At 67.0% G+C, this 97,463-nt stretch carries 85 protein-coding genes, 1 tRNA gene and 2 riboswitches; of the genes, 39 read left to right on the top strand and 47 right to left on the bottom strand.

Annotated features, from left to right (window positions below; translation table 11 throughout):
• Positions 1–149 precede the first annotated feature (149 nt).
• The 6 genes from CCA01S_RS09295 to CCA01S_RS09270 are packed head-to-tail and all read left to right on the top strand — an operon-like array spanning position 150 to position 5,857.
• Positions 150–998: an HAD family hydrolase gene (locus tag CCA01S_RS09295; protein WP_084386644.1), complete on the top strand. Its 849-nt coding sequence runs from the start codon at positions 150–152 to the stop codon at positions 996–998.
• Positions 992–1,780, top strand: a complete 789-nt coding sequence (locus CCA01S_RS09290) for a phosphodiesterase (RefSeq protein ID WP_066457343.1) — start codon at positions 992–994, stop codon at positions 1,778–1,780. Before CCA01S_RS09295 ends, CCA01S_RS09290 begins: the two co-directional genes overlap by 7 nt.
• A 17-nt stretch (positions 1,781–1,797) precedes the next feature.
• Positions 1,798–2,850, top strand: a complete 1,053-nt coding sequence (locus CCA01S_RS09285; protein WP_066457341.1) for an ABC transporter ATP-binding protein — start codon at positions 1,798–1,800, stop codon at positions 2,848–2,850.
• Positions 2,851–2,866: 16 nt separating this feature from the next.
• Positions 2,867–4,162: an ABC transporter substrate-binding protein gene (locus CCA01S_RS09280; protein ID WP_066457340.1), complete on the top strand. Its 1,296-nt coding sequence runs from the start codon at positions 2,867–2,869 to the stop codon at positions 4,160–4,162.
• A gap of 10 nt (positions 4,163–4,172) precedes the next feature.
• Positions 4,173–5,057, top strand: a complete 885-nt coding sequence (locus tag CCA01S_RS09275; RefSeq protein WP_066457338.1) for a carbohydrate ABC transporter permease — start codon at positions 4,173–4,175, stop codon at positions 5,055–5,057.
• Positions 5,054–5,857 (top strand): carbohydrate ABC transporter permease, encoded by an 804-nt coding sequence (locus CCA01S_RS09270; RefSeq protein WP_066457332.1) that lies wholly within the window; start codon positions 5,054–5,056, stop codon positions 5,855–5,857. The genes CCA01S_RS09275 and CCA01S_RS09270 overlap by 4 nt, the downstream gene beginning before the upstream one ends.
• On the opposite strand, the gene msrC is transcribed toward CCA01S_RS09270, so the two are convergent.
• The 3 genes from msrC to CCA01S_RS09255 form a co-directional block, all read right to left on the bottom strand.
• Positions 5,835–6,338 carry a free L-methionine (R)-S-oxide reductase MsrC gene (gene msrC / locus CCA01S_RS09265; protein WP_066457329.1) on the bottom strand — a complete coding sequence of 168 codons (504 nt, stop codon included), beginning with the start codon at positions 6,336–6,338 and terminating at the stop codon, positions 5,835–5,837. The genes CCA01S_RS09270 and msrC overlap by 23 nt on opposite strands.
• Before the next feature lie 104 nt (positions 6,339–6,442).
• Positions 6,443–8,083, bottom strand: coding sequence for a copper resistance CopC/CopD family protein (locus CCA01S_RS09260; RefSeq protein WP_084386643.1), 1,641 nt, complete (start codon positions 8,081–8,083; stop codon positions 6,443–6,445).
• A gap of 13 nt (positions 8,084–8,096) precedes the next feature.
• On the bottom strand, positions 8,097–8,582 hold the full coding sequence (locus CCA01S_RS09255; RefSeq protein ID WP_066457327.1) for a YcnI family copper-binding membrane protein: 486 nt from the start codon (positions 8,580–8,582) through the stop codon (positions 8,097–8,099).
• Positions 8,583–8,855: 273 nt separating this feature from the next.
• Here CCA01S_RS09255 and CCA01S_RS09250 point away from each other — a divergent pair, with 273 nt between their 5' ends.
• Complete coding sequence (locus CCA01S_RS09250; RefSeq protein ID WP_066457383.1) at positions 8,856–9,437, top strand: NUDIX domain-containing protein; 582 nt, start codon at positions 8,856–8,858, stop codon at positions 9,435–9,437.
• A 99-nt stretch (positions 9,438–9,536) separates the two neighbouring features.
• Here CCA01S_RS09250 and CCA01S_RS09245 read toward each other — a convergent pair whose 3' ends face one another.
• On the bottom strand, positions 9,537–10,184 hold the full coding sequence (locus CCA01S_RS09245) for a carbonic anhydrase (RefSeq protein ID WP_066457325.1): 648 nt from the start codon (positions 10,182–10,184) through the stop codon (positions 9,537–9,539).
• A 184-nt stretch (positions 10,185–10,368) separates the two neighbouring features.
• Entirely contained in the window at positions 10,369–13,218 is a 2,850-nt protein-coding gene (gene ppc, locus CCA01S_RS09240) for a phosphoenolpyruvate carboxylase (protein ID WP_066457309.1), read from the bottom strand.
• Between the two features lie 121 nt (positions 13,219–13,339).
• Between ppc and CCA01S_RS09235 the strand changes: the two genes are divergently transcribed.
• From CCA01S_RS09235 to nadE, 3 genes are all read left to right on the top strand, one after another.
• Entirely contained in the window at positions 13,340–14,047 is a 708-nt protein-coding gene (locus CCA01S_RS09235; RefSeq protein WP_066457306.1) for a Crp/Fnr family transcriptional regulator, read from the top strand.
• 181 nt (positions 14,048–14,228) lie between these two features.
• Positions 14,229–15,920: a dihydroxy-acid dehydratase gene (gene ilvD, locus CCA01S_RS09230; RefSeq protein ID WP_066457303.1), complete on the top strand. Its 1,692-nt coding sequence runs from the start codon at positions 14,229–14,231 to the stop codon at positions 15,918–15,920.
• 158 nt (positions 15,921–16,078) lie between these two features.
• The gene (gene nadE, locus CCA01S_RS09225) at positions 16,079–16,909 is read left to right on the top strand and encodes an NAD(+) synthase (protein ID WP_066457300.1); all 831 of its coding nucleotides are present in this window, start codon (positions 16,079–16,081) and stop codon (positions 16,907–16,909) included.
• Between the two features lie 51 nt (positions 16,910–16,960).
• On the opposite strand, the gene CCA01S_RS09220 is transcribed toward nadE, so the two are convergent.
• Together CCA01S_RS09220 and CCA01S_RS09215 are read right to left on the bottom strand one after the other, a co-directional pair.
• Entirely contained in the window at positions 16,961–17,953 is a 993-nt protein-coding gene (locus CCA01S_RS09220) for an LLM class flavin-dependent oxidoreductase (RefSeq protein WP_066457293.1), read from the bottom strand.
• Complete coding sequence (locus tag CCA01S_RS09215) at positions 17,950–18,408, bottom strand: PaaI family thioesterase (RefSeq protein ID WP_066457291.1); 459 nt, start codon at positions 18,406–18,408, stop codon at positions 17,950–17,952. Before CCA01S_RS09215 ends, CCA01S_RS09220 begins: the two co-directional genes overlap by 4 nt.
• 98 nt (positions 18,409–18,506) lie before the next feature.
• Here CCA01S_RS09215 and CCA01S_RS09210 point away from each other — a divergent pair, with 98 nt between their 5' ends.
• Complete coding sequence (locus CCA01S_RS09210; protein ID WP_066457289.1) at positions 18,507–19,463, top strand: EamA family transporter; 957 nt, start codon at positions 18,507–18,509, stop codon at positions 19,461–19,463.
• Here CCA01S_RS09210 and CCA01S_RS09205 read toward each other — a convergent pair.
• Entirely contained in the window at positions 19,444–20,856 is a 1,413-nt protein-coding gene (locus tag CCA01S_RS09205; RefSeq protein WP_066457287.1) for an L-serine ammonia-lyase, read from the bottom strand. The genes CCA01S_RS09210 and CCA01S_RS09205 overlap by 20 nt on opposite strands.
• A gap of 241 nt (positions 20,857–21,097) precedes the next feature.
• On the opposite strand from CCA01S_RS09205, the gene CCA01S_RS09200 reads away from it, so the two are divergent.
• Positions 21,098–22,096: a GlxA family transcriptional regulator gene (locus CCA01S_RS09200; protein ID WP_066457284.1), complete on the top strand. Its 999-nt coding sequence runs from the start codon at positions 21,098–21,100 to the stop codon at positions 22,094–22,096.
• 42 nt (positions 22,097–22,138) lie between these two features.
• A tRNA-Leu gene (locus tag CCA01S_RS09195) sits at positions 22,139–22,223 on the top strand.
• Between the two features lie 71 nt (positions 22,224–22,294).
• On the opposite strand, the gene CCA01S_RS15650 is transcribed toward CCA01S_RS09195, so the two are convergent.
• A complete protein-coding gene (locus tag CCA01S_RS15650; protein WP_146030602.1) occupies positions 22,295–22,540 on the bottom strand; it encodes a hypothetical protein in 246 nt (81 codons plus the stop codon).
• A 196-nt stretch (positions 22,541–22,736) separates the two neighbouring features.
• On the opposite strand from CCA01S_RS15650, the gene CCA01S_RS15290 reads away from it, so the two are divergent.
• On the top strand, positions 22,737–22,919 hold the full coding sequence (locus CCA01S_RS15290) for a type II toxin-antitoxin system HicA family toxin (RefSeq protein ID WP_084386642.1): 183 nt from the start codon (positions 22,737–22,739) through the stop codon (positions 22,917–22,919).
• 20 nt (positions 22,920–22,939) lie between these two features.
• On the top strand, positions 22,940–23,329 hold the full coding sequence (locus CCA01S_RS09190; protein ID WP_066457282.1) for a type II toxin-antitoxin system HicB family antitoxin: 390 nt from the start codon (positions 22,940–22,942) through the stop codon (positions 23,327–23,329).
• 189 nt (positions 23,330–23,518) lie between these two features.
• On the opposite strand, the gene CCA01S_RS09185 is transcribed toward CCA01S_RS09190, so the two are convergent.
• From CCA01S_RS09185 to CCA01S_RS09175, 3 genes are all read right to left on the bottom strand, one after another.
• Positions 23,519–24,166 carry a DsbA family oxidoreductase gene (locus CCA01S_RS09185; protein ID WP_066457279.1) on the bottom strand — a complete coding sequence of 216 codons (648 nt, stop codon included), beginning with the start codon at positions 24,164–24,166 and terminating at the stop codon, positions 23,519–23,521.
• A 360-nt stretch (positions 24,167–24,526) separates the two neighbouring features.
• Entirely contained in the window at positions 24,527–25,294 is a 768-nt protein-coding gene (locus CCA01S_RS09180; RefSeq protein ID WP_066457277.1) for an SDR family NAD(P)-dependent oxidoreductase, read from the bottom strand.
• Between the two features lie 47 nt (positions 25,295–25,341).
• Positions 25,342–26,874 (bottom strand): amino acid permease, encoded by a 1,533-nt coding sequence (locus CCA01S_RS09175; RefSeq protein WP_066457275.1) that lies wholly within the window; start codon positions 26,872–26,874, stop codon positions 25,342–25,344.
• A gap of 131 nt (positions 26,875–27,005) precedes the next feature.
• On the opposite strand from CCA01S_RS09175, the gene CCA01S_RS09170 reads away from it, so the two are divergent.
• Positions 27,006–27,827, top strand: coding sequence for a helix-turn-helix transcriptional regulator (locus CCA01S_RS09170; RefSeq protein WP_084386641.1), 822 nt, complete (start codon positions 27,006–27,008; stop codon positions 27,825–27,827).
• A gap of 26 nt (positions 27,828–27,853) precedes the next feature.
• Here the strand turns inward: CCA01S_RS09170 and CCA01S_RS09165 are convergent, their stop codons facing one another.
• The 3 genes from CCA01S_RS09165 to efeU are packed head-to-tail and all read right to left on the bottom strand — an operon-like array spanning position 27,854 to position 31,861.
• Positions 27,854–29,161, bottom strand: coding sequence for a Dyp-type peroxidase (locus tag CCA01S_RS09165; protein WP_066457273.1), 1,308 nt, complete (start codon positions 29,159–29,161; stop codon positions 27,854–27,856).
• Between the two features lie 5 nt (positions 29,162–29,166).
• On the bottom strand, positions 29,167–30,393 hold the full coding sequence (efeO, locus tag CCA01S_RS09160) for an iron uptake system protein EfeO (protein ID WP_084386640.1): 1,227 nt from the start codon (positions 30,391–30,393) through the stop codon (positions 29,167–29,169).
• The gene (efeU, locus tag CCA01S_RS09155; RefSeq protein ID WP_084386639.1) at positions 30,380–31,861 is read right to left on the bottom strand and encodes an iron uptake transporter permease EfeU; all 1,482 of its coding nucleotides are present in this window, start codon (positions 31,859–31,861) and stop codon (positions 30,380–30,382) included. The genes efeO and efeU overlap by 14 nt, the downstream gene beginning before the upstream one ends.
• 136 nt (positions 31,862–31,997) lie before the next feature.
• On the opposite strand from efeU, the gene CCA01S_RS09150 reads away from it, so the two are divergent.
• Positions 31,998–32,501, top strand: a complete 504-nt coding sequence (locus tag CCA01S_RS09150) for an META domain-containing protein (RefSeq protein WP_066457264.1) — start codon at positions 31,998–32,000, stop codon at positions 32,499–32,501.
• A gap of 66 nt (positions 32,502–32,567) precedes the next feature.
• On the opposite strand, the gene CCA01S_RS09145 is transcribed toward CCA01S_RS09150, so the two are convergent.
• Positions 32,568–33,242 (bottom strand): DsbA family protein, encoded by a 675-nt coding sequence (locus tag CCA01S_RS09145; RefSeq protein WP_066457261.1) that lies wholly within the window; start codon positions 33,240–33,242, stop codon positions 32,568–32,570.
• A gap of 138 nt (positions 33,243–33,380) precedes the next feature.
• On the opposite strand from CCA01S_RS09145, the gene CCA01S_RS09140 reads away from it, so the two are divergent.
• Positions 33,381–34,268, top strand: a complete 888-nt coding sequence (locus CCA01S_RS09140; protein ID WP_066457257.1) for a LysR family transcriptional regulator — start codon at positions 33,381–33,383, stop codon at positions 34,266–34,268.
• Positions 34,269–34,328: 60 nt separating this feature from the next.
• Here the strand turns inward: CCA01S_RS09140 and CCA01S_RS09135 are convergent, their stop codons facing one another.
• Complete coding sequence (locus tag CCA01S_RS09135; RefSeq protein ID WP_157076525.1) at positions 34,329–36,794, bottom strand: heavy metal translocating P-type ATPase; 2,466 nt, start codon at positions 36,792–36,794, stop codon at positions 34,329–34,331.
• 147 nt (positions 36,795–36,941) lie between these two features.
• Between CCA01S_RS09135 and cadR the strand changes: the two genes are divergently transcribed.
• Positions 36,942–37,373 carry a Cd(II)/Pb(II)-responsive transcriptional regulator gene (gene cadR / locus CCA01S_RS09130; protein WP_066457251.1) on the top strand — a complete coding sequence of 144 codons (432 nt, stop codon included), beginning with the start codon at positions 36,942–36,944 and terminating at the stop codon, positions 37,371–37,373.
• A 99-nt stretch (positions 37,374–37,472) separates the two neighbouring features.
• On the opposite strand, the gene CCA01S_RS09125 is transcribed toward cadR, so the two are convergent.
• Positions 37,473–38,384 carry a cation diffusion facilitator family transporter gene (locus CCA01S_RS09125; protein WP_232305020.1) on the bottom strand — a complete coding sequence of 304 codons (912 nt, stop codon included), beginning with the start codon at positions 38,382–38,384 and terminating at the stop codon, positions 37,473–37,475.
• Between the two features lie 80 nt (positions 38,385–38,464).
• On the opposite strand from CCA01S_RS09125, the gene kch reads away from it, so the two are divergent.
• Entirely contained in the window at positions 38,465–39,706 is a 1,242-nt protein-coding gene (gene kch / locus CCA01S_RS09120) for a voltage-gated potassium channel protein (RefSeq protein WP_066457248.1), read from the top strand.
• A 23-nt stretch (positions 39,707–39,729) separates the two neighbouring features.
• On the opposite strand, the gene CCA01S_RS09115 is transcribed toward kch, so the two are convergent.
• The 12 genes from CCA01S_RS09115 to CCA01S_RS09060 form a co-directional block, all read right to left on the bottom strand.
• Positions 39,730–40,305, bottom strand: coding sequence for a cysteine hydrolase family protein (locus tag CCA01S_RS09115; RefSeq protein WP_066457246.1), 576 nt, complete (start codon positions 40,303–40,305; stop codon positions 39,730–39,732).
• 27 nt (positions 40,306–40,332) lie between these two features.
• Complete coding sequence (locus tag CCA01S_RS09110) at positions 40,333–41,739, bottom strand: purine-cytosine permease family protein (RefSeq protein WP_066457244.1); 1,407 nt, start codon at positions 41,737–41,739, stop codon at positions 40,333–40,335.
• Between the two features lie 31 nt (positions 41,740–41,770).
• A complete protein-coding gene (locus tag CCA01S_RS09105) occupies positions 41,771–42,844 on the bottom strand; it encodes an ABC transporter ATP-binding protein (RefSeq protein WP_066457237.1) in 1,074 nt (357 codons plus the stop codon).
• Complete coding sequence (locus CCA01S_RS09100) at positions 42,841–43,641, bottom strand: ABC transporter permease (RefSeq protein WP_066457235.1); 801 nt, start codon at positions 43,639–43,641, stop codon at positions 42,841–42,843. The genes CCA01S_RS09105 and CCA01S_RS09100 overlap by 4 nt, the downstream gene beginning before the upstream one ends.
• Positions 43,642–43,644: 3 nt before the next feature.
• Positions 43,645–44,517, bottom strand: a complete 873-nt coding sequence (locus tag CCA01S_RS09095) for an ABC transporter permease (RefSeq protein ID WP_066457233.1) — start codon at positions 44,515–44,517, stop codon at positions 43,645–43,647.
• A 67-nt stretch (positions 44,518–44,584) separates the two neighbouring features.
• Positions 44,585–45,595, bottom strand: a complete 1,011-nt coding sequence (locus tag CCA01S_RS09090) for an ABC transporter substrate-binding protein (protein ID WP_066457231.1) — start codon at positions 45,593–45,595, stop codon at positions 44,585–44,587.
• Between the two features lie 22 nt (positions 45,596–45,617).
• Complete coding sequence (locus tag CCA01S_RS09085) at positions 45,618–45,953, bottom strand: NIPSNAP family protein (RefSeq protein ID WP_066457229.1); 336 nt, start codon at positions 45,951–45,953, stop codon at positions 45,618–45,620.
• Positions 45,954–45,956: 3 nt separating this feature from the next.
• Positions 45,957–47,420, bottom strand: coding sequence for an aldehyde dehydrogenase (locus tag CCA01S_RS09080; protein ID WP_066457222.1), 1,464 nt, complete (start codon positions 47,418–47,420; stop codon positions 45,957–45,959).
• 7 nt (positions 47,421–47,427) lie between these two features.
• Positions 47,428–48,465, bottom strand: a complete 1,038-nt coding sequence (locus CCA01S_RS09075) for an LLM class flavin-dependent oxidoreductase (protein WP_066457219.1) — start codon at positions 48,463–48,465, stop codon at positions 47,428–47,430.
• Complete coding sequence (locus CCA01S_RS16215; RefSeq protein WP_066457216.1) at positions 48,462–49,394, bottom strand: flavin reductase family protein; 933 nt, start codon at positions 49,392–49,394, stop codon at positions 48,462–48,464. The genes CCA01S_RS09075 and CCA01S_RS16215 overlap by 4 nt, the downstream gene beginning before the upstream one ends.
• A gap of 20 nt (positions 49,395–49,414) precedes the next feature.
• The gene (locus tag CCA01S_RS09065) at positions 49,415–50,206 is read right to left on the bottom strand and encodes an alpha/beta fold hydrolase (RefSeq protein WP_066457213.1); all 792 of its coding nucleotides are present in this window, start codon (positions 50,204–50,206) and stop codon (positions 49,415–49,417) included.
• Positions 50,181–50,783: an amino acid synthesis family protein gene (locus CCA01S_RS09060; protein WP_066457210.1), complete on the bottom strand. Its 603-nt coding sequence runs from the start codon at positions 50,781–50,783 to the stop codon at positions 50,181–50,183. The genes CCA01S_RS09065 and CCA01S_RS09060 overlap by 26 nt, the downstream gene beginning before the upstream one ends.
• Before the next feature lie 251 nt (positions 50,784–51,034).
• Between CCA01S_RS09060 and CCA01S_RS09055 the strand changes: the two genes are divergently transcribed.
• Positions 51,035–51,730, top strand: coding sequence for a GntR family transcriptional regulator (locus CCA01S_RS09055; protein ID WP_066457208.1), 696 nt, complete (start codon positions 51,035–51,037; stop codon positions 51,728–51,730).
• A 51-nt stretch (positions 51,731–51,781) separates the two neighbouring features.
• Here the strand turns inward: CCA01S_RS09055 and metG are convergent, their stop codons facing one another.
• Positions 51,782–53,851 carry a methionine--tRNA ligase gene (gene metG, locus CCA01S_RS09050; protein WP_066457205.1) on the bottom strand — a complete coding sequence of 690 codons (2,070 nt, stop codon included), beginning with the start codon at positions 53,849–53,851 and terminating at the stop codon, positions 51,782–51,784.
• Positions 53,852–53,928: 77 nt separating this feature from the next.
• Entirely contained in the window at positions 53,929–54,201 is a 273-nt protein-coding gene (locus CCA01S_RS09045) for a hypothetical protein (RefSeq protein WP_066457202.1), read from the bottom strand.
• Between the two features lie 188 nt (positions 54,202–54,389).
• On the opposite strand from CCA01S_RS09045, the gene apbC reads away from it, so the two are divergent.
• The 10 genes from apbC (at position 54,390) to gcvP (ending at position 71,710) form a co-directional block, all read left to right on the top strand.
• Positions 54,390–55,475: an iron-sulfur cluster carrier protein ApbC gene (apbC, locus tag CCA01S_RS09040; RefSeq protein ID WP_066457200.1), complete on the top strand. Its 1,086-nt coding sequence runs from the start codon at positions 54,390–54,392 to the stop codon at positions 55,473–55,475.
• On the top strand, positions 55,475–57,430 hold the full coding sequence (locus CCA01S_RS09035; protein WP_084386638.1) for an autotransporter assembly complex protein TamA: 1,956 nt from the start codon (positions 55,475–55,477) through the stop codon (positions 57,428–57,430). The genes apbC and CCA01S_RS09035 overlap by 1 nt, the downstream gene beginning before the upstream one ends.
• Positions 57,427–61,050 (top strand): translocation/assembly module TamB domain-containing protein, encoded by a 3,624-nt coding sequence (locus tag CCA01S_RS09030; RefSeq protein ID WP_066457199.1) that lies wholly within the window; start codon positions 57,427–57,429, stop codon positions 61,048–61,050. The genes CCA01S_RS09035 and CCA01S_RS09030 overlap by 4 nt, the downstream gene beginning before the upstream one ends.
• A 46-nt stretch (positions 61,051–61,096) precedes the next feature.
• Positions 61,097–61,660 (top strand): dCTP deaminase, encoded by a 564-nt coding sequence (gene dcd / locus CCA01S_RS09025; protein ID WP_066457197.1) that lies wholly within the window; start codon positions 61,097–61,099, stop codon positions 61,658–61,660.
• Positions 61,661–61,810: 150 nt separating this feature from the next.
• Positions 61,811–64,075, top strand: a complete 2,265-nt coding sequence (locus CCA01S_RS09020; RefSeq protein ID WP_066457367.1) for an arginine/lysine/ornithine decarboxylase — start codon at positions 61,811–61,813, stop codon at positions 64,073–64,075.
• Between the two features lie 94 nt (positions 64,076–64,169).
• Positions 64,170–65,570: a BaiN/RdsA family NAD(P)/FAD-dependent oxidoreductase gene (locus CCA01S_RS09015; RefSeq protein ID WP_066457194.1), complete on the top strand. Its 1,401-nt coding sequence runs from the start codon at positions 64,170–64,172 to the stop codon at positions 65,568–65,570.
• A complete protein-coding gene (locus CCA01S_RS09010) occupies positions 65,567–66,754 on the top strand; it encodes a CaiB/BaiF CoA transferase family protein (protein WP_066457191.1) in 1,188 nt (395 codons plus the stop codon). The genes CCA01S_RS09015 and CCA01S_RS09010 overlap by 4 nt, the downstream gene beginning before the upstream one ends.
• Before the next feature lie 183 nt (positions 66,755–66,937).
• A riboswitch (glycine riboswitch) is annotated at positions 66,938–67,033 on the top strand.
• A gap of 12 nt (positions 67,034–67,045) precedes the next feature.
• A riboswitch (glycine riboswitch) is annotated at positions 67,046–67,144 on the top strand.
• A 44-nt stretch (positions 67,145–67,188) separates the two neighbouring features.
• Positions 67,189–68,271, top strand: coding sequence for a glycine cleavage system aminomethyltransferase GcvT (gene gcvT, locus CCA01S_RS09005; RefSeq protein WP_066457188.1), 1,083 nt, complete (start codon positions 67,189–67,191; stop codon positions 68,269–68,271).
• Between the two features lie 159 nt (positions 68,272–68,430).
• A complete protein-coding gene (gcvH, locus tag CCA01S_RS09000) occupies positions 68,431–68,802 on the top strand; it encodes a glycine cleavage system protein GcvH (RefSeq protein WP_066457177.1) in 372 nt (123 codons plus the stop codon).
• Positions 68,803–68,824: 22 nt separating this feature from the next.
• Positions 68,825–71,710 carry an aminomethyl-transferring glycine dehydrogenase gene (gene gcvP, locus CCA01S_RS08995; RefSeq protein ID WP_066457174.1) on the top strand — a complete coding sequence of 962 codons (2,886 nt, stop codon included), beginning with the start codon at positions 68,825–68,827 and terminating at the stop codon, positions 71,708–71,710.
• A gap of 76 nt (positions 71,711–71,786) precedes the next feature.
• Here gcvP and CCA01S_RS08990 read toward each other — a convergent pair whose 3' ends face one another.
• Both CCA01S_RS08990 and pcaB read right to left on the bottom strand, forming a co-directional pair.
• A complete protein-coding gene (locus tag CCA01S_RS08990) occupies positions 71,787–73,151 on the bottom strand; it encodes a cation:dicarboxylate symporter family transporter (RefSeq protein ID WP_066457359.1) in 1,365 nt (454 codons plus the stop codon).
• A 38-nt stretch (positions 73,152–73,189) separates the two neighbouring features.
• On the bottom strand, positions 73,190–74,545 hold the full coding sequence (pcaB, locus tag CCA01S_RS08985; protein ID WP_066457172.1) for a 3-carboxy-cis,cis-muconate cycloisomerase: 1,356 nt from the start codon (positions 74,543–74,545) through the stop codon (positions 73,190–73,192).
• A gap of 172 nt (positions 74,546–74,717) precedes the next feature.
• On the opposite strand from pcaB, the gene CCA01S_RS08980 reads away from it, so the two are divergent.
• Complete coding sequence (locus tag CCA01S_RS08980; RefSeq protein ID WP_066457169.1) at positions 74,718–75,476, top strand: GntR family transcriptional regulator; 759 nt, start codon at positions 74,718–74,720, stop codon at positions 75,474–75,476.
• 13 nt (positions 75,477–75,489) lie between these two features.
• A complete protein-coding gene (locus CCA01S_RS16045) occupies positions 75,490–75,705 on the top strand; it encodes a tautomerase family protein (protein WP_066457166.1) in 216 nt (71 codons plus the stop codon).
• Positions 75,706–75,764: 59 nt separating this feature from the next.
• Here the strand turns inward: CCA01S_RS16045 and aptA are convergent, their stop codons facing one another.
• The 6 genes from aptA to hda form a co-directional block, all read right to left on the bottom strand.
• Positions 75,765–77,090, bottom strand: a complete 1,326-nt coding sequence (gene aptA / locus CCA01S_RS08970) for an omega-aminotransferase AptA (RefSeq protein ID WP_066457164.1) — start codon at positions 77,088–77,090, stop codon at positions 75,765–75,767.
• A 92-nt stretch (positions 77,091–77,182) separates the two neighbouring features.
• On the bottom strand, positions 77,183–77,677 hold the full coding sequence (locus CCA01S_RS08965) for a dihydrofolate reductase (protein WP_066457161.1): 495 nt from the start codon (positions 77,675–77,677) through the stop codon (positions 77,183–77,185).
• 99 nt (positions 77,678–77,776) lie between these two features.
• Positions 77,777–78,259: a 2-amino-4-hydroxy-6-hydroxymethyldihydropteridine diphosphokinase gene (folK, locus tag CCA01S_RS08960; protein WP_066457159.1), complete on the bottom strand. Its 483-nt coding sequence runs from the start codon at positions 78,257–78,259 to the stop codon at positions 77,777–77,779.
• A 3-nt stretch (positions 78,260–78,262) separates the two neighbouring features.
• Complete coding sequence (gene pcnB / locus CCA01S_RS08955; protein WP_066457155.1) at positions 78,263–79,669, bottom strand: polynucleotide adenylyltransferase PcnB; 1,407 nt, start codon at positions 79,667–79,669, stop codon at positions 78,263–78,265.
• Positions 79,670–79,679: 10 nt separating this feature from the next.
• The gene (locus tag CCA01S_RS08950) at positions 79,680–80,384 is read right to left on the bottom strand and encodes an HAD family hydrolase (protein WP_066457151.1); all 705 of its coding nucleotides are present in this window, start codon (positions 80,382–80,384) and stop codon (positions 79,680–79,682) included.
• Complete coding sequence (gene hda / locus CCA01S_RS08945; RefSeq protein ID WP_066457148.1) at positions 80,381–81,118, bottom strand: DnaA regulatory inactivator Hda; 738 nt, start codon at positions 81,116–81,118, stop codon at positions 80,381–80,383. The genes CCA01S_RS08950 and hda overlap by 4 nt, the downstream gene beginning before the upstream one ends.
• A 155-nt stretch (positions 81,119–81,273) precedes the next feature.
• On the opposite strand from hda, the gene purM reads away from it, so the two are divergent.
• Positions 81,274–82,323 (top strand): phosphoribosylformylglycinamidine cyclo-ligase, encoded by a 1,050-nt coding sequence (gene purM / locus CCA01S_RS08940; protein ID WP_066457145.1) that lies wholly within the window; start codon positions 81,274–81,276, stop codon positions 82,321–82,323.
• A gap of 6 nt (positions 82,324–82,329) precedes the next feature.
• Here purM and miaA read toward each other — a convergent pair whose 3' ends face one another.
• A complete protein-coding gene (gene miaA, locus CCA01S_RS08935) occupies positions 82,330–83,265 on the bottom strand; it encodes a tRNA (adenosine(37)-N6)-dimethylallyltransferase MiaA (RefSeq protein WP_066457143.1) in 936 nt (311 codons plus the stop codon).
• Entirely contained in the window at positions 83,266–85,302 is a 2,037-nt protein-coding gene (gene mutL, locus CCA01S_RS08930; protein WP_066457141.1) for a DNA mismatch repair endonuclease MutL, read from the bottom strand.
• 286 nt (positions 85,303–85,588) lie between these two features.
• Here mutL and CCA01S_RS08925 point away from each other — a divergent pair, with 286 nt between their 5' ends.
• Positions 85,589–86,233: a VTT domain-containing protein gene (locus CCA01S_RS08925; protein WP_066457357.1), complete on the top strand. Its 645-nt coding sequence runs from the start codon at positions 85,589–85,591 to the stop codon at positions 86,231–86,233.
• A gap of 88 nt (positions 86,234–86,321) precedes the next feature.
• Here CCA01S_RS08925 and CCA01S_RS08920 read toward each other — a convergent pair whose 3' ends face one another.
• The 3 genes from CCA01S_RS08920 to CCA01S_RS08910 all read right to left on the bottom strand — a co-directional run bounded on the left by CCA01S_RS08920 (position 86,322) and on the right by CCA01S_RS08910 (position 89,142).
• Positions 86,322–87,683, bottom strand: a complete 1,362-nt coding sequence (locus tag CCA01S_RS08920; protein WP_066457138.1) for an N-acetylmuramoyl-L-alanine amidase — start codon at positions 87,681–87,683, stop codon at positions 86,322–86,324.
• Positions 87,650–88,159 carry a tRNA (adenosine(37)-N6)-threonylcarbamoyltransferase complex ATPase subunit type 1 TsaE gene (gene tsaE / locus CCA01S_RS08915; RefSeq protein WP_066457134.1) on the bottom strand — a complete coding sequence of 170 codons (510 nt, stop codon included), beginning with the start codon at positions 88,157–88,159 and terminating at the stop codon, positions 87,650–87,652. Before tsaE ends, CCA01S_RS08920 begins: the two co-directional genes overlap by 34 nt.
• Positions 88,160–88,239: 80 nt before the next feature.
• Positions 88,240–89,142: a LysR family transcriptional regulator gene (locus CCA01S_RS08910; protein WP_066457122.1), complete on the bottom strand. Its 903-nt coding sequence runs from the start codon at positions 89,140–89,142 to the stop codon at positions 88,240–88,242.
• Between the two features lie 97 nt (positions 89,143–89,239).
• On the opposite strand from CCA01S_RS08910, the gene CCA01S_RS08905 reads away from it, so the two are divergent.
• The 3 genes from CCA01S_RS08905 (at position 89,240) to ypfH (ending at position 94,282) form a co-directional block, all read left to right on the top strand.
• Positions 89,240–90,838 (top strand): NADH-quinone oxidoreductase subunit L, encoded by a 1,599-nt coding sequence (locus tag CCA01S_RS08905; protein ID WP_232305019.1) that lies wholly within the window; start codon positions 89,240–89,242, stop codon positions 90,836–90,838.
• Positions 90,835–93,450 carry a YbcC family protein gene (locus tag CCA01S_RS08900; RefSeq protein WP_084386637.1) on the top strand — a complete coding sequence of 872 codons (2,616 nt, stop codon included), beginning with the start codon at positions 90,835–90,837 and terminating at the stop codon, positions 93,448–93,450. Before CCA01S_RS08905 ends, CCA01S_RS08900 begins: the two co-directional genes overlap by 4 nt.
• Before the next feature lie 79 nt (positions 93,451–93,529).
• Positions 93,530–94,282, top strand: a complete 753-nt coding sequence (gene ypfH / locus CCA01S_RS08895; protein WP_084386645.1) for an esterase — start codon at positions 93,530–93,532, stop codon at positions 94,280–94,282.
• A 17-nt stretch (positions 94,283–94,299) separates the two neighbouring features.
• Here the strand turns inward: ypfH and CCA01S_RS08890 are convergent, their stop codons facing one another.
• Positions 94,300–95,613, bottom strand: coding sequence for an MFS transporter (locus CCA01S_RS08890; protein ID WP_066457120.1), 1,314 nt, complete (start codon positions 95,611–95,613; stop codon positions 94,300–94,302).
• 143 nt (positions 95,614–95,756) lie between these two features.
• The gene (locus CCA01S_RS08885; protein ID WP_066457113.1) at positions 95,757–96,317 is read right to left on the bottom strand and encodes an NADPH-dependent FMN reductase; all 561 of its coding nucleotides are present in this window, start codon (positions 96,315–96,317) and stop codon (positions 95,757–95,759) included.
• 219 nt (positions 96,318–96,536) lie between these two features.
• On the opposite strand from CCA01S_RS08885, the gene CCA01S_RS08880 reads away from it, so the two are divergent.
• Positions 96,537–97,442: a Rossmann-like and DUF2520 domain-containing protein gene (locus CCA01S_RS08880; RefSeq protein ID WP_066457104.1), complete on the top strand. Its 906-nt coding sequence runs from the start codon at positions 96,537–96,539 to the stop codon at positions 97,440–97,442.
• Positions 97,443–97,463 lie beyond the last annotated feature (21 nt).

The raw sequence follows: 97,463 nt of genomic DNA, 5'->3' as shown, positions 1-97,463 counted from the left end.
TCGCTTCAGGGGCTTTGTCTTTTGTGCGCCCGATCGTGGGCGGGCAGGCCGCTGTCATAACGGTGAGCTAAGCCCAAACATCCTAAGAACTAGTCGTAATACCGTCATATTTTCCAGTCATAATGCTAAGTTATTGATTCGGAGTATGCATGACCACGTTTACCGCTGCCGACCTTTCTCGGCTGTCCGGGGTTGACCTCATCTTCACCGACGTAGACGATACGCTGACCCACCGCGGGCGGCTGTCGGCGCGCACCCTCGACGCCCTGGCGCGTCTGGCCGAGGCTGGCGTGCGCGTGGTGCCCGTCACCGGCGGCTGCGCGGGCTGGTGCGATCACCTGGTGCGCGCCTGGCCGGTGGCTGCGGTGATCGGCGAGAGCGGCGCCTTCCGTTTCCGGATGCGGCGTGATGGCGGGCTTGAACGCCGCTTCGTACGCCCGCTGAATGCCTTGCGCGCCGACCAGCAGCGCCTGCTGGCGATTGCCCACCAGGCCATCGAGCGCGTGCCCGCCGCGCGCCTGGCGCTCGATCAGGATTACCGCCTGGTGGACGTGGCGGTGGATCACGCCCAGGACATCCCCCCGCTGCCGCGCGAGCAGGTGCGGGTGCTCATCGACACCTTCCAGGCGGCGGGCGCCCACGCGCGGGCCAGCTCGATCCACGTCAATGCCTGGTTTGGCGAGCACGACAAGGCCACCATGGCTCGACAGGTGCTCGAACAGGATTTCGCCATCACGACCGATCGCGCCGCGCGGGTGCTGTTCATCGGCGATGCCCCCAACGACGAGACCATGTTCGGCGAGACGGCGCTGACGTTTGGCGTGGCCAACATCCGGCCCCACCTGGCATCCATGGCGCACACGCCGCGCTGGGTCTGCGAGGCGGCCTATGGCGACGGTTTCGTCGAAATGGCCGATTACGTTCTGGCCGCCCGTGCGGGGGCTCGGCAGTTGCCCGCGCCGCGCGTGCCGCTTGCCGTGGATATGCCGCCATGCTGATTGCCCAGATCACCGACCTGCACCTGCAGCACCAGCCCGGGCCGGATGGCATCCTGCCCGCCGAACACTTGCGCCAGGCCGTCGATAGCCTCAGGCAGTTGCCGACGCGCCCCGATCTCGTCGTCGTCACGGGCGACCTCACCGAGCACGGTGCGCCGGATGAATACGCGCTGCTGCGCGCCGGTCTGGCGCGCCTGGAGATGCCCTACCGGTTGATCCCGGGCAACCACGACCACACGGGGCAGCTGCGCGCGGCGTTTCCCGAGCTGGCCGAACTGGGGGTGGACGCGCGGTTCATCCAGTACGTGGACGATGCCTGGCCAGTGCGCCTGGTGGCGCTGGACACCACCGTGCCTGGCAAGGGCCACGGGGCCTTGTGCGCGGCGCGCCTGCAGTGGCTGGCAGACCGCCTGGCCGAAGCCCCGGCAGCGCCGACCGTCGTGCTCATGCACCACCCGCCGTTCGAGACGGGCATCCACCCCATGGATGCCATCGGCCTGCTTGAAGGCCGTGACGAGTTTGCGCGAATCGTTGCGGGCCATCACAATATCGAACGTATTCTGTGCGGCCACCTGCATCGCACCATGATGTGCCAGGTGGGTGGAGTGCTTGCCTGCACCTGCCCCAGCACGGTGCAGCAGATTCAACTCAATCTCGTGCCCTCCGCGCCTTTGGCCGCCCGCTTCGAGCCGCCGGGATACCAGCTGCATTGGGTGCGCCCCGGTCGCACCGTTACCCACCACGCCGTGGTGGGCCACTACGACTCCGTCTACTACGCCTGATACCTGATACGCCTGCCATGTCCGCCGTCATTCTGGAAAGCATCACCAAGCAGTACGGGGCCGCTCCCGCTGCCGTCAGCAACGTCAGCTTCGAGGTGCCCAGTGGCACGTTCACCGTGCTGCTCGGGCCGTCAGGCTGCGGCAAGTCCACCACGCTGCGCATGATCGCCGGGCTCGATACCCCCACGTCGGGACGCATCCTCATCGGCGACCGGGACGTCACCCAGCTGCCGCCCGCGCAACGCCGTATTTCGATGGTGTTTCAGTCGTATGCCCTGTTTCCGCACCTGTCGGTGCGGGAGAACATCCTCTTTGGCCTGAAGGTGCGCAAAGAGCCCGCGCGCGACTATGATCGGCGCCTGGGCTACGTGGCCGAGCTGCTGGGCCTGGCGCAGCTGCTCGATCGCAAGCCCGCGCAACTGTCGGGCGGGCAGCAGCAGCGCGTGGCCCTGGGGCGTGCGGTCATTTCCGAAGCACCCGTGTGCCTGATGGACGAGCCGCTGTCCAACCTGGACGCACAGCTGCGCCACGAAATGCGCCGCGAAATTCGCGGCCTGCAGCAAAAGCTGGGCATCACCATGATTTACGTCACGCACGACCAGACCGAGGCCATGAGCATGGCCGACCAGGTGGTGCTGCTGCAAGGCGGCAAGGTCGAACAGCTGGACGTGCCCGACCGGCTGTATGCCCGGCCGCGCACCGAATTTGCCGCGCGCTTCATCGGCACGCCGCCCATGAACCTGATGGCCCTGGCGGCGGACGGCAGCCGCATTGCGGGCTGCGAAATCCCCTTCGAGCAGCCGGTCAGCCCCTTGGCCCGCAAGCTGGGCGTGCGTCCCGAGCATATCCGCCTCACCCACATGGAAGGCGTGCCCGCCCGGGTGCAGGGGCTGGAATACTTTGGCGCCGACACCATCGTGGTGTGCACCGTGGGCGAGAACACCGGCATTACGTTGCGGGTGCCGGGACACTTACAGGCGCGCGTCGGCGAATCCGTGCGCCTGGCCTGGCCCGCCGAGGCCGAACATCTATTCGATCAATCGGGGCTTGCCATCCGGGCAGGCTCGTGAACTGGAGGACTTCCTGATGCAACGTTTCCTAGTGAAAGCCCTGACCCTCGGTGTGGCAGGCATGTTGGCAACCCTGCCGGCCTGGTCGCAGGCCGCGCCAGTCGAACTCGAATTCTATTATCCGGTGGCCGTGGGCGGCCCCATCACCAAGATCGTCGATGCGGCCGTGGACAAGTTCGAGGCAAGCCACCCGAACATCAAGGTCAAGTCGATCTATTCGGGCACCTACCAGGATTCCGTCGCCAAGGCGCTGACGGCCCAGAAGGGCGGCAACCCTCCGCAGTTGGCCGTGCTGCTGTCCACCGACATGTTCACCCTGATCGACCAGGACGCCATCGTGCCGATCGACAATTTCGTCAAGACCGATGAAGACAAGAAGTGGCTGGCCAGCTTCTACGACGCTTTCATGCAGAACAGCCGCACCGAGGGCAAGACCTGGGGGGTTCCCTTCCAGCGCTCGACCATCGTGATGTACTACAACAAGCAGATGTTCAAGAAGGCGGGGCTCGACCCCAACCAGCCGCCCGCCACCTGGGATCAGCTGGTGGCCGACGCCAAGAAGCTGACCGAAACCGACGCGAGCGGCCAGGTCACCCGCTGGGGGCTTGAGGTGCCGTCGGGCGGGGCCTTCGCCTACTGGTTGTTCCAGGCCTTCACCACCCCCAATGACGCCATCCTGATGAATTCGGAAGGCAACGAGGTGTACCTCGACAAGCCGGCGGTGGTCGAATCCCTGCAGTTCTGGCACGACCTGGCTTACAAAGACAAGGTGATGCCCACGGGCACGACCGACTGGGGCACCACGCCGCAAGACTTCCTGATGGGCAAGACGGCCATGATGTGGACGACCACGGGCAACCTCACCAACGTGCTGAAGAATGCCAAGTTCGACTTTGGCGTGGCCCCCATGCCCAAGGCCAAGCGCGGCGGCAGCCCCACGGGCGGTGGCAATTTCTATATCTTCAAGGACGCCACCCCCGAGCAGCAGCAGGCCGCCTTCGAATTCGCCAAGTGGATGACGACGCCCGAGAACGCGGCCCAGTGGAGCATCGACACGGGCTACGTGGCGGTCACCAAGGACGCCTGGGAGACCCCCAACATGAAGGCCTATCTGGGCCGTGTGCCGCAAGCCGCCGTGGCGCGCGACCAGCTGGCGGTCAGCGTGGCCGAATTCTCCACGCACGACAACCAGCGCGTCACCAAGTTGCTGAACGACAATCTGCAGGCCGTGCTGACCAACGCCAAGACGCCCGCCCAGGCCATGGCCGACGCCCAGGCCGGGGCCGATCGTCTGCTGCGTTCCTATCGTTGATCGTCCGCTCATGAAAACACGCGCTTCTTCCATGAACGCCGTCTATGGCTGGCTGCTGCTCTTGCCCGCCATGGTGCTGCTCATCGCCTTCACCCATTATCCAGCCCTGTCCACCCTGTGGCACAGTTTCTTCTCGACGCCGCGGGGCGCGCGACCCGCCCGCTTCGTCGGGCTGGACAATTATGCGGGCATGATCGAAGACCCGGTGTTCTGGGAAGCGCTCTGGAACAATCTGTACTTTGCCTTGGGCACCATCCCGCTGTCGATCCTGATCGCGCTCATCATGGCGCTGTGGGTCAATGGCAAGCTGCACGGGCGCGGGTTCTTGCGCATGGCGTATTTCACGCCCACCGTGCTGCCGATGGTGGCCGTGGCCAACATCTGGCTGTTCTTCTATACGCCGCAGTACGGGCTGCTGGATCAGATCGGCCAGCTGTTCGGCTTTTCGTCGGTCAACTGGCTGGGCAGCCAGGGCACGGTGCTGCCCGCCATCATGGCCGTCACCATCTGGAAAGAAGCCGGCTTTTTCATGATTTTCTACCTGGCGGCGCTGCAGCAGATCTCGCCCTCGGTGCGCGAGGCGGCGCTGCTCGAGGGCGCCTCGCGCTGGCAGTATTTCTGGCGCATTCTCCTGCCCCTGTTGATGCCGACGACGCTGTTCGTCTTCATCAACGCGCTCATCAACGCGTTCCGGGTCGTGGATCAGGTGGTGGTGATGACCAGCGGCGGGCCGGATAACGCCAGCATGCTGCTGCTGTTCTACATCTACCAGGTGGGTTTCCGCTTCTGGGATTCGGCCTATGCCGCCACGCTCACCGTGGTGCTGCTGGTGATTCTGGCGGTGACCGCCCTGGTGAATTTCAACTGGCTCGATCGCAAGACGCACTACCAATGAAGACAAACTGGCTCGATACCGTCGGGGCATGGCTTTTGGGCCTGCTGTGGTTTTTGCCGCTGGCCTACACCGTGTGGGCGGCATTTCACCCGGCGGCCTACGCCACCCGCTTCGATCTGACGGCGCCGCTGACGCTGGCCAATTTTGCGGCAGCCTGGCACGCGGCGCCCTTTGCGCATTACTTTCTCAATACCTTTTTGCTGGTGACCATGGTGCTGGCGGCGCAGTTCGTGCTGTGCACCCTGGCGGCCTACGCCTTTGCGCGCTTCGAGTTTCGCGGCAAAGACTTCATGTTCATGCTGGTGCTGCTGCAGCTCATGATCATGCCCGACGTGCTGATCGTCGAAAACTACCGCGAGATGAGCTGGCTGGGCATCAATGATTCCATCCTGGCCATCGGCCTGCCGTACTTCGCCTCGGCGTTTGGCATCTTTCTCTTGCGCCAGACCTTCAAACAGGTGCCGCGCGAACTCGAAGAGGCGGCGCGGGTCGAAGGCGCCGGGCCCTGGACGATCCTCATGCGCATCTACGTGCCGCTGGCCAAGCCCATCTACGTGGCGTACGGGCTGGTGTCGGTCAGCTATCACTGGAACAACTTTCTCTGGCCTCTGATCGTCACCAAGTCGGTGACGACGCGGCCCATCACGGTGGGCCTGCAGGTCTTTGCCGCAGGCGACCAGGGCATCGACTGGTCGATCATCACCGCAGCCACGCTGCTGAGCGCAGCCCCGTTGTTGGTGGCGTTTCTGCTCTTTCAACGTCAGTTCGTGCAGTCGTTCATGCGCGCGGGCATTCGTTGATCCGTGCCATGAAGACCCGGCACAGCGCTTCCATGCCGTGCCGGTCGTCTTCGTCAAAGCGGCCGGTCACGAAGCTGTCCACGTCCCATACGCCCAGCAGGGTGCCGTCGGTGTAGAACAAGGGCACCACGATTTCCGATTGCGAGGCCGAGTCGCAGGGGATGTGCCCGTCAAACTGGTTCACGTCATGCACCACCTGGGTCTGGCGTGTCTGGGCCGCCGTGCCGCAGACGCCCGCGCCCAGGGCGATGCGGATGCAGGCGGGCTTGCCCTGGAAGGGGCCCACGACCAGCTCGGTGCCGTCGAACAGATAGAAGCCCGACCAGTTCAGTTGCGGCAGGCTGTGGAACACCAGCGCGCTGAAGTTGGCGGCATTGGCGATGAGGCTGGTTTCGCCGGCGATCAGGCTGCGCGCCTGTTCGGCCAGGTCTGCGTAGTGTTCGGCCTTGCTGGCGTAGGTTTGGGAAGACAAGTGAAACATGGGGATCTCCATCGAAGTCCCGGCATGGCGGCGCTTTGCCGCCGTGCCGGGGGATTGTTGGGGTGAATCCCTGGCCCCGGCGATTGCCGGGGCCAGGCGCGGGCTCAGTGCGTCGTGCTGGCCGGTGCGGGCGCGGCGGGTGGCGCCGGGCCGTCCAGCGTGATCTGGTCGAAGTCGTTTACCAGGATGTCCAGCGCCACCTGCCAGTGGCCCGCCGTCGGCAGGGTGGGCAGGCTGACGCGCCAGAGCCCCCCGGACAGCAGCCGGGCGGGCCGCGTCAGCGCTTCGATGCCTTCGGCGGGATTGGTGAGCACGAGCGTGACCGCCTGGGCCGGAAAGGCCGCCTTGTCCGGCGTCTGCAGGCGGATCGACCAGATGTTGCCCGAATTGGGCGACAGCGTGGCGCGCACCTGGCGGTTTTCCAGCGTCTCCGGGAAGCCGAGGTTCTGCGTGGCTGTGCGCACCAGGCCCAGGCCGGCGTCGAGGCTGCGCGGCGGCGGTGTGAAGCGCCACAGCGAAAGTACGGCCAGCAGGACGACGGCGATCAGCGCTTCCAGCGCGATGCTGCGCACCAGGGACTGCCGCGCGCCGGGGGTGCCGCCGAGGCTGGCCTGGGTGAGGCGCCAGCGGTTGCGCGCGGCGATCGACAGCAGCAGGACGACCAGCACCAGCTTGGCCAGCAAAACGCGGCCATAGGCGGTGTGCCAGAGGTCGCCAGGCTGATCCAGCTGCAGGCCGGCGAGCACCAGTCCCGTGCCGATCAGCAGCATCACGACAGATGGGATCCAGCGCGCATAGCAGGCCAGGGGCATGATCGCCGATGGCCTGTCCAGCAGGTGCTGCGCCGCCGTGTGCCGGGCGGATGGCTCCCGCAGAGAACGCATCAGCGGCACCAGCGTACCCAGCCAGGCGATGGCCATGAGCCCGTGCACGGCCACGGCGGGCCGCGCCAGCCATTGTGGGCTGGCGGTGCTGGCGTGGCCGCTGGCGGCCAGCGAGACGGCGGCCAGCAGCGGGCTGGCGGCGGCCATGAGCCGCTGCAGCGGCCCTGCCGGGCGGCCAATGGCCTGGCTGGCCGCCAGCAGGGCCAGCAGCATCAGGCCCAGCGTCCAAGCATAGCGGCTGTCAAGCGCGGTCTGCCAGACGTCGAGCCCGACCAGGCCCGACCAGGGCGCGCCGCGCAGATCCAGCCCCTGCAGGACCAGGCTGACGGGCAGGAGCGCGATGCCCAGCTTGACGAAGGGACGGGCCCAGCCTTGCGTGTCGGCGGGGTTGAGCAGGCGGAAGAGGGCTGCGCCGCTGGCGGCGAACAGGCACAGATAGCCGAGCCAGCGGGCCAGCCAGATGAGGTCGTCGCGCGCCGTGGAGGTGCCTGTGTCCTGGGCGAGGCCTTGGGCGCTGGGCGTGCCGATGGCGTAATCCAGCGCGCCACCGACCGGATGCCCGTCGGCGGACACCACGCGCCAGCTGAGCAGGTAGGTGCCTGTGGCTGGGTCGGCGGGCACCGGAATGCGGATTTCCGTGGGGGCGTCCTGAATGACGTGCGTGGCGAGCCTGGCCCCGCTGGGGTCGATGAGCTGGACTTGCGTGACCGTGATGGCTTCGTTGAAGGCCAGGCTGATTTCAGTCGGGGCCTGGGCAAGCACGGCGCCGGGGGTGAGCGAGGTGGCGACGAGCGCCGCGTGCCCCCACACGATCTGGGGCCAGAGGATCAGGCACCAGAAAAATGGCAAAAGGCGTTTCAAGGCGAACCTGCGCTCAGTGGTGGTGGCCGGTGCTCGTGGGGGCGGTCAGCTTGAGGCCGGGGGCGGGGCCATCGGCGTGCGCCTTGCCCGAGGTGTCGATCCAGCGGGCGACGCCTTTTTTGCATTCTTGTACGACGGGAAAATACAGGGTGTCGCCCACCTTGAGCGTGGAGGCCAGGGTGGCGCGGAAGGTGAATTCGTCGTACCAGGCATCGGGCAGGTCGCCCGTCCAGGCGATTTCGCGCACGCCGCCCGCGGCGTCCGGGGTGACGGCCAGCGTCCAGCCCGCCTTGGGCTGTGGCTTGGCGCTGAGTACGCCTTCGGGGATGCGCACGCGGATGCGGGTCGTGTCCGAGCCCTCGCAGCCGTGGCCCACCTGCAAGACGGCCTTGACCGTGCCGCCGACGGCGGCCTGGTGGTTTTCAAAGGTGATGTGGGCCTGGGCCGCGGAAACCATGCCGACCAGGAAAAGGGGGCTGATCAGGAGTGCGAACTTCATCGAACGAACCTAGTGTGACGGGTAGAAAGGGCGCCGGGGACGGCGGCCAAAAAGGCTGCGCCGGGCCCGCGCCGGATGCCGACGCACCGGCGCGGGCCCGGCGTGGGGAGCGTGCCGCTGCGGGCCAGCGACAAGTATAGGCGCATCCGCCGGGCGCGCGGCTTGTCGCTGGTCGGGGGCGTGTTGCTTTCCGTGTATATTGTCAGAGTCTTGGCCCTTTCTTCTCGCCGACAGGCCGCGCCGACCACCGTGCGCCGCCCGGGCGAGCATTCCATGTCCGATCTGTCCGATCATCATTTGCTGGAAACCCGGCTGTCCAGCGAAGTGCTGTGCGAGGGTGGCTTCCTGAAGGCGCGCCGCGATACCGTGCGCCTGCCCGATGGCGGCACCTCTACGCGCGAATACATCATCCACCCGGGGGCCGTGGTGGTCATCCCGCTGCTTGATGACGACCATGTGCTGCTGGAGCGCCAGTTCCGCTATCCCGTTGGGCGCGTGATGACCGAATTTCCGGCGGGCAAGCTCGAACCCGACGAAGACCCCTGGCTCTGCGCCCAGCGCGAACTTCTGGAAGAAACCGGCTATGCCGCCGGGCAGTGGGCGCACGCGGGCGACCTGCACCTGGCGATCGCCTATTCCACCGAGGTGATCCACGTCTTTTTCGCCCGCGACCTGCGGGCCGGGCCGCGCCACCTTGATGTGGACGAATTTCTCGATACGCATGCCCTGTCGGACGAGGCCTTTTTCGAGGCCTGCCGCCGGGGCGGCGTGACGGACGCCAAGACGCTCAGCTGCGCCCTGTGGCTGCAGAATGTGCGTTCGGGCGCCTGGGCGCTGGACTGGCAGCTGGTGTAGACGGCCGATATGCGGTCATGCCCAGCGGCTGCGCAGCAGCGCGCGGGCTGACGCGCCACACAGGCCCGCAAACCTCGCGCGTTTCTGTTTCCGTTTCTTTCAGTCCCGGGATTCTTCTACATAGGGCTGGAACTGGCCGGTTGCGGGGTCACGGATGAAGAGCACCCCGGTGGCGACGCCGAAATAGGCGCCGTGCAAGGTCAGGGTGCCCGCCGCGACCCGTTCGCGCACGGCGGGGAAGGTCATGAGGTTGTCCAGGCTGTACTCGACGACGCCCCATTCCATCCGGCGGATCCACTCGGCGCGCGCGCCCGTTTGCGGGCCGACTTTGTCCGCCACGGGCTTGATCTGCGACATCCACTTGCCGATGAAGTCCGGCTTGGAGAGCGGCTCGGCCTTGTTGGCGTAGGCCGCCACGCCGCCGCAGCTGGCGTGCCCCATGACGACGATGTGGCCGACTTCCAGGGCGTTGACGCAAAATTCGATGCAGGCGCTGGTGCCGTGAAAGGCGGTCTCGGGGTGCTCGTCGCAGGGCGGCACGATGCCAGCGATGTTGCGTACCACGAACATTTCGCCGGGGCCGGCGTCGAAAATGGTTTCGGGCGCGACGCGCGAGTCGCCGCAGGTGATGAGCATGATGTCGGGATGCTGGCCGTGCTCGGCCAGGTCGAGGTAGCGGGCGCGTTCCGCGGCAAGGCGGCCATGCAGGAAGGAGGTATAGCCATCGGTGAGGCGTTTCGGGAACACGGTGGATGTCCTTTCTCTTGGTCTGGAGGGGGATTTTACGGCCTGCAGGCCACTCGGATGAAACAGGCAAAAAACCGTCCGCAGGGACGGTGTCAGTGCCAGCGCTCTCCCCACGGAGCGGCCTGCAGGCCGCTCCGGTTCGACAGGCTGCCAATAGCCCGCAGGGGCTATTGGCAGTCCTGTCTCACCCCGAGTTTCTCAGGCCGGCGGCGATGCCGTTGATGGTCATGTGGATGGCGCGCTGGTCGCGGGATTCCTGTTCGTTGGCGCGGTGGGCCGAGGCCGTGCCCGAGCGCATGCGGCGCAGGAGTTCGACTTGCAGGTGGTTGAGCGGGTCGATGTAGGCGAAGCGTTCGGCCAGGGCGGCGCGCAGGGGCTCGTCGTGGGCCAGCAGTTCGTGGCCGGTGATGGTTTCGAACGCCTGGCGCGTGCGGTGGTATTCGGCCTCGATGCGCGGGAAGATGGCCTCGCGCACGGCGGCGTCGGGCACGAGTTCGGCGTAGGCCTTGCCGATGATGAGATCGGTCTTGGCCAGCACCTGTTCCATATTGGAGAGCAGCGTGCGAAAGAACGGCCAGTCGTGTGCCATGGATTGCAGGCGTTGCGCGCGCTGCGCGCGGCTGAGGGCCTGATCCGGGCCGCCTTCGTCGAGATAGCGGGCGAGGGCGGTGCCCATGCCGTACCAGCCGGGCAGCGGCAGGCGGCACTGGGCCCAGGAAAATGACCAGGGGATGGCGCGCAGGTCTTCGATGCGCTGCATGGCCTTGCGCGACGAGGGGCGCGAGCCGATGTTGAGCCCGGCGATTTCACGGATGGGCGTGGAGGCGAAGAAATAATCGGTGAAGCCTTCCGTGCCGTAGACCAGGTCGCGGTAGGCCTGGCGGGCGATGTCGGACATCCAGGCCATGGCCTCGCCGTACTGGGCCGCGTGCTGGTCTTCGTGTTGCGTGGTCGGCGTGCCCGCCAGGCTGGCTTCGAGCGTGGCGGCGACGAAAAGTTCGAGGTGCGAGCGACCCACCTCGGCGTCTTTGTAGCGGCTTTGGATGATCTCGCCCTGCTCGGTGAGGCGGATCTGGTTGTTGACGGTGCCCGGGGGCTGCGACAGGATGGAGTTGTAGCTGGGGCCGCCGCCCCGGCCCACCGAGCCGCCGCGCCCGTGAAACAGGCGCAGGCGCGTGTGGTGTTTTTTGAAGACCTCGACCAGCCGCCGCTCGGTCTGGTAGAGCGACCAGTTGGACGTCAGATAGCCGCCGTCTTTGTTGCTGTCGGAGTAGCCCAGCATGACTTCCTGGATGCCGTGCTGCGCCTCGCGCACCCGCCCGCCGACTTCGGGCAGCGAGAGCCAGGCGTCCATGATTTCCGGGCCGCGTTCGAGGTCGGGGATGGTTTCAAAGAGCGGCACCACCATCAGGCCTTCTTGTGCGGTGGCATGCGCGATGGTGGGTGCCAGCAGCCCGGTTTCCTGTTGCAGCACCAGCACTTCGAGCAGGTCGCTGAGTGTTTCGGTATGCGAGATGATGTACTGGCGCAGGGCCGCGGCCCCGAAGCGGCGGCGGCAGTCGGCCGCCATGCGCAGGATGGCCAGCTCTTTGCTGGTTTCGGCGGAATATTCGACCCAGGGCGACACCAGGGGGCGCGGTTCGCCGAGTTCTTGCCGCAGCACGCGGATGCGTTCGTCTTCGGACAGCCTGGCGTAGCACACGGGCTGGCCGTCGAGTGTGACGCCCGCGTGGCGCATCAGCTCGTCGAGCACGCGCTCGTGCACGTCCGATGTTTGCCGCAGATCGACCGTGGCCAGATGGAAGCCAAAGATTTCGACGGCCTGGCACAGGTGGGCCAAGCGCAGGCGCGCGACCAGTGCGCCGTGGTGGCCGTCGAGCGATTCGCACACGGTGCGCAGGTCGGCGGCCAGTTCGGCGGCGCTGGCGTACACCGGCGCGTCGTAGCTGTTGCGCCGCGCCAGGCGGCGGCCCGTGAGCGCCACGGCGCTGGCCGCGAGCCGGGCATAGATGTGGATGCAGGCGCGCCGGTAGGGTTCGTCCTGCCGGTGGCTGGAGGGATCCTGGCTGGCTGCCGCCAGTTTGGCCAGGGCGGGCGTCACCTGCGTGAGCGACTGCGAGACCGAGAGTTCGACCCCCAGTTCGTGGACTTCGGTGAGGTAGTAGCGCAGGACGTGCGCGCACTGGCGCAGCAGCGCCTGTTCGAGCGTGTCGGCGTTGACGTTGGGGTTGCCGTCGCGGTCGCCGCCAATCCAGCTGCCCATGTGCACGAAGGGCGGCAGCGGGGTGTTGTCCACGTCGAACACGGATTTGGCCGGTTTGCGCAGCAGGGCGTTCATGTCGAGGTGCAGCTGCGGCAGGGTGCTGAAGAAGGTGCTGGTGTAGTAAGTGAGCGCGTTGTCGATTTCGTCCAGCACGGTGAGCTTGGTCTGGCGCAGCATGCGCGTTTGCCAGAGCGCGGCGATCAGCCCGGTGAGCCGTTCGTGCGTGTGGGCGGTTTCTTGTGGGCTTTGCAGGCCGTCGAGCAGACGCAGGTGCTGGGCAATGGCCTGGTGCAGGTCGAGGGTGCTCTTGCGCTGCACTTCGGTGGGGTGGGCGGTGAGCACCGGCACGATGCAGGCCTGGGTCAGGTGCTGGCGGATCTGCTTGCCCGACAGGCCGTCGGCGGTGAGCTGCTCGACCGTGTGCCGCAGGCTGCCAGGGGTGGCCGTGCCTTCGGTTTGCCATTGCAGGCGCTGGCGGCGGGTCTGGTCGCGGTCTTCGGCGATGTTCGACAGGTGCAGGAAATAGCTGAACGCGCGCACCACCGAGTTGGCCTCGCCGTCGGCCAGGTGGCGGATTTGCTGCTCGAGCGTGCGCCCGTCGCTGGCCAGCCCCTCGCGGCGAAACTTCACCGCGGCCCGGCGCAGTTTTTCGATGACGTCGAAGACGGCGCGGCCCTCGCACTCGCGGATGACCTCTCCCAACGTTCGTCCCAGGAGTCGGATATCCTGTCGCAAGGGAGAAATGGCGTCGGCTGGTGCGGAAGGCTTCACGGGGTCTCCAGGAGGTTGCTGATTTGAAGGGGGCTGCCCGGACGGGCAGCGTCACTTATCATAAGCGCATTAGGCCGAAGGCCGCAGGGCGTATATGACGCTTATTGATGATGACTGTGTGATGACTGTGAAATTTGAACAAACCGCGCAATCACCGCGACAGGTACTGGGCCATACCCTGTTTCACGGGGTGCCCGAAGACGTCGTGCAGCTGCTGCTGCGCGATGCCGCCATCCTGCACGTGCAGGCCGCCGAGGTGCTGTTTCGCGAGGGCGAGGACGCCGTCGAGTACCTGTACGTGCTCAGCGGCAGCGTCGAGGTGCTGCGCCATACGCAAGACGCCCAGGAACGCGTGTTCCAGATTTTCCAGCCTGGGCAGCTGCTGGCCGAGACCGCCATGTTCATGACGCATGGCCGCTATCCCATGGAGGCGCGCGCCCGCAGCGACGGCGTGGTGCAGTGTCTCAAGCGCGCCGGGCTGCAAGAGGCCGTGCGTCTGTGGCCCGAGCTGGCCAAGCGGCTGCTGACGCGCCTGAGCGACCGGGTCTATGCGCGGGTGAACGAGGTCGAGTGGTACAGCGAGAGCACGGCGGCGCAGCGCCTGGCCGACTACCTGCTGCGCCTGTCGGGCGGCACACGGCAAAGCGTGCATCTGCCCCTCACGCAGCGTCAGCTGGCGGTGCATCTGGGGGTGCGAGCCGAGACGCTCAGCCGCCTGCTGGCCGATTGGGTGTCGCAGGGCAGGATAGCCGGGGCCCGGCGCAACTGGGTTCTGCTCGATCCCGAATTCCTCGAAACGCTCGTCCAGGCGGCCCGGCGACGTTTTTGAGCGGGGTTGCGGTGCTTGCCCGGTGCGCGTTCTGCCGGGTGGCCTGCTGGCCTTCTTGGGAAGCCCGTCCTGCGGCTATTGGCGTCAATAGCCGTATTTTCAAGCGGCCATTCCTGCAATGCGCATCAACAAGCCGTAAACTTGAAGATTGTTTGCCGATATAACCCGTAAGGATTCGATCATGTCCAAGCCTCTGCGCTCATCCCACATCACCCAGGGTGTGGCTCGTGCCCCCAACCGCTCCATGTACTACGCCCTGGGCTATACCGAGGACGACTTCAACAAGCCCATGATCGGCATCGCCAACGGGCAAAGCACCATCACCCCCTGTAACAGCGGCCTGCAGCCCCTGGCCGACGCGGCCAACGAAGCCATCAAGGCGGCGGGCGGCAATCCGCAGATGTTCGGCACCCCCACCATTTCCGACGGCATGGCCATGGGCACCGAAGGCATGAAGTATTCGCTGGTGTCGCGCGAAGTCATCGCCGACTGCGTCGAAACCTGCGTGCAAGGCCAGTGGATGGATGGCGTGCTGGTGATCGGCGGCTGCGACAAGAACATGCCGGGCGGCATGATGGGCATGTTGCGCGCCAACGTGCCTTCCATCTATGTGTATGGCGGCACCATCCTGCCGGGCAGCTACTGCGGGCAAGACCTCAACATCGTCAGCGTCTTCGAAGCCGTGGGCGAGCACGCCGCCGGGCGCATGTCCGAGGTCGATCTGCACAACATCGAAACCCACGCCATTCCGTGCAGCGGTTCGTGCGGCGGCATGTACACGGCCAACACCATGAGCTCTTCCTTCGAAGCCATGGGCATGAGCCTGCCGTATTCGTCCACCATGGCCAACGTGCACCAGGAAAAGATCGACTCCGCCGCCGAATCGGCCCGGGTGCTCATCGAGGCCGTCAAGAAAGACATCAAGCCGCGCGACATCGTCACGCGCAAGTCCATCGAAAACGCCGTGGCCGTGGTCATGGCCACGGGCGGCTCCACCAATGCCGTGCTGCATATCCTGGCCATCGCCCACGCCGCCGAGGTCGAATGGACGATCGACGACTTCGAACGCGTGCGTCGTCGCGTGCCCGTCATCTGCGACCTCAAGCCCAGCGGCAAGTATCTGGTGGTCGATTTCCACCAGGCGGGCGGCATTCCGCAAGTGATGAAGCTGCTGCTCAACGCCGGCCTGCTGCATGGCGACTGCATGACCATCACCGGCAAGACCATTGCCGAGACGCTGGCCGACATCCCCGACGTGCCGCGCGCCGACCAGGACGTCATCCACACGCTCGACAAGGCCCTGTATCCCGAAGGCCACCTGGCGATTCTCAAGGGCAACCTGGCCGAACTGGGCGCCGTGGCCAAGATCACCGGCCTGAAGAACCCGGCCATCACCGGCCCGGCGCGCGTCTTCAACGACGAGCAATCCGCCATGGACGCCATTCTGGCAGGCCAGATTCACGCGGGCGACGTCATGGTGCTGCGCTACCTGGGGCCCAAGGGCGGCCCGGGCATGCCCGAAATGCTGGCCCCCACCAGCGCGCTGGTGGGCGAGGGCCTGGGCGATTCCGTCGGCCTCATCACCGACGGGCGCTTCTCGGGCGGCACCTGGGGCATGGTCGTGGGCCACGTGGCTCCCGAGGCGGCCACGGGCGGCACCATTGCGCTGGTCGAAGAGGGCGATTCCATCACCATCGACGCGCACAAGCAGCTTTTGCAGGTCAATGTGTCCGACGAGGTGCTGGCCAAGCGCCGCGCGGCCTGGACGCCGCCTGCGCCGCGCTACACGCGCGGCGTGCAGGCCAAGTTCGCCTTCAACTGCTCGGATGCCAGCCTGGGCGCCGTGCTCGACCGCTTCGACGACCGCTCCTGAACCGCCGCCCGGGCTGACCGCGTCCGGGCGCGGGGTCGCGCTGGCGCCAAAGCCCGCGTGTTGGCCGGTGTGTTCGGGCGGTCACGCTTGAGCCGATCGTTCAATCAGCTTGCCGGGCGCCCACAGACCGTGGGCGCCCTTGTTTGTAGGAGATGCCCATGCTCACCCACGATCAACGTACCTTGCAATTGCGGATTCGCCTGAGCCTGGGCATGCAGGATCTGTTCAGCGTGTCCGCCGAACTCGAACGCCGTATTGCGTTTCTGACCAAGTTGCTGCAAACCACTGGCGCACGGGCGCTGGTGCTGGGCATCAGCGGCGGGGTCGATTCCCTGACCGCCGGCTGCCTGGCGCAGCGCGCCGTACAGCGCGTGCGCGATCAGGGCGGTGACGCCCGGTTCGTCGCCATGCGCCTGCCCTATGGCACGCAGCTCGACGAGGCCGATGCCCAGGCGGGCCTGGCGGTCATCAAGCCCGACGAGGTGCTCACGGTGGACGTGCGTCCCGCCGCGGACGCCATGCTGGCCGCGGTGCAGGCCTCGGGTCAGGGCTTTCGGGACGCCGCCCAGCAGGATTTCCTGCATGGCAACATCAAGGCGCGCCAGCGCATGATTGCCCAGTATGCCGTGGCGGGTGCGCGCGGCGGCCTGGTGGTGGGCACCGACCACGCCGCCGAGGCCCTGATGGGCTTTTTCACCAAGTTTGGCGACGGCGCCGCCGACGTCACGCCGTTGGCCGGGCTGAACAAGCGGCGCGTGCGGGCCCTGGCATCGGTGATGGGGGCGCCGCAAGCGCTGGTGTTCAAGGTGCCCACCGCCGATCTCGAACTGCTCAAGCCGCTCAAGCCTGACGAAGACGCCTTTGGTGTCAGCTATGAGCAGATCGACGATTTTCTCGAAGGCCGCGAGGTGCCGCTGGATGTGTTCGACACCATCGTCAGCACCTGGCAGCGCAGCGCCCACAAGCGGGCGCTGCCGATCGCGCCTTGAAAGCACGGGGCTGCTCGTCAATCGCGGGCGGCCCTGCGCTTTGGACGGGTGTTAGCGCGCCTGCTGTGTGATTTCACCCACGATTTCATACGAGCGCAGCCGGGCGGCATGGTCGTACATATTGCAGGTGATCATCAGCTCGTCGGCCCCCGTGCGGGCCACGAAGGCGTTCATCTGCGCGGCGACTGATTCCGGGGCGCCGACCGCGGCGCACGACAGGATGTGGTCGAGCAGCTCGCGCGCGGCGGGCGGCAGGCTGTCGTAATAGCCTTTGACGGGAGCCGGCAGGCGCCCAGGGCGCCCGGTGCGCAGGTTCACAAAAGACTGCTGCCACGAGGTGGCCAGCAAGCGCGCCTGCTCGTCGGTGTCCGCGGCAAAGACGTTGTAGCCCAGCATGACGTAGGGCTTGTCCAGGAAGGCCGAGGGCGTGAAGTGCTGCCGGTAGACGCGGATAGCGTCCATCATCTGCGCCGGGGCGAAGTGCGAGGCGAAGGCGTAGGGCAGGCCCAGGGCGGCTGCCAGCTGGGCGCCGAACAGGCTGGAGCCCAGGATCCAGATCGGCACGCGGTGGCCTTCTCCCGGCACTGCGCGCACGGGGTTGCTGCCGTCGAAGTAGTTCATGAGCTCGACCACGTCGCGCGGGAAAGCGTCCGGGTCGGTGTTCAGGCTGCGGCGCAGGGCGCGCGCCGTGGTCTGGTCCGAGCCCGGTGCCCGTCCCAGGCCGAGGTCGATGCGGCCCGGATGCAGGGCTTCGAGCGTGCCGAACTGTTCGGCGATCACCAGGGGCGAGTGGTTGGGCAGCATGATGCCGCCCGCGCCCACGCGGATGTGCGCGGTGGCGGCGGCCACGTGCGCCAGCAGCACCGCCGTGGCTGCGCTGGCGATGCCCGGCATGCCGTGGTGCTCGGCCATCCAGAAGCGCCGGTAGCCCCAGGCTTCGGCGTGCTGCGCCAGGTCAACAGTGTGCGCGAACGACTGGCCGGCGCTGCCGCCCTCGCAGATGGGCGCGAGGTCGAGCACTGAAAAGGGGATGGTCTGGTTCATGACGTGCGATCCGGTACGTTGATGATGGTTTGCTGCATCAGTGCCACAGGGGTCGTCTTGCCCGCGTTCAGGGCGTGGACGTCCACCTGGACGATGGTCAGGGTGCGGCCCGTGCGGATGACCTGGCCGATGGCTTCCAGGGATTCGCCGCGCGCGGGGGCCAGCAGGTTGATCTTGAATTCCACCGACAGCACGGTGTGGCCGTCGGGGGCCTGGGTCATGGCGGCAAAGCCCCCGGCCGCGTCGGCGATGGTGGATGTGGCGCCCGCGTGAAACAGCCCCAGGTGTTGTGTGAGCGTGGGCGCGAAAGGCAGATGCACGTGTACGCGGCCTGGCGCCACCTCGCCCAGTCGGGCGCCCAGGTGCCGCATCAGGCCCGAGCGGTCGAAGAGGGTCTGGATGCGGTCGCGCAGGGCGGCGGCGTCCAGGGTGTCGGCGGTGCGGGAGAGTGTCATCGGGGAGTCCTGTATAGTCGTGATCCCGGCTGGCGGTGTTGCCGGGAAACTTTGTTGCTGCGTTCAAATCCGTGTCCAACGATAAGCCATTTTCGCCTGTGTCCCAAACCGATGCCGCGCCCGCGTCGCAGGCCGCCCGGCGCGCCGCTGCGGACACCGCGCCGCCCTTGGCCGCGGGCACGATTCGCGCTGTGCGCGGGGGCGGGCGCTGGCTGGCGGTGGCGATGGCTGTGGCGTCCATGACGAGCGTCCAGGTGGGGGTTTCGCTGGCGGTTCCCGTCATCCACGACTATGGGCCGCTGAGCACATCCAGCCTGCGGTTGTGCTGGGCCGCCGTCCTGCTGTGCCTGTTCGTGCGCCCGCCTCTGCATCGTTTCAGCGCGGCCCAATGGCGTGCCGCGCTGGTGCTGGGCGCCGCCATGGCCGCGATGTCGCTGGCGTTTTTCGTGGCGATCGCGCGCCTGTCGCAGCACTTGACGGTAGCGCTCGAGTTTTGCGGCCCGCTGCTGGTGGCGGCCCTGGGGGTGCGCGGCTGGCGCGCCCTGGCCTGGCCGTTGATGGCGGCGGTGGGCATCGTGCTGCTGGTATGGGGCGATGCCCAGGCCAGTCATGGGGCCGATCCCGTCGGCATTGCCTATGCCTTGCTGGCCGCGGCGGGCTGGGGCGTCTACATCGTCATGATGAAAAAGGTCGGTCACGGGTTTCCGGGCTTGCAGGGCCTGGCCGTGTCCTTGCTGGCGGCGGCCGTGCTGTCGCTGCCCTTTGCCGTGCTGGAGACCGGCCCGGCGCTGTTTCCATGGTGGCAGCTGCTGCTCACGGCAGGCTTGGCGATTCTGGTGCCGCTGGTGCCCTATGTGCTGGAAATCCTGGCACTGCGCCGCCTGCCGGCAGCCGCCTTTGGCGTGCTGATGAGCCTGGAGCCCGCCATCGGCGCTGTGTCGGGCTGGCTGATCCTGGGGCAGGGTATGGCCCTGGGCCAGATGCTGGGCGTGGCGCTGGTGGTGGCGGCCAGCGTGGGGGTGATCCGCGCGGGGCTTAGCATTCCACCACGTTGACGGCCAGGCCGCCGCGTGAGGTTTCTTTGTATTTCGACTTCATGTCGGCCCCCGTCTGGCGCATGGTCTCGATCACCATGTCCAGCGTGACATGGTGCTTGCCGTCGCCGTGCAGAGCCAGGCGCGATGCGTTGATGGCCTTGTTGCCACCCATGGCATTGCGCTCGATGCAGGGGATCTGCACCAGTCCGCCCACCGGATCGCAGGTGAGGCCCAGGTTGTGTTCCATGCCGATCTCGGCGGCGTTTTCCACCTGGGCCACCGTGCCGCCCTGGACCGCCGTCAGCCCCGCGGCGGCCATCGAACAGGCCACGCCCACCTCACCCTGGCAGCCCACTTCGGCGCCCGAGATCGAGGCGTTTTCTTTGTAGAGAAAGCCGATGGCGGCCGCCGTGAGCAGAAAATCGACCACCCCATCTTCCGACCATCCGGGGATGAAGGTGCGGTAGTAGCGCAGCACGGCGGGCAGCAGGCCGGACGCCCCGTTGGTGGGCGCCGTGACGACGCGGCCGCTGGCGGCGTTTTCCTCGTTGACGGCCATGGCGTACAGATTGACCCAATCCATGGCGAACATCACGTCATCCGCATTGGCGGGGTAGGGTGATTTCGCCCCGGCCGACTTGGCGTGCAGTTCGTGGTACAGCGCCGGAGCCCGGCGGCGCACCTTCAGGCCGCCGGGCAGGATGGCGTCGTCGATGGCACCCGCCAGGCCGCAGCCGCGGTCGATGGCCTCGTCCATCACCTGCGCGATGCGCAGCACGCCCGCGCGCACCTCGGCCGCCGGGCGCAGGGTGGCCTCGTTGGCCATCATCAATTGCGCGATGGTGAGCTGGTGCCGGGCGCATTGCGCCATGAGTTCGGCGGCATTGGCAAAGGGGTAGGGCATGGGCTCGTGCTCGGGCACGGTCTCGTCGGTCTCGATGCTGTCCAGCGCGCGGATGAAGCCACCGCCGATCGACACATAGCGCTCGTCGAGCACGACCGTGCCCTGCGCGTCGCGGGCGATGAAGCGCATGCCGTTGGGGTGTTCGGGCAGGGGCTGGACGCGGCCCGAGAAGGCCGTCTTGGGGTCGAAGGCGATCGTGTGCTTGCGCCAAAGCGTCAGCTGGCGCGTCTGATCGACGGCGTTCACCAGTGTGTTGATGAGGGCGGGATCGACCGTGTCGGGGGCTTCGCCCATGAGGCCCAGCATGATGCCCATATCGGTGCGGTGACCGGCCCCCGTCTCGGCCAGGGAGCCATACAAGTGGACGGCAAGACTGGCCACCTGCGTCAGCAGGCCGCGCACGTCCAGGTTGCGGGCGAAATTGCGCGCGGCCCGCATGGGCCCCACGGTGTGCGAGCTGGACGGGCCAATGCCGATCTTGAAGATATCGAAGACAGAGAGAGCCATGGCGAAGATTCTGATCCTGAGAGATGAACCGGGTGCTTGTGATGCACCCTTGGATTGCCAGTGATTCTAGTCATTTGGCATAATCAATCTTGAATTAAAACGACATTATTCAGGTATCTGACTGGTCTTCCTCGGTGCGTTCGGCTGGCCTTTATCAAATCTATATTTTGTTGAAATGAATAAAAACGACTAATTAGCATTATTTTTATAATGAATACGACATTCAGGTCTTTTGTCCGCCATGAAAGTTGACGTTTCAAGCGCCGTGGCCGTGCGCTTGGGGTTTGTCCTCATGCCCCAGTTCTCGATGGGGGCCTTCGCCGGTTTCGCCGATCTGCTGGGCCTGCTCGACGCCCGATCCGACGCTCCCGGGCCCTGCGCCTGGGAGGTCGTGGCCGACACGCTGCTGCCGGTGCGCTCGGCCAGCGGCATCCAGGTGGTGCCGGGCGACCTGCTGGGCAACCCGGCGCGTTTCGATTATGTGGTGGTCGTGGGCGGCCCACTGACGCCCGCCGTAGCCGCCAGCCCGCGCTTGCTGTCCTGGCTGCGCCAGGCCGCCCGCGGAGGGCGCTATCTGGTGGGCCTGTGCAACGGCGTGTTCGCGCTGGCGCAGGCCGGGGTCGTGCAAAACCACCGCCTGTGCGTGGCCGCGGATATGTACGACGATTTCATCCAGCGCCATCCTGCCATCTCGCCTGATTGGCTGGTGACCGACCGCCCTCTGGTGCAGGATCGCCGCCGCCTGAGCTGCTCGGGTGGGGCTGCCGTCACCGAACTGGCCGTGCGCGTGTTGCGCCGTCATGTGCCCGAGGCCGAGCTGCGGCGCGCCCTGCGCTGCCTGCAGATCGAACCGGGCGAAGTGCGCCACCAGGTGCAGCCGCCGCCTCCAGATGTGCCTGCCGACAGCCCCTTGCCCGTGCGCCGGGCCGTATTGCTGATGCAGCAATATGCGGGCCAGGCCCTGAGCCTGCCCGATCTGGCGGCACGCCTGGGGCTGTCGCCCCGCCAGCTGCAGCGTCTGTTCAAGACGCACCTGGGCACCACGCCGCAGGCGTATGCCCGCACCTTGCGCCTGCGCCTGGCCGACTGGATGCTGCGCTCCACCGACAAAAGCATCGCCGACATCGCCTCTGATTGCGGTTTCTCCGACGCCGCCCACCTGGGCCGCCTGTTTCGGGCCGCGCACGGCGTGGCCCCCGGCACCTGGCGTCGAACAGCGAAGGCCGAAAACACCGTATAATAACGATCCTTTTCCGGGGTGGCGCTCTGTCACCCCGACCCTGCCCGGGTGGTGAAATTGGTAGACGCAGGGGACTCAAAATCCCCCGCCGCAAGGCGTGCCGGTTCGATTCCGGCCCCGGGCACCATCTAAAATCAACAACTTGCGAAGTTGATGATTTACAACGTTCCACATTTATTCTGCACGGTGTTCCGCATTTCAGCGAACGGCCTTCAGTTTTGTGGCCCTGCTGCGATAGTGTTTTCGAGTCAAATTGACGCTGGAGTCGCTGTAGCAGCTTTGATGCGGCTTCGTCGCTGTCGGCCAGGTCAGATGCCTGATGCGAAAGGGGGCAAGATATCGCCGCAGCTCCTGCGGAAGCGTGGCAACATCCGCCGCCACAGCGACAGGCACGACCACCACACTTGCGGCCGCTTTCAGCGTCGATTCCAGAAAGTCGAACACCACGGACCTCCAAAACACCGCGCCCCACAAATCTCTCGACTCAGCGGGGCGCGAAACGATGCCGAAGCACCGGGAGGAGACAATCTATCGCCCGGCGATCAACCCAGGCGGCCTGCGATGCAGGACTTGCGCCGCACCCACGAGGGGTCGGAATAAATATGTTGTGTATCATTGTGTGGTGTGTACAATTACACACATGAACAGCGCAGACCTCATCAAGCAACTGAAAGCCGACGGCTGGTATCTCGCGCATACCGTTGGGTCACATCATCAGTTCAAGCACCCAACCAAGCCCGGCAAGGTCACAGTGCCGCACCCAAAGAAGGATCTGCCTTTAGCCACACAGCGCAGCATCCTCACACAAGCCGGCCTGCGGTAAGCAAGCCAGGAGAAAACCAAATGCTCTATCCCATCCACGTACACAAGGACCGCGACAGCGCCTATGGCGCATCCTTTCCAGACTTCCCCGGCTGCTTTGCCGGTGCTGATGAGCTGCAAGACCTTCCTCGCGCTGCCCAGGAAGCCGTCGAGGCGCATTTTCACGGTGAAACCGAAGCCATCCCCAGCCCCAGCGCACCCGAGGCCTGGGAAGGTAATGAGGACTTCGAGGAGGGGTTTTGGATGATGGTTGATATTGACCTGTCTAAGGTCAGCACCAAAGCCGTGCGTCTAAACATCAGTCTGCCGGAAAACCTCGTGCATCGTATTGATGCAGTGGCCAAGGCTCAGCGTCTGTCGCGCTCCGCGTTCCTGGCAAAAGCCGCAGAACGGGAAATGGCCGAGGCCTAATTCCGCAACCTACCATCATCTGCGCCATCGCGGGCGCCATCCACACGCCGCCCGTGTCGGATGAGGTGGACAATCTGGTGTTCATGAAGCGCACTGCGGATCGCCTGTTTGGCGCGGATTACCGTTGGTCGGTGCTGGGGGCGGGCAGCGTGGCTTTCTGATACCCGGCACCAGAGACTTCAGATCGATTCACCCGGCATCGGCAAGCTGCCGCAACGCCCGCTCGAAGGTCTCGGGGGCCTGGCCGCCCTGGATCAGGTGCCGGTCGTTGAAGATGATGGAAGGGACGGAGCTGATACCCTGCTGGGTGTAAAAGCGTTCGCGCGCCCGGACGTCGATCGCGTACTCGTCGGAGCCCAGAATCTCGCGTGCGCGATCCTGGTTCAGTCCCGACTCGCGGCATAGCCTGACCAGGACGTCGTGCGCACTGGGGTTTTCGCCATCGGTGAAATAAGCTTTCAGCAGGGCGTGTTTCAGGGCCAGCTGATGACCTTCGAGACCGGCCCAGTGCAGCAGTCGGTGTGCGTCGAAGGTGTTGTAGGTGCGCGTGCGCTTGTCCATGTTGAAAGTGAAGCCGACCTCGCGGCCCCGCGCCGTGATCAGTTCGCCATTTTGGCGAACCTGCTCTGGCGTCATGCCGTACTTGTGCGACAGGCGTTCGACGGTGTCCTCTCCTTCGGGGGGCATGTCCGGGTTCAGCTCGAAGGGTTGGAAATGCAGTTCTGCCTCGATTTCGCCATCGACCCTGGACAATGCCTGTTCTAGCGAGCCCAACCCCACTGCGCACCAGGGGCAAGACACGTCGGAGACGAAATCGATCTTGATATGGGTAGTCATGTCTGGTTTCTATTGTTGGGCCCAGCCCGCCGGGCGGGCTGGAGGCGGGGGATCAGACACCCGTGCCAGACGACAAGAGGCTTATTTATCAGAGCCTTGCTCTTTCTTGTCTTGTTTGGTCTCGTCTGACTTGGATTCTTGAGCGGATATCTTTGGGGCTTGCCAGTTGAGTGGTGGCGCGACGATGTCTTTCCAGGCGACACGTTTAGGTGTTGACATGGTTTTCTCCCAAAGCAACGTGGCAGCACACCGTGTGCCGCCACTACAGCTGTACAAAATATCAGTATTCCAACATTATGTCAAATAGGCATGGTGGCTGCGCGGCTTGAGCCTGCTCTGAGATGGCTGCCGGGTTCTTGATCAAGCTGCCGTGAACCCGTTGTCCACGAACAGGTGGGTGCCGGTGACGAAGCTGGAATCGTCGCAGGCCAGAAACAGCGCGGCCTTGGCGACGTCTTCCGGTTCGCCGATGCGGCCCTGGCGCTCTTTGAGCGCGGCGCCGGATTCGTCCACCCCTTGTGCGGCCAGTTCGTGGATTTCTCTCAGGCCGTGGGGCGTGCGGATGAAGCCGGGGCAGATCGCATTGCAGCGGATATTGCGGTCGCGGAATTCGGTGGCGATCGCCCGCGCGAACATGTGGACGGCCCCCTTCGTGGTGTCGTACAGCACTTCGCCGGGTGTGGCTGCCACGGCGGAGATGGAGGACGTGCAGATGATGGAGCCCCCGCCCGCCTCGATCATCGCCGGCAGTGCCGCGCGCGTCATCAGGAACATCGAGCGCACGTTGACGGCGTGCAGCCAGTCCCAATCGTGCAGCGAGATGTCCAGGAAGGGCTTGATGAGGATCGTGCCCGCGTGGTTGAACAGCACGTCCGCCGCGCCGAAGACTGCAGTGATTTCCGCGACCGTGGTGTTGACGGCGTGTTCGTCCGAGACGTCGGCCAGCCAGGCCCGGGCCTCTCCGCCCGCCGCCCGGATCGCGGCTACCGTTTGCGCCGCCAGGGCTTCGTTTCTGTCCACGATGGCCACCCTGGCGCCCTCCTGGGCGAACAGGATGGCCGAGGCCGCGCCCATGCCGCTGGCTCCGCCCGAGATGATTGCCATTTTCCCTTTCAGTCTTTCAGCCATTTTTGCACCCATGAAAAGTTCGAATCAGCCGCTGCGCGGCAGCGCGCTCAGGCGTGGTTGGGTTGCGTCGCCAGGTCGCTTTCCACCGCTTCGATCGATTGCCCATGCTCGCCCCCCGTCACGGCGAATTCTTCCTCGGGCGACAGCACCAGGCGGTGGCGGCGGTAGAAGGCGAAGTAGGCCAGCCCGACCAGATACCACACCATCACGGTGATGGCTGCCCATTGGTAGAGCGGATTGACGAACAGGTAGCCCAACGTGACCAGGCACACCACGATCGTGACGTAGGCGCCGAAGTTGCCCAGCGGGCTGACAAAAGGCCGTTTGATGGATGGATACCGCTGGCGCAGGCGGATGAACGAGATGCTTTGCAGCAGGTATGAAATCATGCCGGCGAAGCCGATCATGCTGACGAGAAAGCCGCCCATGAAGGCGATGTCGTTTTTGCCGCCCAGGAACCAGATGACCAGCAGGGCGATCAGGGCCAAGCCGGAGCCCGTCACCAGCGCGCGGTCGGGTGTCTGTGTTTTTGGGTTGGTGACTGATACCGTCGTGGGGAAATAGCCCGCCCGCGACAGCGAGTAGATGTTGCGCCCGCAGGCGAAGCTGCCGGCGAAAAAGCTCGCCCCCAGGCCCAGGACGGCGGTCAGCGCCAGCACCTTGGCCCAGCCTTCGCCCAGCAGCGCCTTGAAGTTGTCCAGCAGCAGGTCGCTGGCCGAACTCAGGGCGTGTGCGCCCGTCGAGATCGACGCACTGAAGAAGAGCATGCCGACCGCCAGGAAGAAGAGGGCGACCACGGACAGCAACAGCGCCCGCGGCATGTCGCGCGTGGGGTTCTTGGCTTCTTCGGACGCCAGCGGCAGCTGCTCGACGGCGAGGAACATGTAGACGGCGAACGGCAGCGTCGCGAGTATCCCCGTCATGCCGAACGGCAACCATGGGCCGTTGCCCTCGGGCAGCAGCCCGCCGCCTTCGGCGATGTTCAGGGCGTTTTTCGCCACGTCCACCTGGGGAATGGAGATGACGAAAAAGAAGACCAGCACCAGGATCGCGGCGACCGTCACCCAGACCAGCACGCGCATGGTCAGCTCGATGCCGCGCGTCGAGAGCAGCAGCATGACGGCGTAGCCGCCGATCCACCAGACGGGCAGCCAGTCCATCGACGTCCCGGTGATCGATGCGAGGTAGGCGCTCATGAAGAACATATTGCCGCCCGGCGCCAGCACGAATTCGATGTTTTCCGCCAGACCCGTGGTGTACCCGCCCCACGGCCCCAGCGCCGTGCGCGCGAAGGAATAGGCGCCTCCGGTGTGCGGCAGGGCCGCGCTCATCTCGCCGATGGACGCGCACAGACAGACGTACATGAAGCCGACCACCAGCAGGGAGATCAGCAGGCCGCCGAAGCCGCCGTCCGCCAGGCCGATGTTCCAGCCCGAGTAATCCCCCGCAATGACCGCCCCCACGCCCATCATCCACAGCGTGAAAACACCCGCGTGGCGCCTGAGCTGGCGCCGTTCGAAGTACGAGGCGTCAACTGCTTTATAGTTGACGCCGCCTTGTGATATTTTGTCTGCACCCATGGTTGTCTCCTAGGCCACCGATGTCCTCTCGGCAGCCTTAACGATAAGTTTCGACGTGTTGGGGTGTCTATGTCCCCAAGGGGACATAGGGTCAACCCGAAACCCCGTCGTCCTCTCGCTGGAGAAATCCCTTGAATTCACTGCGAACGACGCGTTCGGGCCCATGGGCCGACGCGCTGCCTTCCCTCATTCGGGCCATCGGCACGGATCGGTTCGCGCCCGCGCTGGACGATGCGCTGCGCGGCGTGGCCTCTTTCGACATCAGCTGCACCTTTTCGTACACGCTGCGGGCCCGTCCGCAGCTGCTCCACGACGGCCTGAACCAGGTCTCCACCCCGGCGGTCATGGCAAGCTATCTGAACGGCACATATCTGCTGGACGCCGTCTACGACGCCTGCCGCCGGGACATGCCGACGGGGCTTTACCGCCTGTCGGCGCTGGCACCCGACCAGTTCTTCGAGGGGGACTACTACAACTCGCCCGAGTTTCACCCGTGCATCTCGATGGAAACAGGGGCGCTGGCGGAAGAAATCGTTTTCTTCACCCGGGTGAGCGAGGCCTATATCGCCTATTCGCTGTTGCGCCAGCGGGGCCATCCGCCGTTTTCCCCGCCGGAATTCACGGCGCTGCAGTCAACGGCGACGACCGTCATTGCGCTCATGGAAAGCCAGTGGCGTGGTCGGCTGCCGACCAGCGATGATGCGGGGCGCAAAGACCCCAAGGATGCGCGGCTCAGCCAGGCCATGGATACGTTCGGGGGCGACGTCCTGACGGCGCGCGAGCGGCTGATCGCCAGCATGATCCTGCGCGGCCACTCGACGGTGTCGATCGCGGCCAACCTGGGGCTGTCCGAGGGCACGGTCAAGAACCACCGCAAACACATCTACGCGAAGCTGCAGATATACAACCAGTCGGGCCTGTTCAGCTTGTTCATCAAGCATATTTTTGATTGAGGATCCGCGCCCCTTCGGGGCCGCCCTCACGTAAACAACGGCTCGCCGATGTAATGCCCTGGCTGCGGCGCGGGGGGGACGAAGAACACGGCGGAGCCGATATGGGCGATGTATTCGTTGAGCGCATCGGAGGCCCCGAGCCGGGCTTGCAGGGTTTCGAAGTGGGCCGGGTCGTTCTGGTAGCAGATGAACAGCAGGCCCGCGTCCAGCAGGCCGACACGGTTGATGCCGTCGGTGTAGTTGTACGAGCGCCGCAGTATCTTCAGGCCGCCGTTGTTTTCGTGCGCGGCCAGGCGGATGTGGGCCGTCGCTGGGATCACCAGCGTGCCGTCGGGGGCTTCCCGGCCGAAGTCGGGCGTGTCGAACTCGTGCTGCCCGCTCAGCGGCGCGCCAGACACCTTGTGGCGGCCAAAGATGTCATTCTGGTCGCTGACGCGGTCGGTGTCCCAGTTTTCGATATGCATCTGGATTTTGCGCACGACCTGGTAGCTGCCGTGGCGCTGCCAGGCGGGGCCGTCCTGCACCCAGACGAAGCGCTTGAAATCCTCGGCGGACTGGATGTTGCGCGTGCCGTCGCGAAAGCCAAAGAGGTTGCGCGGCGTGGTCTGGCCTTTGCCGGATGATGCGCGCCCAAAGCCCAGCACGGCCCAGCGCGTGGACGCGGCCCCCAGGTCTTTGGCGATGCGGGCCAGGTCGCGCACCGCGTGGTAGGTCACCTGCGGGTCGTCGGCACAGGCCTGCAGCGACAGGTCGCCGCCAGTGAACTCGGGCAGCAGGGCGTCGCTGGGCAGCTGCTTGAGCGGGCGCAGCAGTGCGGGCCGCTTGTCCGCGAGCCCGTAGGTGTCGCTGAACACGCGTGATCCCAGGCCCACCGTGACTGTGAGTGAGGCTGGGTGCAAGTCCAGCGCCTCGCCCGTGTCCTCGCCCACCGCGCTGGGCCGGTCGGGCTCCACCCGTCCGATGGTCTGCCCGCGCATCATCTGGGCGATGGCGCCCGACCAGCGCGCCAGCAGAACCTGCAGCACGTCGCGCTGCGTCGTGGTGAGGTCGAAGGTCATGTAAAACGCGTAGCGCTGGGGCGGCGTCATGATGCCCGCCTGGCCGCCGTTGCCGTAGAAGGCATAGGCGCTGGACAGCGTGATCGTGTCGGCGTCGGCGGCGGGCTGCACTGGTGGGGCGTCGCTGTTTGTTGTGTTTGCCGTAGGGGCCGCCTGGGCGGCGCGTGCCGCTATCAGACCGTGGACGGCGCCCAGCGCCGTCGTCCCCAGCAGCAGGCTGCGGCGTGAGATGCGCCCGTCTGCGCCTCGTGCCGGGTGATCCGCGTCGTGCGTCATGGTGTTCAGCTCCTGCCTGCCGTGGCGACTTTTTCCGCGATCTTCGACAGGGGTTCCTGCAAGGCTTGGATGGCGCGGCTCAGCTTGGCTGCGTCGGCTGCCTTGACCTCGGCCGTGTAGCGCCGGAAGCCGCCTGCTTCATGCGGGTCGCGGTAGCCGTCCAGCAGGGCGTTGACCTGGGTGAACTGGTCGTTGACCCGCTGCGTGAGCGCCGGATCGATCTGCTTGAGCCCAGGCTCCAGAAAGGCGAAGGCTTGCTGGGCGCCTTCCACGTTGCCCGCGAAGTCCACCAGATCGATGTGGCTGTAGGCTTCTTCCTCGCCCGTGATCTTGGTGGTCTGCACTTCTTCGAGCAGGTCGGCCGCGCCGTTGGCCAGGTCTTCGGGCTGGTAGTCGAGCGTCTTGACGAGCGCGTCCAGCCGTCCCACGTTTGTTTGCAGTTCCGCGGCCAGCTGCTGGGTTTCAGCAGTGATCTTGCCGCGCTGGAACAGGTCGCGCTCGATCGCGTGAAAGCCGTGCCAGCCGACTTTGGGGTCGAGGTTCAAGGCGCGCATGTCGATCAGGTAATCCAGGTTACCCGCGTTGTCGGTGGCCTTGAAGCCCGGCAGCACGAAGCCGTCCACGTCGGATTCGATGCGCTCGTAGAAGGGGCGCGCGAGCGCGTAATCGGCGCGGGCCTGCGTGAGCTTGCCCGCGTCGATGTTGGCCTTCAACCGCCCCACGGCGGCGGTCATGGCATCGACCACGCCGTCCACGTAATGGGCGTACCCGCGCGTGCCTTCAGCCAGCAGGGCGGCGGTGCCGCCGCTGGCTTGCGCCGCCGCCTTGCCCGTCACCGTGAAGGCCAGGGTTTCGGGTTGGGCGCCGGGGCAATAGATCTGGTAGGCGCCGCCGCCCAGCGTGAGCGTGAAGGACGCGGGCGGCAGGCCTGGCGCCAGGTTTTCTTTTTCGCCCAGGATGCGGTTTTCGCTCAGCAACTCCACTTCGGTGATGCCGGTGGCCGTCTTGTTGGTGACGGTGAAGGTGATGGGGCCGGCCGGTGCGCTGTCGTGATCCAGCGCGCAGGTCTGTCCCTGGTTGCCGCCCGTCAGGGTGATGGCAATGTGCGAAACGCCGCCAGGCGCGGGCGTGGCGAGCGTGGCGGCCCCTGCCGCAGCCCCGGCGCTCGCAAGGGCGAGGGCCGTCAGGCTGGACAGGAGAAGGTGGCGTGGCGAGGCGTCAGAGGGGTGCATGGAAGGTTCCTTGAGAAAGGGCGGGGCCATCTTGTGGCGGGCGGCTGTTTTGGGTCGTGCGATTTTGGGTCGTGCTGTCTTGGAGCGTGTCGCTTTGCGTGGCGCTGCCGTGCGCCGTGCTGCCCTGGGCGGGCAGACGGCGTCGGGAACGGCGGTGGCGGCGTGTGGCCTGCCCGACCAGCAGCAACGCGCCCAGCAGCAGGGCGATGGGCAGCTGGCGCGCCCAGAACGCCCATTCCGCGTGGGCGGCCGCGCGGCGCCGCAGCGCTGGCCCGATCTGTTCCGTGTAGGTCTGCGGCGTGCGCCAGGCAAGCGGGCCCAGGGCTTGCAGGCCGGGGCTGGCCGTTTGTCGGACGGTGAGCGTGCGTGGCGTCAGCAGTCCGCTGCCCGAGAGTGTGACCAGGATCGTGCCGTGTGCCGCAAGCGCCGTCAGGTGGTCGGCCGCGCTGTGCACGTCGAGCGTGCGGCGGATGCGCCAGTCGGCGTGGAAGGGGCCGGGGTGCTCTGCGGGGCTCAAGCCGATCGGGATGCGCCCGCGGTTCAGCGCCGCTACCGCATCCAGCGTCAGCATGTCCTGGGCGCCTGTCAGCCGTTCGTCGGTGTGCAGGTGCCAGCTGCGGGTCGTCAGGCCTGCGTGGGTTGCCTCGGTTTGCGCGGCGGCGGGCCCCGGACGGCGTGCGGCGGGCCAGAAGATCAGCAGCGAGATGGGGATCAGGTAGGCCAGCCAGCCGATGACTTCGATCAGTCGAGGGTCGGCGGGGATGCCCAGCACGCCGGTGAGCAGCGCCGAGCGCAGGGTGCCGGGGGCGACCAACCAGGACAGATCCAGCAAAGCGGGCTGGCCGACGTTCAGCCAGCCCGCTTCGTGCGCGGTGCGCAGGGCGGTGACGACCAGACCCGCTGCCACCAGCACTAGAAACCCCCCGGTGGCCCGAAAGAACCGGGACAGATTGATACGTACCCCGCCCGCGTAAATGCCCCAGCCGATGAGGACGGCCAGCAGCAGCCCGAGCACGGCGCCCGCGGCAGCCCAGGCGGCCGATTGCGCCGCCGAGAAGGTGGCCAACAGGAAGACGCTGGTCTCGAAGCCTTCTTTCAACACGGCCAGAAAGGCCATGCCGGCCAGCGCATAGCGGCCCGTGGCGCCCAGCGCGGCCGTGGCTTCGGTTTCCAGCTGGCGCTTCATGTCGCGCGCGTGGGTGTTCATCCACAGGATCATGCCAGTCACGAAGCACACTGCGATGGCGCCGATCAGCGATTCCATGCCTTCTTGCTGCGCCTGCGGCAGGTCGCGCTCGATCCAGCTCAGCCCCAGGCCGACGGCGACGGACAGCGCCACGGCCAGGGCCACGCCGATCCACATGGCCGTCAGGCGCGTGCCGTTTTTGCGCAGGAAGGCGGCAATGATGCCGACGATGAGCGCGGCTTCCAGCCCTTCTCTCAGACCGATGATCAGCGTAGCCAGCATGATGTTGAAACGTACTTCATACAGAAGAACGAATGAAAACGATTAGCGTTCTGTATGCTACTGGCGAATCTCTTACGCAGCGCTGAAACAAGCGCTGCCGGTATCATGTCGGCTGATTTCACCTCAGGGACGTTTCATGACCAAAATCCTGGCTCTCTCATCCATTGCCCTGCTGCTGGGCGCTTGTGCCCAGGTGCCGTCCGCGGGCGTGTCGCCGCAGGCGCCCGCCGCGCTGCCGTCCGCGGCTTCGCCCGCCTTGAACACCGATACGCTGGTCGCCTACGAGTGGCAGCTGGCCGCGGCCCAGACTGCGGACGGGCAGGCCATCGCCGACCTGGCGCCCGGCCTCGAACGCCGTCTGCGGGTGCGCTTCGATGCCCAGAGCCTGCATGTGCGGGGCGGCTGCAATGCCCTGTTCGGCGCGTATGCGGTGGCGCCTGGCAGCCTGCAGTTGCGGGGCTTGGCCTCGACCATGAAGGCCTGCCCGGCGCCGCTGATGCGGCTGGATCAGGCCGTGTCCGCCCGCCTGAAAGACAAGGTGTCCGCCCGGGTGCAGGGTAGTGCGCCCAATCCGGTGCTGGTGCTGACGACGGTGGATGGCGACGTGCTGCAGTGGATCGGCGAACCCATCCCCCGATAGGCGGTTGCACGTCGGCGCGGTGCCCGGTGATGCCGGGCGCCCGCCCGGGCCGGGTACAACGCTGGCTCAGGCCTTGGTCATTTCCAGCACTTCGCGCCAGAGCGCGGGCCGCCCCAGGTAGCGTTGAATGGGCAGCGTGCCCCAAGTGCCGCCCCGATGCATGAGCACGGCGGGAAAGCCCGAAATGCCGAACTGGTTCATCAGTTGCCGGGTGGCGGCCACGTGCACCTCGCTGCGCTTGCCCGCCCACGATTCGAAGTGGGCCTCGAACGTGGGGCCGTCCAGGTCGAGATCGCGGGCAAAGCCGAGCAGGACATCGGGCTCGGCCACCGCTTGCCCCTCGATGTAGTGGCCGCGCTGGATGCGGTGCAGCATCTGCAGGCCTTGTCCCGCCAGCGCCTCGGCGGCCAGGATGGCCGCGGTGGGCGGGGCGGAGTCCAGCCAGATCGTGTCGTTGCGCAGCAGGCCGTCGAAATAGGCCTCGCCGAAGTGCTGGCCCGAGAGCGACGCGATGCGGCGATCCATGGGAATGACGTGCTCGCGCCAGTCGGCCGTGATGCGCCGACGCATGGGGCCGCTGAGCATGCCGCCCGGATGCAGTTCGATGTGGATGTCGCGTATCTTGCGCGCCGCCTCGATGAGCGGCGCCACGGCGTAGCACCAGCCACACAGCGGGTCGAAAATATAGTGCAGGACAGTGCCATCGTCTCTGTCGGGCGGGGGGCTGTCGTCGTTCGTCATTCTGGTCAAAAAATCGATCAATAGGGGGCTATCTGAGGATTAACCCTTGTCATGTGGGGCCGACGCCATTTTGTAACTATTTTCCCGATTGATAAACGGCATAATGTGAGCATCTTCGTTGCATGAATCGGTCATCGTATGGATCGTCTGACAGCAGCCCGTGTCTTTGTCACGATCGCCCAGCGAGGCAGCCTGACGGCGGCAGCGCAGTCGCTGGACATGTCCCGCGCCATGGTGACCCGGTATCTGGCCGAAATGGAAAGCTGGGTGGGGGCGCGCCTGCTGCACCGCAATACGCGGCATCTGGGGCTCACCAGCACGGGGCAGCAGGTGCTGGCCCGCAGCCTCGAACTGCTCGATCTGGCCGAACAGCTGCCCTGGCAGTCCGCCGACGAAGACTGTGGCATGCAGGGGGTGCTGCGCGTGGCCTGTCCCCAATCGCTGGCCCATGCCGTGCTGGCGGGGATGGTCAGCCGGTTTCTGGCGCGGCATCCGCAGTCGGCGGTCGAGCTGCACGTGGCCGAAAAGACCGTCGATCTGGTGGCCGAAGGCATCGACCTGGCGGTGCGGGTCACCAATACACTGGATCCCGCCCTGATCGCGCGGCCCCTGGGCGCCTGCCGCTCGGTGCTGTGTGCCGCGCCCGCCTATCTGGCGCGGCATGGCCGACCCCAGCAGCTCAGCGACCTGACCGAACACAATTGCCTGACGTATACCTATTTGGGCCGCAGCCTGTGGCGCTTCATGCAGGCCGACCGGGTGGTGGATGTGCCCGTGGGGGGCAATCTCACCGCCAACGACAGCCTGACCCTGCTGAGCGCCACGCTGGCGGGCGCGGGCATCTGTCTGCAGCCCTGGCATTCGGCGGCGGGCCACGTCGCACGCGGCGAACTCGAACTGCTGCTGCCCGACGTCACGCCCCAGCCCCTGGGCATTCATGCGGTGTATACCAGCCGCGAATACCAGTCGGCGCTGATGCGCCGTTTCCTCGACTTTCTGGTCGAGGCGTTCAAGCGCTCGCAGTAGGCCCTGCACCGGCGTGATCCGGCGCCGCGGGCGGCCCGTTGCGCTGGCCGGTCCGGCCCATCAGGCGGCCCGGTGCCGCAGCAGGCGCAGGCCGTTGCCCACCACCAGCAGGCTGGCCCCCACGTCGGCGAAGACCGCCATCCACATCGTCCCCAGGCCGACGACGGTGAGCACCAGGAAGACGGCCTTGATGAGCAGCGCCAGCGCGACGTTCTGCACCAGGATGCGGTGCGTGGCGCGCGACAGGCCGATGAACCACGGGATCTTGCGCAGGTCGTCGTCCATCAGGGCGACGTCGGCGGTTTCGATGGCGGCGTCCGTGCCCATGGCGCCCATGGCAAAGCCGATGTCGGCGCGCGCCAGCGCCGGCGCGTCGTTGATGCCGTCGCCCACCATGCCCACGCCGCCCTGGCCCGCGTCGGCCAGCTGGCCGACGATCTGCAGCTTGTCTTCGGGCAGCAGGTTGCCCTCGGCCCGGTCGATGCCCACCTGCGCGGCGATGGCGCTGGCGGTGTGCGGGTTGTCGCCCGACAGCATGGCGGTCTGCACCCCCTGGGCGTGCAGCGCGTGGATGGCCGCCCGGCTTTCGGGTTTGACGGTGTCGGCCACGGCGTACAGGGCGAGCACCTGGTGGTCGTTGGCCAGCAGCACGACGGTCTTGCCGGATTTTTCCAGTCGTTCGAGCCGGGTTTCGAGCGCGGCGGAACACAGGCCGCTTTCGTGGATGAGCCGATGGTTGCCCAGGCGGTAGGCCGCGTCGTCGATGCGTCCTTGTGTGCCGCGCCCGGGCAGCGCCTGAAAATCGCGCACGGGTGGCCGCACCGTCCCGGAGGGGCCGTCGCCCTCGGCTGTCGTTTGTGTGGCCTGAGCCCCGGATGCGTCGTCGTGGCCGTCAGCGTGGCCCGCAGCGCCCAGCCCGCGGGCGATGGCCTGCGACACCGGGTGGTCTGAATGGCTGGCGAGGCTGGCCGCCAGCGCATTGCAGTACGCGGCTTCGTGCGCGCCCAGTACCTGCTGGTCGGTGAGTGCGGGGCGTCCGTGGGTGACGGTGCCTGTCTTGTCCAGGGCGATCCAGCGCAGCAGGCGCCCTTGTTCGAGGTGCGCCCCGCCTTTGACGAGCACGCCGTTGCGCGCCGCCGCCGCCAGCCCGCTGACGATGGAGACCGGGGTGGAGATCACCAAGGCGCAGGGGCAGGCGATCACCAGCAGCACCAGCGCCTTGTAGACCCATTCGTGCCAGCCGCCCAGCCCCGCCAGCGGCGGGATCACGGCGACGGCAAGGGCCAGCAGCACGACGATGGGGGTGTAGACGCGGGCGAAGCGATCGACGAAGCGCTGGGTGGGCGCGCGCGCGGATTGTGCCGATTCGATGGCGCGAATGATGCGCGCCAGGGTGGAGTCACCCGCCGTGCTGGTGACTTCGTATTCCAGCGTGCCGGTGCCGTTGATGGTGCCCGCGTAGACCGGGTCGCCCGGGGTCTTGTCGACCGGCAGGCTTTCGCCGGTGATGGGCGACTGGTCGATGCTGGAGCGGCCCGATTCCACCCGTCCGTCCAGGGCAATGCGTTCGCCGGGGCGCACGCGCACCCGCGCGCCCAGCGCGATGGCGTTGGCCGCGACGTCCACCCAGCGGCCGTCGGCCTGGCGCACGGTGGCCTGTTCGGGGGTGAGTTTCAACAGGCCTTGCACGGCGTTGCGCGCACGATCCAGCGAGCGCGCCTCGATGCGTTCGGCCAGTTCGTAGAGCACCATGACCATGGCCGCCTCGGCCCATTGGCCCAGCAGCAGCGCGCCGGTAACGGCGATGCTCATGAGCGCGTTGATGTTGAGCTGGCCGTGGCGAATGGCCGTCCAGCCCTTGCGGTACGTGCCCAGCCCGCAGCCCAGTACCGCCAGGATGGACAGCGCGGCGGCCAGGGCGGCGGGCGCGTTGAACCAGTGGGCCGCTTCGGCGCCCAGGGCCGCGATGCCCGCGGCGGCCAGCGGCCACCAGGGCTTCGCGGGCTCGACGGCGGCCGTCGCGCCGCCTGCCGCCTGCTCGGGCGTGAAGCCCAGTTCGCGGATGGCTTGCAGGATGGTGTCCAGCGCGCCGGGGGCGTGCACCACCGTCAGCACGCGCTGCATGAGGTTGAATTCCAGCCGCCGCACCGGTGCGAGCTTGCCCAGCGACTGGCGGATGAGGGCTTCTTCGGTGGGGCAGTCCATCTGCAGGATGCGCAGCTGCGTGCGCACGTAGTCGCCTTCGGGGGCCGCTGCCGCCAGGGCCGCCATGGATGCGGCCATGTCCGCGTGGCCGCTGGCGCAGCAACTGCCGACGCGGGGCGTGCCGGACGCCGCCGTTTGGGCCGACGTGTGTGGCGTCGCATCGTGCCCGTCGTGGGCATGCGGGTGATCTTTGTGAACATGCGCGTGGCCGTCGCAGGCGTGTTCGTGTCCGTGCGCGTGCTGCACGGGCGGGTGGGTGTGGGCCTGCGCGGGCACAGGGCGCGTGCCGCTGGTGGCTGCCATCCGGGCGATATCTGACATGGCCGTCTTCCGTCGAACGATCTATGATGGCAGTAGACACCTTGTAGCTGCTTCAAGGTCAAGCGTGTGGGTGCCCGCCTCACGCCAGGTCGGTATCACGCGCAGCATCGCGCGTGGCGCGGGCGCCCGTTTGTTTCGAGCATCCCCATGAAAATTGGCGAACTGGCCCGCGCGGCCCGCTGTTCCACAGAAACCGTCCGCTTCTACGAGCGCGCCGGGCTGTTGCCCGCGCCCGAGCGCACCGACGGCAATTATCGGCAATACGGCCCGCAGCACCTCGAGCGTCTGCGGTTCATTCGCAACTGCCGCAGCCTCGATATGGCGCACGACGAAATCCGCGCCCTGCTGGGCATGATCGACCACCCCGCGCGCGATTGCGGCACCATCAACCACCTGCTCGACGAGCACATCGCGCACGTGCAGATTCGCCTGCGCGAGCTACAGGATTTGCGTGGCCAGCTGGTGCGGCTGCGCAAGCAGTGCCAGGTCGAACAGGCGGTGGATGCCTGCGGCATCGTCCAGGGCCTGACGCGCATGCAGACATCCGCAGGGCCCGCGCACCACACGCACGTGGGCTGAGACCAATCGGATGGTGCGCAGGCCGGAAGCGGTCTGGGTTCGGCCGATGCGCAGGTCGGACGTGCTGCGGGCCGGAGGCAGCGGCAGGGTGGGCCGCCGTTATACCGGGTCGAAGTGCGTCATCACGTCGAGTACGGGCAGGTCGGCCATGACGCGCTCGCGGGCGGCCACGGCGATGGCGTGGCCCTGCACGATGGTCAGCGTCCCGTCCATTTCGATGTCCACCTCGACCCAGACCATGTCGCCCATCTTGCGTGTGCGCAGGTCGTGGATGCCGCGCACGCCGGGGGTGCCGAGTATCCGTTCGCGGATGGCCTGCTCGGTCTCGGTGTCGGCGGCCCGGTCGACCAGGTCGTTGAAGGCCTGCCAGGAAAACTTCCAGCCCATGCGGATGATCATCAGGCCCACCACCAGGGCCGCCAGGGGGTCGGCCAGCGGCAGCCCCGCCAGGTTGGCGCCGATGCCCAGCGCGACCACCAGCGATGAGGCGGCATCCGAGCGGGCGTGCCAGGCGTTGGCCACCAGCAGGGTCGATCGCACGCGGCGCGCGACGCGCAGCAGGTAGCGAAACAGCCATTCTTTCGACAGCAGGGCCAGCAAGGCGACATAGAGCGCCGCTGTATGGACGGTGGGGATGAGTTCGGGCGCCTGCAGGCGTTCGGAGCTGCGCCACAGCATGCCCGCGCCCACCACCCCCAGCAGCACGCCGATGCCCAGCGTGGCCGCGGTTTCGAAGCGCAGGTGGCCGTACGGGTGGTCGGCGTCCGGGGCCTTGGCGCTGTGCTTGTTGGCAAACAGCACGATGCCGTCCGACACCAGATCGGAGAGCGAGTGGATGGCGTCGGCCACCAGCGCCTGGGAGTGCGCGAACAGGCCGATGACGAGCTGGAGGCCCGTGAGCAGCAGGTTGACCCAGACGCTGACCCAGGTGCTGCGCCGGGCGGCGGCCTGGCGCTCGGGGGTTTCCGCGGGCGCCATCGGGGCGGCCGGGTGGGGATCGGGATGCGACATGGGTGCCAGTATACGGGCGGCCCGGCGAAAATCGTGCAGTACACTCAAGGCCCGGTCAGCCTTGCAGGATTGCGGTCGGTATGCGTCTTCGCCTGAGTCTTCTGTTCGCACGGTTCGCCCGCCTGATGGGACTTTTCCCCTGGCACTGGTTGCTGGCCGTGCTGGTGGCCGTGGACGGCTACGTGTTCTTGCAGCCGCTGCTGCACCTCATCGGCAGTCAGGGCCTGCTGAGGGTGGTGCGGGTCGGCGACAGCGCCAGCGTCCGGTCGTTTCTCGATTCGGGCGGCATGGTGCAGATCCTGCACCTGATGCTGGGCCTGGGCGTGCAGGTCATGGCCATCGGCCTGCTTTATCGCGCGCGCATCGCCTGGGTGATGAGCCTGTTGCTGCTGGCGGCGGTGGGCGCCTATTCGCTGGTACACGGGCAGGGGCATCTGGGGCTGTTCATCTACACCGTGGTGCTGGCCATTCTGCTGCTCATCTACTGGCGCAGCTTCGACCGCGCCAGTCTCACGGCGGGCAGCCTGTTTGCCGTGCTCAGCGTACTCAGCCTGCTGGTGTATGCCGTCTTCGGCGTGCTCTACCTGGGCGACGAATTCGCGCCGCCCATCCACGACCCCATCACGGCCCTGTATTTTTCCATCGTCTCGATGTCCACCGTGGGCTACGGCGACATCGCGCCGCACACCGATGCCGCCCGCCTGTTCACGGTGTCCATCATCATTCTGGGCATCACGGTGTTCGCCACGTCCATCAGCGCCGTGGTGGGGCCGCTCATCGGCGGCAATCTGCGGCGGCTCGTTCACGGGAGAACCACGCGAATCATGCGCAAGAACCACATCATCCTGGCTGGGGCCGACGCCCTGGCGCAAAGCCTGTACGAGGCCCTGAAAAAGCGTGGCCACGAGGTCACGGTGATCGTGCCGTCCCTCGCGGGGCACCCCTATCCGCCCGAGGCCGACCTGCTGGAGGGCGATGCCTCCGAAACCGGCGTCCTGGAGCAGGCGGGCGCGGCACAGGCGCGCTACATCCTGGCGCTGCACCAGGACGATGCCGAAAATGCCTTCATCGTCATGGCTGGGCGCGAGGCGGGCGGCCCCGACACGCGGCTGGTGGCGCTGGTGAACGTGCCCACGCACCTTGCCAAGATCCGCCGGGTCAGTCCCGACATCGTCATTTCGCTGCAAGCGCTCGGCAGCGAGATTCTGGCCCGCACGCTCAGCGGCGAGCCGGTGGACGAGGCCTTGATCACGCGGCTGCTGTTCGGCGAGAAAGCGCCCGATGCGGCCGCGGCCCCCGGCGACCCGGTGCCCGCGGCCTGAAACGGCGGACGCAAAGCGGGGCTTCAGGCGCTGCGGCGGCCCGCCGACGTGGCGGATGGCTGGGCGGCTGACAGTACCTCCGCCGTCGTGCGCAGCGTCACCATGGGCGCGAGCAGCGCCATCAGCGACAGCGCCTGCTGATGCGCCTCGGGGGTGATCCCGGCGCAGGCGTCGCTGACGACGGTGACGGACTTGCCCGCGTCGGCGGCGCCCAGCACGGTGGACAGCACGCAGCAGTCGGTGGCGACGCCGCACACCACCAGTGCGTCGCAGTCTCGCGTCAGCTGGGCTAGCTCGGTGCCCCACTTGGAAAAGGTGGGCAGGGCAAGCACGGGGTCGCTGGCCTGGCGATTCAGCGTGATCCGCCAGGGCGCGGCGTCCGGCGCCAGGCGGCAGCCCGCCCAGCGCTGGTAGTAGTCGTGCCAGCTGCCCGCTTCGTCGGGATCGCGGATGAACTGCGTCCAGACGACGTGGCCCTGAAAGGCCGACGCGAGCTGCTGGATGCGGCGGGCGGCGTCCGGGTAGCCGCCGACTGCCCATTCGCTGTCGGGCGCACGGAAGATTTCCTGCATGTCGATGATGACGAGCTTCTGTTGCATGCTTGATTCTCTGGTGTGGTTCGACGCTTAGGTGAGATGGCGGCTGCCCGTCCGCAGCGCGGTGAGCGAGGGCGACGCGCGCAGCAGCAGATAGAGCGCCGAGGCGGCCAGGATGCCCGCGACGTAGGAGACGTCGCCGTAGGCGGCGAAGGTGTGTGCAAACGGGCCGCGCCACAGGCTGGACGTCCAGAACAAAGAGGAAAACAGGCAGGCCAGTACCCAGGCCACGAAACCCCATTCGACCGTCCGGCCCTGGTCGAACAGCTCTTCGGTGGCGCGCGCGCCCAGCGGGCGCATGCGCAGATAGTAGTCCAGCAGCAGCACGGTGCTGAAGGGCACGACCAGGTAGGCCAGGATGTTCAGGAATTCGTAGAAGCTGCCGTAGGGGTCGGTCTGCATCAGCATGGTCACGCCCAGGCTGGCGGCGGCGATGAGGATGACCCCGGTGACGCGCGAGACGGGCACGCAGATGGTCAGCAGCGACAGCGAGCCGCCGTACAGGTTCATTGCGCTCACCGGCAAGGTGGACAGCACGATCGTCAGCATGGCCAGCGGCGCCCAGGCGCCCGTCAGATGGGCCAGGGCGGGGATGGCGTCCAGGTCGCCGGCGAAATTGGACACCAGCACGCCGATGCCGCCCAGCCACATCATGGCCACGAAGGTGCCGCTGGCAGTATAGAAGGCAACCTGGGTATGGGAGCTTTTGGCAGGCAGGTAGCGCGAGAAGTCGGACGCGAATGGCGTCCAGGTCATGACGTAGGCGAAAAAGAAACCGGCAAACGTGATCCAGCTGCCGAAGGCCCCCGAGTACAGCGGCGCGTCCGGGTTGGCGGCCAGGGAGAAATCCACCTTCTGCAGCGACAGCACGGTGATGACGGCAAACAGCAGGGCGAGCACGACCGTGGCGATCTTGTTGATCAGGTGCACGATGTTGTGCCCCCAGATGGCGAACACGGCCTGGATGCTGAACAGGCCCAGGGCCGCCGTCCAGAACGGGACGTCGATGAGCAGGCGCAGTGCGATGACGGCAAAGACCGTGTTGACCGCCGTCCAGCCAATGGCCGACACCACCGTCAGCAAGGCGATGGGCACGAAGTTGGCGATGTATCCCATGGGGCCGCGGCCCTGCACCTGCTGAGGTACGCCCAGCTTGGTGCCGATGCCCGCCAGGGTGCCCATGATGACCGCGCTCAGCAGCGTGCCCGCCGCGACGGCGGTCAGCCCCTGCACGACGGACAGACCGAATTGCGACGAGAAGAATCCCGACACCATGACGGCGAGCACCATGTTGGCGGCGAACCAGAGGGTGAACTGCTGGCGCGGGTGGCCGTGGCGTTCACACTCGGGGATTCTTTCCGTCGAGTAGGGTTCGGTCTTGGTGAGCGAGGTGCCATAGCTGGGCTGGTCGGGCTGCTTGGCGGGCGAGTGGGTCATGGTGTCTCCGCTGCTTGTTTTGTAGGGCGGTTTAGAGAAAGGCGTGGACGGCGTGCGTCTCGAAACTGGCCCAGACGCGTTCGCCCTGGGTCAGGTGGGTGATGATGGGGGCCCCAAAGGGCAGGCGCACCGACAGGTCTTCTCCCTGGTCGGTTTGCGTGCTCACTTCGACGGTGTTGCCCAGGAAGGTCATGTCGCGCACCGTGACCGGCAGGCAGCGCTCGCCCGGCGTCTGCTGCAGGGACAGGCGCTCGGGCCGCAGCAGCAAGGTAGCCTGACCGGCCCCCGCCTTGCCCTGCACCGGGATGTCGTCGAGCACGATGTCGCCGCACACCGACAGCCGGGCCGTCTGGCCGTGCTGCGACAGCACGCGGGCCTCGAGAAAATTGCTGTCGCCGATGAAGCCCGCAACGAAGCGGGTGGCGGGCTGGGCATAGAGTGACTGCCCGGTGCCGGTCTGTTCGATGCGCCCCTGGCTGAAGACCGAGATGCGGTCGGACAGCCGCAGTGCTTCTTCCTGGTCGTGGGTTACGTACAGGATGGTGACGCCCGTTTCCTGGTGAATGCGGCGGATTTCGAGCTGGATTTCCTCGCGCAGTTTCTTGTCGAGCGCCGAGAGAGGCTCATCCATCAGCAGGACGGGCGGGTTGTACACCAGCGCCCGGGCGATGGCGACCCGTTGTTGCTGGCCCCCTGACATGAGCGACGGCATACGCTGCGCGAGGTCTTCCAGGTGCACCAGCTTGAGGGCCGCCTGCACTCGGTCGTCGATCTCGGACTTTGCGCAGCGCCGCACGCGCAGCGGGAAGGCCACGTTTTCGGCGACGCTCAGGTGCGGAAACAGGGTGTAGCGCTGAAACACCATGCCGATGTTGCGCTGGTGCGGCGGCGTGGACAGCAGGCTCTTGCCGTTGAGCAGGATGTCGCCCTCGGTGGGTTCCTGGAATCCAGCCAGGATGTAGAGCGTAGTGGATTTGCCGGAGCCCGACGGCCCCAGGAAAGTCATGAACTCGCCCTGGGCGATGTCCAGCGTGACGTCGTGGATGGCCGTGAACGAGCCGAAGTCTTTGCGCAGGTTGCGGATGCTGAGGAATGGCTGGGTCATTGTTTGCTCCCTTTGCGGAACACGAACGGAAGGATCATCAGGACGAGGGTGAAGACCATGAGGAGGGTCGAGACGGCGGCAACGACGGGGGTGAGATCCTGTCTGAGCGTGGTCCAGATCTTGACGGGCAGGGTCTGCAGGGTGGGGCTGGACATGAAGATGGCCAGCACCACCTCGTCCCAGGAGGCGAGAAACGAGAAGATGGCCGCGGCGAACAGCCCGTGGCTGATGGCCGGGACGGTGATGCGCAGCCTGGCTTCCCAGGGGCTGGCGCCGCACAGGATCGCCGCGTCTTCGATCGAGCGGTCGAAGCCGTCCAGCGCGCCGCCGATGGACAGGATGGAGAAGGGCAGCGCGATCAGCAGGTGGGCGATGACGAACCCCACCGTGGTGCCCGCCAGCCCCAGCTTGAGAAACAGGGCGTAGAGCGCAACGGCCAGCACGATCACCGGCAGGATCATCGGCGTGAGGAACAGGGCGCGCAGCGCGCGCTTGCCCGCGAAATCACCGCGGCTCAGGCCCAGGGCGGTGAGAAACCCCAGCACGACGGACAGGATCGTGACGATGACGGCGATCTTCAGGCTGGTGAGCGCGGAAAAGAACCAGCGCGCATCGGCGAAAAGTTCGCCATACCACTTGAACGTCCAGGAGGGCGGAGGAAAGATCAGCCACTGGGACGAGCCAAACGAGAGCGCCGCGATGAACAGGATGGGCAGGATCAGAAACAGCAGGACGAGGATGGCGAAGGCGACCAGTACGTAGCGCAGCGCCCCCAGGCGGTTGAAGTCGAGCAACATGATTCACCTCTTGCCGTGAGCCGTGAAGAAATTCAGCTGGACGAAATACAGCCCCAGCGTGACGACCAGCAGCACGAAGGCCGTGGCCCCGCCCAGGCCCCACTTCACCAGGGACTGCACCAGCTGGGCGATCAGTTCGGCCAGCATCATGCTGGATGCGCCGCCCAGCAGGGCGGGCGTGACGAAATAGCCCAGCGACATGACGAACACCATGAGCGCGCCCGCAGCGATGCCGGGCAGCGAGAGCGGCAGCAGCACGCGGCTGAAGCACTGCCACCGGTTGGCGCCGCACAGGGCCGCCGCGCGCAGCGTGGCCGCGTCGATCGAACGGATGACGCCGATCAGCGGCAGGATGATGAAGGGCAGCATGATGTAGGTCATGCCGATCGACACGCCGGTGATGTTGTTCACCAGGGCCAGGGGCTGGTCGATGATGCCCAGGCTCAGCAGCACCTTGTTGATGACGCCCGTGCGCTGCAGCAGCACCATCCAGGCGTAGGTGCGCGCCAGCAGGTTGATCCACATCGAGAGCACGATCACCGCGAGGAAGATCGCCGACCATTTGCGCGGCATGATGGCCAGCAGCCAGGCCACCGGGAAGCCAATGAGGACGGACAGGATCGTCACGATGCCGGCGACCATGAAGGTGTTCAGGAAGATGCGCAGGTAGGTCGTCGAGCCAAAGAGCGTGGCGTAGTTTTCCAGGCCCACCGTGGGTTCGAGCACGCTGCGCAGCAGCAGCATCGCGACGGGCACGATGAAAAAGAGGACGACCAGGATCAGCGTGGGCGTGATGTGCCGCAGCGGCGCGCTGAGCAGCGGCCGACGGCGCGTGACAATACCGGGCGCCGGAGCAACGGCTGTGTATGGAGCCATTTGGGTTACCTTGTCTCTGAGAGGGGGCCGCTGGAGCGGCCTCTTGTCGTGTGAATTGCCAGGCGGATCAGCGCGCCTGCCACGCATACCAGCGCGTGGCGATGTCGTCACGGTGCTGGGCCCAGTACTGCAGGTCGGCGTTCACCTGGGTTGCGGCCTGCGCGTCGGGCAGCGTTTCGCGCACCGCCTGGGGCATCAGGGCCGGCGCGTCCAGGTTGGTGGGCGCGTAGCCGGTCAGCTCGGCGAACTTGGCCTGGGACGCCGGGCTGGTGGCGAAGGCGATGAACTTCATGGCCGCCGCCTTGTTCGCCACCCCTTTGGGCACGACGAGCATGTCGGCGGCGGTGATGTTCTGGTTCCACGAGGTTTCCACGTGGACGCCCGTCTGCGTCAGCGCCGTCAGCCGACCGTTCCAGAAAAAGCCGTAGGGGGTTTCCGCCGAGGCCAGCAGCTGTTGCGATTGCGCGCCGCTGCTCCACCACACGATGCTGGACTTGATGGTGTCCAGCTTCTTGAAGGCCCGATCCAGATCCAGCGGATAGAGCTTGTCGGGGGCCACGCCGTCGGCCAGCAAGGCGGCCTCGATCACCCCCGGGGCCGACCATTTGTAGAACGTGCGCTTGCCGGGGAATGCCTTCAGGTCGAAGAGTTCGGCCCAGGTCTTGGGGCAGGCCTTGACGGCGTCCTTGTTGCAGCCGATCACGAACGAGTAGTAGAAGCTGCCAACCGAATAATCCGTGACGAAGCGGGGGTCGAGCCGGCTCTTGTCGATGATGGAGAAGTCCAGTTTTTCCAGTAGGCCGTCGTTGCCCGCCTTGACGGCGTAGTCCCCTTCGGCGTCCACCACGTCCCAGGTGACGGCTCCGGCCTCGACCATGGCCTTGATCTTGCCGTAGTCGGTGGGGCCGTCTTGCAGCACCTTGACGTGGTCGGCCTGGCTGAAACCGTCCGCCCAGACGCTTTTTTGTGCGTCCTGGGTCGTGCCGCCCCAGGAGGTGAATACCATGGCCGGTTCGGCGGCCAGGGCGCCGGTGCTGCCGATCAGGGCCAGGATGCCCAGTGTCGTCTTCAGATTCATTGCTTGTCTCCGCCTTGCAGGGTCAGGGTTTGTCGTTGCTGGTGCCACCCACGGGGGAGAAGGCGGCGGCCCGCATGATCTTGTTGTTGCCGCTGACGATGAGGTCGCGGATCTTGGGCAGGAAGGCCTGCCATTGCGGGTCGGCCGCCAGCGCGGCGCGGCGCGCCTGCCGGTCGTCCAGGCTGGCATAGCCCCAGATGTGGACGATCTCGTTGAGCGGGCCGATTTCCGAGTGGAAGTAGGCCACGAGGTGCCCCAGGTGGCGCTGCTGGATGGCGATCCCCTCGTCGCCAATAGCCTGGAGATAGGCGGGAACGCCGCCGTTCTTGAGCTGGTAGGTGCGGACTTCGTAGAGCATGGCTTACCTCATCACGAAAGGGTCGGGAAACGGGGCGTCCGAGGTGTTGAGCCAGACGGTCTTGGTACGCGTGTAGTCCAGCGCGGCGGCGAGCCCGCCTTCGCGCCCGTGGCCGGACAGGCCATAGCCGCCGAACGGCGCGATCGGCGAGACCGCGCGGTAGGTGTTCACCCAGACCACGCCCGCGTGGATGCGCCGGATCAGTCGGTGGGCGCGCCCCAGGTTCTGCGTGAAGACCCCCGAGGCCAGGCCGTAGCGCGTGGCGTTGGCACGCGTCACGGCCTCGTCCTCGTCCTGGAACGCGTTCACGGACAGCACGGGGCCGAACAGCTCCGTCTGCGCCGAGGGCGACTGGATGCCGTCGCAGTCCAGGATCGTGGGCGGGTAGTAGTAGCCGCCGCCCGCGATCTCGTGCGCGCCCGTCACCACCTTGGCGCCGGCGGCGATGGACTGTTCCACGACCGCGCGGATGGCGTCGCGCTGGCGCTGGGTGCACAGCGGCCCGACTTCCGTGTCGCGCGACAGCGGGCTGCCGATGCGGATCGCTTCGGCCTTGGCCTTGAGCAGCTGCAGGAAGCGGTCCTTGATCGAGGCCTCGACCAGCAGGCGCGAACCCGCCACGCAGCTTTGGCCGGTGGCCGCGAAGATGCCCGCCACCTGCGCGTTGGCCGCGCTTTCGAGGTCGGCGTCGGCAAAGACGATGAAGGGCGACTTGCCGCCCAGTTCCAGCGAGGTGCTGGCCAGGTTTTCCGCCGAGTTGCGCACGACGTGGGCCGCCGTGCCCGGGCCGCCCGTGAAAGCGATGTGAGCGACGCCCGGGTGGCTGGTCAGTGGGCTGCCGCAGCTGGGGCCAAAGCCAGTGATGACGTTGACGACCCCGGCGGGAAAGCCCGCCTCGTGCACCAGCCGGGCGAATTCCAGCAGGGGAGCCGGAGCCTCTTCCGAGGCCTTGAGCACCAGGGTGCAGCCCGCGGCCAGCGCCGGGCCGAGCTTGACGGCCGAGAGGAACAATTGGCTGTTCCAGGGGACGACGGCGGCGACGACGCCCACGGGCTCGCGCAGCGTCCAGACGTCCATGTCGGCTTTGTCGATGGGCAGCGTGGCGCCCTCGATCTTGTCGGCCAGGCCGACGTAGTAGCGGTAGTAGTCCGCCACGTAGGCGATCTGCGCCGACGTTTCGCGGATGACTTTCCCGGTGTCGCGCGTTTCCAGTTCGGCCAGCCGTGGCGCGTTTTGCTGTACGAGCTCGGCCAGCCGGTACAGCAGCTTGCCGCGTGCCGTGGCGCTCATCCGCGCCCAGGGCCCCGTGTGCAGCGCCTGCTGCGCGGCGCGCACGGCCCGGTCGACGTCGGCTTCGCGGGCCTCGGGCATGGTGGCCCAGACTTCACCGGTGGCCGGATCGCGCGATTCAAATTGCGCGCTGCCGGCGTCGAAGGCCCCATCGATGTATTGCTGAAAGACTTGCATGGCTACCTCACTGGAATGCGGGCATGACGTCGCGGATGAAGCGCTCCAGTGAGGCCTTCTTGCGCTCGAAACTCATGCCGCTGTCGATCCAGACGGCGTATTCGTCGTAGCCCAGTGCCTCGTAGTGCTTCAGGCGGCCGATGACGTCCTGCGCCGTGCCCACGGGCAGGTTGCTGCGCATCACCTCGGGTGACAGCGTGGCGTTTGCCGCCAGCTCTTCGGGCGTCAGTCGTTGGATGAGCGCCTGGCTGATGGGGCGTTCGTTCTTGAACCAGGCGAAGAAGTAGTTGTAGTAGACGCTCAGCTCGTGCGCGGCCTGCTCGATGTCCGCCGCGTCGCTGCCCACGTAGGTGTGCTGCAGCAGCATGATTTTGGGCCGCTCGACCTGGGGGTGCTTCTGGCAGGCGTCGTTGAAGCGCTGCATCAGACTATCGATTTCGGGGTCGCCGTTCCACAGCGGTGTGCATTGCACGTTGCAGCCGTTGGCGACGGCGAACTCGTGGCTGTTCGGATCCCGGGCGGCAATCCACAGCGGGGGATGCGGTTGCTGCAGGGGCTTGGGTGCCGAGGTCGTCTTGGGAAACTTCCAGAATTCGCCGTCGTGCGCGTAATCGCCCGCCCAGAGCTTCTGTACGGCTGGAATCAGTTCGCGCATGCGCTGGCCCGCCGTCCAGGCGTCCAGGCCGGGCATGAGCCGCTCGTATTCGAAGTTGTAGGCACCGCGCGCGATGCCGATTTCCAGGCGGCCATCGGTGACGATGTCCGTCATGGCGGCTTCGCCCGCAAGCTTGATGGGGTGCCAGAACGGCGCCACGACCGTCCCTGTGCCCAGCCGGACGTGCTCGGTGCGGCGCGCGAGGTCGGCCAGGTTGATGAACGGATTGGGGGCGATGGTGAAGCCCATGGCGTGGTGTTCGCCCGTCCAGACGGCGTGCATGCCGCCTCGGTCGGCGATCTGGCACAGGGCGATGAACTCTTCATAGAGTTCCTGGTCGGTCTGGTGCGCGTCCAGTCGTTCCATGTGGACGAATAGTGAAAGTTTCATGACGGTTCCCTTTGTGCTGCCGCCACGTGGACGTGGCCGGTGTCTTGATTGCCGAAATAAATGCCGAAATTGCCCAGCGTGCTTTCCTGGCCGTAGCGCTTGACGATGTCGCGCACCGCGCTGTCGCGGATGCGTTCCAGGGGCGGGCGTTCGGCGGGAAAGAGCGTGCCGCAGGCGCCGTGCGGGTCGGCGATCCCCGCGCGGTACACCACGTGCTGCAGGCCGGTGTCCGTGTCTTCGTAGACGGAGTACAGGAAACCGATTTGCGGCTCGGTGCCCAGGCAAGTCTGCAGCCGCGCTTTGAAGACGTCCATGCCTTCGGTTTCCGTCTTCTCGACGAAGGGGATGGTGAGCCCGCCCGCGCCGTCGTCGACCAGAAAAATCTGTCCCTGGTACTCGGCGACCACGCCCAGCATGAGGGGGTTGTCCACCTTGGAGAGCAGTTGTTTTTCCGTCAGCGTGGGCGTGAAATAGCCGCCGCGGGCGTAGCCCAGGCCGCGCTTGCCGCTGTTGCCGAAGTGTTCCACGCGGCCGATCAGCACGAGGTGGTCGCCCGCGTCGATCACCGAATGGTTGGCGCAGTCGAACCAGGCCGCCACGTCGGTGAAGATCGGCGACCCCAGCGGGCCGTTTTGCCACTGGACGGTGCCGAAGCGATCCGCCACCGGGCGGGCGAACGTGTTGGATATTTCTTTCTGTCGATCCGACAGGATGTTGATGGCGAAACCTTGGGCCTGCTTGAACGTGGGCGCGTTGCGCGATGTCTTGGCCAGGCATACCAGCAGCAGGGGCGGATCCAGCGATACGCTGGTGAAGCTGTTGGCGGTGAAGCCGACGGGTTCGCGGGCTTCGTTGTGCGTCGTGACGACGGTGACGCCCGTGAGAAAGGCGCCGAAGGCGTCGCGCAGCTCTCTTGCATCCAGATTCATGTGGGTCTCCTCCGGGGGGTTCAGCTGGCGGACAGCCAGTGCTGGAGCGCGTGATCGACCTGTTCGGGCGCGGTCAGATTTACCATGTGACGGTGTCCCTGGATGACGACGGCCTGCCCCTTGGGCGTGGCCGCGGCCATGGCGTCGGCCATCGCGGCGGTGGAGTTGTGGTCGTCGCTGCCGGTGAGAAACAGGGCGGGGCAGCGCACTGCGGGCCAGCAGTCCGAGTACACGGCGTCGCCTTCGGCAAAGGCGTGGTAGGCGGTGGCGTAGCCCGCCGGGTTGACGCTGGCCAGCAGGTCGTGCACCAGTTCGTAGGTGGCGCTGTGTGTGTCGGTGGCGTCGAACCAGCGCGCCAGCGGCGCAAACGGGTCGAAGCGCCCCGAGCCGATCTGCTCAGCGCGGGTCTTGACGGCCTCGCGCGCCGCGTCGGTGCGCCGGTAGACGCCGTTCAGCAGTGCCACCCGGCGCACCTTCTCGGGCGCCGTGGCGACGATGCCGGACGCGATCAGCGCCCCCATGGAATGGCCCACCACGTTGGCCGTGCCGATGTCCAGCTCGCGCAGGAAGTGGTCGAACCAGGCGACGAAGTCCGGCAGCCGGGCGGCATCTTCCAGCAGGGCCGATTCGCCGTGCCCGGGCAGGTCGACGGCCACGACGCGATGTGCTTTGGAGAGCTGTTCGAGCTGGGGCGTCCAGGCCTCGATGCGCATGCCGACCCCGTGGATGAGGATGGTCGTCTCATCGCCCTTGCCGAGATCGACAAAGGCGGTGCCTGTGCGAGTTTTAGACCGCGGCAGGGTTTTCAGCATCGTTGCCAAGCTCCTTCAAGTCTTGATAGCGGTCGCCGATCCGGTGGTGCGGCTGCCCGCCGATCGAGGCGCCCAGCGCGATGAGGATCTCGTCGGCGGCGGGCGCGTCGGCAACCGCCGTCTGGATCGTCAGGTAGTGCGAGCGGCGCCCGACGTCGTTCTTGTCCATCAGGGGGATCAGGACGGGCGCGTTGGCCGGACCGCGCGTATTGCAGAAAGAGAGGTACGACTTGGCCTTGACGGCGGAACGGTACAGGTTGCCAAAGCGCAGCGTGTGGATGATGGCCGAGGCGTGCTCGATTTCGCCGTCCAGGCCCACGATGGCGGCCTTGCCATAGGCTTCCACCGCGTCGCCCGAACCTGCGGTGTCGATGATCATCTGGGTGAGCACTTGGCCGACGACGGGGGCGACGGCGTGGATTTCGGGCTTGAGGTCTTCGACGAAGCCGCGGCCCGCCCAGGGGTTCTTGATGACGGCGATGGCCGAGATGAGCTTGGTGGGCGTGGGGGCCTCTTTGCCGCCTTCGATGAGGATGGTTTCGACGTTCAGCAGGGTTTTACGAATGTGGGGCGTCATGCGCTACTCCTTGTAAGTTGGTATTAGCGTATGATGGTATACCAATGAAAGTCAATGCGTGATTCGAGCGGCGCACGGGTCTGGATGGGAGAATGCTTGCTGCGCAAGATGAATCGTGGCTTTGACGGCACGCGATAAGCGACTGTTTTGCAAGAATTATTATTGTCTTTTGAAATACGGCTGGCTTGAAGTCTAAGGATTTACCCTAGGCTTTACCATTTCAGGCAGGAAGACCAGAGGAACTGATCGTCATGAGCACCAAAGAAGCAGATTTCCTGCGCATCGAGACGCCCCCGACCACCTTGCGGGAAATGGCGCTGGATCGCATGCGGCGCGCCATCATCAGCGGCGTATTCGAGCCTGGCGAACGCCTGGTCGAGCGTTCATTGTGCGATCAGCTGGGGGTGTCGCGTTCGGTGATCCGCGAGGTGATCCGTCATCTCGAGGCCGAGGGCCTGATCGAGATGCTGCAGCGCCAGGGGCCGATCGTGGCCAGCCTGAGCTGGGATGACGCCCGCCAGATTTACGAGATCCGCGCCATGCTAGAGGCCAAGGCCGTGGCCGACTGCGCGCAGGGGGCCGATGCGGCGGTCAAGGCCGCCTTGACCCAGGCCTTTGCCGCCTTGCAGGCGGCCTCGCAGGGGGCCGACCCCATGGCGATCATCGACGCCACCACGACGTTCTACCAGGTGATCTTCCAGGCCGGCCACAACACCATGGCCTGGGAAATCGTCACGCGGCTCAATAGCCGCATTTCGCGGCTGCGGGTCATGACCCTGTCCACCAGCGGGCGCACGCGCTCGGGCCCGCAGCAGCTGAAGCTGATTTTCGACGCCATCCAGGCGGGCGACCCGCAGGCCGCGGCCGCCGCCTGCCGCGCGCACGTGGCCGCCGCGGCGCAGATCGCGCACCAGGTGCTGCTGCAAGAGGCGGCCGTTCCTGCTTAGCCAGTGATGGCCGCGCGTCAGGCGGGAGCGGCCCCTGGCGGCGTGCCTGGCCTAGTGGATGCGCATGCCCGGCTGCGCGCCCTCGAAGGGTTCGAGCACGTAGATGCCGGGCTGGGCTTTTTCGTCGGCGTGGCTGGCGGCCAGCACCATGCCTTCGGATACGCCAAAGCGCATCTTGCGCGGGGCCAGGTTGGCCACCATCACCGTCAGCTTGCCGGTCAGGTCGGCGGGCTTGTACATCGATTTGATGCCGGAAAACACCTGACGCAGGCGGCCCTCGCCCACATCCAGCGACAGGCGCAGCAGTTTGTCGGAACCTTCGACCTCGGTGCATTCGACGATGCGCGCGATGCGCAGGTCGATGCGGGCGAAATCTTTGATGTCGATGGTGTCGGCGATGGGCTCGCCGCCGGGCACCGTGGCGGGGGCTTCGGGCGGCTCGAACAGGGCCTCGAGCTGGGCCGGGTCTACGCGCTGCATCAGGTGCTTGAAGGCGCTGATGTGCTGCGGCAGGTCGTCGGCGTCGGCCCAGACGTAGTCTTGCGTGCGGCCAAAGAGTTCGTGCGCCACGCGCCGGGTGAGCGCGGGCAGCACCGGGGCGAGCATCACGGACAGTGCCTGGAAGCCCGCCAGGGCGCGCGAGCAGATGTCCTGCAAGGCGGCCTTTTGCGCGGGCTCGGCCTGCGCCAGACCCTTGGCCAGCACCCAGGGCTGGGCGGCGTCGAAAGCCTGGTTGATCTTGTCGGCCAGGGCCATGATGCGGCGCACGGCGCGGCCGTATTCGCGCGCTTCGAAGTCGGCCCGCACCTCGGCGGCGCAGGCGCGCAGTTCGGCGCGCAGCAGTTCGGTGTCGCCCGCGTAGCCCAGGGCGCCGTCGAAGTGGCGGGTGATGAAGGTGGCGGCCCGGCTGGCAATGTTGACGTACTTGCCGATGAGGTCGCTGTTGACGCGGGCGATGAAGTCGTCCGGGTTGAAGTCGAGGTCTTCGACGTGGCCGTTGAGCTTGGCGGCGATGTAGTAGCGCAGCCATTCGGCGTCCATGCCGATGTCGAGGTAGCGCAGCGGCGAGATGCCCGTGCCGCGGCTCTTGGACATTTTTTCGCCGCTGACCGTGATGAAACCGTGCACGTGCAGCATGTCGGGCACCTTGCGGCCCGAGAACTTCAGCATGGCGGGCCAGAACAGGGCGTGAAAGTAGACGATGTCCTTGCCGATGAAGTGCACCTGCTCGGTGGCGCTGTCGGGGGCCAGCAGCGCGTCGTAGTCCAGCCCCTGTTTTTTGCAGTAGGCCTTGAGCGATGCCAGGTAGCCGACGGGGGCGTCGAGCCACACGTAGAAGTACTTGCCCGGCGCGTCCGGGATGGGGATGCCGAAGTAGGGCTCGTCGCGCGAGATGTCCCAGTCGGCCAGGTTGGCCTCGGCGCCTTCGCTGGTGCCCAGCCATTCGCGCGTCTTGCCCAGCACCTCGGATTGCAGGCGCGGCGTGCCGTCGGCGCGGCGGCTGTTCGTCCATTCTTGCAGGAAGGCCACGCAGCGCGAATCGGACAGGCGAAAGAAGAAGTGCTCGGAGCTGCGCAGCACGGGCCGCGCCTTGGTGAGCGTGGAATAGGGTTCGATGAGTTCGGTGGGGCTGTAGACCGCCCCGCAGACCTCGCAGGAGTCGCCATACTGGTCTTTGGCGTGGCAGCGCGGGCACTCGCCCTTGATGTAGCGGTCGGGCAGGAACATGCCCTTGATGGGGTCGTAGAACTGCTCGATCTCGCGGCTGTCGATGAAGCCCGCCGCCTTCAGCGCGCGGTAGATGTCCTGGGACAGCTCGACGTTCTCGGTGGAATCGGTGCTGTGCCAGTGGTCGAAGCGGACGTGAAAGCCATTGAGGTACTTGGGCCGCTCGTTGGCGTAGCGGGCCACCAGCGCCTGGGGCGTGATGCCCTCGGCCTGCGCCTTGAGCATGATGGGCGCCCCGTGGGCGTCGTCCGCACCGACGAAATGCACCGTGTGGCCCGCCATGCGCATGCTGCGCACCCAGGTGTCCGCCTGGATGTATTCCATGATATGGCCAATGTGAAAAGACCCATTGGCGTAGGGCAGGGCAGTGGTGACGAAGATCGTGCGCGGCATGGCTGACAGAGTAAGGGCGAAAAGCTCTGATTCTAGCAGTCCGCGCGTTGACAAGCCGTCGCGGGCTTCAGGGGCCGTCAGGGAATTTCGCGCATTTCGATGTCGGTGACGTCCTGGCGGCGCGGGGTGTCGGTGCGCGCCCAGGCGCCTGGTCGCGGCGGCATGGTCGGACGGCGGCGCTCGGCCCAGTAGGCCTTCACGCCGAAGGGCCTGCCTTGCAGGCGGGCCACGATGTACAGCACGCCGATGGCCAGCACGGTGGATGCCATGAAGACCAGTGCCATGATCAGGCCGAAGAAGGCCAGAACCAGGAAAAGGGCGGCGCGCAGGGTTTGCTGGATGATGTTCATGAGAGTGGGACTCCTGGGGCCGGAAAAAGTTGCAGGCGTGGTGCGGGTTGCCCGCGCGGTGTGGGAAGCGGCAGTCGTCGTGCGTCGGTGCGTAGCCGGGTGCCGGTGTTCATATTGGGGGCAATCTGCAGATTTCCAGGGGAATCCGCTATGCTTGTGGTTTCGATTCTTTTCATCAGGGCCCCTCCATGAGCACCACTTCCCAGGACGTTCGCCAGGTCTTGTCACGGGTCATCAACCCCGATACGCGCAAGACCCTGGCGGTGACAGAACCCGAACTGCAGGTCGCGGCCACGGGCGATGCCTTCGATATCACTGTAACCCTGGGCTATCCCTTATTCAATGGCGAGCAGGCTTTGCGCGAGGCCATCCAGACCGCGCTTGCCGCTGCGCAGATTCGCCTGGGCAGCCTGCAGTTCCAGTCGAAGATTGCCACCCACGCCGTGCAGCGCGGCCTGCGCCCGCTGGACAGCGTGCGCAACGTCATCGCCGTGGCCTCGGGCAAGGGCGGCGTGGGCAAGAGCACCACGTCCGTCAACCTGGCCCTGGCGCTGCATGCCCAGGGCGCGCGCGTGGGCCTGCTCGATGCCGACATCTACGGCCCCAGCGTGCCCATCATGCTGGGCCTGTCGGGCAAGCCCAAGAGCACCGATGGCAAGAGCATGGAACCGCTCGTCGGCCACGGCCTGCAGGCCAATTCCATCGGTTTTCTCATGGATGACGACGGCCCCGCCATCTGGCGCGGCCCCATGGTCACCCAGGCGCTGACCCAGCTGCTGTCGCTTACAAATTGGGACAATCTGGATTATCTGATTGTGGACATGCCTCCCGGAACAGGCGATATTGCGCTCACCATGGCGCAAAAGGTGCCGCTCACGGGGGCCATCATCGTCACGACCCCGCAAGACCTTGCCCTGGCCGATGCCCGCAAGGGTCTGATCATGTTCCAGAAGGTGGATGTCCCGGTGCTGGGAATCGTTGAAAACATGTCGGTGCACGTGTGTTCCAACTGTGGCCACGTCGAACCCATTTTTGGCAAGGATGGCGGCCGCCAGCTGGCCGCCACCTATCACCTGCCGTGGCTGGGGGGGCTGCCCCTGCAGCTCGACATCCGCGAAGAAACCGATTCCGGCCGCCCCAGCGTCGTGGCCTCGCCCAATGGCAAGGCGGCGCAGCTGTACCACGAGATCGCCCACCAGCTGGCCGTGCACGTGGCGGGCCAGCCGCTGGATGATTCAGGAACACGTCCTCGCGTCGTGGCCCGTCCCGTCTGATGCCCCAGGGGGTTCTGGCTTCGGCGGGTGACTCCTGGCGTGCCGCGTTGCGCCGCGCCAGGGGCCGCCGCCGGGCGCCGGGGCTCTGCGGGCGCACGCTGCGCTTTCATCTCTGCTTTCGCGCCTGGCGCCTGGCCCTGTGCGGCTCGGGCCTGTTCTTGTGCGGCCCGGCGCTGGCGGCGCCCCCCGAGGTCATCATCGACCCGGGCGGCGCGCCCCCCAAGGTGCTGCAGGCCATCACCGAGGCGGTGGGCAACATCACCCGCCTGGCGGACGACCAGGATGTGCGCGAGGTGGGCCGCCTGCGGCGCCGCGCCTGGGATGCCGCGCAGGCGGCCTTGCAGACGCAGGGCTATTTTTCCTCGACCGTCACACTCGACGTCGCCGAAGGCGCACCCAATGGCGGCGAGTTCTGGGACATCACGATCGAACCGGGGGTGCGCGCCCGAGTGCGCCAGCTGGGCCTGGATTTTCGTGGCGCGCTGGCGGGCGAGCACTATGCCGCGCGGCGCGCGGCGCTGAAGAAAAACTGGCTGCTCAAGCCGGGCATGCCCTTCATCAACGACGACTGGAGCACGGCCAAGTCCGGCCTGCTGGATGCCGTGGGGGCGCGGGATTTCTACTTCGCGCGCCTCGATCCCACCCGGGCCGCGGTCGATCCCCAGACCGCGCAGGCCGACCTGTCGGTCACCGTCGATAGCGGCCCGCCCGTGCGCCTGGGCGCGCTGCAGGTGCTGGGCCTCAAGCGCGTGCCCGAGTCTCTGATCCGGCGCTACGTGCGCTATGCGCCGGGCGACGCCTACGACCAGGCGCAGCTGGCCGAGTGGCAGCAGGCTTTGCAGTCCACCGCCTTTTTCCGCGGGGCTTTCGTCACGCTGGTGGACGGCACCCAGCCTGCCGGGCAGGGCGATGCCGCCGCGCCGCCCAGTGCGCCCGGGGCGGAGGCCGCGCCGCTGCGCCCCACGGGCGATGCGCCCGTCACCTTGCCGGTACGCGTGCAGGTCACCGAGGCGCCCGCCCGCTACTTCAGCAGCTCCATCGGTGCCGACAGCGACCACGGGGTGCGGGTCGAGGGGTTGTACCGGCAAAACGTCGTCTACGGCCTGCCCATCTGGACGGAAACCGGGGCCGGGGTCGATCTGGATCGGCAGCGCGCCTTCTTCGACGTGCATTTGCCGCCCACCCTTGATGGCAGCCAGGACAGCGTGGGCGTGCTGTACGACCATTCGGACATCGAGGGCCTCGAGAACAGCCGCACCGGCTTTGGCTGGAAGCGCCGCCAGGAACGCAAGGGCGCGGGCCACAGCCGGGTCGAATACGAAGTCAGCTGGGCCGCGCTCGTGGCCTACGACAAGACGCGCATCGACAACGCCTATCGCTACGAGGTGCCCAGCTGGGCCGCCACCTGGCAGTGGCTGCGGCGCGACGTCAATGCCAAGTACGACCCGCGCGAGGGCAATCTGGTCGAGTTCGGCCTGGGGGTGGGCACGACGCTCGACGATGGCAAGGCCTTTTATCGCAGCAGCCTGCGCGCCCAGCAGTGGTGGCCCGTGGGCGAGCGCGATGTTGTCACGATCCGCGGCGAGATCGGCAAGGTGTGGTCCAAGACCGACCGCCTGCCACAAGATTTCTCCTGGCGCACGGGCGGTTCGCGCACCATCCGCGGCTACCGCTACCAGAGCATCGGCCTCGAACGGGGCGACGCCATCATCGGCGCACCCGTGCTGGGCATCCTCAGCGCTGAATACACCCACTATTTCACCGAGCTGCTGGGGGCCAACGTCTTCATCGACGCGGGTGACGCCGCGCCATCCTTCGGGCAGTTCGACTGGCACCTGGGCTATGGCGCGGGCGTGGCGGTGCGCACGCCCGCCGGGCCCTTCAATGTCGATGTAGCCTGGGCGCAGAAAGACCGGCGCCTGCGACTGCAGTTTTCCTTGGGGATCGCGTTTTGAGCGGCCTGCGGCAACTGGGGCGCGGCCTGCGGCGCGGCTGGCGCATCGTCTGGCTGTGGTGCCTGCCGCCGCTGGTGCTGACCTTGATGCTGCTGCTGGGCCTGGCCTGGTGGTGCGTCGCCAGCGCACCGGGCACGCGCTGGCTGCTCGAGACCGTGGCCGAACAACTCGACGGCCAGGCGCATGGCGTGCGCGGCTCCATCAGCCGGGGTGTGTACGTCGATGGGCTGACGCTGTCGCTGTCCGGTACTACGGTTCGCGTGGTGGGCCTGCACCTGAAGACCCTGTGGCCAGAACTCTGGCAACGCCGCCTGCACATCAACGATCTGTCGGCGGTGCGCGTGGACGTGGCGGTGCGCCCCACGCCGCCCCAGCCCGCCACCGTGGCCGAGCCTTTCCAGATGCCCGCCTTGCCCATCGGCCTGCGCATCGACCGTCTCGCCCTGGGCGGGCTGGGCGTGTATACCCAGGGCAATGCTTTACCGGTGGAGTTGCTGTCGGTTTCCACGGCCCTGACGTTGGACGCGCACACGGCCACGCTGGCGCTGGATCAGCTGCAGGTGGCGCATGGCGACACCCTGCTCACGGCCAATGGCAACCTGGCCTTGCGCGGGCTGGCCGCGCCCTGGCCTTTCGAGCTCAATCTGCACGGTACGGCGCAGGATCGCAGCGCGCAGTCGCCCGTGTGTCTCCAGCGCCTGCTGCAAGGGCCCGGCCAGAGCGCGCCCGCGCCCGCCGTGCGGGGCAAGCCGGCCCGGGCTGCTCAGGCCGTCCAGGCGGCGGAGCCGCCCGCTGCGGCCGCCGAGGCGGCGTGCCGGGTCGATCTGGACGTGCGGGTGGCGGGGACGCTCGACGCCCTGCGGGTGCGGGCCAATGCCCACGGCCAGGGGCTGACGCTCGAAGCCGAGGCCGAGGCTTTTCCGCAGCGGCCTTTCCCGCTGGGGGCGGCACAGCTTGCCTTGACGCTGCCGGATCAGTCAGGCCTGACGCTGCAGGTACAGCCGGGCAAGGCGGGCGACGATGGCCTGCGCCCGGTGCGCGCCGCGTTCGAAGCGCGCAAGCTCGTCCTGAACCCCTGGCTGCCCAAGGCGCTGGGCGCCAGCCGCTTCGATCTCGCGGGCGAGCTGCAGCTGCGCCTGACACCCGATCAACAGGTGCAGGACGCCGGCTTCAAGCTCACCATCAATCCGGGTAGCCAGTGGAACGGCCAGGCCCTGCAGGGGCACGTGGCGTTGGCCGAGGCGGCCCGCGTGCAAGGGCCGCTGCTGGATGCGGGCGCGCCGTTCGAATTCCTGCCGGTCTTGCTGCGCGGGCTGGACGTGGCCCTCGATCTGGGGCGCGACCGCGTGCGCCTGGCGGGCGAGGTGTCGGCGGCACAAAGCCGCCTGAAGCTGGACGCCGAGCTGCCCGCCTTGGCGGCCCTGTGGCCCGGCCTCCCGGGCGCCGCCCAGCTGACCCTGGGGCTGGACGGCTCTTTGGCGCAGCACAAGCTGGCTGTGCAAGGGCGCTTCGTGCCCGCCGATTCGCGCGCGGGGGTGCCTGGCCTGGCCCCCGTCGAGGCCCAGCTGGACTTGACGGGCGGCTGGTCGGACGCCGCGGGCTGGCAGGCGCGCCTGAACGAGGTGCAGCTGCGTCACGCCGGTCTGCAGCTGCGCAACCAGGGGGGTATTCCGCTGGCGCTGGGGCCGGCGCCCGCCATATCGCCCGCCGCCGCGCCGCGCCCCTGGCGCTGGCAGGTGGGCAAGGCCGTGCTGGACGTGCTGCTGGACGGCCAGTCGCTGCTGCAAATCCAGCATCAGGGTTCCGAAGGCCAGGCGGGTCAGTGGCAGAGCAAGGGGCGTATCGATCCCCTGGTCGTCACGCCGCAGCGCATCACCGACCTCCAGGCCTGGCTGGGACGCGGTGGCGCCCAGGCGGGCGGCGTGCACACGGCGCTCTCCGAGCAGGCGCGCCGCAGCCAGCTGCGTCTGCGTCTGGACTGGGCCCTGGCCTTCGCCAAGACGCTGAGCGGCGACGTGCGGCTCGAACGGCTGGATGGCGACCTGACGGTGCCGGGCGACGTGCCCATCCAGCTGCACCTGCAGCAGGCCAGCCTGGCGCTGGCGATACGTCCCGCCGCCGCGCTGACCAGCCGGGCGGCGCTCGACCTGCAGGTGGTGACCAAAGACATGGGGCGCCTGCGCGTGCGCGCCGAGACGCCCATCCATGCAAGCGAACAGGGCGGCCTGAGCGTGCATCCCCAGGACGTCAAGCAGGTGCACGTCGAGGCCCAGTCCGAAGACCTGTCCTGGGTCAATCTTTTTCTGGGCGGCGCGGCCGAAATCGGCGGCACGGTGCACGCCGACATCCAGGGGCGCAGCCGGGCCGATGGCACGTGGAGCTTCACCGGCCCCCTGCGCGGCGAAGGCCTGCGCGTCCTCATGGTGGATCAGGGCGTGCGCCTGCTGGACGGCACCTTGCAGGCGCGTTTTGACGGCATGCGGGTGGTGCTCGAACGGCTGCATTTTCCCGCCGTGCGCCGCGTCACCCCCAAAGAATGGCGCACCGCCACCTGGGTGACCGAAAACCCGGACGCCCAGAACGGCGGGCTCGACCTCAGCGGCCAGTGGGACGTGCTCACCCAGCAGGGCGACGTCACGATCGGCTTTCGCCGCTACCCGATCTTGCAGCGGGCCGACCGCTACGCCATGATCAGCGGCGATCTGCGCGTGCAGGCCTCGCTGCCGCGCATCGACCTGTCGGGCAAGATCGTGGCCGATGCCGGCTGGTTCGACCTCGAAATGCTCAGCAACATCCCGGCGCTGGACGGCGACGTGGTGGTGCTCAAGCCGGGCGAGAAGACCCCGGCGCCCGCAGCGACGCCGCTGGACGTGCGGGCCGATCTGTCCGTTGACCTGGGGCCGCGCTTTTATCTCACCGGCTTTGGCCTGGATTCAGGCCTGACGGGCGCCCTGGACTTGAGCTTGCGCGCGGGCAAATTGACCGCGCTGGGGGCCTTGCACACGCGGGGCGGCGCCATCGACGCCTACGGCCAGCACCTGCAGCTGCGCCGGGGCACCGTCACCTTCCAGGGCGACATCGCCAACCCGGTGCTGGACATCCAGGCCTTGCGCACGGACGTGGCCGTGCAGGCCGGGGTGCAGGTCGTGGGCACGGCGCGCCATCCACGCATCGATCTGGTGTCGCGCCCCGAGGTCAGCGAGACCGAGAAGCTCACCTGGCTGCTGCTGGGGCACGGGCCGGACGAGGCGGGCGGCGACATGTCGCTGCTGTTTTCGGTGGGCAGCTCGTTTCTGTCGGGCGGCGAGCCGTTCTACAAGCGCTTCGGCCTGGATGAGCTGAGCATGCGCTCGGGCGAGCTGGGCAGCACCGGCAGCATCCTGCCGGTCGAGAGCGTGGTCAGCGGCCTGGACACGGGGGCGAGCCCCATCGAACAGCGTTTCGTGATGGCCAGCAAGACCCTGAGCGAGAAGCTCAAGGTCAGCCTTGAGCAGGCCCTGGCGCAGACGGGCACCGTGGCGCGGCTCAGTTATCGCCTGATGCGCGGCCTGCAGGCGGAGATGACGGTCGGCACCGTCAGCGGCCTGGCGCTGGTGTATCGCTGGCTGTCGGTGGATTGACCCGCGTTTTCTCTTAAAATACCGCAACACTGAACCGAGGGCCCCCATGACCATCAAGAACGACCGCTGGATCCGCCAGGCTGCGCAGGCCGGCATGATCGAACCCTTCGAGCCGGGGCAGGTGCGTGCGGTCAATGGCCAGAAGATCGTCAGCTATGGCACCAGCAGCTACGGCTACGACGTGCGCTGTGCCCGCGAATTCAAGATTTTCACCAACATCAACTCGTCCGTTGTCGACCCCAAGGCCTTCGACGAGCGCTCATTCGTCGATTTCGTGGGGGACGTGTGCATCATTCCGCCCAACTCCTTTGCGCTGGCGCGCACGGTCGAATACTTTCGCATCCCGCGCTCGGTGCTCACCGTGTGCCTGGGCAAGAGCACCTATGCGCGCTGCGGCATCATCGTCAACGTCACGCCGCTCGAACCCGAATGGGAAGGCCACGTCACGCTCGAGTTTTCCAACACCACCCCCTTGCCCGCCAAGATCTACGCGGGCGAAGGCTGTGCCCAGATGCTGTTCTTTGAGAGCGACGAAGTCTGCGAGACCTCGTACGCCGACCGGGGCGGCAAGTACCAGGGCCAGCAGGGGGTCACGCTGCCGCGCACCTGACGGCGTGCCGCAATCCCAGCCCGCCGCGCGTCCCACCCGCCGGTGCGTCGTTTGCAACACGTCGGCGCGTTCTGAATCTTAAAAAATCCTCCGGCACGCCCGCGTGCCGAGGTGTTTCGGGCCGACCCCATGGCCCTTACGGTGAATGCCATGAAATTTCGCTTCCCCATCGTCATCATCGATGAAGACTACCGCTCTGAGAATGCGTCGGGCTTCGGTATCCGCGCCCTGGCCTCGGCCATCGAGGCCGAGGGCGTCGAGGTGCTGGGCGTCACCAGTTATGGCGATCTCAGCTCGTTTGCCCAACAGCAAAGCCGCGCGAGCGCCTTCATCCTGTCGATCGACGACGAAGAGTTCGACGAAGACTCGCCGGAAGATGTGGCCAACGCCATCAAGAACCTGCGCGCCTTCATCGGCGAGTTGCGCTTTCGCAACGAAGACATCCCCATCTACCTGTATGGCGAGACGCGCACCTCGCAGCACATCCCCAATGACATCCTGCGCGAGCTGCACGGCTTCATCCACATGTTCGAGGACACGCCCGAGTTCGTCGCGCGCCACATCATCCGCGAAGCGCGCGCCTACCTCGACAGCCTGGCGCCGCCGTTTTTCCGCGAGCTGCTCGACTACGCGTCCGATGGCTCGTATTCGTGGCACTGCCCCGGGCACTCGGGCGGCGTGGCGTTTCTGAAGAGCCCGGTGGGGCAGATGTTTCACCAGTTCTTCGGCGAGAACATGCTGCGCGCCGACGTCTGCAACGCCGTGGACGAGCTGGGCCAGCTGCTGGATCACACCGGGCCGGTGGCCGAATCCGAAAAGAACGCCGCGCGCATCTTTCATGCCGACCACTGCTTTTTCGTCACCAACGGCACGTCCACATCCAACAAGATCGTCTGGCACGCCAACGTGGCGGCGGGCGACGTGGTGGTGGTGGATCGCAACTGCCACAAGTCCATCCTGCACGCCATCACCATGACGGGTGCGATCCCGGTGTTTTTGCGCCCCACGCGCAACCACCTGGGCATCATCGGGCCTATCCCGTTGGAAGAGTTCGACCCGGAAAACATCCGCAAGAAGATCGAGGCCAACCCCTTTGCGCGCGAGGCCGCCAACAAGCGCCCGCGCATCCTGACGCTGACGCAAAGCACCTACGACGGCGTCATCTACAACGTCGAGATGATCAAGGAAAAACTGGGCTCTGAAATCGACACGCTGCACTTTGACGAGGCCTGGCTGCCGCATGCGGCGTTTCACGAGTTCTACGAGGACATGCACGCCATCGGGCCCGACCGACCGCGCAGCCACGACACGATGATCTACGCCACGCACTCCACGCACAAGCTGCTGGCGGGCCTGTCGCAGGCTTCGCAGATCGTGGTGCAGGATTCCGAAACCCGCAAGCTGGACCGCAACCTCTTCAACGAGGCGTTTCTCATGCACACCTCCACCTCGCCGCAGTACGCGATTATTGCGTCTTGCGACGTGGCGGCGGCCATGATGGAACCCCCCGGCGGCACCGCGCTGGTCGAGGAATCCATCCGCGAGGCGCTCGACTTTCGCCGCGCCATGCGCAAGGTCGAATCTGAGTTCGGCAAGAACGACTGGTGGTTCAAAGTCTGGGGCCCCAATCGCCTGGTGGCCGAAGGCATCGGCAACCGCGACGACTGGCTTTTGAATTCGGGCGACGAATGGCACGGCTTTGGCGATCTGGCCGAGGGCTTCAACATGCTCGACCCGATCAAAGCCACGGTGGTGACGCCGGGCCTGGATATTTCCGGCACGTTTGCCGATACCGGCATCCCGGCGGCGCTGGTGTCGCGCTACCTGGTCGAGCACGGCGTGGTGGTCGAGAAGACCGGCCTGTATTCGTTCTTCATTCTGTTCACCATCGGTATCACCAAGGGCCGCTGGAACACGCTGCTCACCGCCTTGCAGCAGTTCAAGGACGACTACGACCGCAACCAGCCGCTGTGGCGCGTGCTGCCCGAGTTCAACCGGGCGCACAAGCGCTACGAGCACATGGGTCTGCGCGACCTGTGCCAGCAGATTCACGAGGCCTACCGCCATTACGACTTTGCGCGCCTGACCACGCAGGTGTACCTGAGCGACATGGAACCCGCCATGCGCCCGGCCGACGCCTATGCGCGCATGGCGCACCGCGAGGTCGAACGTGTGCCTGTCGATCAGCTCGAAGGGCGCGTCACGGGGGTGCTGCTCACGCCGTACCCGCCGGGCATCCCGCTGCTGATTCCCGGCGAGCGCTTCAACCGCGACATCGTCGATTACCTGAAGTTCACGCAAGAGTTCAACCAGCTTTTCCCGGGCTTCGAGACCGACGTGCACGGCCTGGCCTACGAAACCGACGATCGCGGCCAGCGGCGCTATTACGTGGATTGCATCCGGGAGGGCGCCTGAGCGTGCGGGGCGGGCGCCGGTGTCCCGTCATGCCTGCTGTTGCCTGCCGCGCGTATCGTCCTGGCGCCGTCAACGTCCATGAGAATGCCGTCTGATGCGTTCTGGCGCCCATTTTGATGTCGCGGTCGTCGGCGCCGGGGCGGCGGGGATGATGGCGGCCGCCGTCGCCGGTCAGCGCGGCTTGCGCGTGGTGCTCATCGACCACGCCACGCGCCTGGCTGAGAAAATCCGCATTTCCGGGGGCGGGCGCTGCAACTTCACCAACCTGGGGGCGAGCCCGGCACAGTTTGTGTCGCGCAACCCCGACTTCTGCCGTTCGGCCCTGCGCGGCTACGGCCCCGCCGATTTTCTCGACCTGCTGCGCACCCATGGCGTAGCGTGGCACGAAAAGCATCGCGGGCAGCTGTTTTGCGATGATTCCAGTGAATCCATCATCGAGGTGCTGCGCCGCGAGTGCGCAGTCGGCCAGGTGGCCTGGCGCATGCCCTGCGCCGTGCAGTCCGTGGCGCGCGAGGCCGACGGCTTCGTCCTGCAGACCGACGGCGGGGCAATTCGTGCCGCGCAGCTCGTGTTGGCCACGGGCGGCACGGCGATCCCGCAGCTGGGCGCCACCGATTTCAGCCTGCGCGTTGCCCGCCGGTTTGGCCTGAAGATCGTCGAGCCGCGCCCGGCCCTGGTGCCGCTCACCTTCGATGCCGCGCAGTGGCAGCCGTATGCCGCGTTGTCGGGGGTAGCGCTGGAAGTGCGCTTGTCGCACGAAAGCGCGCCTGCGGACGGGGCTGCGGGCCGCCCGGCGCGCACTGGCGGCAAGCGGCGACAAGTCGGTCGAACCGAATTTCTCGAAGACTTGCTGTTTACGCACCGGGGCCTGTCGGGCCCCGGCATCCTGCAGATTTCCAGTTTCTGGCGCCCGGGCGACCCGCTGCATATCGATCTGGCGCCCGGCCAAAATCTGGCCGAGGCGTTGTTGGAAGCCAAATCCGGCAGCCGCCAGACCCTGCTCACGGCCTTGTCCGCCCTGTGGCCGCGGCGGTTGGCCGAGGCCTGGCTCGCGACGGAATTCCCGGCGGGGGCACCGCATTCGTCCCCTGGCGCCGCACCTGCCGTGCCCGCGGGGCGCATGGTTGCGGGGGATTCTGCTGCCCACCGGGCCGCGCGCGCGAGCGATTCTGCGCGCGCGCCTCAGTCCGTTCCGACCAGCCCGCGCCTGGCCGACCTGCCCGATCGCCAATTGCGCGCCCTGGCCGAGCGCATCCAGGGCTGGACGGTCTGGCCCACCGGCACCGCGGGCTATAAAAAGGCCGAGGTCATGAGCGGCGGCGTCGATACCGACGAGCTCGATCAGCGCAGCCTGCAGGCGCACCGCTGCCCCGGGTTGCACGTGGTGGGCGAGGCCGTGGATGTCACCGGCTGGCTGGGTGGCTACAATTTCCAGTGGGCCTGGGCCTCGGGTGTGGCGTGCGGGCGGTCATTGAAGGCAGGATCAAGACCATGACGAAAAAACCCCTCAGTGGACTGCGCGTGCTGGAAATGGGCCAGCTGATCGCAGGGCCTTTCGCCGGCAAGATGCTGGGCGAGTTCGGCGCCGAAGTCATCAAGATCGAACCGCCGGGGCAGGGTGACCCTTTGCGCAACTGGCGGCTGCTGCACGACGGCACCTCGGTCTGGTGGCAAGTGCAGTCGCGCAACAAGCAGTCCGTCACGCTCGATCTGCGCCAGCCCGAAATCCAGGACCTGGTGCGCACCCTGGTGCGGGAATGCGACGTCGTCATCGAGAACTTCAAGCCGGGCACGCTCGAAGCCTGGGGCCTGGGCTGGGACGATTTGCACGCCGTCAACCCGCGTCTGGTCATGTTGCGGGTGTCGGGCTATGGCCAGACCGGGCCGTACCGCGACCGCCCCGGCTTTGGCGTGGTGGCCGAGGCCATGGGTGGCCTGCGCTACCTCAGCGGCGAACCGGGTCGCACGCCGGTGCGCGTGGGGGTCTCCATCGGCGACTCGCTCTCGGCGCTGCATGGCGTCATCGGCATTTTGCTGGCCTTGCGGGCGCGCGACCAGCAGGGCGTGGGGCAGATGATCGACGTGGCGCTGTACGAGTCGGTGTTCAACATGATGGAAAGCCTGCTGCCGGAATACGCCGTCTTTGGCCAGGTGCGCCAGCCCGCGGGCAGCAGCCTGCCGGGCATTGCGCCCAGCAATGCCTATGCCTGCCAGGATGGCTACGTGCTCATCGCGGGCAATGGCGACAGCATCTTCCGCCGCCTCATGCAGGCGATCGGCCGCGACGACCTGGGGGCTGACCCGGCCCTGGCGCACAATGCGGGCCGCGTGGCGCAGGTGGCGCGCATCGATGCCGCAATCGCGCAGTGGACGGCGGCACGCACGCAGGACGACGTGCTGGCGGCCCTCAACGAGGCGCGCATCCCGGCGGGTCGCATCTACGACATCGCCGACATCGCCGACGACCCCCACTACCGGGCGCGCCAGATGATTCTCGACCAGCCGCTGCCTGACGGCACGCCCTGCCGGGTGCCCGGCATCGTGCCCAAGCTCTCGGCCACGCCCGGCGGCATCGACACCCCGGCCCCCGCGCTGGGCCAGCACACCGACGCGCTGCTCGATCGGTTGGGCATCGATGCCGATACGCGGGCGCACTGGCGCGCGCAGGGCTTTATCTAAGGAACCTCTGAATTTCAAGCCGCTTCGAAGGTCATCATCGTCGTGGCTGCTCAACACTGTGCGGTATGGTGTGGCTGTCCGGGGTCGGCCAGGGCGGCGTGCGTCCACCGTGCGCGCCGGTTTGGTCACAATTTCATTTGTTGAATCAACCGCTTTCAGGGTATATTTTGCCCTTGCTGTCACCCGATGCGGGTGGGAGAGCGCTGCCTGTGTTTCGGGCAGCCGCCGAAGGCGCAATTCGCCCAGAATCGCTCAGGCACCCCGTACCATTCGCATGATGCCACGCGCGCATCGCAGCATTCTGGAGAGACCCGCCCCGAGCAGGCGCGCGGGCGCCGAAGGTGAACCCCCGCTGGGGCAACTCTCAGGCAAAAGGACAGAAGGGCGCTGCCGGCACGTGTGCCGCCCTATTGCCTTGTCCGGAGCCTCTCTCCATGCCTTCTCAAACCCCTCTGTTTGACACTCACGTCGCCCTGGGCGCAAAAATCGTCGATTTCGGCGGCTGGGACATGCCCCTGGCCTATGGCTCGCAGCTCGAAGAGCACCACGCCGTGCGTCAGGCGGCGGGCATGTTCGACGTCTCGCACATGCTTAACGTCGATGTCCTGGGTGCCTCGGCCCCCGACTTCCTGCGCCACCTGCTGGCCAACGATGTCGCCAAGATCGCCGGCATGCCGGGCAAGGCCCTGTATTCCTGCATGCTGCGCCCCGAAGGCGGTGTCATCGACGACCTTATCGTGTACTTTTTCGCCTCCGACCGCTGGCGCATCGTCGTCAACGCCGGCACGGCGGCCAAAGACGTGGCCTGGATGCAAGAGCAGGCCAAGCCCTTCGGCGTCACTGTCACGCCGCGCCGCGACCTGGCCATGGTGGCCGTGCAAGGCCCCAAGGCGCGCGAGATCGTCTGGTCGGTGCACCCCGAATGGAAAGCCGCCACGCAAGACCTCAAGCCCTTCACCGGCACGCTGGTGGATGAAAACACGCTGGTCGCGCGCACCGGCTACACCGGCGAAGATGGCTTCGAGATCGTGCTGCCCGCCACCGCCGTCAAAGCGTTCTGGGATGCCCTGGCCGCCGCGGGTGTGCATCCCTGCGGCCTGGGGGCGCGCGACACGCTGCGCCTCGAAGCCGGCATGAACCTCTACGGCCAAGACATGGACGAGACCGTGCATCCGTACGAGTCCGGCCTGGCCTGGACGGTTTCCATGAAAGACGACACGCGCGACTTCATCGGCCGCGCCGCGCTGCAGGCCGCCGCGCGCGACCGCGAACTGGTCGGCCTCAAATTGCTCGAGCGCGGCATCATGCGCGGCCACATGAAAGTACGCACGGCGCACGGCGAGGGCGAACTCACCAGCGGCACGATGGCGCCCACGCTGGGCTATTCCATCGCGCTCGCGCGCGTGCCGGTCGGCAGCCAGCCCGGCGAGCGCGTCGAAGTCGAGATCCGCGGCAAGTGGCTGCCCGCCGAAATCGTGCGCCCGCCCTTCGTGCGCAACGGCAAGGCGCTGGTCTGAGCAACATTGTCTGCTCGCGGGCGGCACAGATGTGTTGCCCGTGGGCCGCATCGGTTTCACACTGTGCTGTGTCCTGATCTGTTCGTCCGATGTCGGCAGGCAGGGCGCGCGCACCGCAGTATTTTTCATTCTCATTCTTCCAGATAAACGGGGTTTACCATGTCCATTCCAAACGACCGCAAATACACGGCTTCCCACGAGTGGGTCAAGGCCGACGGCGACTGCTTCCAGGTCGGCATCACCGACGACGCGCAAGACCAGCTGGGCGATCTGGTGTTCGTCGGCGACGTGCAGGTGGGTGCCCACCTGTCGGCGGGCGACACGGCCGCCGTGGTCGAGTCCGTAAAGGCGGCCTCCGACATCTACGCTCCCGTCGCGGGCGAGATCGTGGCTTTCAACGAAGCCCTCAACGACCAGCCCGCCCTCGTCAACGAAGGCGCCTACGACCAGTGGATTTTCAAAATCCGCCCCGACAATGCGGCCGACGTCGATGCCCTGATGGATGCCGCCGCCTACGAAGCCCAGGCCTGATAGTCTTTTGGAGAACCCTGCCATGCTGCGCGATCCCGCCACGCATTCCGAATTCATCGCCCGCCACGTCGGGCCGTCCGAGTCCGACCAGCAGTCCATGCTGGCCGCGGTCGGCGTGTCCAGCCTGGATGCCCTGATTCGGGAAGTCGTTCCTGAAAACATCTTGTCCGAGGCCCCTTACCTGGATCTCCCCGGGCCGCTGGGCGAGGTCGAGGCGCTGGCCGATCTGAAAGCCATCGCCTCGCGCAATCAGGTGCTGCGCAGCTACATTGGCCAGGGCTATTACGGCACCTACGTGCCGCACGTCATCCTGCGCAACATCCTCGAAAACCCGGCCTGGTACACGGCCTACACGCCGTACCAGCCTGAGATTTCCCAGGGCCGCCTCGAAGCCCTGCTGATCTTCCAGACCATGGTCACCGACCTCACCGGCCTGGACATCGCCAATTCTTCCCTGCTGGACGAAGCCACGGCCGCCGCCGAGGCCATGACGCTGGCCCGTCGTGTGTCGCGCGCCAAGTCCACGCAGTTCTTTGCCTCCAAGCACGTGCATCCGCAAACCCTCGAAGTGCTGCGTACGCGCGCTGCGGGTATCGGTATCGACGTGGTGGTGGGCGACGAAGCCGAGGGCCTGCCCGAGTGCTTCGGCGTGCTGCTGCAGTATCCCCAGTCGCTGGGGGGCGTGGCCGATTACCGCGCCCTGGCCCGGCAGGCGCACGACGCCGGGGCCGTGGTGGCCGTGGCCACCGACCTGCTGGCGCTGGCCTTGCTCACGCCGCCGGGCGAATGGGGCGCCGACATCGCCGTGGGTTCGTCCCAGCGCTTTGGCGTGCCCATGGGTTATGGTGGCCCGCACGCCGGTTTCATGGCCTGCAAGGACGTCTACAAGCGCAACCTGCCGGGCCGCCTGGTGGGGGTGTCGCAAGACGCCCGGGGCGAACAGGCCCTGCGCCTGGCCCTGCAAACGCGCGAGCAGCACATCCGCCGCGAAAAGGCCACGTCCAACATCTGCACCGCGCAGGTGCTGCTGGCCGTGATGGCCGCCATGTACGCCGTCTGGCACGGGCCGCAAGGCATCCGCAAGATCGCGCAGCGGGTGGCCACGCATACCACGCAGCTGGCCGCCGCCTTGCGCGCCATGGGCGTGAAAGTGGTCAACGACAGCTGGTTCGACACGCTGCAGCTGGCCACGGGTGCGCGTACCCAGGCCGTGGTGGATGCCGCCGTGGCCGGGGGCATGAACCTGCGCCGGGTCGATGACATGCACGTTGCCGTGTCGCTCGACGAAACCGTGGGCCAGCGCGACATCGAGACATTGCTGGGTGTCATCGCCAGCGGCATGGGCGTGGCGCGCACGGCGCCCGACTTCACTGTCGAAGGCGATGGTATTCCCGCCGCGCTGCATCGCCAGGGCGCCATCCTGGCGCACCCGTCCTTCTCGCGCGTGAAATCCGAAACCGACATGCTGCGCTACCTGCGCACGCTGGCCGACAAAGACCTAGCCCTGGATCGCACCATGATCCCGCTGGGCTCGTGCACCATGAAGCTCAACGCCACCGCCGAGATGATCCCCGTCACCTGGCCCGAGTTCGCGCACATGCACCCCTTTGCCCCGGCGGGGCAGGCCCAAGGCTATCAGCAGATGATCGAGCGTCTGTCCTCGGCGCTGTGCGAGATCACCGGCTACGACCGCGTCAGCCTGCAGCCCAATTCGGGCGCCCAGGGCGAATACGCCGGCCTGCTGGCCATCCGTGGCTATCACCAGGCCAATGGCGAGCACCAGCGCAACGTCTGCCTGATCCCGGCTTCGGCGCACGGCACCAATCCGGCCTCGGCGCACCTGGCGGGCATGGATGTGGTTGTGGTGGCGTCCGACGACAACGGCAACATCGACATGGCCGACCTGCGCGCTAAGATTGCCCAGGTGGGCGAGCGCCTGGCTGCGCTCATGATCACCTATCCGTCCACTCACGGGGTGTTCGAGACCACCGTCACCGACATCTGCGCCCTTGTGCACGACGCGGGCGGCCAGGTGTACCTGGACGGCGCCAACATGAACGCCATGGTGGGTGTGGCGCGTCCGGGGCGCTTCGGCTCCGACGTCTCGCACCTGAACCTGCACAAGACCTTCTGCATCCCCCACGGCGGCGGCGGCCCGGGCGTGGGTCCCGTGGCCGTGCGCGCGCACCTGGCGCCGTACCTGCCGGGCGTGGTGGGTGAAGACGGCCGTCTGCCGGTGGGCCAGTCGGGCCCGGTGTCGGCGGCGCCGTTCGGTTCGGCCAGCATCCTGCCGATCTCCACCATGTACATCACCATGATGGGGGCGGCCGGCTTGCGCCGCGCCACGCAGGTGGCCATTCTCAACGCCAACTACCTGGCTGCGCGCCTGGCGCCGCACTATCCCATCCTGTACGCGGCAGGCCCCAAGGGCCGCGTGGCGCACGAGTGCATCCTCGACATCCGCCCGATCAAAGACTCCAGCGGTATCGGTGCCGAAGACATCGCCAAGCGCCTGATGGACTACGGCTTCCACGCCCCCACCATGAGCTTCCCGGTGGCTGGCACCCTGATGGTCGAACCCACCGAGTCCGAAGGGGTCGAAGAACTCGACCGCTTCATCGACGCGATGATCGCCATCCGCCAGGAAATCGCCGCTGTCGAACGCGGTGAGCAGCCCCTGGAAGACAACGTGCTGGTCAATGCGCCGCACCCCGCCTCGGTGCTGCTGGTGCAGGACTGGACGCACCCGTACACGCGTGAACAGGCCGCCTATCCGTTGCCCGGCATGGCCGCGCGCAAGTACTGGCCGCCAGTGGCCCGGGTGGACAACGCCTGGGGCGACCGCAACCTCAGCTGCGCTTGCCCGCCGGTCGAGGCCTATGCCTCGGCGGAGACCGCCAGCGCCTGACGCGGGTGCATGGCACAACGCCCCGGCGCTGGGTGACCGCCAGCGCCGGGGCGTTCTTCATGGTGCCGCAGGGCGGTCAGGCGTGCGACGCCTTGGCCGGTGTGTCGAGGGAGGGTAGGGCAACGCCGTTGTCCAGGGCCTCGTCCTCGTGCGCGACGTCGGGGTATTGCTCCGGGTACAGGTGCTTGTGGGCGCGCTCGGCGTCGAAAGTGCCCGACCACTTGGCGACCACCACGGTGGCGACGCTATTGCCGATGGTGTTGCAAGTGGCCATGGCCATCGACAGAAAGCGGTACACCCCGAAGATCAGCGCCAGCCCTTCGACGGGCAGGATGCCGGTCGAGGTGACTGTGGCCGCGAAGACGACGAACGAGCCGCCGGACACGGTGGCCGCGCCCTTGGAGGTGAGCAGCATGAGCAGCAGGATGCCAAGCTGGACTTCGAGCGACAGCGGCACGCCATAGGCATGCGAGATGAACATCACCCCCATGGCCATGAAGATGGACGTGCCGTCCAGATTGAAGGCGTAGCCGGTGGGCAGCACCAGGCCCACGGTCTGTTCGCTGCAGCCCAGGCGTTCCAGCTTGATCAGCAGGCGCGGCAGGGCACTTTCCGAGGATGCGGTGCCCAGCACGATGAAAATTTCATCCTTGATGTAGCGCAGGAAGCGCCACAGGCTGAAACCCGCCAGCTTGGCGATCGTGCCCAGCCCGGCGATGATGAACAGTGCCAGGATGGCGTAGAAGCCAAGCACGAATTCGGCCAGGGCCAGCAAGACGGACGACCCATTGCTGCCGACCGAATAGGCCACGGCGCCGAAAGTGCCCAGCGGAGCCAGCCGCATCACCAGGTTGATGAAGGAGAACAGTACTTCGGAAATCTGGCTCAGGCTGTTGTTGATGGCGCTGCGGCGTTCGGCCGGGATGGCCAGGATGCCGATGCCGACCATGACCGACAGCACGACGACCTGCAGCAGTTCGCCTTTGGCGAAGGCACCGACGAAATTGTCCGGCACGATGTGCAGCAGGAATTCCGAAAAGCCGGGGGTGGCGGCCTTGATCGCCGGGATGGCGGTGCCCCCGGCATGCGGCGACATGCCGCTGCCGATCTGCAGCAGGTTGCCCGCCACCATGCCCAGCAGCAGGGCCACGGTGGACACGACCTCGAAGTAGACGATGGCCCGCCAGCCGATGCGGCCCGCGCTGCGCGCATCGCCGGCGGAGGCGATGCCGTGCACGATGGTGAGGAACACCAGGGGCGCCACGCCCGCTTTGATGAGGTTGAGGAACATGTCGCCCAACACCTTCAGCTGTGTGGCAAGGGCGGGGAAGGCGAAACCGGCAATGATGCCCAGGGCCAGTGAAACCAGCACCTGGGGGCCCAGGCGGTAGTACCAGGGGGATCGGGTGGCGGGCTTGGGGGCGGGATCAGGAGTGCTCATGGTGGGGGTTTCCGTGAGAGGCAAAGTGGTGGCAGTCATTACTGGATGCTGTGCGAGTGCTTCAGGGCGGCATCGACCATTTGCGGCGCCATGCCCAGGTAGTTGGCCGGGTCGGTCAGGTGTTCGATGGCGGCCTGGTCGAGGTGCGCCGTGACGGCGGGCAGGCTGCCCAGCACGTCGGCCAGGGTGCGGCCGCTGTCCGAGGCCGTGCGGCAGGCGTCGTAGACGATGTCGTGCGCCTGCTGGCGGCCCGTGTGCGGCGCCAGGCCCATCATCACGGCCTCGGCGACGATGAGCCCCTTGCTCAGGCCCAGGTTGTGCTGCATCCGGGCTTCGTCCACGATGAGCCCCGCCAGCGCAAACTTGGCTTGGTGCAAGGCACCGGCCGTCAGTATGAAACTTTCGGGGATGGCGATCCATTCTGCATGCCAGGGCCCCGTCGCGCGTTCGAAATCCTGCACCATGGCGTCCACCATCAGGCCCGCCTGCTGGCGAACGGCCTTGGCCGCCGCCAGCATCAGCTCGCTGGAAATCGGGTTGCGCTTTTGCGGCATGGTGCTGGAGGCCCCGCGCCCCTTGACGAAGGGCTCGTACACCTCGGCGAATTCGCTGGACGCCATCAGCATGATGTCCAGCGCAATCTTGCCCAGAGAACCCGTGACGAGCGCGAGCAGGTTCACGGCTTCGGCAAAGCCGTCGCGTGCCACGTGCCAGGTGGTGGTCGGGATACCCAGCTGCAGCTCGTCGGCCAGGGCTGCCTGCACCCGCAGGCCTTGATCACCCAACGAGGCCAGCGTGCCCGCCGCTCCCGCGAATTCGACCACGGCCACGCGTGGGCGCAGCTGGGCAATGCGTTGCTGGTGGCGGTCGAACATGGCCAGCCAGATCGATGCCTTGTAGCCGAAGGTCACGGGCAGTGCCTGCTGCAAGTGCGTGCGCCCGGCCATGGGGGTGTCGCGATGCTTGCGTGCCAGATCGGCCAGGATGCCGCGCAGCTCGCGGATGTCGGCATCGATGCTGTCCAGCGCGTCGCGCACCTGCAGTGCGACGGCGGTGTCCATGATGTCCTGGGTGGTGGCCCCCCAATGTACGTAGCGGCCCGCCTCGCCGCATTGTTCGACCAGCTGGTGTACGAGCGGCAGGATGGGGTAGCCCACGATGTCGGTTTCGTGGCGCATGCGGTCGAGGTCGATATGCTCGATTGAGGCGTTTTGGGCGATGTGTGCGGCGGCGTCGGTGGGGATGACGCCGACACGTGCCTGGGCCTGGGCGAGGGCAACTTCAGCGTCGATGTAGCGTTGGATGAGGGCAAGGTCGGAGAAAAGCGCGCGCATCTTGGGCGTGCCAAAGGCGTCGCGAAAGAGGATGGAGTCGATGACGGAGCTGGCTGACATGGGAAATCCGGTGAAGTAGGGGATCGAGACGTGAACTAATATGTTCGTACATATATTATTTAATATGTACGGACATATAGAAAATAGGGGATTCTACTGATGTGGCGCGCCACTACTACAATGGACGCTATCGTCCACGACTGATTTCGTGGTCACACTCTTTGCCGCTTGTATGATCAAACACCACTACATCCGCCTGGCGCAGCATCTGACTGAAAGCATTACCCAGGGCAGCTATCCGCTGGGCAGCCTGCTGCCCACCGAGATGCAGCTGTGCGAACTCTACGGCACCAGCCGCCACACGGTGCGCGCGGCGCTCAACGAACTGCAGCAGCTGGGGCTCGTGTCACGGCGCAAGAACGTCGGCACGCGGGTGGTGGCCACCGAAATCCGCACGGGCTTTCGGCCCACCCTGGCCTCGCTGGATGATCTGGTGCAGTTTGGCGCGGAACACACCCGTGTGGTGCAAAGCGCCGAGCCGGTCGAGGCGTCGGGAGAGCTGGCCCGCTTGCTGGCGTGCCAGCCGGGTGAGCGTTGGCTGCGGATTGCCAGCCTGCGTCTGCAGGACAGCAAGCGCACCCTGCCCATTGGATGGACGGATGTGTACATCGCGCCCTCGTATGCCGAGATCATCGACGAGGTGCGCGCGCAGCCAGACATGCTCATCAGCACCTTGATCGAGCGCCGCTATGGGCGCCGCATTGCGGAAATCCACCAGGAAATCTGTGCCTGCACGCTACAAGACGCCGCGATGGCCCAGGCGCTGCAATTGCCTGTGGGCAGCGCCGCGCTGAAGATCGTGCGGCACTACCTCGATGCCGCCGGGCAGGTCTTCGAGGTGTCGGTTACGATCCATCCCGCCGAGCGGTTTTCGGTCTCTTTGCAGCTCAAACGTGCAGAGAGCTCTGTTTATCCCGAATTTTCCCAATAAAAGGAGACCATCCATGCCGTACGTCAACATCAAGATCACCCGCGAGGGCGGTGTCACGCCCGAGCAAAAGGCGCGCCTCATCGAGGGCGCCACGCAGCTGCTGGTGGATGTGCTGGGCAAGAACCCCAAGACTACCTTCGTGGTGATCGACGAGGTGGAAACCGACAACTGGGGTATCGGCGGCGAGACCGTCACCAAGATCCGGGCACAGGCGCCGCGCACGGCGTAGACGGCGCGATTGGCACGCCGGTGCGGCTCAGAAACCAGCAGCATCGGCGTTCGCGATGCCTATTCGATCTCGCTTAGCACCTTGGCCACCGTACCGAACAGTTCGTGTACCTGCGCTTCTTCGATGATGAGCGGCGGCGAGAACGCCAGCGTGTCGCCCGTGTAGCGCACCAGCACCCCGCGATCGAAGCATTTGGCAAATACCTCGGCGGCTCGCGCCCCGGGAGCCCCCTCGCGGGGCGCGAGTTCGACCCCGGCCACCAGGCCGATGTTGCGCACGTCGATCACGTGCTGGCGCCCACGCAGACTGTGCGCGGCGTCTTCAAACTGGCCCGAGAGCGCATCGGCGCGTTCAAACAAACCATCCTTTTCGTAGATGTCGAGCGCCGCCAGCATGGCCGCCGTCGCCATCGGGTGCGCTGAATAGGTGTAGCCGTGAAAGAACTCGATGCCGCTACCGCTGGCTTCGAGAATGGTGTCGTAGATGCCGCGCTGCACGGCGACAGCCCCCGCCGGGATGGCGGCATTGCTGATGCCCTTGGCCATGGTGATGAGGTCGGGCGTGACGCCAAAGCGCCCGGCGGCAGTGGCGGCCCCCAGGCGGCCAAAGGCGGTGATCACTTCGTCGAAAATGAGCAGGATGCCGTACTTTGACGTGATTTCGCGCAGCCGTTCAAGGTAGCCCACGGGCGGCACCAGCACGCCGGTGGAACCGGCCATGGGTTCGACGATGACGGCGGCGATCGTCGAGGCGTCGTGCAGGGCGACGATGCGTTCGAGCTCGTCGGCCAGGTGCGCACCCCAGGCCGGCTGCCCGCGCGAGAAGGCATTGTGCTCTGGCGCGTGGGTATGCGGCAGGTGATCGACCCCCGGCAGCAGCACGCCGGAGAACGTCTTGCGGTTGGGCGAGATGCCGCCCACCGAGATGCCGCCAAAGCCCACCCCGTGGTAGCCGCGCTCGCGCCCGATGAGACGCGTGCGCTGCCCTTCGCCGCGGGCCCGGTGGTAGGCGAGCGCGATCTTGAGCGCCGTATCGACGGATTCTGAACCCGAGTTGGTGAAGAAGATGCGATCCAGCCCGTCGGGCATGAGGGCCGCCACCTTGGAGGCCGCCTTGAAGGAGTCTTCGTGGCCGATCTGGAAACTGGGCGCGTAGTCCAGGCGTCCCGCCTGCCGGGTGATGGCCTCGATGATCTCGGGGCGCGCGTGCCCGGCGTTGACGCACCACAGCCCCGCTGTGCCGTCCAGCACCCGGTGGCCATCGGCGGCGGTGTAGTACATCCCCTGGGCACCGGCCAGCAGCCTTGGATGCGCCTTGAATTGCCGGTTGGCGGTAAACGGCATCCACAGGCTGGACATGTCGAGCGACGAAGAAGAGGCAGGCATGACGACCTCGAAAAAAATCGATCGGAGCCCTTATTCTCGACCGACAGCCGGCGGCCAGGCAAGCGCGTTTACCCTGAAGGGCGATGACCGTCTCAACGGCCCACACGCCGGTACGTGACGAAGTCGTAGATCAAGCCGTGGTCTTCGGGTTGCGGCAGGCGTTCGGTCTCTTGCCAGTGCTCGGCGGGCAGTTCGGGAAACCAGGTGTCGCCGTGGATGAAGGCGTGGATTTCGGTGGCGACGATTTCGTCGGCCAGGGGCAGGGCCAGGCGGAAAATCTGCTCGCCACCGATCACGCAGACGTGGTCTGCCTCGGGGCAGGCCGCCAGCGCGGCGCCCAGCGAGGCAAAGCATTCGGCCCCCTGGGCGGCGAAGCGGGTGTCCCGGCTGAGCACCAGGTTGCGGCGCCCTGGCAGCGGACGCCCCAGCGACAGCCAGGTCTTGCGGCCCATGAGGATGGGGTGCCCCAGCGTCGTGCGCTTGAAGTGGGCCAGATCGCCCGGCAGGTGCCAGGGCATGCCGCCGTCGTGGCCGATGACACGGTTGTCGGTGTAGGCAACCACTAGACGAATGAGCGGGCTGGGCATGTGATTCCTTGGTGGTTCCGGGTGATGAGGGCAGTGTACCCGGCCTGGCGGGCGGGCTGCCGGGCACCGGGCTGGGCCAGGCTCGGGTAGCCAGAACCTTTAGCGCCCCTCGGGGTTCAGCGGTGCGATCGCCTGTCCGGCGCAGTGTGCGAGCAGCGCGGCCAGGCCGCCTTGCGGCAGGCGCAGGTCGGGCGCCAGATCCATCAAGGGGCGCAGCACGAAGGCGCGCTCGTGCATGCGGGGGTGGGGCACGGTCAGGTCGGGGGTCTGGATGGTCTGTCCGTCGTACCAGAGCAGGTCGAGATCCAGCGTGCGAGGGGCGTTGCGGTAGGGGCGCTGCCGACCGTGCGCCTGTTCGATGCCTTGCAGCGCTCGCAGCAGGGCGTGGGCATCCAGCGTGGTGTGGATTTCCGCGACGGCGTTGACGTAGTCCGGGCCGCTGCAGCCCACGGGCGAGGTGTCGTACAGCGGCGACAAGCGCAAGGCGCGCACGCCCGCCTGGCTGGCCAGGGCCTGGGCGGCCTCACGCAGGGTCTGGGCGGCATTGCCCAGGTTGGCGCCCAGGCCGATGTAGGCCAGCATGCGCTATTCCGTGGAATCTGGCGCGAAACCCGCGTCGGCCTGGCCCGCGCTGGCCTGCCCTGCGTCCGCCGCGCCAGACGACTTGTGGCGCCGCCGACGCTTGCGGCTGGTGCCGCTGGTGCGTCGCGCCCCCGCGTGGCCCGACTGCCAGGTGTCGATCATCTGGCTGCGGCGCTCGTCGCCGCTGTTGGCGAGATCCATCCACCACTGGGCCAGCACGCTGTCCACCTCGCGGGCTTCGGCGCGCAGCTGCAGGAAGTCCACCGCCGCGCGGAAACGCGGCTGTTCGATCAGGCGCCAGATCGAGCGCACCGTGGCGCGCTCGAAGCGCGCCTGCATGAGCCAGATTTCGCGCATGTCGGCCTGATGGCGGCGCTGGATGACGAGTTTGTCCATCTGTTCGTCGATGACCGAATCCGCCGCGCGGATGAGCGCTTCGTTGCGCTGCACGTCTTGCGCCACCAGGGCGCTCCAGCGCTTTTGCACCAGGCGCCACAACAGGGCTGCGAACAGAAAGCTGGGGCTGACCGGCTTGCCCGCGCGCACGCGCGCGTCGGTGCGCGACAGGGCGATCTCGACGAAGGCCTCGCCGCCGTCTTCTTCGAAGATGCGATCGATGAGCGGGATGAGGCTTTTGGTCAGGCCCGAGCGGCGCAGCTCGCGCAGGCAATCCATGGCGTGCCCGCAGGTGAGCAGCTTGAGCGTTTCGTCGAACAGGCGTGACGCGGGCACGTGTTCGATGAGCGGGGCCAGCTTGGCGATGGGGGTCTCGGTGGCCGGATCGATGCGCGCGCCCAGCTTGGCCTGGAAGCGCAGTGCTCGCAGCATGCGCACCGGGTCTTCGCGGTAGCGTGTTTCGGGGTCGCCGATCATGCGCACCGTGCGGTTTTTCAGGTCGGCCACGCCTTGGTGGAAGTCGATGACTTCTTCTTTTAGCGGGTCGTAATACAGCGCGTTGATGGTGAAGTCGCGCCGCGCGGCGTCTTCTTCGTGCGTGCCGAATTCGTTGTCGCGCAGGATACGGCCGTGTTCGTCGGTTTCCTGGTTGTCCGAGGCCGGCGCGCGGAAGGTGGCCGTTTCGATGATTTCCTGGCCGAAGACCACGTGTACCAGCTGGAAGCGCCGCCCGATGATGCGGGCACGGCGAAACAGGGGGCGGATCTGGTTGGGCGTGGCGTTGGTGGCGACGTCAAAGTCTTTGGGCTGCAGGCCCACGATGAGGTCGCGCACGGCGCCGCCCACGATGTAGGCGTCGAACCCCTGCTGGTTGAGCACTTCGCAGACCTTGATCGCGTGCCGGGAAACCAGTCGCCGGTCGATGCCATGCTTGTCACGGGAAAGGCGCACCGGGCCGCTGGGCGGCGTGGCAAACAGGCGCGAGACGAAATTTTTGATGGTCTGCTTGAGCATGGCGCGTATTTTAAGACTTTGTATCGCGCATGTCTGAAAAGAGCTCGAGTACTCGCCAGCCGCGCCCCTCGGCCAGCTCGCGCAACGCCGGGCTGGGGTTGGTGGCGACCGGGTGGGTGACGACTTCCAGCAGCGGCAGGTCGTTGAGCGAATCGCTGTAGAACCAGGATTCGGCGAAGTCTTCGAGCTGCAGCCCTTGGCCGCGCAGCCATTGGCGCACGCGCAGCACCTTGCCCGTCTTGAAGCTGGGTGTGCCTTCGATGCGCCCGGTGTAGCGGCCCTGCGCGTCTTGCTCGGGGATGGTGGCGATCAGGTGATGGATGCCCAGCGCCTGGGCAATGGGGCCGGTGACGAAGGCGTTGGTGGCGGTGACGATGGCGCATAGCCCGCCTCGGGTCTGGTGTTCGGTGACCAGCGCGCGGGCGGCGGGCAGCACGCCCGGCAGCACGACTTCATCCATATAGACCTGGTGCCAGCGGGCCAGCTCGTCGGGCTCGGCCAGCCGCAGCAGGCCGAGCATGAAGTCGGCGGCTTCTTCGGCTGAGAGCGTGCCCAGGTTGTAGCGGCGCATCAGATCGTCGTTGCGCGCCTGGGCCACGGCGGGGTCGCCCGCGCGGCCCGTGCGGGCCAGGAAATCGGCCCACTGGTAGTCGCTGTCGAAGGGCAGCAGGGTGTGATCCAGGTCGAAGAGGGCCAGGTGCGAGGGAGTCGTCATGAGTGCGAGGCGTCGGGCGCGGTTGAAGTGTCGAGGGTGTCGGCCGGGTGTTGCCCGGTGCGCGCCAGCAGCTCTTTGAGCAGCGGCAGCGTCACGGGCCGGTGGCGCGACAGCGAGTATTGATCGAGCGTGTCGATCAGGGTGGTGAGGCGCCCCATGTCGCGGTCGTGGTGGATCAGAATCCAGTGCAGCACGTCGTCGGGCAGCTTGAGGCCGCGCTGCAAGGCGCGGTCGCGCAGCGCCTGGGCGCGGTCTTCGTCCGAGAGCTGCTCGATACGGTAGACCAGATCCCAGCCCAGGCGGGTGCGCAGGTCTTCGCGCAGGGGCATGGTCAGTGGCGCGCGGTCGCCCGCCGTCAGCAAGGCGAAGGCGTCGGGCGTGCTGGCGGCGGCGCGCCAGCGGTTGAACAGGGCAAAGAGCGCGGCCTGGGCGGCGGCGCTGAGCTCTTCGACGTCATCGACCGCCACCAGGCGCAGGACGCGTTCTTCGTCGGTGGCCAGCGCCTGCAGCAGATAGGCGGGGGTGCGGGCATCCAGGTAGTGGCAGCCGGGTTCTTGTGCCCGGGCGCGCAGCAGGTGGCTGCGGCCCGACCCGTGGCCGCCCCACAGGTACAGGGCGTGGCCCGGCGAGAGCGTGCGCAGTGCCTCGACCACCGCCCCATTGCTGCCCGCGACGAAGGTGTCCAGGGTGGGAAGGGCCCCGGGCAGGATGTCCAGTAAGAGTTGCTGTGTCATGCCGTCGTGCGAGTGCTCTGTGTGGCGGGCAGGGGATGACTGGCCGATGTTTCCGGGACGTTGCGTGGCGCCGGTGCGCCCCGATCCCAGTTCATCGTAAAATCAGGCCCATATTGTCCAAACCTGCAATTCTTGCACATTCGGCGGCTTTTCTCATGACCCAAGGCACTTCCCCTTCTCTCACCTACCGCGATGCGGGTGTCGATATCGATGCTGGCGATGCGCTGGTCGATCGTATCAAACCGCTGGCCGCCCGCACCATGCGCCCGGGTGTCATGGCGGGCATCGGCGGTTTCGGTGCCTTGTTCGAAGTGCCCAAACACCTGCGTGAGCCGGTGTTGGTGTCTGGCACCGACGGCGTGGGCACCAAGCTGCGCCTGGCCTTCGAATGGCAGCGCCACGACACCGTGGGCATCGATCTGGTCGCCATGAGCGTCAACGATATTTTGGTGCAGGGGGCCGAACCCCTGTATTTCCTCGATTATTTCGCCTGCGGCAAGCTGTCGGTCGAGACGGCGGCGCAGGTCGTCGGCGGCGTGGCGCGCGGCTGCGAACTGGCCGGGTGCGCGCTCATTGGCGGCGAGACTGCCGAGATGCCCGGCATGTATCCCGATGGCGAGTACGACCTGGCCGGCTTTGCCGTGGGGGCGGTCGAAAAATCCGCCATCATCGATGGCAAGAGCATTCAGGTGGGTGACGTGGTGCTGGGCCTGGCGTCCAGCGGCGCGCACTCCAACGGCTATTCGCTGGTGCGCAAGATTTTGCAGCACGCGGGCGCCCGTCCCGAGCAGGACCTGGGTGGCCGCCCCCTGGGCGACGTGGTCATGGAACCCACCCGCATCTACGTGAAATCCGTGCTGGCGGGCCTGGCCGCCCATGGTCGCGCCATCAAGGGCCTGGCCCACATCACCGGCGGCGGCCTGCTCGAAAACGTGCCGCGTATCCTGGGCGCGGGCCTGTGCGCCCATTTGCACCGCGATGCCTGGCAGTGGCCTGCGCTGTTTCAGTGGCTGCAAGCACAAGGCGGCGTGGCCGACCACGAAATGGCGCGCGTCTTCAACTGCGGCATCGGCATGGTGCTGGTGGTGGACGCCGCCCAGGCCGACGCCATCACCGCCACCCTGCAGGCGCAGGGCGAAACCGTCTACACGTTGGGCGCTATCGAACCCCAGGCCGACGGCGGCGCGCAAACCTTGGTCGATTAAGCGCGGTCAGGACGCCAGCCACTGGGCGCACAGGCGGGACACTTCTGCGGCGGCGTCGGGCGACAGGCAGTCGATCACGTGCCGCTGGGGCAATGAGCGCAGCCAGGTGATCTGCCGCTTGGCCAGCTGGCGGGTGGCGGCGATGGCCTGTTCGATGGCCGTGTCCAGCGGCACCCGGCCATCCAGAGCGTCCCACAGCTGCCGGTAACCCACGCAGCGGATCGAGGGCAGCCCAGGGTGCAGGTCGCCCCGGGCGTGCAGCGCGCGCACCTCGTCCAGCAACCCCTGCCCGATCATGGCGCGGTAGCGTTGGGCGATGCGGGCATGCAGCACGGCGCGATTTGAAGGTTCCAGGCTGATGGTAATGAACCGCCAGCCCGGCAGCACCGGCGTGGGCGTCTGCGTCAGCCAGTCGCTCATGTTGCGCCCGCTGACGCGCCAGATTTCCAGCGCCCGCTGCAGGCGCTGGCTGTCGTTGGGCGCCAGGCGGGCGGCGGTTTGCGGGTCTACCCGGGCCAGCTCGGCGTGCAGCGCGGGCCAGCCGCGCGCGCGCGCCTCGGCATCCAGCGCCTGGCGGATTGCGGGGTCGGCGGAGGGCAGCTCGTTCAGGCCTTCGCGCAGCGCCTTGTAGTACAGCATCGTGCCGCCACACAGAACCGGTATCTTGCCGCGTGCGTGGATGTCCCGCACCCGCGCTGCCGCATCGCGGGCGAATTCGGCCGCCGAATAGGCCTGGGCCGGGTCGCGGATGTCGAGCAGATGATGCGGCACCTGTGCCTGCTCTTGCGCGCTGGGCTTGGCCGTGCCGATGTCCATGCCGCGGTAGATCGTGGCTGAGTCCATGACGATGATCTCGATGGGCCAGCGCTGCGCCAGCTGCATTGAGGCGGCCGATTTGCCCGACGCCGTGGGGCCCGCCAGGCAGATCAACTGGGGCGGCATCTATTGTCCCCGCATGAAGAGTTTGTCCAAGTCGGTGAGGCTCCATTGGAACCAGGTGGGGCGGCCGTGGTTGCATTGGTCGGCGCGTTCGGTGCGTTCCATCTGCCGCAGCAGGGCGTTCATCTCGTCGATCGTCAGGCGCCGGTTGGCGCGCACGGCGCCGTGGCAGGCCATGGTCGAAAGCAGTTCGTTGCGCTGTTCCGTCAGGCGGGCGGATTGCCCGAAGCGCTGCACGTCGGCCAGCACGCTGCGCGCCAGCGCTTCGATGTCGCCCTGGGCCAGCAGCGCCGGGACGGCCCGTACCGCCAACGAGGTGGGGCCCGTGGCGCGAATGCGCAGGCCCAGGCCGTCGAGCACGTCCTGCTGTTCCTGGGCGATGGCCACCTGGGTTTCCGGGGCGCTGAAGATCACGGGCACCAGCAGTTCTTGCGCCGGGATGGCGCTGTCGTCCTGCATGCCTTTCAGTCGCTCGTAGACGACGCGCTCGTGCGCCGCGTGCATGTCCACCAGCACCAGGCCGCGCGCGTTTTGCGCCAGGATGTAGATGCCGTGCAGTTGCCCCAGTGCCAGGCCTAGCGGCAACTCGTCGGCGTGCGCCGCGGGCAGGCCGCGCGTGGCTGCCGACCTGCCCGGCTGGGGTGCCGTGAAGGCGCGGCTACCTGTCGCCGGGGAGTCGAAGGCCGACGTGGATGGTGTCGGCGCGAACCCGTATCCGGCGCCGTGCCTGTCGGCCCCGGGGGCGTCGGAGCCTTCCCAGGATGGCGCTGAGGCATCGGTGGACGCAGCTTCGGGGGCTGCCCCCGTGTGTGGGGCGGCAGGGGCGTGGGCGGCGTCGTTTTCGTCCGCCTGGGGGGCCAGTGGCTGATACAGCTTGCGCCAGTCCTGGCCGGCGTCGTGCAGCTGGAAGCGTTGCTGCACGGGAATGCGCCCAGGGTAGGCGGGCCGGGGCGTCGCGGGTGCGGTCGCCCGGTAGCCCGGCTGGTCACCCGCCTGGGCGGATGCAAGGCTGCCGACGCTGGGGGGCAGCAGGGTTTCCACCGCCCCGTCGGCGCCGCCGCCGCGCTGGGCCAGCGCCTGCGACAGGGCCTGGGCCACGTAGCGGTGCACGGCCCCGCTTTCGCGAAAGCGCACCTCGTGCTTGGCCGGGTGCACGTTGACGTCCACCCCGGCGGGATCGAGGCTGAGAAACAGCACGAAGGCGGGCTGGCGGTCGCCGTGCAGCACGTCGGCGTAGGCCTGACGCACCGCGTGCGACACCGTGCGGTCGCGCACGTAGCGGCCATTGACGTACAGGTATTGGCGGTCGGCCCGGTTGCGCGCGAAGGTGGGGCGCGTGATGCAGCCTTCCAGCGCGATCTGCCCGCTCTCGCTCGACACGGGCAGGCTTTGTTCTTGAAATTCGGCCCCCAGCACGTCGCGGATGCGGCCCTGGATGTCGGTGACCGGCCAGTTGCGCTGTGGCTTGTCGTTGTGGAACACGCGGAAGGCGACTTCGGGGTGGGCCAGGGCGATGCGTTCGACGGCATCCAGGCAGTGGCCGTATTCGGTGGCCTCCGAGCGCAGAAACTTGCGCCGCGCCGGGATGTGGTCAAACAGTTGGCGCACGTCCACCCGGGTGCCCGTCGGGCCGGCGGCGGGGGTCGGCTCGGGCTGGCCCGGTGTCATCTGCCAGGCCTGCGTATCTTCCGCCGTGCGCGAGGTGAGCATCAGCTGCGCCACCGAGCCGATCGACGCCAGTGCCTCGCCCCGAAATCCCATAGTGGCGACGTGTTCCAGCTCGTCGAGCGAGATGATCTTGCTGGTAGCGTGACGTTGCAGCGCGAGCGCCAGCTGCCCGGGCGGGATGCCGTGCCCGTCGTCGGCCACCAGGATGCGCCGGATGCCGCCGCCGTCCAGCCGCACCTCGACGGCCCGGGCGTCGGCGTCCAGCGCGTTTTCCAGCAGCTCTTTCAAGACTGAGGCGGGACGCTCGATCACTTCGCCCGCAGCAATCTGGCTGATGAGGGTGTCGGGCAGGGCGGTGATGGGGTGTGTCATGGCGCGAGGGGGTGTGGCGTACGCTTTGGCGTGTCATGCGCCAAAGTGGATTGGTATGTTGCGGACTGTGTCGCAGCCCGTTCGTCAGGCCGTTTGAGTCTCAAGAAAACGATTATAGTGAGGGCCCGCTGGCTCGTGCCTGCGAGGCGTCGGGCAAGGTCGTCAACTATGCTTTGTAATCGTGACAGGCGCTTGAAGACGTTGTTTGGGCGGCTGGCGCTTGAGTGGTCGCGCTGGTTTCGTGTCAGGCCGCCTGCGCATGCTTTCTTTTCGGGCATTTTCATTCATGGCTGAATTTTTTCATCTGATCCTGAACATCGACCAATCCCTGGGCATCTGGGTGGCGCAGTACGGCGCCTGGATCTACCTGATTCTCGCGCTCATCATCTTTGGCGAGACGGGGCTGGTGGTGCTGCCCTTTCTGCCGGGCGATTCGCTGCTGTTCATCGCCGGCGCCTTCGGCGCCGCGGGCAAGCTCGACCCGGTGCTCATGGGCGGCATTCTCGTCGTGGCGGCCATTTTGGGCAATACCGTCAACTATTCAGTGGGGCGTCTCATCGGCCCCAAGGTGTTCTCGCGCGACTACCGCTTTCTCGATCGCAAGGCGCTGCTGAAAACCCATGCGTTCTACGAAAAACACGGTGGTAAAACCATTGTGCTGTCGCGCTTTCTGCCGCTGTTTCGCACTTTTGCCCCCTTTGTGGCCGGGGTGGCGGGCATGCGGCTGGCACTGTTTCAGGTGTACAACACCATCGGTGCCGTGGCCTGGATTGCGGGCCTGATCACCCTGGGCTACTTCTTTGGCAACGTGCCCGTCATCAAGAATCACCTGAACACCATCGTGCTCATCGGCGTGGCCGCCGCCGCCGTGCCTGCGGCAGCGGGGGTGTTGTACAAGCTCTTGCGCCGCAAAAAGGCCGATGTCGCATAGAAAGGCGTGTCGCATCGGCATGTGATGCGACACGCCCTCGGCACGGGTCAAGCAGGCGTCAAGGCAGTTTCGGCCGCCCCCGCCGCACTCAGGCGCGGCGCGCCAGGGCCGGGTTGGCGGCAAAGTAGTCTTTCACCCCGCTGAGTACGGCGCTGGCGATCTTTTGCTGGTGCGCCGGCGTGCGCAGCAGCGCTTCTTCTTCGGGGTTGCTGATGAAGGCGGTTTCGATCAGGATCGATGGGATGTCCGGCGCCTTCAGCACGGCAAAACCGGCGCGTTCGATGTGGTTGCGGTGCAGCCGGTTGATCTTGCCGATTTCCTGCAAGATTTGCGAGCCCACCTTGATCGAATCGTTGATCTGCGCGCCGGTTGACAGGTCGAGCAGCACCTGGGCCACCTGGCGGTTGTGCGAGCCCAGGTCGATGCCGCCGATCAGGTCGGCGTCGTTTTCTTTCTTGGCCAGCCAGCGCGCCGCCGTGCTGGTAGCGCCGTGCTCGGACAGCGCCCAGACCGACGAACCGCGCGCCGATGGCTTCACCCAGGCGTCGGCGTGGATGGAGATGAACAGGTCGGCCTGCACGCGCCGCGCCTTTTGCACGCGCACGTTCAGTGGCACGAAATAGTCGCGGTCGCGGGTCAGGTAGGCGCGCATATTGGGCTGCGCGTCGATCATCTTTTTGAGCCGCTGCGCGATCTGCAGCACGATGTCTTTCTCGTGCGTGCCGCGCTTGCCGGTGGCGCCTGGGTCTTCGCCGCCGTGGCCCGGGTCGAGGGCGATGAGAATCGGGCGGTTGCGTCGGCCGTTGCCTTGCGGCGCCGGGATGGCCAGCGATGGCGCGGGGCTGCGGGAGGGTTCTGGCGGCGGCAGCCTTTGGCCTTTCACGGACGGAATGGGGGCCTCGGCGGCACCGTTTTGTGCCAGGTTCTCAAGCACGCCGGCCAGCGGGTCGTTCTGTGAGTCTTTCAGCAGCGCCATCAAGGGGTCTTGCGCCACCTTGGGGTACAGGTCGAGCACCAGGCGGTACTTGTATTCGCCGATGGGCTTCAAGGTGAACACCTGCGGCGCGACGTCTTGCTTCAGGTCGAACACCAGGCGCACGACGTTGGGCCGGTTCTGGCCCACGCGCACCGAACGGATGTAGGGATCGTTGGGCTTGATGCGCGAGACCAGGTCGTTGATGGCCGAACTCAGGCGCACGCCGTCAATGTCCACGACCAGGCGGTGCGGCTTGTCGAGCGTGAAGTGCTCGGCCTTGAGCTCGGTATCCATCTCGAGGGTGACGCGCGTGTATTCGTCGGCGGGCCACGTGCGCACGGCGACGATGGTGGCTGCGTGCGCCAGTTTTGGAATGAGGGGCAGCACCAGCAGCGTGCAACCGCCCGCGATCAGCTTGCGCCGCAGGGGAACGGGGGTGTTCATGGGTGCGGCGGATTCAAATACGTCAGCCATCGCTGTCCTTTTTCGCTACGGGCGTTTAGCCATGCGCGCCGCCCGGTGCCTGCATATTCGAGAAAAATATCCAGATCGGGCGGGGGAAGGCGGGTGCCTGCCTGCTCGGGCCATTCGATGAGAACCACTGCCTGGGCATCCAGCAGTTCGCCAAAGCCTGCATCCCGCCACTCGTGCGCATCACTAAATCTATAAAAATCAAAGTGATAGAACTGCAAGTTAGAAACATTATAGCTTTCGAGCAGCGCATAGCTAGGGCTTTTGATGCGGCCCGTCACGCCGCTGGCCCGCAACAGGGCCCGCGCCAGGCTGGTTTTGCCTGCGCCCAGCTCGCCGCGCAGGTGGATGCGCCCCCCGGCGGAAGCGATCGCGGGCAGCCGCCCGCAGACCAGGTCGGCCAGCCGTTGCGCCAGGGCAACGGTCGCGTCTTCATCGGGAAGTTCGCAGGCGCGAGGGGAGTCTGAGGTGTGTGCCATGGGCGCCATCCGTTGCTCGTCAACAAGCCCGTATTGTAGGGCGGCCGCCGCGGGCGCAAGCGCGCCAGGGGCGGGGGACTTCAGACGAAAACGTCTTGCGCCGCGGCGCGCAGCAGCAGCTGTCGCAGCGGCCCCACGGGATGGCTGTTTCGGGTGGTGATGGCGTAGAAATGTTCGGTCAGCTGCGATGATTCGCCCACGTGCACCAGTTCGCCCGAGTGCAGTTCGTCTTGCACCACGACTTCGGGCAAGACCGTGATCCAGCCGCTGTCGCGCGCCACCAGCCGCAGCATCGTCATGTCGTCGATTTCGGCGCGCAGCCGGGGCTGTACGCCAGCGGCAAAGCACAGGGCGTCGAACTGCGCGCGCACGCTGTGGCGCGTGCTGGGCATGGCCATTTCGACGGCGTCCAGGTCGCGCGGCACCTGCAGGGTGGTGCCCGCCCAGCGGTCGGCGCGCCCCACCAGTGAGATCACCTGGCTGCCCAGAAAGCGCGACGACACGGGGCGGCTGGGGTCGGAGGGCACGGGCTGGTTGGCCAGCACCACGTCCAGCTGATGGCGCAGCAGGCGCTCGACCAGGGTTTGCAGTGCGTCGGAGTCCACCGACAGGATGACCGTCGGGTCGTGGAACAGGGGGCGCAGCCAGTTGACCTGAAAGTTGCGCGACATGGTGGACACGCTGCCCACGCGCACGTGGATGGTGCTTTCGTTGCGGCCCTCGAGCCAGCCCAGCATCTGTTCGCCCGTCTCGAAGATGCTGTCGGCGTAGGCGAATACCTGCTGGCCCGTGGCGGTGAGTTCGAGACGGCGCCCCTGGCGGTCGAACAGCGGCTGGCCCAGGCGATTTTCCAGCTGACGGATTTGTGTGGACAGCGCCGATTGCGAGGTGTGGATCTGCTCGGCCGCCTGGGTGAGCGACCCTTGCTTGGCCACGCGCCAGAAGTAGAAAAGGTGCTTGAAGTTCAGTTGCTTGATGTCCATCGTTCTATTTTACAGAACGATTTCATTCAATAAATGTAATTTACAGAATAAGCGGGGAAGCCAAAAATGACGCTCGTTGAATGTTGGAGTATCCACCTTGAATTCGTCCGCTGAATTGAACCTGGCGCTGGCCGTGGCGCCCGCGGTGCTGATGCTGCTGGCCGCGGGGCGCGCATGGCACAGCCAGGCCCCCGTGCGCCGCCTGTGGCGCCAGTTCAACGCCCTGGCCTTGGCGGGCCTGGGATGTGCCCTGCTGGCCCTGGTGTCGCAGCTGCTGCTCGCGCCTGTCGCGGTGGCACCGGACACGACTTTGACGGGTTGGCTGGCCGCGACGCAGTTCGGTGCCTGGGTGAGCCTGCTGGTGCAACTGCTGGGTGCCGCCATCGGTCTGTATTCCGCCCACCATCTCGCGGGCGAGCCGCGTCAGACGGTCTACATGGCCGCGCTGGCGGCGGTGCTGGCAGCCGTGCACGTGCTCTTGCTGGCCAATCACTGGGCGGTACTGATTGTTGCCTGGGCGGCCATCGGTCACGCCATGCATGCGCTGTTGTGTTTCTATCCCGACCGGCCCTTCGCCCTGCTGGCCGCGCACAAGAAGCGGGTGACCGACCGCGTGGCTGACGCGCTGCTGGTCGCCGCGGCCGCGCTGGCCTGGTCGCAGGTGGGCAGTGGATCCCTGTCTGATCTCTGGGCCTACATCGCGGCGGGCCATGCATCGGCGACCCTGGCGTGGAGCGGCGTCTGTCTCGTGCTGGCGGTCATCGCCCGCACCGCGCTCATGCCGGTGCATGGCTGGCTGGTGCAGGTGATGGAGGCGCCCACCCCCGTGTCGGCCCTGCTGCACGCCGGGGTGGTCAACCTGGGCGGCTACGTGCTCGTGCTGTTCGCCCCCTTGCTGGGCGTGTCGCTCGCCGCCCGCTGGCTGCTGGTGGGCTTCGGCCTGGTCTCCGCCCTGGTGGCGGGCCTGGTGCTGCTCACGCGCGTCAGCCAGAAAGTGCACCTTGCCTGGTCCACCATCGCGCAGATGGGGTTCATGTTGCTCGAGTGCGGCCTGGGGCTGTATCTGTTTGCCGCGCTGCACCTGCTGGGCCACTCGCTCTACAAGGCGCACAACTTCCTCAATGCGTCCAGCACCGTCCGGGAATGCCAGCGCAAGCTCGCTACGGGCGAGGCGCGCAATTCGGCCTTGAGCATGGTGCTGGCCGTGCCGCTGGCCCTGGGCGTCGTGTTCGCGCTGCAGCTGGCCCTGGGCAGCCATGCCTGGCCCTGGTGGTGGAGCGCCATCCTGGCCTTGGCCTGGGCGCCGCTGCTGTGGGTGCCGCAGGCCAAATCCGCCCGCGCCGGGTTGCTGGCCGTGCGCTTTGCAATGGCCTTGGTCATGGCCGCCAGCTTCACGCTGGTGGCGAGCATCATCGATCGTGCCCCGATCGGGGCTGGCAGCGATCCCCTGGCGCCGGCCGGTGTGCTTGCCCTCGTGGGCATGGGCGCCCTGTATCTGGGGATGGTGGTGTTCCAGCTCTGGCCGCAGGCCGTCGTGACCGTGCGCCGCTGGGTCTACGCGGGGTTCTACATGGACGAGGGCTACACGCACTGGGTGCTGCGGCTGTGGCCGACAGCCTGGGCTGGGGCGGGACGCCCACCCGTGCCGCTGGCCTGGAGCCTGCGTGACTCCGCTTCCCTGCGGGTGAAATCATGAGCGCCCCCTTGCGTGCCGCCGACCTGCGCGCGGCAGCTGACGCCAATACCGCAACGGACGGGGCCGCGATCGACCGACCACGCGCGCACGACGCCGTGGCGCGCGCCTGTGCCAGCATCATGCCGGCCTGGCCGCTGGATCAGGCCGTGGCGGTCAACCCCCACTGGCGGCGCATCGGCCAGCCCATCCGCCACGTGGCGGCGCGCCTGGCCGTGCTGGGTGATTTCCGTGTGTTTCCGGCGCGCGAATACATCCAGCGCGAATGGCAGGCCGGGCGCATCACGGGCGCTGACCTGGACGTGGCCCTGGCCTTGCAGGATGTCCAGGCGCCGGACGGCATGACGGCGCAGCAGTGCCAGGCCGGGCTGGCGCGCGCACTGCGCGTGCGCCGCGAGCCCCTGCTGGTCGATCTGCTCGATGATGCGGTGCAAAAAAACCGCCGCTGGCCGTGGCGCGCCGCCATCGTGTTCCAGATGAGCCAGGCGTGCGCCACGTATTTCGACCGCCATCAGGCCGACTGGCGCGCCTCGGGCAGCCCCAGCCTGTACGGCTTCTGGCGCGAGAGCATGGTGGGCGACCACGGCCTGAGTTCGCGGCTGGGGCTGCCGGGCCTCATGCGGCAGATCCGCCAGCTGCCCTCGACGGCCGAGGACGCCTTGCCCTGGGCGCTGAAGGCACTGGCACTGGACGCGTCGTGTTGGGAAGCCTATTTCGAGGCGTTGCTGCTCTCCATCAACGGCTGGGCCTCGTGGTGCGCCTATATCGGCTGGCAGAAGGCGCCCTCCGGCCAGGACGATCCGCGCCTGCCCGAGCTGCTGCTCTGCCGTCTGGCCTGGGAGGCCATCCTGGCGGGGGCCGTGGCGCCCGCCGCGCGTACCGCGGCGCTGACGGCGCTGGCGGCAAACTGGCGCGACCTCGAGGCGCGCGAGACCGAAGCGCGGGCCGAACTGCGCGTCGATGAAGTCTGGCAGCGGGCCCTGGAAGCCAGTTTTCAGCGCGGCTTTGCACATACGCTGCGCACGCCGCCGGCAGCGCTTGCGGCACCGTTGCCGCCGGGGGCGCCCGATGCCGCCGCGCAGGCCGCACCGGCCATGCCGCAGTCAGCCGCGCCAGTGGCGGGCGGGGCCGCCGCCGCGCCGGAAGTGCAGGCGGTCTTTTGCATCGACACGCGCAGCGAGCGCATGCGCCGCTGCCTGGAGGCGGTCTGGCCAGGTGTGCAGACGCGCGCCTTCGCGGGCTTTTTCGGCATCCCCATGCAGTACCAGCCGCTGGGCAGCGACGAGGCCCGGCCCCAGTTGCCGGGTCTGGCCTATCCCAGCGTCGCCGTGCAGGACGTCATGACCGCCCCAGGGCAGACTGAGACCGACCCGGCCCGCACGGCGCAGGCGGCCTCGGTGCGGCGCCTGCATCTGGCGCAGCTGGATCAATGGCTGGAGGCGGTGCGCTGGTCAAACGCCACCTTTTCCTTTGTGGAGGCGTGCGGCGTCGGTTATCTAGGCAAGATCGCGCGCTGGATGCGGCCTGCGGCGACGCCCCGCGTCAGCGCCGATCGTCTGGGCCTGCCCGCCGCGGCGCACGCGCAATGTCGCCCGGTGGTGACGGGGCTGACCCTGGAGCAGCAGGTCGAACTGGCGGCGGGCATCCTGCACACGATGGGCCTGGACGATCGTCTCGCGCCTCTGGTGATCCTGTGCGGCCACGCCGGGCACAGCACGAACAATGCGCATGCCTCCACCCTGGATTGCGGGGCCTGCTACGGGCGGCCCGGCGAGGCCAATGCGCGCGCGCTGGCGCACCTGCTCAACGACCCCGAAGTACGCGCGGGCCTGCGGGTGCGCGGGCTCGACATTCCGTCCGGTACGGTGTTCATGGGGGCACTGCACAACACGACCACGGACGAAGTCACCGGCTTTGATCTGGACTTGCTGCCGCCTGCCGCCCAGGCCCGCTGGCAAAGGATGACGCAGGTGTTTGCCCAGGCGGGCGACCGTATGCGCCGCGAGCGCGCGCCCAGTCTCTGGATGGACGCGAGCCTGCCCGAGGCTGCCCTGCTGGCCGCCTTCCGGCGCCGGGCCAACGACGGCTCGCAGACCCGTCCCGAGTGGGGCTTGAGCCGCAATGCGGCGTTCATCATCGGCCCACGCACGCGCAGCCAGGGCCGGGTGCTCAGTCGCACCTATCTGCACGATTATGACGTGCGCTTCGATGCGAACGGCAGCGTGCTCGAAAAGCTGATGATGGGGCCCATGCTGGTCACTCACTGGTTGTCCTGGCAGTACCACGCATCGACCTGCGATCCACTGCATTACGGCGCGGGCAACAAAGTGCTGCACAACGTCGTGGATGGCCACGTGGGTGTGTTCGAAGGCAATGGCGGTGATCTGCGCATCGGCCTGCCCAAGCAGTCGCTGCACGACGGCGAGGGCTGGTATCACCAACCTGTGCGCCTGACGGTGGTGATCGACGCGCCCGCCGCCCTGATCGACGGCATCGTGGCCCGCAACCCCGTGCTCGGCCAGCTGTGCGACCACGGCTGGATGCTGCTGTGGCGCTACGAGGGCGAGGCGCTGCAGCGCTACGCGCGGGGCCGCTGGCTGGCGCTCGAGGTCTGAAGCGCGTGGCGCCCGCAGCCCGCTGGTGCGCAGGGCGTTCGGCGCGCTATCCTGGCGCTTGAAACCCCTGGAGTTTTTCGTGCCTCACGCATCCGACTCGCGGCCCGCGCCGCTTTGCATTCTTCCGACCCACGCCGCGCCCGCGCAGCTCTTCGTCCTGCTGCATGGCGAAGCCGCCGAGCCGGGGCAGCTGTTCGATCTGGTGGCCGCCATCCGTGCGGCGTTTCCGCAGGCCGTGATCATCCAGCCCTATGGGCCGTTTGGTGACGGCCCCGGGCGGCGCTGGATCGCTCAGGCCGCGCCCGATGCCGCCGCCTACGTCGGGCTGGTGGCGGATGCCGCTGCCGCGCTGGCGGCGGACGTGCGGGCCTGGCAGCGGCAGCACGGCCTGGGCGGCGAACAGACGGCCCTGGTCGGTTTCTCCGAGGGGGCGGCGGTGGCCCTCGAGGCGGTTTGCTCGATACCCGCGTTGGCGGGACGCGCCCTGCTGTTTGCCACCCGCTTCGCCGCGCTGCCCGAGGTCGCGCCCCCGGCGGGCACGCTGCACTTGCTGCATGGCGCGGCGGATCGCGTGGCGCCCGTCGAACAGGCGCGCCAGGTGCACGCCCGGCTGGCTGAACTGCAAGGCGATGTGACGCTGGACATCGCCTCGAACGTGGGACACGACCTGCATGCCGCCCTCATCCGCCAGGCCATCATCCGGCTGCAAACCTGCGTGCCGCTGCGCAGCTGGGAAGACGCCCTGGGCGCGCCCGACCTGCGTGTCGATGAATACAGTGCCACCGATCTGTCCGCGAGCCGGCTGTCGCCGGGGTCGAAAACCTTGCATTAAGGCGCCGCCCACGTGTGCTACCAGGCGCCGCGGTGTTCGGGCACGCGGCGCACCAGCGGCAGCACGACAAGGCAGACCAGCGCCAGCACCAGGTAAATATGGGCAAGGGCCGCGGTGGGCTCGCTCGTGCGGGCCATGGTGGCCGTGGCCGCAGCCAGCGCCACGATCACGCCCAGTTCCTGGGCCGTGGCGCGCAGGGCGGCCATGGTCGAGGCCTGCCGGGGCACCAGCTGCAAACAGGCGTTGCGGCTGGCAGGGCTCATGATGCCGGCGCCCGCGCCGATCAGGGCAGCCGCCGTGGCCAGCCAGGCGTAGGCCGGGATACCGCCCGGCGGGCCGGGCACGAGCAGCAGCAGGCCCAGGGCCGTGAGCGTGCCGCCCACGTAGAACGGCAGGCGGTAGCCGCTCAGGCGCAGCAGGTAGGCGGCCAGGGTGGACAGCGTGATGGCGGCAATGGCTTCGGCGATCAGCAGCGTGCCCGAATCGAGCGCGCTCAGGCCGTAGCGGCTGGTGGCATACAGCGGCACCAGTGTGATGGCGCCTGCCGTGGCACCCGCATAGGCGGCATTGAGCACGTTGGTCGCGCCAAAGCCCGGGCCGTAGATCAGGCGCGGTTCGAGAAAGGGCGCGGCGGTCTGGCGGATGTGACGGAAGAACTGCCTGCCGCAGAGCAGGCTGGTGGCGGCGGGCAGCAGAAAGCGCCAGGAGGCGAGCCGGGCATCGGCGTCGCCCAGGGTGCTGGCCGCCAGCATGCCGCCGATCACCGCCAGCCCCAGCCAGCACATGCCGGGAACGTCCGTATGGCCTCGCAGACGGTCGACGGCCCGATCGCGGGGAATGAGCCAGAGGCCGAGCAAGGCTGCCAGCGCGCCCAGTGGCACGTTGACGAAGAACACGTCGCGCCAGCTGGCGTAGGTGACGAACAGACCGCCAAACAGCGGGCCGATCATGGCCCCCACGGGAAAGACGGCGCCGAACAGCCCCAGGGCGCGGTCGCGCGAGGGGCCGAACCAGGTGACGATGATGCCCGTGGCCGCGGGGGTCAGCCCGGCCCCGCCCGCCGATTGCAGGGCGCGAAAGAGCACCAGGGCATAGATGCTGTCAGCCAGCCCGCAGGCCAGCGAGGCCGCGGCAAACGCCAGGGTGGACAGCAAAAAGACGCGCCGGTGGCCGTAGCGCTCGCTGAGCCGCCCGCTCACCGGCAGCATGACCACGTAGCCGAACCAGTACGCGGTGATGACCCAGCTCGTCCAGTTGATGGACGCCCCCAGGTCTTGCTCGAGCGCGTGCAGCGCCGTGGCCACGATCGTGGCGTCGATCGACATCATCATCAGCGCGCAGGCGATGATGAGGAAGATCGCGGCCTTGGGCAGGCGGGACGGCGGGACGCTTGGCTGAAGAATGACGAGACTGCCTGGATGGTTGACGGACGCCCCGTGGGGCGCCCGGTGAGGATGCTGCCGGATCGGGTCGCCTACTGGATGAAGCGCTGGATCCAGGCCAGGTAGCTGTTGACGAAGCCTTCGAGGAAGCCGCGCGTGCCGTCGTCGGTGATGGAGGCATCGGCGGCGACCAGGCCTTCTGTGAAGCGGATGAAGGATTCGGGCTGCGCCATCATGTAGATGTCGAGAAAGACGCAGATGTTGCGCAGATGCTGCTGCGCCAGTGCCGTGCCGATGGCGCCTGTGGACGTGCCGATGACGGCGCCCGGCTTGTGCGCAAATGAGTTCTTGCCCCAGGGCCGCGAGGCGATGTCGATGGCGTTTTTCAGGACGGCGGGCACCGAGCGGTTGTTTTCGGGGGTGACGAAGAGCACGGCGTCCGCCGATTCGATGTCCTTTTTCAGCCGCTGATAGTTTTCGGGATAGGCTGCGTCGATGTCGCGGTTGTAGACGGGCAGATCGTCAAGCGCCACGAAGTGGAACTGCGCGCGTGCGCCCGCGATTTTCTGGATGGCCAGCGCCAGCTTGCGGTTGATGGATTCCTTACTGAGGCTGCCGACCAGGACGGCGACGTTGGGACAATTTTTGCTCATGGGGTTTCCTTTTCAGTGGGATGCGCCACGGATCGCGCCTGCGACCGTGGAACCATCAGCTTAAGACTTTGCGCAGGGCCGTGCCAGACCCGCCGGACGCCTGGCTTCCCGATGGGCACCGCGCGTCCGGCGGCCTGGGGCGGTTCGCTGTGGCGGGGCTCGTGGGTGGCCGATGAAGCGATACACTGCCTGCGGGCACTGAGACGACAGGAGGAGATCATGGTGCAACAGCAAGCTGACGCGGCGGGCATCGTGGGGTTCATCGGGGCCGGGCGGCTGGCGCGCGCGCTGTCGCAGGCCTTGCAGCGGGCGCAGGTGCCGGTTGCCTTTGTGGCCAGCCGACAGGCCGCGCACGCGCAGGCCGTGGCCGGGCAGCTGCCCGGCTGCGCGGCGGTGGACGCGCAGACCGTGGCGGCGCGCTGCGATCTGGTTTTCATGACCGTGCCCGATGCCGCGATCGCCCCGGCGACCGACGCCCTGGTCTGGCACGCCGGGCAGTCGGTGGTGCACTGCAGCGGCGCGACCGAGGTAGCCGTCTTGCAGGCGGCGCGGCGGGCCGGGGCGCAGATCGGGGGCTTTCATCCCATGCAGGCCTTCGGGGCCGATACCCAGGCTGCGCTGGATAGCCTGCCGGGTTGCACGGTCGCCATCGAGGCTGCGGCACCCGCGCTGGCCGCCGTGCTGCAGGCCCTGGCCCAGCGGCTGGGTTGCGTCGGCCTGTCGCTGCCGCCCGGCGCCCGGGTACGCTATCACGCCTCGGGCGGCTACGCCTCGCAGCACGTGCACGTGCTGCTGGCCGAGGCCGTGCGGCTGTGGCAGTCGTGGGGGGCGACCGAAGAACAAGCGCTGGCCGCCTTGCTGCCCCTGCTGCGGGGGACGTTGAAGTCGCTGGCCCGCAGCGGTGTGGCGGATGGCATGCCGGGGCCCATCTCGCGCGGTGATGCGGGCACGGTGCGGGCGCACCGCCAGGCCTTGCAGGCACTCGACCCCGACATGCGCCAGCTGTATGACCAGCTGAGCCGTCGCGGCGTCGCCTTGGCCAGCCGCGCGGGGCGGCTGACGGACGCCCAGGCCGAGGCGCTGCAAGCGGTGCTCGAACCTTTGCCAGAGCCACCGCGCCAATAGTCTAGTGTGCTGTTCGGTTAA

It is taken from the genome of Castellaniella caeni NBRC 101664, assembly GCF_001592225.1.
Taxonomy (GTDB): Bacteria; Pseudomonadota; Gammaproteobacteria; order Burkholderiales; family Burkholderiaceae_B; genus Castellaniella; species Castellaniella caeni.
Note: the sequence above shows the minus strand (reverse complement) of the source record. Positions and strands in the feature narration are given on the sequence as shown.

Excerpts from the sequence above, each read along its gene's own strand:
- CCA01S_RS09135 (WP_157076525.1), bottom strand. The coding sequence starts at position 36,794 with ATGTCAGATATCGCCCGGATGGCAGCCACCAGCGGCACGCGCCCTGTG.
- CCA01S_RS09105 (WP_066457237.1), bottom strand. The coding sequence starts at position 42,844 with ATGACCCAGCCATTCCTCAGCATCCGCAACCTGCGCAAAGACTTCGGC.
- CCA01S_RS16215 (WP_066457216.1), bottom strand. The coding sequence starts at position 49,394 with ATGAATCTGGATGCAAGAGAGCTGCGCGACGCCTTCGGCGCCTTTCTC.
- CCA01S_RS08950 (WP_066457151.1), bottom strand. The coding sequence starts at position 80,384 with ATGACGACTCCCTCGCACCTGGCCCTCTTCGACCTGGATCACACCCTG.
- CCA01S_RS09285 (WP_066457341.1), top strand. The coding sequence starts at position 1,798 with ATGTCCGCCGTCATTCTGGAAAGCATCACCAAGCAGTACGGGGCCGCT.
- CCA01S_RS09220 (WP_066457293.1), bottom strand. The coding sequence starts at position 17,953 with ATGAACCAGACCATCCCCTTTTCAGTGCTCGACCTCGCGCCCATCTGC.
- CCA01S_RS09275 (WP_066457338.1), top strand. The coding sequence starts at position 4,173 with ATGAAAACACGCGCTTCTTCCATGAACGCCGTCTATGGCTGGCTGCTG.
- CCA01S_RS08990 (WP_066457359.1), bottom strand. The coding sequence starts at position 73,151 with ATGAGCACTCCTGATCCCGCCCCCAAGCCCGCCACCCGATCCCCCTGG.
- CCA01S_RS09290 (WP_066457343.1), top strand. The coding sequence starts at position 992 with ATGCTGATTGCCCAGATCACCGACCTGCACCTGCAGCACCAGCCCGGG.
- CCA01S_RS09200 (WP_066457284.1), top strand. The coding sequence starts at position 21,098 with ATGAAAGTTGACGTTTCAAGCGCCGTGGCCGTGCGCTTGGGGTTTGTC.
- CCA01S_RS09035 (WP_084386638.1), top strand. The coding sequence starts at position 55,475 with ATGCCCCAGGGGGTTCTGGCTTCGGCGGGTGACTCCTGGCGTGCCGCG.
- CCA01S_RS08900 (WP_084386637.1), top strand. The coding sequence starts at position 90,835 with ATGAGCGCCCCCTTGCGTGCCGCCGACCTGCGCGCGGCAGCTGACGCC.
- CCA01S_RS09190 (WP_066457282.1), top strand. The coding sequence starts at position 22,940 with ATGCTCTATCCCATCCACGTACACAAGGACCGCGACAGCGCCTATGGC.
- gcvH (WP_066457177.1), top strand. The coding sequence starts at position 68,431 with ATGTCCATTCCAAACGACCGCAAATACACGGCTTCCCACGAGTGGGTC.
- CCA01S_RS15290 (WP_084386642.1), top strand. The coding sequence starts at position 22,737 with ATGAACAGCGCAGACCTCATCAAGCAACTGAAAGCCGACGGCTGGTAT.
- CCA01S_RS09090 (WP_066457231.1), bottom strand. The coding sequence starts at position 45,595 with ATGAATCTGAAGACGACACTGGGCATCCTGGCCCTGATCGGCAGCACC.
- CCA01S_RS08980 (WP_066457169.1), top strand. The coding sequence starts at position 74,718 with ATGATCAAACACCACTACATCCGCCTGGCGCAGCATCTGACTGAAAGC.
- apbC (WP_066457200.1), top strand. The coding sequence starts at position 54,390 with ATGAGCACCACTTCCCAGGACGTTCGCCAGGTCTTGTCACGGGTCATC.
- CCA01S_RS09125 (WP_232305020.1), bottom strand. The coding sequence starts at position 38,384 with ATGTCGCATCCCGATCCCCACCCGGCCGCCCCGATGGCGCCCGCGGAA.
- msrC (WP_066457329.1), bottom strand. The coding sequence starts at position 6,338 with ATGTTTCACTTGTCTTCCCAAACCTACGCCAGCAAGGCCGAACACTAC.
- CCA01S_RS09270 (WP_066457332.1), top strand. The coding sequence starts at position 5,054 with ATGAAGACAAACTGGCTCGATACCGTCGGGGCATGGCTTTTGGGCCTG.
- CCA01S_RS09100 (WP_066457235.1), bottom strand. The coding sequence starts at position 43,641 with ATGTTGCTCGACTTCAACCGCCTGGGGGCGCTGCGCTACGTACTGGTC.
- CCA01S_RS09015 (WP_066457194.1), top strand. The coding sequence starts at position 64,170 with ATGCGTTCTGGCGCCCATTTTGATGTCGCGGTCGTCGGCGCCGGGGCG.
- CCA01S_RS09075 (WP_066457219.1), bottom strand. The coding sequence starts at position 48,465 with ATGAAACTTTCACTATTCGTCCACATGGAACGACTGGACGCGCACCAG.
- CCA01S_RS09145 (WP_066457261.1), bottom strand. The coding sequence starts at position 33,242 with ATGACGAACGACGACAGCCCCCCGCCCGACAGAGACGATGGCACTGTC.
- CCA01S_RS09165 (WP_066457273.1), bottom strand. The coding sequence starts at position 29,161 with ATGACGCACGACGCGGATCACCCGGCACGAGGCGCAGACGGGCGCATC.
- CCA01S_RS09255 (WP_066457327.1), bottom strand. The coding sequence starts at position 8,582 with ATGAAGTTCGCACTCCTGATCAGCCCCCTTTTCCTGGTCGGCATGGTT.
- CCA01S_RS09010 (WP_066457191.1), top strand. The coding sequence starts at position 65,567 with ATGACGAAAAAACCCCTCAGTGGACTGCGCGTGCTGGAAATGGGCCAG.
- dcd (WP_066457197.1), top strand. The coding sequence starts at position 61,097 with ATGACCATCAAGAACGACCGCTGGATCCGCCAGGCTGCGCAGGCCGGC.
- cadR (WP_066457251.1), top strand. The coding sequence starts at position 36,942 with ATGAAAATTGGCGAACTGGCCCGCGCGGCCCGCTGTTCCACAGAAACC.
- CCA01S_RS09115 (WP_066457246.1), bottom strand. The coding sequence starts at position 40,305 with ATGCAACAGAAGCTCGTCATCATCGACATGCAGGAAATCTTCCGTGCG.
- CCA01S_RS09215 (WP_066457291.1), bottom strand. The coding sequence starts at position 18,408 with ATGACACTCTCCCGCACCGCCGACACCCTGGACGCCGCCGCCCTGCGC.
- CCA01S_RS09080 (WP_066457222.1), bottom strand. The coding sequence starts at position 47,420 with ATGCAAGTCTTTCAGCAATACATCGATGGGGCCTTCGACGCCGGCAGC.
- gcvP (WP_066457174.1), top strand. The coding sequence starts at position 68,825 with ATGCTGCGCGATCCCGCCACGCATTCCGAATTCATCGCCCGCCACGTC.
- CCA01S_RS09085 (WP_066457229.1), bottom strand. The coding sequence starts at position 45,953 with ATGCTCTACGAAGTCCGCACCTACCAGCTCAAGAACGGCGGCGTTCCC.
- CCA01S_RS16045 (WP_066457166.1), top strand. The coding sequence starts at position 75,490 with ATGCCGTACGTCAACATCAAGATCACCCGCGAGGGCGGTGTCACGCCC.
- CCA01S_RS08885 (WP_066457113.1), bottom strand. The coding sequence starts at position 96,317 with ATGAGCAAAAATTGTCCCAACGTCGCCGTCCTGGTCGGCAGCCTCAGT.
- miaA (WP_066457143.1), bottom strand. The coding sequence starts at position 83,265 with ATGCCGCCCCAGTTGATCTGCCTGGCGGGCCCCACGGCGTCGGGCAAA.
- nadE (WP_066457300.1), top strand. The coding sequence starts at position 16,079 with ATGCTCACCCACGATCAACGTACCTTGCAATTGCGGATTCGCCTGAGC.
- CCA01S_RS09150 (WP_066457264.1), top strand. The coding sequence starts at position 31,998 with ATGACCAAAATCCTGGCTCTCTCATCCATTGCCCTGCTGCTGGGCGCT.
- CCA01S_RS09250 (WP_066457383.1), top strand. The coding sequence starts at position 8,856 with ATGTCCGATCTGTCCGATCATCATTTGCTGGAAACCCGGCTGTCCAGC.
- CCA01S_RS09055 (WP_066457208.1), top strand. The coding sequence starts at position 51,035 with ATGAGCACCAAAGAAGCAGATTTCCTGCGCATCGAGACGCCCCCGACC.
- CCA01S_RS09110 (WP_066457244.1), bottom strand. The coding sequence starts at position 41,739 with ATGACCCACTCGCCCGCCAAGCAGCCCGACCAGCCCAGCTATGGCACC.
- CCA01S_RS09185 (WP_066457279.1), bottom strand. The coding sequence starts at position 24,166 with ATGACTACCCATATCAAGATCGATTTCGTCTCCGACGTGTCTTGCCCC.
- CCA01S_RS09140 (WP_066457257.1), top strand. The coding sequence starts at position 33,381 with ATGGATCGTCTGACAGCAGCCCGTGTCTTTGTCACGATCGCCCAGCGA.
- CCA01S_RS09295 (WP_084386644.1), top strand. The coding sequence starts at position 150 with ATGACCACGTTTACCGCTGCCGACCTTTCTCGGCTGTCCGGGGTTGAC.
- tsaE (WP_066457134.1), bottom strand. The coding sequence starts at position 88,159 with ATGGCACACACCTCAGACTCCCCTCGCGCCTGCGAACTTCCCGATGAA.
- CCA01S_RS09175 (WP_066457275.1), bottom strand. The coding sequence starts at position 26,874 with ATGGGTGCAGACAAAATATCACAAGGCGGCGTCAACTATAAAGCAGTT.
- mutL (WP_066457141.1), bottom strand. The coding sequence starts at position 85,302 with ATGACACACCCCATCACCGCCCTGCCCGACACCCTCATCAGCCAGATT.
- folK (WP_066457159.1), bottom strand. The coding sequence starts at position 78,259 with ATGCTGGCCTACATCGGCCTGGGCGCCAACCTGGGCAATGCCGCCCAG.
- CCA01S_RS08890 (WP_066457120.1), bottom strand. The coding sequence starts at position 95,613 with ATGATGATGTCGATCGACGCCACGATCGTGGCCACGGCGCTGCACGCG.
- efeO (WP_084386640.1), bottom strand. The coding sequence starts at position 30,393 with ATGCACCCCTCTGACGCCTCGCCACGCCACCTTCTCCTGTCCAGCCTG.
- CCA01S_RS08910 (WP_066457122.1), bottom strand. The coding sequence starts at position 89,142 with ATGGACATCAAGCAACTGAACTTCAAGCACCTTTTCTACTTCTGGCGC.
- CCA01S_RS08965 (WP_066457161.1), bottom strand. The coding sequence starts at position 77,677 with ATGCCCAGCCCGCTCATTCGTCTAGTGGTTGCCTACACCGACAACCGT.
- CCA01S_RS09235 (WP_066457306.1), top strand. The coding sequence starts at position 13,340 with ATGACTGTGAAATTTGAACAAACCGCGCAATCACCGCGACAGGTACTG.
- hda (WP_066457148.1), bottom strand. The coding sequence starts at position 81,118 with ATGACACAGCAACTCTTACTGGACATCCTGCCCGGGGCCCTTCCCACC.
- gcvT (WP_066457188.1), top strand. The coding sequence starts at position 67,189 with ATGCCTTCTCAAACCCCTCTGTTTGACACTCACGTCGCCCTGGGCGCA.
- CCA01S_RS08925 (WP_066457357.1), top strand. The coding sequence starts at position 85,589 with ATGGCTGAATTTTTTCATCTGATCCTGAACATCGACCAATCCCTGGGC.
- CCA01S_RS09180 (WP_066457277.1), bottom strand. The coding sequence starts at position 25,294 with ATGGCTGAAAGACTGAAAGGGAAAATGGCAATCATCTCGGGCGGAGCC.
- CCA01S_RS09280 (WP_066457340.1), top strand. The coding sequence starts at position 2,867 with ATGCAACGTTTCCTAGTGAAAGCCCTGACCCTCGGTGTGGCAGGCATG.
- CCA01S_RS09065 (WP_066457213.1), bottom strand. The coding sequence starts at position 50,206 with ATGCTGAAAACCCTGCCGCGGTCTAAAACTCGCACAGGCACCGCCTTT.
- efeU (WP_084386639.1), bottom strand. The coding sequence starts at position 31,861 with ATGCTGGCTACGCTGATCATCGGTCTGAGAGAAGGGCTGGAAGCCGCG.
- metG (WP_066457205.1), bottom strand. The coding sequence starts at position 53,851 with ATGCCGCGCACGATCTTCGTCACCACTGCCCTGCCCTACGCCAATGGG.
- pcaB (WP_066457172.1), bottom strand. The coding sequence starts at position 74,545 with ATGTCAGCCAGCTCCGTCATCGACTCCATCCTCTTTCGCGACGCCTTT.
- aptA (WP_066457164.1), bottom strand. The coding sequence starts at position 77,090 with ATGCCTGCCTCTTCTTCGTCGCTCGACATGTCCAGCCTGTGGATGCCG.
- kch (WP_066457248.1), top strand. The coding sequence starts at position 38,465 with ATGCGTCTTCGCCTGAGTCTTCTGTTCGCACGGTTCGCCCGCCTGATG.
- CCA01S_RS09095 (WP_066457233.1), bottom strand. The coding sequence starts at position 44,517 with ATGGCTCCATACACAGCCGTTGCTCCGGCGCCCGGTATTGTCACGCGC.
- CCA01S_RS09020 (WP_066457367.1), top strand. The coding sequence starts at position 61,811 with ATGAAATTTCGCTTCCCCATCGTCATCATCGATGAAGACTACCGCTCT.
- CCA01S_RS09205 (WP_066457287.1), bottom strand. The coding sequence starts at position 20,856 with ATGGCTCTCTCTGTCTTCGATATCTTCAAGATCGGCATTGGCCCGTCC.
- ilvD (WP_066457303.1), top strand. The coding sequence starts at position 14,229 with ATGTCCAAGCCTCTGCGCTCATCCCACATCACCCAGGGTGTGGCTCGT.
- purM (WP_066457145.1), top strand. The coding sequence starts at position 81,274 with ATGACCCAAGGCACTTCCCCTTCTCTCACCTACCGCGATGCGGGTGTC.
- CCA01S_RS08880 (WP_066457104.1), top strand. The coding sequence starts at position 96,537 with ATGGTGCAACAGCAAGCTGACGCGGCGGGCATCGTGGGGTTCATCGGG.
- CCA01S_RS08920 (WP_066457138.1), bottom strand. The coding sequence starts at position 87,683 with ATGGCTGACGTATTTGAATCCGCCGCACCCATGAACACCCCCGTTCCC.
- pcnB (WP_066457155.1), bottom strand. The coding sequence starts at position 79,669 with ATGCTCAAGCAGACCATCAAAAATTTCGTCTCGCGCCTGTTTGCCACG.
- CCA01S_RS09060 (WP_066457210.1), bottom strand. The coding sequence starts at position 50,783 with ATGACGCCCCACATTCGTAAAACCCTGCTGAACGTCGAAACCATCCTC.
- CCA01S_RS09045 (WP_066457202.1), bottom strand. The coding sequence starts at position 54,201 with ATGAACATCATCCAGCAAACCCTGCGCGCCGCCCTTTTCCTGGTTCTG.